Annotated in this window: 104 protein-coding genes and 1 tRNA gene (2 of these 105 running past the window's edge); 38 read left to right on the top strand and 67 right to left on the bottom strand. The window is 38.1% G+C overall.

Annotation, left to right across the window (positions count from 1 at the left end):
- The 4 genes from BLQ05_RS06025 to bshA form a co-directional block, all read left to right on the top strand.
- On the top strand, positions 1-402 hold the 3' portion of the coding sequence (locus BLQ05_RS06025) for a hypothetical protein (protein WP_023576813.1). 81 nt of this gene lie to the left of the window's left edge; only the last 402 of its 483 coding nucleotides appear in the window; its start codon lies beyond the left edge, outside the window; it ends in the stop codon at positions 400-402.
- A gap of 50 nt (positions 403-452) precedes the next feature.
- Positions 453-3,362 carry a serine hydrolase domain-containing protein gene (locus BLQ05_RS06020; protein WP_035654607.1) on the top strand — a complete coding sequence of 970 codons (2,910 nt, stop codon included), beginning with the start codon at positions 453-455 and terminating at the stop codon, positions 3,360-3,362.
- A 27-nt stretch (positions 3,363-3,389) separates the two neighbouring features.
- Entirely contained in the window at positions 3,390-3,860 is a 471-nt protein-coding gene (locus BLQ05_RS06015) for a DUF1801 domain-containing protein (protein ID WP_023576810.1), read from the top strand.
- 67 nt (positions 3,861-3,927) lie between these two features.
- On the top strand, positions 3,928-5,061 hold the full coding sequence (gene bshA, locus BLQ05_RS06010; protein WP_023576809.1) for an N-acetyl-alpha-D-glucosaminyl L-malate synthase BshA: 1,134 nt from the start codon (positions 3,928-3,930) through the stop codon (positions 5,059-5,061).
- 33 nt (positions 5,062-5,094) lie between these two features.
- Here the strand turns inward: bshA and BLQ05_RS06005 are convergent, their stop codons facing one another.
- The 3 genes from BLQ05_RS06005 to BLQ05_RS05995 form a co-directional block, all read right to left on the bottom strand.
- Positions 5,095-5,604 (bottom strand): hypothetical protein, encoded by a 510-nt coding sequence (locus BLQ05_RS06005; RefSeq protein WP_023576808.1) that lies wholly within the window; start codon positions 5,602-5,604, stop codon positions 5,095-5,097.
- A gap of 107 nt (positions 5,605-5,711) precedes the next feature.
- On the bottom strand, positions 5,712-6,518 hold the full coding sequence (locus tag BLQ05_RS06000) for a hypothetical protein (RefSeq protein WP_023576807.1): 807 nt from the start codon (positions 6,516-6,518) through the stop codon (positions 5,712-5,714).
- 71 nt (positions 6,519-6,589) lie between these two features.
- Positions 6,590-7,399, bottom strand: coding sequence for a UDP-2,3-diacylglucosamine diphosphatase (locus tag BLQ05_RS05995; RefSeq protein ID WP_035654621.1), 810 nt, complete (start codon positions 7,397-7,399; stop codon positions 6,590-6,592).
- A 148-nt stretch (positions 7,400-7,547) separates the two neighbouring features.
- Here BLQ05_RS05995 and aroC point away from each other — a divergent pair, with 148 nt between their 5' ends.
- The gene (gene aroC, locus BLQ05_RS05990) at positions 7,548-8,615 is read left to right on the top strand and encodes a chorismate synthase (RefSeq protein ID WP_023576805.1); all 1,068 of its coding nucleotides are present in this window, start codon (positions 7,548-7,550) and stop codon (positions 8,613-8,615) included.
- A gap of 53 nt (positions 8,616-8,668) precedes the next feature.
- The gene (locus BLQ05_RS05985; protein ID WP_023576804.1) at positions 8,669-9,622 is read left to right on the top strand and encodes a T9SS-dependent choice-of-anchor J family protein; all 954 of its coding nucleotides are present in this window, start codon (positions 8,669-8,671) and stop codon (positions 9,620-9,622) included.
- 43 nt (positions 9,623-9,665) lie between these two features.
- Here BLQ05_RS05985 and BLQ05_RS05980 read toward each other — a convergent pair whose 3' ends face one another.
- Together BLQ05_RS05980 and BLQ05_RS05975 are read right to left on the bottom strand one after the other, a co-directional pair.
- Positions 9,666-10,079, bottom strand: coding sequence for a thiol-disulfide oxidoreductase DCC family protein (locus tag BLQ05_RS05980; RefSeq protein ID WP_023576803.1), 414 nt, complete (start codon positions 10,077-10,079; stop codon positions 9,666-9,668).
- A 1-nt stretch (position 10,080) separates the two neighbouring features.
- Complete coding sequence (locus BLQ05_RS05975; RefSeq protein WP_023576802.1) at positions 10,081-12,252, bottom strand: endonuclease MutS2; 2,172 nt, start codon at positions 12,250-12,252, stop codon at positions 10,081-10,083.
- 73 nt (positions 12,253-12,325) lie between these two features.
- On the opposite strand from BLQ05_RS05975, the gene BLQ05_RS05970 reads away from it, so the two are divergent.
- Entirely contained in the window at positions 12,326-12,997 is a 672-nt protein-coding gene (locus BLQ05_RS05970) for a uracil-DNA glycosylase (RefSeq protein WP_023576801.1), read from the top strand.
- Positions 12,998-13,048: 51 nt separating this feature from the next.
- On the opposite strand, the gene BLQ05_RS05965 is transcribed toward BLQ05_RS05970, so the two are convergent.
- The 9 genes from BLQ05_RS05965 to BLQ05_RS05925 all read right to left on the bottom strand — a co-directional run bounded on the left by BLQ05_RS05965 (position 13,049) and on the right by BLQ05_RS05925 (position 19,352).
- Complete coding sequence (locus BLQ05_RS05965; protein ID WP_023576800.1) at positions 13,049-13,597, bottom strand: hypothetical protein; 549 nt, start codon at positions 13,595-13,597, stop codon at positions 13,049-13,051.
- 13 nt (positions 13,598-13,610) lie between these two features.
- Complete coding sequence (locus tag BLQ05_RS05960; protein ID WP_023576799.1) at positions 13,611-14,198, bottom strand: DUF3575 domain-containing protein; 588 nt, start codon at positions 14,196-14,198, stop codon at positions 13,611-13,613.
- 42 nt (positions 14,199-14,240) lie between these two features.
- Positions 14,241-15,173: a transglutaminase domain-containing protein gene (locus BLQ05_RS05955; RefSeq protein WP_023576798.1), complete on the bottom strand. Its 933-nt coding sequence runs from the start codon at positions 15,171-15,173 to the stop codon at positions 14,241-14,243.
- A 23-nt stretch (positions 15,174-15,196) separates the two neighbouring features.
- Complete coding sequence (locus BLQ05_RS05950) at positions 15,197-16,042, bottom strand: substrate-binding domain-containing protein (RefSeq protein ID WP_035654606.1); 846 nt, start codon at positions 16,040-16,042, stop codon at positions 15,197-15,199.
- Complete coding sequence (locus tag BLQ05_RS05945) at positions 16,039-16,578, bottom strand: GNAT family N-acetyltransferase (RefSeq protein WP_023576796.1); 540 nt, start codon at positions 16,576-16,578, stop codon at positions 16,039-16,041. The genes BLQ05_RS05950 and BLQ05_RS05945 overlap by 4 nt, the downstream gene beginning before the upstream one ends.
- Positions 16,578-16,955, bottom strand: a complete 378-nt coding sequence (locus BLQ05_RS05940; protein ID WP_035654605.1) for a VOC family protein — start codon at positions 16,953-16,955, stop codon at positions 16,578-16,580. The genes BLQ05_RS05945 and BLQ05_RS05940 overlap by 1 nt, the downstream gene beginning before the upstream one ends.
- Position 16,956: 1 nt before the next feature.
- A complete protein-coding gene (locus BLQ05_RS05935; protein WP_023576795.1) occupies positions 16,957-17,829 on the bottom strand; it encodes a nucleoside phosphorylase in 873 nt (290 codons plus the stop codon).
- A gap of 70 nt (positions 17,830-17,899) precedes the next feature.
- Positions 17,900-18,232, bottom strand: coding sequence for a translation initiation factor (locus BLQ05_RS05930; RefSeq protein ID WP_023576794.1), 333 nt, complete (start codon positions 18,230-18,232; stop codon positions 17,900-17,902).
- Between the two features lie 166 nt (positions 18,233-18,398).
- Positions 18,399-19,352, bottom strand: a complete 954-nt coding sequence (locus BLQ05_RS05925) for an isopenicillin N synthase family dioxygenase (RefSeq protein WP_023576792.1) — start codon at positions 19,350-19,352, stop codon at positions 18,399-18,401.
- 219 nt (positions 19,353-19,571) lie between these two features.
- Here BLQ05_RS05925 and BLQ05_RS05920 point away from each other — a divergent pair, with 219 nt between their 5' ends.
- Positions 19,572-21,548: an alpha-ketoacid dehydrogenase subunit alpha/beta gene (locus tag BLQ05_RS05920; RefSeq protein WP_023576791.1), complete on the top strand. Its 1,977-nt coding sequence runs from the start codon at positions 19,572-19,574 to the stop codon at positions 21,546-21,548.
- A 134-nt stretch (positions 21,549-21,682) separates the two neighbouring features.
- On the opposite strand, the gene BLQ05_RS05915 is transcribed toward BLQ05_RS05920, so the two are convergent.
- The 4 genes from BLQ05_RS05915 to BLQ05_RS05895 all read right to left on the bottom strand — a co-directional run bounded on the left by BLQ05_RS05915 (position 21,683) and on the right by BLQ05_RS05895 (position 24,857).
- Positions 21,683-22,327 carry a hypothetical protein gene (locus BLQ05_RS05915; protein WP_023576790.1) on the bottom strand — a complete coding sequence of 215 codons (645 nt, stop codon included), beginning with the start codon at positions 22,325-22,327 and terminating at the stop codon, positions 21,683-21,685.
- 241 nt (positions 22,328-22,568) lie between these two features.
- Complete coding sequence (locus BLQ05_RS05910; protein WP_023576789.1) at positions 22,569-23,132, bottom strand: DUF4256 domain-containing protein; 564 nt, start codon at positions 23,130-23,132, stop codon at positions 22,569-22,571.
- Positions 23,133-23,269: 137 nt separating this feature from the next.
- Positions 23,270-23,695: a DUF1801 domain-containing protein gene (locus tag BLQ05_RS05905; protein WP_023576788.1), complete on the bottom strand. Its 426-nt coding sequence runs from the start codon at positions 23,693-23,695 to the stop codon at positions 23,270-23,272.
- 556 nt (positions 23,696-24,251) lie between these two features.
- Positions 24,252-24,857 carry a hypothetical protein gene (locus BLQ05_RS05895; RefSeq protein WP_023576786.1) on the bottom strand — a complete coding sequence of 202 codons (606 nt, stop codon included), beginning with the start codon at positions 24,855-24,857 and terminating at the stop codon, positions 24,252-24,254.
- A 303-nt stretch (positions 24,858-25,160) separates the two neighbouring features.
- Here BLQ05_RS05895 and BLQ05_RS05890 point away from each other — a divergent pair, with 303 nt between their 5' ends.
- A complete protein-coding gene (locus tag BLQ05_RS05890) occupies positions 25,161-25,427 on the top strand; it encodes a heavy metal-binding domain-containing protein (RefSeq protein WP_023576785.1) in 267 nt (88 codons plus the stop codon).
- 301 nt (positions 25,428-25,728) lie between these two features.
- Here the strand turns inward: BLQ05_RS05890 and BLQ05_RS05885 are convergent, their stop codons facing one another.
- The 10 genes from BLQ05_RS05885 to BLQ05_RS05840 all read right to left on the bottom strand — a co-directional run bounded on the left by BLQ05_RS05885 (position 25,729) and on the right by BLQ05_RS05840 (position 37,817).
- Positions 25,729-26,478 carry a maleate cis-trans isomerase family protein gene (locus BLQ05_RS05885; RefSeq protein ID WP_023576783.1) on the bottom strand — a complete coding sequence of 250 codons (750 nt, stop codon included), beginning with the start codon at positions 26,476-26,478 and terminating at the stop codon, positions 25,729-25,731.
- Positions 26,479-26,514: 36 nt separating this feature from the next.
- The gene (locus BLQ05_RS05880) at positions 26,515-29,067 is read right to left on the bottom strand and encodes a WG repeat-containing protein (RefSeq protein ID WP_023576782.1); all 2,553 of its coding nucleotides are present in this window, start codon (positions 29,065-29,067) and stop codon (positions 26,515-26,517) included.
- 10 nt (positions 29,068-29,077) lie between these two features.
- On the bottom strand, positions 29,078-29,995 hold the full coding sequence (locus BLQ05_RS05875) for a fumarylacetoacetate hydrolase family protein (protein ID WP_035654603.1): 918 nt from the start codon (positions 29,993-29,995) through the stop codon (positions 29,078-29,080).
- A gap of 78 nt (positions 29,996-30,073) precedes the next feature.
- On the bottom strand, positions 30,074-31,183 hold the full coding sequence (locus tag BLQ05_RS05870; RefSeq protein WP_023576780.1) for a cupin domain-containing protein: 1,110 nt from the start codon (positions 31,181-31,183) through the stop codon (positions 30,074-30,076).
- Positions 31,184-31,373: 190 nt separating this feature from the next.
- Complete coding sequence (locus tag BLQ05_RS05865) at positions 31,374-32,357, bottom strand: carbon-nitrogen hydrolase family protein (protein WP_023576779.1); 984 nt, start codon at positions 32,355-32,357, stop codon at positions 31,374-31,376.
- A gap of 39 nt (positions 32,358-32,396) precedes the next feature.
- Positions 32,397-32,819, bottom strand: a complete 423-nt coding sequence (locus BLQ05_RS05860; protein WP_023576778.1) for an acyl-CoA thioesterase — start codon at positions 32,817-32,819, stop codon at positions 32,397-32,399.
- A 2-nt stretch (positions 32,820-32,821) separates the two neighbouring features.
- Entirely contained in the window at positions 32,822-34,411 is a 1,590-nt protein-coding gene (locus tag BLQ05_RS05855) for an AMP-binding protein (RefSeq protein ID WP_023576777.1), read from the bottom strand.
- A 1-nt stretch (position 34,412) separates the two neighbouring features.
- Positions 34,413-36,713 carry an oxidoreductase gene (locus BLQ05_RS05850; RefSeq protein WP_023576776.1) on the bottom strand — a complete coding sequence of 767 codons (2,301 nt, stop codon included), beginning with the start codon at positions 36,711-36,713 and terminating at the stop codon, positions 34,413-34,415.
- Positions 36,714-36,752: 39 nt separating this feature from the next.
- Positions 36,753-37,208, bottom strand: a complete 456-nt coding sequence (locus tag BLQ05_RS05845) for an SRPBCC domain-containing protein (RefSeq protein WP_023576775.1) — start codon at positions 37,206-37,208, stop codon at positions 36,753-36,755.
- Between the two features lie 3 nt (positions 37,209-37,211).
- Entirely contained in the window at positions 37,212-37,817 is a 606-nt protein-coding gene (locus tag BLQ05_RS05840; protein WP_023576774.1) for a flavin reductase family protein, read from the bottom strand.
- Between the two features lie 266 nt (positions 37,818-38,083).
- Here BLQ05_RS05840 and BLQ05_RS05835 point away from each other — a divergent pair, with 266 nt between their 5' ends.
- The 8 genes from BLQ05_RS05835 (at position 38,084) to acs (ending at position 48,795) form a co-directional block, all read left to right on the top strand.
- Positions 38,084-38,503, top strand: a complete 420-nt coding sequence (locus BLQ05_RS05835; protein ID WP_023576773.1) for a transposase-like zinc-binding domain-containing protein — start codon at positions 38,084-38,086, stop codon at positions 38,501-38,503.
- 94 nt (positions 38,504-38,597) lie between these two features.
- Positions 38,598-39,836: a porin family protein gene (locus BLQ05_RS05830; protein ID WP_023576772.1), complete on the top strand. Its 1,239-nt coding sequence runs from the start codon at positions 38,598-38,600 to the stop codon at positions 39,834-39,836.
- Positions 39,837-39,877: 41 nt separating this feature from the next.
- Positions 39,878-41,416 (top strand): MFS transporter, encoded by a 1,539-nt coding sequence (locus BLQ05_RS05825; RefSeq protein ID WP_023576771.1) that lies wholly within the window; start codon positions 39,878-39,880, stop codon positions 41,414-41,416.
- Between the two features lie 12 nt (positions 41,417-41,428).
- Positions 41,429-41,644 (top strand): DUF6814 family protein, encoded by a 216-nt coding sequence (locus tag BLQ05_RS05820; protein WP_023576770.1) that lies wholly within the window; start codon positions 41,429-41,431, stop codon positions 41,642-41,644.
- Between the two features lie 249 nt (positions 41,645-41,893).
- Positions 41,894-44,590, top strand: a complete 2,697-nt coding sequence (locus BLQ05_RS05810) for an ATP-binding protein (protein ID WP_035654602.1) — start codon at positions 41,894-41,896, stop codon at positions 44,588-44,590.
- Positions 44,583-44,951, top strand: a complete 369-nt coding sequence (locus tag BLQ05_RS05805; protein WP_035654601.1) for a response regulator transcription factor — start codon at positions 44,583-44,585, stop codon at positions 44,949-44,951. Before BLQ05_RS05810 ends, BLQ05_RS05805 begins: the two co-directional genes overlap by 8 nt.
- A gap of 17 nt (positions 44,952-44,968) precedes the next feature.
- Positions 44,969-46,864 (top strand): AMP-binding protein, encoded by a 1,896-nt coding sequence (locus tag BLQ05_RS05800; protein ID WP_023576766.1) that lies wholly within the window; start codon positions 44,969-44,971, stop codon positions 46,862-46,864.
- A 2-nt stretch (positions 46,865-46,866) separates the two neighbouring features.
- Positions 46,867-48,795: an acetate--CoA ligase gene (gene acs / locus BLQ05_RS05795; protein WP_262486489.1), complete on the top strand. Its 1,929-nt coding sequence runs from the start codon at positions 46,867-46,869 to the stop codon at positions 48,793-48,795.
- A gap of 34 nt (positions 48,796-48,829) precedes the next feature.
- Here acs and BLQ05_RS05790 read toward each other — a convergent pair whose 3' ends face one another.
- The 3 genes from BLQ05_RS05790 to BLQ05_RS05780 all read right to left on the bottom strand — a co-directional run bounded on the left by BLQ05_RS05790 (position 48,830) and on the right by BLQ05_RS05780 (position 52,354).
- The gene (locus tag BLQ05_RS05790) at positions 48,830-49,435 is read right to left on the bottom strand and encodes a 3'-5' exonuclease (RefSeq protein WP_023576764.1); all 606 of its coding nucleotides are present in this window, start codon (positions 49,433-49,435) and stop codon (positions 48,830-48,832) included.
- Between the two features lie 3 nt (positions 49,436-49,438).
- The gene (locus tag BLQ05_RS05785; RefSeq protein WP_023576763.1) at positions 49,439-51,358 is read right to left on the bottom strand and encodes a DUF294 nucleotidyltransferase-like domain-containing protein; all 1,920 of its coding nucleotides are present in this window, start codon (positions 51,356-51,358) and stop codon (positions 49,439-49,441) included.
- Positions 51,359-51,487: 129 nt separating this feature from the next.
- Complete coding sequence (locus BLQ05_RS05780; RefSeq protein WP_023576762.1) at positions 51,488-52,354, bottom strand: EamA family transporter; 867 nt, start codon at positions 52,352-52,354, stop codon at positions 51,488-51,490.
- A 464-nt stretch (positions 52,355-52,818) separates the two neighbouring features.
- Here BLQ05_RS05780 and BLQ05_RS05775 point away from each other — a divergent pair, with 464 nt between their 5' ends.
- On the top strand, positions 52,819-54,444 hold the full coding sequence (locus tag BLQ05_RS05775) for a T9SS type A sorting domain-containing protein (RefSeq protein ID WP_023576760.1): 1,626 nt from the start codon (positions 52,819-52,821) through the stop codon (positions 54,442-54,444).
- A 50-nt stretch (positions 54,445-54,494) separates the two neighbouring features.
- Here the strand turns inward: BLQ05_RS05775 and BLQ05_RS05770 are convergent, their stop codons facing one another.
- The 5 genes from BLQ05_RS05770 to pelF are packed head-to-tail and all read right to left on the bottom strand — an operon-like array spanning position 54,495 to position 64,330.
- Positions 54,495-58,367 carry a DUF2194 domain-containing protein gene (locus tag BLQ05_RS05770; RefSeq protein ID WP_035654600.1) on the bottom strand — a complete coding sequence of 1,291 codons (3,873 nt, stop codon included), beginning with the start codon at positions 58,365-58,367 and terminating at the stop codon, positions 54,495-54,497.
- A gap of 2 nt (positions 58,368-58,369) precedes the next feature.
- Positions 58,370-60,307 (bottom strand): hypothetical protein, encoded by a 1,938-nt coding sequence (locus tag BLQ05_RS05765; RefSeq protein ID WP_218120817.1) that lies wholly within the window; start codon positions 60,305-60,307, stop codon positions 58,370-58,372.
- A gap of 41 nt (positions 60,308-60,348) precedes the next feature.
- A complete protein-coding gene (locus BLQ05_RS05760; RefSeq protein ID WP_035654599.1) occupies positions 60,349-61,158 on the bottom strand; it encodes an endo alpha-1,4 polygalactosaminidase in 810 nt (269 codons plus the stop codon).
- Positions 61,145-62,761, bottom strand: a complete 1,617-nt coding sequence (locus BLQ05_RS05755) for a hypothetical protein (RefSeq protein WP_023576756.1) — start codon at positions 62,759-62,761, stop codon at positions 61,145-61,147. Before BLQ05_RS05755 ends, BLQ05_RS05760 begins: the two co-directional genes overlap by 14 nt.
- A gap of 15 nt (positions 62,762-62,776) precedes the next feature.
- Positions 62,777-64,330 carry a GT4 family glycosyltransferase PelF gene (pelF, locus tag BLQ05_RS05750; RefSeq protein WP_023576755.1) on the bottom strand — a complete coding sequence of 518 codons (1,554 nt, stop codon included), beginning with the start codon at positions 64,328-64,330 and terminating at the stop codon, positions 62,777-62,779.
- A 367-nt stretch (positions 64,331-64,697) separates the two neighbouring features.
- On the opposite strand from pelF, the gene BLQ05_RS05745 reads away from it, so the two are divergent.
- The 3 genes from BLQ05_RS05745 (at position 64,698) to BLQ05_RS05735 (ending at position 66,773) form a co-directional block, all read left to right on the top strand.
- Positions 64,698-65,066 (top strand): hypothetical protein, encoded by a 369-nt coding sequence (locus BLQ05_RS05745; protein WP_023576754.1) that lies wholly within the window; start codon positions 64,698-64,700, stop codon positions 65,064-65,066.
- A gap of 182 nt (positions 65,067-65,248) precedes the next feature.
- Positions 65,249-65,524, top strand: a complete 276-nt coding sequence (locus BLQ05_RS05740) for a DUF3817 domain-containing protein (RefSeq protein WP_023576753.1) — start codon at positions 65,249-65,251, stop codon at positions 65,522-65,524.
- A 10-nt stretch (positions 65,525-65,534) separates the two neighbouring features.
- Positions 65,535-66,773: a mechanosensitive ion channel family protein gene (locus BLQ05_RS05735; protein ID WP_023576752.1), complete on the top strand. Its 1,239-nt coding sequence runs from the start codon at positions 65,535-65,537 to the stop codon at positions 66,771-66,773.
- On the opposite strand, the gene BLQ05_RS05730 is transcribed toward BLQ05_RS05735, so the two are convergent.
- Entirely contained in the window at positions 66,774-67,142 is a 369-nt protein-coding gene (locus BLQ05_RS05730; protein WP_023576751.1) for an acyl-CoA thioesterase, read from the bottom strand. It abuts the gene before it with no gap.
- On the bottom strand, positions 67,139-67,555 hold the full coding sequence (locus BLQ05_RS05725) for an NUDIX domain-containing protein (RefSeq protein ID WP_023576750.1): 417 nt from the start codon (positions 67,553-67,555) through the stop codon (positions 67,139-67,141). Before BLQ05_RS05725 ends, BLQ05_RS05730 begins: the two co-directional genes overlap by 4 nt.
- Before the next feature lie 89 nt (positions 67,556-67,644).
- Between BLQ05_RS05725 and BLQ05_RS05720 the strand changes: the two genes are divergently transcribed.
- The gene (locus tag BLQ05_RS05720; protein ID WP_023576749.1) at positions 67,645-68,040 is read left to right on the top strand and encodes a hypothetical protein; all 396 of its coding nucleotides are present in this window, start codon (positions 67,645-67,647) and stop codon (positions 68,038-68,040) included.
- 64 nt (positions 68,041-68,104) lie between these two features.
- Here BLQ05_RS05720 and BLQ05_RS05715 read toward each other — a convergent pair whose 3' ends face one another.
- The 16 genes from BLQ05_RS05715 to BLQ05_RS05640 form a co-directional block, all read right to left on the bottom strand.
- Complete coding sequence (locus BLQ05_RS05715) at positions 68,105-68,770, bottom strand: DUF2461 domain-containing protein (protein WP_023576748.1); 666 nt, start codon at positions 68,768-68,770, stop codon at positions 68,105-68,107.
- Positions 68,771-68,813: 43 nt separating this feature from the next.
- Positions 68,814-69,413 carry a bifunctional phosphoribosyl-AMP cyclohydrolase/phosphoribosyl-ATP diphosphatase HisIE gene (gene hisIE, locus BLQ05_RS05710; RefSeq protein WP_023576747.1) on the bottom strand — a complete coding sequence of 200 codons (600 nt, stop codon included), beginning with the start codon at positions 69,411-69,413 and terminating at the stop codon, positions 68,814-68,816.
- A 5-nt stretch (positions 69,414-69,418) separates the two neighbouring features.
- On the bottom strand, positions 69,419-70,174 hold the full coding sequence (gene hisF, locus BLQ05_RS05705; RefSeq protein ID WP_023576746.1) for an imidazole glycerol phosphate synthase subunit HisF: 756 nt from the start codon (positions 70,172-70,174) through the stop codon (positions 69,419-69,421).
- 2 nt (positions 70,175-70,176) lie between these two features.
- On the bottom strand, positions 70,177-70,902 hold the full coding sequence (gene hisA, locus BLQ05_RS05700) for a 1-(5-phosphoribosyl)-5-[(5-phosphoribosylamino)methylideneamino]imidazole-4-carboxamide isomerase (protein WP_023576745.1): 726 nt from the start codon (positions 70,900-70,902) through the stop codon (positions 70,177-70,179).
- A gap of 179 nt (positions 70,903-71,081) precedes the next feature.
- Complete coding sequence (hisH, locus tag BLQ05_RS05695; RefSeq protein WP_023576744.1) at positions 71,082-71,663, bottom strand: imidazole glycerol phosphate synthase subunit HisH; 582 nt, start codon at positions 71,661-71,663, stop codon at positions 71,082-71,084.
- A 1-nt stretch (position 71,664) separates the two neighbouring features.
- Positions 71,665-72,804, bottom strand: coding sequence for a bifunctional histidinol-phosphatase/imidazoleglycerol-phosphate dehydratase HisB (gene hisB, locus BLQ05_RS05690; RefSeq protein WP_035654598.1), 1,140 nt, complete (start codon positions 72,802-72,804; stop codon positions 71,665-71,667).
- Complete coding sequence (gene hisC / locus BLQ05_RS05685) at positions 72,804-73,847, bottom strand: histidinol-phosphate transaminase (RefSeq protein WP_035654597.1); 1,044 nt, start codon at positions 73,845-73,847, stop codon at positions 72,804-72,806. Before hisC ends, hisB begins: the two co-directional genes overlap by 1 nt.
- On the bottom strand, positions 73,844-75,130 hold the full coding sequence (hisD, locus tag BLQ05_RS05680; RefSeq protein ID WP_023576741.1) for a histidinol dehydrogenase: 1,287 nt from the start codon (positions 75,128-75,130) through the stop codon (positions 73,844-73,846). Before hisD ends, hisC begins: the two co-directional genes overlap by 4 nt.
- A gap of 49 nt (positions 75,131-75,179) precedes the next feature.
- Complete coding sequence (hisG, locus tag BLQ05_RS05675) at positions 75,180-76,037, bottom strand: ATP phosphoribosyltransferase (protein WP_023576739.1); 858 nt, start codon at positions 76,035-76,037, stop codon at positions 75,180-75,182.
- Between the two features lie 240 nt (positions 76,038-76,277).
- Entirely contained in the window at positions 76,278-76,781 is a 504-nt protein-coding gene (locus BLQ05_RS05670; RefSeq protein ID WP_023576738.1) for a DUF2231 domain-containing protein, read from the bottom strand.
- Between the two features lie 46 nt (positions 76,782-76,827).
- Positions 76,828-77,946 (bottom strand): VIT1/CCC1 transporter family protein, encoded by a 1,119-nt coding sequence (locus tag BLQ05_RS05665; RefSeq protein WP_023576737.1) that lies wholly within the window; start codon positions 77,944-77,946, stop codon positions 76,828-76,830.
- 8 nt (positions 77,947-77,954) lie between these two features.
- A complete protein-coding gene (locus tag BLQ05_RS05660) occupies positions 77,955-79,073 on the bottom strand; it encodes an efflux RND transporter periplasmic adaptor subunit (protein ID WP_023576736.1) in 1,119 nt (372 codons plus the stop codon).
- 10 nt (positions 79,074-79,083) lie between these two features.
- Positions 79,084-83,421: a CusA/CzcA family heavy metal efflux RND transporter gene (locus BLQ05_RS05655; protein ID WP_035654596.1), complete on the bottom strand. Its 4,338-nt coding sequence runs from the start codon at positions 83,419-83,421 to the stop codon at positions 79,084-79,086.
- A gap of 64 nt (positions 83,422-83,485) precedes the next feature.
- Entirely contained in the window at positions 83,486-84,904 is a 1,419-nt protein-coding gene (locus tag BLQ05_RS05650) for a sensor histidine kinase (protein WP_244884964.1), read from the bottom strand.
- Positions 84,870-85,754 carry a cation diffusion facilitator family transporter gene (locus tag BLQ05_RS05645; RefSeq protein WP_023576733.1) on the bottom strand — a complete coding sequence of 295 codons (885 nt, stop codon included), beginning with the start codon at positions 85,752-85,754 and terminating at the stop codon, positions 84,870-84,872. Before BLQ05_RS05645 ends, BLQ05_RS05650 begins: the two co-directional genes overlap by 35 nt.
- Before the next feature lie 2 nt (positions 85,755-85,756).
- Complete coding sequence (locus tag BLQ05_RS05640; protein WP_023576732.1) at positions 85,757-86,422, bottom strand: response regulator transcription factor; 666 nt, start codon at positions 86,420-86,422, stop codon at positions 85,757-85,759.
- 132 nt (positions 86,423-86,554) lie between these two features.
- Here BLQ05_RS05640 and BLQ05_RS05635 point away from each other — a divergent pair, with 132 nt between their 5' ends.
- Positions 86,555-88,648, top strand: a complete 2,094-nt coding sequence (locus BLQ05_RS05635) for an LTA synthase family protein (RefSeq protein WP_035654595.1) — start codon at positions 86,555-86,557, stop codon at positions 88,646-88,648.
- Positions 88,649-88,656: 8 nt separating this feature from the next.
- Here BLQ05_RS05635 and BLQ05_RS05630 read toward each other — a convergent pair whose 3' ends face one another.
- Positions 88,657-90,684, bottom strand: coding sequence for a hypothetical protein (locus BLQ05_RS05630; protein ID WP_023576729.1), 2,028 nt, complete (start codon positions 90,682-90,684; stop codon positions 88,657-88,659).
- Between the two features lie 94 nt (positions 90,685-90,778).
- Complete coding sequence (fabG, locus tag BLQ05_RS05625; RefSeq protein ID WP_023576728.1) at positions 90,779-91,525, bottom strand: 3-oxoacyl-[acyl-carrier-protein] reductase; 747 nt, start codon at positions 91,523-91,525, stop codon at positions 90,779-90,781.
- A 586-nt stretch (positions 91,526-92,111) separates the two neighbouring features.
- Here fabG and BLQ05_RS05620 point away from each other — a divergent pair.
- From BLQ05_RS05620 to BLQ05_RS05600, 5 genes are all read left to right on the top strand, one after another.
- Positions 92,112-92,492, top strand: a complete 381-nt coding sequence (locus BLQ05_RS05620) for a hypothetical protein (protein ID WP_023576726.1) — start codon at positions 92,112-92,114, stop codon at positions 92,490-92,492.
- Positions 92,493-92,496: 4 nt separating this feature from the next.
- Entirely contained in the window at positions 92,497-93,249 is a 753-nt protein-coding gene (locus BLQ05_RS05615; RefSeq protein WP_023576725.1) for a polyphosphate polymerase domain-containing protein, read from the top strand.
- Positions 93,249-93,887: a DUF4956 domain-containing protein gene (locus BLQ05_RS05610; RefSeq protein WP_051365759.1), complete on the top strand. Its 639-nt coding sequence runs from the start codon at positions 93,249-93,251 to the stop codon at positions 93,885-93,887. Before BLQ05_RS05615 ends, BLQ05_RS05610 begins: the two co-directional genes overlap by 1 nt.
- Positions 93,838-94,599, top strand: a complete 762-nt coding sequence (locus BLQ05_RS05605) for a DUF2490 domain-containing protein (protein WP_081711854.1) — start codon at positions 93,838-93,840, stop codon at positions 94,597-94,599. Before BLQ05_RS05610 ends, BLQ05_RS05605 begins: the two co-directional genes overlap by 50 nt.
- A gap of 109 nt (positions 94,600-94,708) precedes the next feature.
- Positions 94,709-95,893, top strand: coding sequence for a cytochrome-c peroxidase (locus BLQ05_RS05600; RefSeq protein ID WP_023576723.1), 1,185 nt, complete (start codon positions 94,709-94,711; stop codon positions 95,891-95,893).
- Positions 95,894-95,950: 57 nt separating this feature from the next.
- On the opposite strand, the gene sucD is transcribed toward BLQ05_RS05600, so the two are convergent.
- The 10 genes from sucD to BLQ05_RS05550 form a co-directional block, all read right to left on the bottom strand.
- Positions 95,951-96,823: a succinate--CoA ligase subunit alpha gene (gene sucD / locus BLQ05_RS05595; protein WP_023576722.1), complete on the bottom strand. Its 873-nt coding sequence runs from the start codon at positions 96,821-96,823 to the stop codon at positions 95,951-95,953.
- A 107-nt stretch (positions 96,824-96,930) separates the two neighbouring features.
- Positions 96,931-97,293, bottom strand: a complete 363-nt coding sequence (locus BLQ05_RS05590; protein WP_035654593.1) for a nuclear transport factor 2 family protein — start codon at positions 97,291-97,293, stop codon at positions 96,931-96,933.
- Positions 97,283-98,224 carry a UDP-3-O-(3-hydroxymyristoyl)glucosamine N-acyltransferase gene (locus BLQ05_RS05585; protein WP_023576721.1) on the bottom strand — a complete coding sequence of 314 codons (942 nt, stop codon included), beginning with the start codon at positions 98,222-98,224 and terminating at the stop codon, positions 97,283-97,285. Before BLQ05_RS05585 ends, BLQ05_RS05590 begins: the two co-directional genes overlap by 11 nt.
- An 81-nt stretch (positions 98,225-98,305) precedes the next feature.
- Positions 98,306-98,872 (bottom strand): elongation factor P, encoded by a 567-nt coding sequence (gene efp / locus BLQ05_RS05580; protein ID WP_023576720.1) that lies wholly within the window; start codon positions 98,870-98,872, stop codon positions 98,306-98,308.
- 29 nt (positions 98,873-98,901) lie between these two features.
- Positions 98,902-99,687 carry an acyl-ACP--UDP-N-acetylglucosamine O-acyltransferase gene (gene lpxA, locus BLQ05_RS05575; protein ID WP_023576719.1) on the bottom strand — a complete coding sequence of 262 codons (786 nt, stop codon included), beginning with the start codon at positions 99,685-99,687 and terminating at the stop codon, positions 98,902-98,904.
- A 10-nt stretch (positions 99,688-99,697) separates the two neighbouring features.
- Positions 99,698-101,086, bottom strand: coding sequence for a bifunctional UDP-3-O-[3-hydroxymyristoyl] N-acetylglucosamine deacetylase/3-hydroxyacyl-ACP dehydratase (locus BLQ05_RS05570; protein WP_023576718.1), 1,389 nt, complete (start codon positions 101,084-101,086; stop codon positions 99,698-99,700).
- Positions 101,087-101,107: 21 nt separating this feature from the next.
- A complete protein-coding gene (gene lpxD / locus BLQ05_RS05565; RefSeq protein WP_023576717.1) occupies positions 101,108-102,127 on the bottom strand; it encodes a UDP-3-O-(3-hydroxymyristoyl)glucosamine N-acyltransferase in 1,020 nt (339 codons plus the stop codon).
- A gap of 30 nt (positions 102,128-102,157) precedes the next feature.
- Positions 102,158-103,393, bottom strand: coding sequence for an HD domain-containing protein (locus tag BLQ05_RS05560; RefSeq protein WP_035654616.1), 1,236 nt, complete (start codon positions 103,391-103,393; stop codon positions 102,158-102,160).
- A gap of 118 nt (positions 103,394-103,511) precedes the next feature.
- Positions 103,512-105,560, bottom strand: coding sequence for a M13 family metallopeptidase (locus BLQ05_RS05555; RefSeq protein WP_023576715.1), 2,049 nt, complete (start codon positions 105,558-105,560; stop codon positions 103,512-103,514).
- 82 nt (positions 105,561-105,642) lie between these two features.
- Positions 105,643-106,170 (bottom strand): GNAT family N-acetyltransferase, encoded by a 528-nt coding sequence (locus tag BLQ05_RS05550; RefSeq protein WP_035654592.1) that lies wholly within the window; start codon positions 106,168-106,170, stop codon positions 105,643-105,645.
- Positions 106,171-106,349: 179 nt separating this feature from the next.
- On the opposite strand from BLQ05_RS05550, the gene porX reads away from it, so the two are divergent.
- The 7 genes from porX (at position 106,350) to BLQ05_RS05515 (ending at position 111,075) form a co-directional block, all read left to right on the top strand.
- Positions 106,350-107,903 (top strand): T9SS response regulator signal transducer PorX, encoded by a 1,554-nt coding sequence (porX, locus tag BLQ05_RS05545; RefSeq protein ID WP_023576713.1) that lies wholly within the window; start codon positions 106,350-106,352, stop codon positions 107,901-107,903.
- Between the two features lie 50 nt (positions 107,904-107,953).
- Positions 107,954-108,361 (top strand): tRNA (adenosine(37)-N6)-threonylcarbamoyltransferase complex ATPase subunit type 1 TsaE, encoded by a 408-nt coding sequence (gene tsaE, locus BLQ05_RS05540; RefSeq protein WP_023576712.1) that lies wholly within the window; start codon positions 107,954-107,956, stop codon positions 108,359-108,361.
- Between the two features lie 53 nt (positions 108,362-108,414).
- Positions 108,415-109,608, top strand: a complete 1,194-nt coding sequence (locus BLQ05_RS05535) for an alanine dehydrogenase (protein WP_023576711.1) — start codon at positions 108,415-108,417, stop codon at positions 109,606-109,608.
- 47 nt (positions 109,609-109,655) lie between these two features.
- A complete protein-coding gene (locus BLQ05_RS05530; RefSeq protein ID WP_023576710.1) occupies positions 109,656-110,030 on the top strand; it encodes a DUF4258 domain-containing protein in 375 nt (124 codons plus the stop codon).
- An 82-nt stretch (positions 110,031-110,112) separates the two neighbouring features.
- Positions 110,113-110,187, top strand: a tRNA-Val gene (locus BLQ05_RS05525).
- Between the two features lie 47 nt (positions 110,188-110,234).
- Positions 110,235-110,486 (top strand): GIY-YIG nuclease family protein, encoded by a 252-nt coding sequence (locus BLQ05_RS05520; RefSeq protein ID WP_035654591.1) that lies wholly within the window; start codon positions 110,235-110,237, stop codon positions 110,484-110,486.
- 319 nt (positions 110,487-110,805) lie between these two features.
- Positions 110,806-111,075 carry a hypothetical protein gene (locus tag BLQ05_RS05515; protein WP_035654590.1) on the top strand — a complete coding sequence of 90 codons (270 nt, stop codon included), beginning with the start codon at positions 110,806-110,808 and terminating at the stop codon, positions 111,073-111,075.
- Between the two features lie 35 nt (positions 111,076-111,110).
- Here the strand turns inward: BLQ05_RS05515 and BLQ05_RS05510 are convergent, their stop codons facing one another.
- Entirely contained in the window at positions 111,111-112,277 is a 1,167-nt protein-coding gene (locus tag BLQ05_RS05510) for a proline dehydrogenase family protein (RefSeq protein WP_023576707.1), read from the bottom strand.
- Between the two features lie 96 nt (positions 112,278-112,373).
- Here BLQ05_RS05510 and aroB point away from each other — a divergent pair, with 96 nt between their 5' ends.
- The 3 genes from aroB to BLQ05_RS05495 all read left to right on the top strand — a co-directional run.
- Positions 112,374-113,441: a 3-dehydroquinate synthase gene (aroB, locus tag BLQ05_RS05505; protein WP_035654589.1), complete on the top strand. Its 1,068-nt coding sequence runs from the start codon at positions 112,374-112,376 to the stop codon at positions 113,439-113,441.
- Between the two features lie 295 nt (positions 113,442-113,736).
- Positions 113,737-115,149 carry an arginine decarboxylase gene (locus tag BLQ05_RS05500; RefSeq protein WP_023576705.1) on the top strand — a complete coding sequence of 471 codons (1,413 nt, stop codon included), beginning with the start codon at positions 113,737-113,739 and terminating at the stop codon, positions 115,147-115,149.
- An 18-nt stretch (positions 115,150-115,167) separates the two neighbouring features.
- A protein-coding gene (locus BLQ05_RS05495; protein ID WP_023576704.1) for a deoxyhypusine synthase family protein crosses the window boundary here: on the top strand, positions 115,168-115,343 show its beginning. The gene runs 799 nt beyond the window's last position; the window shows 176 of its 975 coding nt (coding positions 1-176); the start codon lies at positions 115,168-115,170; its stop codon lies off the right edge, out of view.

Here is a 115,343-nt window from a genome sequence, read left to right as displayed (position 1 = left end):
ATAACCGAAATAGAGGCGTCGTTGAAAGACTTCATTGAAGAATGGTCTGCTCACGGGGCCGGACTTCATGCTTCCTTTGTGACAAAATACAACAGGTTCATAATCATAGCCATAGATCAGTCGCTTCAGCCGGCATCGGGATGTTCCATAGATTCCTCTGTAGTGTTTATTCAGGGTCTGGAGAAAAAATACGGAGTCGATTTGTTGGATAAAATGAACGTTACCTTTAAATTAGGAGAACATATAGCCTACAAAACACTGATTGATTTCAAAAAAATGGCCAAAGAAAAAGCCGTTTCCGAAAATACCATTGTTTTTAATAATTTGGTGAATACAATAGGAGAATGGCAGGATTTTTGGGAGGTTCCGGCTATAGAGAGTTGGCATAACCGATTTTTCTGAAAAATTTAAATTCAATTGAACCGAATTTGATAATTCCCAAGTAGTTTTAAATGAGATATTTCCTTTTTACAGTTTTCCTTATAGGCCAGTTTACTTTTGCCCAAAATGAAAAGTTTTTCAACAATCATTCTTTGGCCAGAGAAAAAATTTGGGTCGACAGTATTTACAATCAGCTTACTTTTGAAGAAAAGGTAGGTCAGCTTTTTATGGTAGCCGCTTATTCCAATAAGGATTCGGTGCATGTAAAGTCGATTGAAAAACTGGTGGAAGAGTATAAAATCGGAGGGGTAATCTTTTTTCAGGGCGGACCCGTGCGTCAGGCGAAGTTGACCAATAAATACCAGTCGAAATCAAAAATTCCTTTATTTGTTGGGATAGATGCCGAGTGGGGGTTAAGCATGCGACTGGATTCGACCTATCGCTACCCTTGGAACATGACTTTAGGTGCTGTTCAAGATATGAAACTCATTGAAAAAATGGGAAAGCAAATGGCTAAACAGACAAAAAGAATGGGGCTTCATTTTAATTTCGCTCCGGTTTTAGACATCAATACAAACCCATCAAATCCTATTATCGGTAATCGTTCTTTTGGTGAAAACAAAGAAAATGTGACGGAAAGGGCACTGGCTTTGATGAAAGGAATTCAAAGTGAAGGGGTTTTTGCCACCGGAAAACATTTTCCCGGACATGGTGATACCGCAACCGATTCCCATCATACCTTACCGTTCGTGAATTTTTCGAAAGAACGTTTCAATGAAGTGGAATTTCACCCGTACAAAAAACTTTTCAGCGAAGGGTTGGCCAGCGTTATGGTGGCACATTTAAACGTACCAAGTGTTGAACCCAGAGAAGGATATCCAACGTCGATTTCCTATAATGTCGTTACCAATATTTTGCAGAAAGAGTTAGGTTTCGAAGGGTTGATATTTACCGACGCACTAAACATGAAAGGGGCCAGTAATTTCAAACAACCCGGCGATATTGACCTGGAAGCTTTTTTAGCAGGAAACGACATCTTGCTTTTTGCCGAAAATGTGCCTGTAGCCGTGGAGAAATTCTGTCAGGCTTATAACGATACTTTATTTACGGATGCACGTTTGGAACATTCGGTTAAAAAAATCCTGAAATACAAATACAAGGTTGGTTTAGGAAATTACAAACCGATTGATCTGAATAATTTATACGAAGATCTCAATGCACCGGACTACGAAGATTTGAATTATCAACTGTATGAAAATGCCGTAACAGTATTGAAGAAGGAAGAGCATCGTTTTCCGATAAAGGACATTCAGAATGAAAAAATTGCCTACGTAAAATTGGGCGACGATAAAAATCAGGCCTTTTTGAATACGCTGAGAAGTTATGCGCCGGTTACCGAAGTTGATTTGGACAGTATTCATCTCATGCTCGAAAAACTGAAAGGCTATTCAAAAGTAATAGTAGGTTTTCATAAAGCTGATGGTGCCTGGAAAAAACATAATTTCGAAACCAGGGAACTAGTACTTTTGGATTCCATTTCAAGACATAATAATGTTGTTTTGAGTGTTTTTGCAAAACCATATACCTTATTACCAATTCAGTATTTCGGAAATATTGAAAATGTGGTTTTGGCGTATCAGAATAATGATATCGCGCAAACGGTTGCTGCCGAAATTATTTTCGGAGGTGTTGCTGCCAAAGGGAAAATTCCGGTTTCCATTAACAATTTCTTTAAAGTCGATGACGGATTGAGAACCGTTAAAACCAATAATATCCTGTCTTTTTCCACACCACAAAGTGTTGGCATGAATCCGAAAATTTTAGCTAAGATTGATGCTCTGGCACAGAAAGCCATTGATGGTAAAATGACACCGGGAATGCAAATTCTTGTGGCTAGAAAGGGAAAAGTGTTCTATCAGAAATCCTTCGGATATTACGAATACAATAAAGACACAAAAGTGACCAATCAGGATGTGTATGATGTCGCATCGTTAACGAAAATATTATCCACTTTGCCAAGTTTGATGCAGCTTTACGATAAGCATAAGATTAAAATGGATACTAAGTTGGGCGATATGTTGCCGATTTTTGCCAAAACGGATAAAAAAGATATTCATTTAAAAGAATTATTGGCCCATCAGGCCGGTTTACAGGCTTGGATTCCGTTTTATCAGTCGACTTTAGACAGCACGAAACATCCTTCTAAAAAATATTACAGAAAAACGTATTCGGCGGAATTCCCGTTGCAGGTTTCAGAAAACCTGTTTCTGAGAAAAGACTACAATGACACCATAATGAAGCGTATTGCCGAAAGTAAACTGCTTCCTAAAAAACAATACAAATACAGTGATTTCACATTCATAATTCTGAAAGAATATCTGGAGAAAGCTACGCATCGTTCCTTGGATTTTATCAGTTATAATAATTTCTACAAACCGATGGGAATGAGTACCATGACTTACAATCCGCTTCGAAAAATGGATATGAGCGTCATTCCTCCGACGGAAAAAGACAACTATTTCCGACACACAAAAGTGCAGGGCTACGTTCATGATATGGCTGCAGCGATGCAGGATGGAGTAGGCGGGCATGCCGGATTGTTTTCCAACGCGATGGATGTGGCCAAAATGATGCAGATGTACCTTCAAAAAGGACATTACGGGGATAAGGAATATTTTTCGGATAAGACCTTTGCCATTTTCAATGACTGCGCCTATTGCAATGTAGGGAACCGTCGCGGTATGGGATTCGATAAACCACAATTAAACGGAGAAGGCGGACCAACATGTGGTTGTGCTTCCATGACGAGTTTCGGACATACCGGATTTACCGGAACCATCGCCTGGGCGGATCCTCAGGAAGATTTAGTCTATGTTTTCCTGTCCAACAGAACGTTCCCGGATGCATCGGTTAATAAATTATCGAAAGAAAATATCAGGGAAGATATTCAGAAGGTAATTTATGAAGCCATAATGAAATAATTTTTTATTTTAGAGGAAATTTATTTTATGCAATCTACAGCAAAAACACCACAGGAATATATTGATTCATTACCGGAAGAGCGAAAAGCGGCTATGCAAAAGTTACGCTCCGTGATTTCAGAAAATTTACCGACGGGATTTCAGGAAACCATAGGATACGGAATGTTATGTTATGTCGTACCACATTCTACTTATCCAAACGGATATCATTGTGATCCGAAATTACCGTTACCCTTTTTAAGTGTCGCTTCGCAAAAGAATTTTATTGCGGTGTATCACATGGGAATTTATATGGATGAAAAATTGCTGAACTGGTTTACTGCCGAATATCCCAAACATGTGAAAACAAAATTGGATATGGGTAAAAGTTGTATCCGATTTAAAAAAATGGACCAGATTCCGTTTGATTTATTGGGAGAATTATTTCAGAAAATAACGGTGGAAGACTGGATTTCAAAATACGAAGCGGTTTTAAATACGAATTCAAAACAACGTTAATATTATCTAAAAGTAAGGGTTTGCCTTACTTTTTTAGTTTACTTTAGTAGTTACCTAAAACAAAAAAATGAAGATTGCAATTGTATGTTATCCAACCTTTGGAGGGAGTGGTGTTGTAGCGACTGAATTAGGTTTAGAACTCGCCCGTCGCGGTCATGAAGTGCATTTTATCACCTATAGCCAACCGGTTCGATTGGCACTTTTGAACCCGAACATTCATTATCACGAAGTACACGTACCCGAATATCCTTTGTTTCATTATCAGCCTTATGAATTGGCCTTGTCCAGTAAACTGGTAGATATGGTGAAGCTTCACAAAATTGAGGTTTTACACGTGCATTATGCTATTCCGCATGCCTATGCGGGTTATATGGCCAAACAAATGCTTAAAAGTGAAGGAATTAAACTCCCGATGATTACCACTTTGCACGGAACCGATATTACACTGGTGGGTAACCATCCGTTTTATAAACCGGCGGTTACTTTCAGTATTAATAAATCCGATTACGTTACTTCAGTATCGCAAAGTTTAAAAGAGGAAACGTATCGTTTGTTTGATGTTAAAAAAGAAATTGAAGTGATTCCGAATTTCATTGAAATCGATAAAAATAAAATTGATGAAAATTCGAGTTGTCACCGTTCATTAATGGCCACACAGGATCAGAAAATAATTACGCACATCAGTAATTTCAGAAAAGTGAAGCGAATTCCGGATGTGATAAAAATATTTAACGAAATCCAGAAACAGATTCCTTCCAAACTAATGATGGTGGGAGAAGGTCCGGAACGTGAAATTGCAGAACGAATGTGTGACGATTTAAAGATTAACGATAAGGTGATCTTTTTCGGAAACAGTAATGAAATTGATAAAATCCTGAGTTATTCCGATTTGTTTTTGTTGCCTTCGGAAACGGAGAGTTTCGGTCTGGCAGCTTTGGAAGCTATGGCTTGTGGTGTTCCGGTGATTTCGAGTAATTCCGGAGGACTTCCCGAAGTAAACAAACAAGGATATTCCGGTTATTTGAGCGATGTGGGTGATGTGGAGGATATGGCCCAACACGCTATTTCCATCTTATCTGATGATGCGGAATTACTGAAATTCAAGAAAAATGCTTTAGCATTGGCCAAAGAATTTGACATTCTGAAAATTATGCCGTTGTATGAGAATCTCTACCTGCGCGCTATTGAAAAATATAAATAAAAAAAGTCCCGATATAAATCGGGACTTTTTTTATTAGAATTTGTATCTGACACTCAAACCAAAATCGGGTCCGAAACTGTCGTCTCTGATGGTGTTATAATCCGAGCTGATGTAAATTTCTGGTCGGAAATCCAATGAAATTTGAAGTGGAATATCAAAGTTATATTCGATACCAATATCACCGGTAGCCACTAAAAACACTCCTGATTCATCATAATAGTAATCATTTCCATTGTTGTAAAGCTGGGAACGCCAGCTACCAACACCTGCACCAGGGCCTGCATACCACTTAAATCCATTATCGATATCCCATACCCATTGATAGATACCAATTAATTTGGCTGCATCATAATGTTTAGTATCTCTCCATCCCAAATCAAATTCAAGACGGTTCTTTTGTGAAATCCATCTTTGGTAAGAAACTTCACCACCAAAGCCATCGTTATCTCCTAAACGTAATCCAATTGCGTTCTTTTTGTCTTGAGCCTGTGCGCTGAATGCTAATCCGATTAACACAACAGCTGATAAAATTAATTTCCTCATGTAATGATTTTTATTTAACAAATATAAACCTAACCTTTTTAAGGTTTAGTACAAAATGGAAAACTTTAACACTTCGAATTTATTGTATTGAGGCGTAATTTTTTTTTTTAATTGTGCGTATCCAGAAATTCTTCCTGCGTTTGTGTGTCTGATGCCGGAATTCCAAATTGGTCTGCAATAGTCTGATTTATAGTATATGTCGTAACCGTATTGGTATAAACTACACCGATATTGTTAGCGATATACTGTGTGGAAGCCAAAATTTGCTGATCGGATAAAATCGTAATCGTTACCGGAAATCCGTTAAAATCCTGAACCGTTGTAATGGATGCGTTTAATAGAATTTTTGATGTTCTCACATTTGTATAAATATCCCCGTTAGGAGAAGTATAGTTAGGAATACTTTCCCCGCCTTTCGATTTTAAGGAATAATTGATTGTTAGCGGAAATCCCTGAACGGTTTGTTGTATCGTACCTGTTTTGGTGGATAGAAGCTCGTCTAAAGTGGCGCCTTTTTTGAAAATGATAAAATCGATAAGCGACACGTCCAAATCGATAGGCAGTTGTTGACCTGAAGCCAGTGACAAATCGCCGGTAAGCAATAATTTATTATCCGATTCCCTAACACCATTGTTTCTTAACGAAGACGAATAGAAGCCGGTAGCGATATCATTTTTCACTTCAAATCTTTTGTAGGTGTTACTTCCGATAATGGAATCCCCAGAAATGTATAACGAATCTCTCGAATTACCCGCTTGCGCAACAACATCATAGGTCCAGTATTTTCCGTTGGATAATGGGATTGAAAAATTGGTGTCGGGTGTCGAACCACTACCTCCGTTGGAATCATCGGAAGAACAGGAAATAAACAAAACACTGAAAGCAACAGTTAGTAGGTAGAATTTGTTTTTCATTTTTTTATTGGTTGATTAGTTGCGCTAATATACTAAAAATTAAATTATCTTTATTTTTTTTTTAAAATATTTTATAATATAAGTTGTTCGCATAGTTTTTCTTCAAATTCAAAATACTCTTTTTCTTCATCTATGGTACTTATTTTTTCATGACGATAGAGTTTCCATCTTTTTTTGTTGTATTCCAAAGCGGTCAAATTTTCAATCCAATCTCCCGAATTAAGGTACGTTGTGGCGCCTTTTTTATTGCTGCGTTCTTCTATTTTTGGTTCATGAATATGGCCGCATACCACATAATCATAGTTGTTGTCAATGGCCAAGTCAGTTGCGGTAGTTTCAAAATCGGAAATAAATTTTACGGCTTTTTTTACGCTCGCTTTTACTTTTTTGGAAAGTGAATACGGTTCTTTTCCCATTTTAATCAGACACCAGTTTATAACCCGGTTCAGTAAAATCAGATAATCATACCCGATTCCGCCCAGCTTGGCAATCCATTTGGCATGATGTACCGAGTTGTCAAAGATATCACCATGAAAAAACCAGGCCTTTTTTCCATCCAGTTCCAAAACCAATTTATCCGATATGGAAAAATTACCCATTTTGGTATCGCTGAATTTTCGCAACATCTCATCGTGATTTCCGGTGATATAATACACCTTAGTTCCTTTGGAAGTGAAATCAAGAATCTTTTTGATGACTTTCAGATGTGATTTTGGAAAGTAAGATTTTCTGAATTGCCAAATATCTATGATATCGCCGTTGAGAATCAGAATTTTAGGCTTTATGGATTTAAAATATTCCAGTATTTCATTGGCGTGGCAGCCATAAGTGCCGAGATGCACATCTGAAATCACTACTATTTCAACCAATCGTTTTTTCAATTGCATAATTTTATTTCAAAACAACAAATTGAACATGAATTAAATGTTATTTAAAAATTAAGGAATAATCGATCTGTAAATAAAAGAGCGCTTTGATTTTAAAATGCGTCTCGAAAAAAACTTACATTTGTTAAAAAGAAGACATATCATGGCTGGAAATACCTTTGGAAACATATTTAAGGTGATGACTTTCGGAGAATCACACGGTGAGGCTTTAGGCGGAATTATTGATGGCTGTCCCCCTGGAATTGAACTTGATTTTGAGGCGATTCAGAATGAAATGGAACGCAGGAAACCCGGTCAGTCCGCTATCGTGACCCAGCGAAAAGAGGCCGATGAAGTTCAGTTTCTTTCCGGAATTTTTGAAGGAAAAACAACCGGAACACCAATCGGATTCGTTATTCCGAATACGAATCAGAAATCAGACGATTACTCCCATATACAAAACACATATCGTCCCAGTCATGCCGATTATGTTTACGAAAAAAAGTACGGCATAAGGGATTATCGCGGTGGTGGAAGAAGTTCGGCAAGAGAAACGGCCAGTCGGGTAGTGGCGGGCGCTATTGCCAAGCATATTATTCCGGATATAAAAATTAATGCATTTGTATCTTCTGTAGGGGAACTATTTATCGATAAACCTTATCAGGATCTGGATTTTTCTTTAACGGAAAGCAATCCGGTGCGTTGTCCCGATTTGGCTACGGCTGCCAAAATGGAAGAGTACATCAAAACAATCCGAAAAGAGGGCGATACGGTTGGTGGAACGGTTACTTGTGTGATTCAGAATGTCCCAATCGGATTAGGAGAACCGGTTTTCGACAAGCTTCATGCCGAATTGGGTAAAGCAATGCTTTCCATTAATGCTGTAAAAGGATTTGAATACGGAAGCGGATTTTGTGGTGCCAAAATGAAAGGGAGTGAACATAATGATTTATACAATCCTGACGGAACAACAAAATCGAATCTTTCCGGCGGAATTCAGGGCGGAATTTCCAACGGAATGGATATTTATTTCAGGGTAGCATTCAAACCTGTCGCGACATTAATCCAAAAGCAGGATGTTCTTGATAATCAGGGAAGAATAATTGAACAACAGGGAAAAGGAAGACATGACCCATGTGTTGTGCCAAGAGCTGTTCCTATTGTAGAGGCAATGGCTGCGATGGTTATTGCGGATTTTTATTTATTGCTAAATAAAGTTAAAAATATATGAGATAATTAAAAATATTTTATAAATTTATAGGATAAATATTAAAATTTAAGTTTATGAAAAGATTTTTACTTTTATCTTCTTTGTTTGTATCTTCATTAGGATTTTCTCAAATTACGGTTTTTGAAGATAGTTTTGATACTTATAATGATTTTTTGATTACCGGATTTGGTCAATGGCAAACTCTTGATTTGGATTTGCTGAATACCTATACCGGTGGAGCCGATACCCCAACGTGGGCCAATGCCGGCGCACCGCAGGCTTTCCAGATTTTTAATCCTACCACAGCCTTGGTGACTAATTCAAGTGCCGGTTGTTCAGCATCCACCGAAAACAGCAATTTTAACCCAAGAACCGGAGCAAAATATGCGGCGTCATGGGCTGGAGTTCCATCTTCAAACGGTCAAACTGCTACGGCAAACAATGACTGGTTAATCAGTCCGCCAATCAGTTTGGTTGGAGCAACGGGTACGCAGTTAAGTTTTTATTACAAAGGGCTGTCTGACTGCTATGGAGACGAACGTTTTCTGGTAGGAGTATATGTAGGTAGTGGCACTCCAACACAAGGGTCGGATTTTACAATAATTTCAACAATTCCACATGTCTCGGTTACTAATTATTTAACTTGGTTAGAGAGAACGCAGGCATTAAATGCATATAACGGGCAGACCATCAGAATCGGTATACGTAATGTTGGTTCAGACCGATACATGTTAATGATTGACGATTTCAAAGTGACTGCTACAACGTTATCCACGGATGATTTTGTTTCTTCCAAATTTTCAGTTTACCCGAATCCAGCTAACAATTTAGTAACGGTTTCTAATAACGGAAGTATTCAAATCAACAAAGTGTCCATATCGGATATCAACGGAAGAACAGTTAAATCATTGAATTATAACGGAGTTACGGAAACTCAAATTAATGTGTCGGAATTAAACGCCGGGGTATATTTTATGAATATTGACACGAATGAAGGTGTTGCAACCAAAAAAATAATTAAGAACTAAGATTTCTTAATCATAAAAAAGCCCTGAATTTCAGGGCTTTTTTTTATTCTAAAAATTTAGCTTTTAACTCCGGAGTAGGAATCATGCAACGCTCTTTTTTACCATACCATTTGTAGCGGTTTTTAGCAACAAAATCATAAACTGAATTTTTTATCCAATTGGGAAATACGGAAAAAATCCCTAACAAAGCATACAAACCTCCGATGCTTTTGGCTATTTCAAGGGCAGCTTCAGCTTTAATGTGATAGGCTTTTCCTGGTTCGTATAAAACAATACTGTCGGTCTTTGAAGTGTCTATTCCGATATATTTTACAATCTCTTTTCCTAAATCCGATTGCAGTGCCACGAAACGAAATATGTCCTTTTTATCTTTCTTGATAAGTTGTTGCACTGTGGCATCGCATAAGTTGCAAACCCCATCGAACAATACTATTTTTTTATTTTCAGGTAGGTTCATATTATTTCATTCTTTCTACTAATTCCAAACTGTCCAAAGCTACTTTAGAAGTGAAAATGCCATAATTCACTGTTGCTTTGTTTTTTTCAATCACATCGATGCTTCCTACAGCCTTTCCGTCAATCATGCGAACGCGATCACCAACTTTTAATGGAATTTTGGGTTTATTGGCTTCTTCTTTCTGTGCTTTTACTTTTTTCTCTTTCTTTTCCTTACGGATTTCTTCCACCTTTACTTTTACTTCTTCAACGATTTGTTTTTCAACAACTTCTTTGACTTTTTTCTCTTTGGCACTGACTTTTTTTCGCTTCGAGTTTTCAATTTCGACCATTTTCAAAAACTCACCGATTAAGTCTTTCTTATTCTTGTTATTGAAATATTTTTCTGAAATATCGTCTACTTTCTGTCCTATATATATCAAACGCTGGTTGGCATCATACAATTCCTGATAACTTTCCAGTTTCTGCTGAATTTTAGTGTTGATACTTTCCATTTTTTTGCTTTCTTCCCGGGCTCGGGTTTCTTCTTCTTTCAGATTTTGAGAGGTTTTTTCCATTTTGGAGCGTTCTTTCTGAAGATTCGCAATGGTTTTGTCAAAGCGTACTTTATCGCCCTCGATTTTCTTTTTCGCCCGATTAATCAATCCGAAGGGGATGCCGTTTTTCTGCGCCACTTCAAACGTAAAAGAACTTCCGGCCTGACCCAAGTGCAGTTTGTACATTGGTTCCAGCGATTTTTCGTCGAAAAGCATGTTGGCATTAATGGCGAAAGGCAATTCGTTTGCCAGTATTTTTAAATTGGTATAATGTGTCGTAATGATTCCGAAAGCTTCGCGTTCATAGAATTCCTCCAGAAAGACTTCCGCCAAGGCGCCACCCAATTCAGGATCGGAACCCGTACCGAATTCATCAATCAAGAACAGGGTTTTTGAATTGCATTTTTTCAAAAAGTAGTTCATGTTTTTTAATCGGTAGCTATAGGTACTTAAGTGATTTTCAATAGATTGGTTGTCTCCGATATCGGTCAGGATTCTGTCAAATAAAAACGTTTCACTGCGCTCATGAACCGGAATCAGCATGCCGCTTTGCAACATCAATTGTAATAAACCAATCGTTTTTAACGTGATACTTTTTCCACCGGCATTCGGACCGGAAATCACGATAATCCGACTATCATTTTGTAATTCTATCGTTTGGGGATACGTCTTGGTGTTTTTGGCATTATTGTTTAAAAGCAAAATAGGATGGAAAGCGTCTCTAAAAAACAAGTGCTTCTCATCGGTAATATGCGGTAAAATACCATTGATTTTATTGGCATAACGCGCTTTTCCGGCAATGACGTCAATATCGCTAAGGAAATCCTGATATTGTTTTAAAAGTTCTAAATACGGACGGATTGCATTGGTTAACTGTTTCAGAATTCGGGTGATTTCTTCTTTTTCTTCGTATTCCAGATTACCTAATTCACGGGAATAGCGCATCGTGGCTTCCGGTTCAATATAGGTAATACTTCCTGTTTTCGAGTTTCCCAGAATTGTCCCTTTTACTTTTCTACGGTACATGGCCAAAACAGCCAAAACCCTGCGATTATCCACAATAGTTTCCCGAATATCGTCCAGATAGCCCAAGCTGTTATAGCTCGATAAGGCCATTCCGAAGCTTTGGTTGATCTTACCGCGAACCAGATTCATACTTTTTCGGATTTCCACTAATGCAGGAGAGGCGTTGTCTTTAATTTCGCCATACTTATCCACAACTTCATCCACTTTCTGAATGATGAATTTCGTTAGCTCGACTTCGGATGCTTTTTCACTTAATTTGGGATAGTAATCTTCAAATTTTTTAAGGAAAACCAATAAGTTATTCGTGGTTTCGGATAGGGTGGCAATTTTTCGGAAACTGCTCACTTCCAGAAAACTGTCTTCTATGGCAAGAAACTTCAGTTCGTTGGTGATTTCATCGAAATAATGATTCGGAATCGCATTGTTATTGGTATAGGAAGAAACATACTCCGACGTTTGCTGCAAAGCATCCATCAACGTTTCCTTATTGCTGAAAGGTGTTATCATCATCGCTTTCTGCTTCCCGATTTCGGTATTGCAAAGTGTGGCGATGGTTTCTAAAACCGTATTGAATTCTAAATCCTGTAATGTCTTGGTAGTAATGGAAATCATTTTATAGTATCAAAGCATCAAAGTTACAAAGTAGTGAAGAATCAAAGTGTTTATATTTGTAAAAAATTAGCAAATGTTCACCGAAAACATACATTCTTCCTGGAAGCCGTTTTTTGATTCCGAATCCGGCAAAGACTATTTTGCAAAACTGGTGAATTCTGTTGAAGAAGAATATCAGAACGGCACTTGTTTTCCTCCAAAGGAATTGATTTTTAATGCGTTTAGGCATTGTGCTTTTGATGACGTCAAGGTTGTGATTATCGGTCAGGATCCTTACCACGGCGATGGAGAGGCCAACGGCTTGTGTTTTTCGGTAAATGATGGCGTGGCAATTCCTCCTTCATTGAAGAATATTTTTACGGAAATCAACAACGAATTTGATCGTGTGTTTTTTCCCACTTCGGGAAATCTGGAACGTTGGGCAGATCAGGGAATATTGCTTTTAAATGCCAGTTTGTCGGTTCGTAAGGATTTGGCTAACAGTCATAAGCACCTGAAATGGAATTTATTTACCGATGCGGTGATTCAGCAAATCTCGGATACAAAAGAGAATGTTGTTTTTCTGCTTTGGGGTGGGTTCGCTATTAAAAAAGGTTCTAAAATTGATCGAACTAAGCATTTGGTTCTGGAGTCGGGGCATCCGTCGCCATTGAGTGCCAATCGCGGTTTTTGGTTTGGAAACAATCACTTTGTCAAAACCAATGCCTTTCTGAAAGAAAAAGGGAAAGAAGAAATTCTCTGGTAATAAAAATCCACCCAAATAGGTGGATTTTTCATGATATTTTGTTTTACAGTATTAGTTTACCGTGAAATAATAATAACCTTGTGCATCCAAACTGTTTGCATTGGTGGTGATTCTTACCGATGTTTTATTTGATGGATTTCTGGAAATCAAATCCGTAGACTGGTTCCCGGTATAACTTTCGCCAAAACTTAAACGGTATTCTCCTGCAGAAGTTAACGCAATGGCTTTATCGCATTTGTAAGTCATTGTTCCGGATTGATAAACGGCTTCGGCAACACTGTATTCGTCTTCATTTAGTAAAATGGAAGTCCAAACATCGGGTGCGGTTTCTTTTTCAAGTCGGTATGCGAATCCGAACGATTCAGCCTGACTTGTTATATAGATATCCAACTGGGTACTTAATCCATTTTCGTCCTGATATCTTGAGAAATCGGTATGAAAAGCCACATTGTCTCCCACGGCGTAACTTCCCGGAGTATCAATGGTTATTAAATTGGGAACCGAGATGTAAACGGCATTGTAAAATTCATCATCATTTTTGCACGATACTAAGGATAGTATCCCCAAAACAGCTATTAAATATAGTTTTATTGTTTTCATTGTTGTGTTTTATTTAAAATCGGTATCCAAAATTAGCCCCAACGCGTTGAACATATTTCGGACTAACATCTGTGTTTAAAATATTTTGTCCCACTCCCACGAATAATTCGATTCCGAATTTTTCCTTGATGTATAATTTGTATCCTAAGGCACCTCCAACAGCTAAATCAGTGTAATTATTTTCCACCGCTTCCCAATATCCGAAACCATTTTCTTCCAAGCGCTTCAATTCTTTATATTTACCACCATTTACAGAAACAAAACCTTCGATAAAATAATAGCTTACTGCGCTTTTGGACAACGAATAACGAACAAAAGGATTTATTTCATATTGCGACAACGTTTTATTGAAGCCGTTTTCAAAATCTTCTTCTTTTTTACTGCTTTTTGTCAGACTTCCGCTTAATCCTATTGCAAAATCTTTGTTTAGGAAACGTTCGTAACTAACATGGATTCGCGATCGCGCAATTAAAGAAAGCACATCAAATTTAATTTCGTTTTTTTTGAGCGTAATAGGACTTATCGTTTCCACCGCAGTGGAATCCTGAGCATTAGTGAACTGAAAAAAAAGTAATGTTGCTAAAAAAGCTAGTTTTTTCATATCTGTGTTTTATTAATGATGGTAAATATAGCAAAAGGTTGCTTAATTGAATGTAAGCGCTCCCAGAATTTCTTCACTCATGAAAGGACCTCCGGGATATTTTGCGGTATAATCCAGATTCAGCCATATTTGCCCGCGTTCGTCTATGTGGTAATGTACCTCTTTGCCACGGCTTTCATCTACAAACAAGACTTCTTTTATGAGGTAATTGATGTTTTCCAGATCGGCTTTATTTCCGATTAACATTTCGGGATACAAATGCCCTCCGGTATGAATGATTCTTGGTGTACCGCCAACTGCTCTCACAAGTGCCGACATTAAAATGGCATGGTCATCACAATCTCCGGAAAAATGCTGTAACGATTCGCTGGCATGAGCAATATATTCCTGTCCTTTCGGATCATTGACATAGTTCCAGCGGTTTCGGACTTCTTTGAAAACGGCAAAACACTGGATGATTCTTCGGTATTCCCGAAACCCTTTAACTTGAGTAAAATGTTTGGTCGTAGCCATTAAGGCGAAGTTTCGAACTTTAGGATTGTCGAAATTCACGGCATCCATGATTTTACCTTTGTTTGGAAAAGGCAATAGTTTTGAAATGATAATATCCTGAGGATTAGGGTCATCTGCCATAGTATACACCATGGAACGGTAATCTTCATAAACGGCATTGAATCCGTAACCGCCAAAAAGCGTTCCCCAAACCAAAGCAATCAGATAAAGGAAAACACAAATGATAATCACGGTTTTTAACAAGCGTAATGCCAATTGTATGGCAATCAGGATTATCAGGAATAAGAAGATTCGATCTACGTGCAACCACCATTCCGGGTTTATTAAATTCTGATGGGCAATGATAAATATGGGAATGGCGATTAAAATGTTCAGCAGGAAAATAACAACAGTATCCCAAGGCTTTGGTAATGAAAGCCTGTCTCTTACAACTTTAATTTTTTGGGGAATTTGTGGAATCATTAGTTAGTTTCCTTCTGCTGTTTTTATTTTGTAACCGATTCGTAGTCCAGTTTTTTATCAATCAAATTTAACTCAAATAATTGGTTTTGTACTTTTTCGAATGAAGGTTTATCTAATTTCTTTTGCGACCAACGGGTACATTTCAGCCACTCCTGAATATCTTCTTGTTTCTGATTGTATTTTGAAGCTAACGTTCTGTCGATACTTGGAATATTCTTAAATTCTATTGTAGTATTGTTGATGATTTCCAGAATCTGTTCCACAACATGTTTGTTATTCTTCAGGAATTCATTCCTAACCGCAATTACGAAGCAAGGCCAAGGAGTGGGGCAGTCGGCAATTCTTCTGAAAATCCCCTTGTCTACTAAGGGTTTGGTCATGAATCGCTCCCACATAAAATAATCGGCAACCCCTGTTGATAAGGCTTCAACGGCTCCATCGATAGTGTTTACGATTTCAAATTGCAGATTTTGAGTATTCCAATTTTGGTTTTCAGCATTCACAATCGCCATTAAATGCGAACCGGAACCCATGCGGCTAATTGCAACTTTTTTATTTTCCAGATCCGATAATTGCTGATAATCCGATTTGGCATCCACATGAATTCCCCAAATCAAAGGAGATTGCACATAAACCTGTACAATTGAGGAGTCATTACCTCCGGCGATATCTCTTACGATTCCTTCGGTTAGAATAACTGCCATATCGGTTTCTCCGTCGCGAAGCAGCTGGCACATTTTTCCGGTACCTTCCGGAACGTCGGTCCATTGTAAATCAATATCCACTTCATCAAACTCACCGTTTTCGATACATAAATGCCAAGGGAGATTGAAATGTTCGGGAACGCCTGCTATTCGTACTGTTTTCATAATTGTTGCAAATAATCGTTCTTATTCAATTCAAACCAGACACATTCATCATTTTCATGAAAGAAAGTACCGGTGTTTTTCATTCCTATTTTTTCCAAAATTCGTTTTGAACCCTCGTTTCCAATCATGGCGTGAGCATAAACGGTTTCGAGATGCATTACGTTGAAAGCATAATCCAGACAGGCTTTTGCAGCTTCATAGCCATAACCTTTCTGCCAAAAATTTTTGATAAATCGGTAGCCCAAATCGTAAAAATTCTGATGCCCGTTGATGTTTTCCTTAACCAGTTTTAATCCGGCCCAACCAATGAATTCGTGATTTTCTTTCAGTAAAACCGCCCATCGTCCGATACCGTTTTCCTGATATTGCAATCGCACAAAATCAATGATATTCTGAGCCTCTTCCATGGTTTTAATTGGATTTTTACCTAAATATCCATGAACATCCATGTCGGAATCTAAATGAAAAATTCCTTCTTTATCGGAAGGAAGCATTTCACGTAATAGTAAGCGTTCGGTTTCTATAATTAAATCCATTATGTTGCTTTTAAATCTGAAATAATAATTCGGAATCCATCCGGGTCACAAAACATTTTCCCATTGGTATCCCAATACGGATTTATTGAAGTGATGCTTGAAATATTGTTTTTTATTGTATTGTTAATCAGTTTTTTGTATTCTGAAATTGTTTCCGGATACAAAACCAAAACATCATCCTCATCTGAAAAATGATTGGCTTTTTTATCTGATTTTGTAAACTCGAAATGCCAATTTAAATTGGGTTTTCCAATGAAAATCCCGTGGTAATTATCATGATTTTCAAAACTCCCCAAGATTTCAAAACCTAAAACATCAGTATAAAATGTTTTGATTTTTTCCAAATCATCGGTATGCCTGGCAACCCTTAATTTCATTTTAGCTAATCAATTTATTCAATACATACACAATCAGTTCATCCACCGCTTTGTACGGATCTGCACTGAAAGTTCCGTTGGCGCGGTTGGCGATAATGGCATTCATTGATAATGTTTCGTGTCCAAGCAATTTCCCCAAACCGTAAATCGCTCCGGTTTCCATTTCCAGATTGGTCATTCGGGTGCCTTTGTAATTGAAGCTGTCCATTTTCGCATTCAAATCAGTGTCCTGAATGGCTAATCGTAATACACGACCCTGTGGTCCGTAAAAACCTCCGGCTGTTCCTGTAAATCCTTTGTTTATCGAATCACTTCCGATAAGCGCCATTAATTTTTCACTACCTTTTACCACATAAGGTTTCCCTTTTCGCATATCCCAATTCGTGTGACTGATGAATGCATCTTCAATAGCCGAATCCGTGATGGAATCGATGATGTAGGAGCGAAGCATGTTGTCAAGTCCTAATCCGTATTCCGACATTACGATACTGTCAACAGGAATATCAGCCTGTAATGAACCTGAAGTTCCGATACGGATGATGTTTAACGATGTCAATTCTGTTTTAGGCTGACGTGTAACCAAATCAATATTTACCAACGCATCCAATTCGTTCATAACGATGTCGATATTGTCGGGTCCAATTCCGGTTGACATTACCGTTAAGCGTTTTCCTTTATAAGTTCCGGTTTGTGTTTTGAATTCGCGTTTTTGTGTCGAAAATTCGATGTGGTCAAAGAATTGGGTGATTTTCTCTACACGGTTCTGATCGCCAACAAAGATGATGTCGTGTGCAATGTGCTCCGGTTTCAGGTTTAAGTGATACACACTTCCGTCCGGATTTAATATTAATTCTGATGATTTTATATCTGTCATAATTTTGTTATTTAGTTGCTGAGTTACTAAGTTGTTGGGTTTTATATTTTCGATTTAGGTCGTAAACTAATCAACCGCCAACGCGTTTAACTTTAAATCCTTTTTCTTTTAGCATGGTCATTATTCGGTCACGATAATCACCTTGAATGATGATGGAATTGTCTTTGAAACTTCCGCCAACACTTAGTTTCGTTTTAATTTCTTTGGCTAAAATCTTAAAGTCTTCAATATCGCCTTCGTACCCTTCAATGATGGTTGTTGCGTTTCCTTTTCGCTTTTCATATTTACAGAGTAAAGGTTCTTTTTGTATGAAAAGGGCATGTTCTTCATTCTGAACTTCTTCGGGTTCGTTGGAAGGAACGTGATCTGGGAACAGGTTTTTTAATTGGTCTTGTAAATCCATGATTATTTAATTGAACGCAGATAACACGGATTGAACTGATTTTCGCAGATTTTTAAAACTTTGCGAATCTCTGGGTTTTCTCTGTGCAACTTTGTGAAATAATTTAAAATCAAAAAGACATCAAGCATAAACTCAATGTCTTTTTATAAAAGTATAAATTTAGGGATTATTTTTTAATTAATCCTAAGTCTACCAAACGTTCGTATAAGAAATCACCTGCAGTGATATCATCGTATAATTTTGGATGATCCGCATCAATACAGTTTTCTAAACAATTTAGCGGCATGTCGCCAACCGGGTGCATAAAGAACGGAATTGAAAAACGGGAAGTACCCCATAATTCTCTTGGCGGATTTACCACCTGATGAATGGTTGATTTCAGTTTGTTATTCGTATGACGGGATAACATATCGCCCACATTGATTACTAATTCGTCCGGTTCAGCAATGGCGTCAATCCATTGTCCGTCATGGTTTTGAACCTGTAATCCTTTACCCTGAGCACCCATTAAAAGCGTGATTAAGTTGATATCACCGTGAGCGGCTGCACGAACGGCACCGTCTTTCGGCTCATCAGTAATAGGAGGGTAGTGGATTGGTCTTAAAATACTGTTTCCGTCTTTGATGAATTTATCAAAGTAGAACTCGTCCAATCCGATATAAATTGCCAAAGCTCTCAATACGTAAACACCTGTTTTTTCAAGCATTTGGTAGGCTTCTTTACCTACGGTATTGAATTTTGGTAATTCGGTAACGGTAACGTTTTCAGGATATTCGTCGGCATATTTTGAATCTTTGCTAACGTACTGGCCAAAGTGCCAGAATTCTTTTAAGTCACCAGCTGAGCGACCTTTTGCATGCTCTTTACCAAACGAAACATAACCTCGTTGTCCGCCAATGCCCGGGATTTCGTATTTGCTTTTCACCTCTAAAGGAAGGTTGAAGAAATTACGAACTTCACCATAAAGTTCATCAACTAATTTGTCATCTAAAAAATGACCTTTTAATGCTACGAATCCGATTTCTTCGTAGGCTTTTCCGATTTCATTTACAAATTTTTGTTTACGTGCCGGGTCACCCGACAGGAAATCACGTAAGTCAACACTAGGAATGTTTTGCATTGTACTTAGTTTTTGTTAATAACTTTTTCGGTATAAAACCATTATAAAAACAAATGTAGAGAATAATTTTCGGATTGAAATAATAAAGTTGTCAACAATTTAAAAGTTTATAAGTCTGACACTTACCTAACGCAATTTTAACGGAAATAAAAAACCGAACAATTTAGGTCAAAAGTGTTATTTTTTATACTTTTGGGAGCGTTTTAAAAGCACTATATAATGAATTTCGACAGAAAGAATTTAAGCAACGAGCAGCTATTAGATTTATATAAAAAATTAATCAAACCCAGATTAATTGAAGAAAAAATGTTAATCCTTATCCGTCAGGGAAAAGTTTCCAAATGGTTCTCCGGAATCGGGCAGGAAGCGATTTCCGTGGGAATCACCTCGGTTTTGGATAAAGACGAATATATTTTACCGATGCACCGTAATTTGGGTGTGTTCACTACAAGAGACATTCCTTTGCACCGATTGTTTTCGCAATGGCAGGGAAAACGTAATGGCTTTACAAAAGGTCGTGACCGTTCGTTCCATTTTGGTACTCAGGAATATAAGATTATCGGAATGATATCGCACTTGGGGCCACAGTTAGGTGTTGCTGATGGTATTGCCTTAGCAAACAGACTAAAGAAAAACGGAAAAGTAACCGCAGTATTTACAGGCGAAGGCGCCACTTCCGAAGGCGATTTCCATGAGGCTTTGAATATCGCTTCGGTTTGGGATTTACCGGTGTTATTTGTAATCGAAAATAACGGTTACGGATTATCAACACCAACCAACGAGCAATACCGTTGTGAAAACCTGGCCGATAAAGGAGTTGGTTACGGAATGGAAAGCCATATTGTAGACGGAAATAATATCCTTGAAGTGGTAAATCTGATTTCAGAATTAAAAGCTTCCATGGTTGACAATCCGCGTCCGGTGTTGTTAGAGTTTAAAACGTTCCGTATGCGTGGACACGAAGAAGCGAGTGGTACAAAATACGTCCCTCAGGAATTGATGGACATGTGGGCTATTAAAGACCCTGTGGAGAATTACAGAAACTATTTAAAAGCCACGGCGGTTTTATCCGATGAACAGGATGAAGCTTTCCGTGCAGAAATAAAGAAAGAAATCGATACCGATTGGGCGAAAGTTCAGGAAGAACCGGAAATTGTTGCCGATTTGGATGAAGAATTGAATGACGTATACCGCCCGTGGGAACATGAGGTGTTCAATCATTCCGATGAAGTGGAAAATATCCGTGTGATTGATGCGATTTCGAATGGTTTACGCCAGTCGATGGAGCGCCACGAAAATTTGGTGATCATGGGTCAGGATATTGCCGAATACGGAGGTGCTTTTAAAATTACCGATGGTTTCGTGGAGCAGTTCGGAAAAGAACGTGTTCGTAATACACCTATCTGCGAAAGTGCCATTGTTTCGGCTGCGAACGGATTGTCTATTAACGGACACAAAGCAGTAGTAGAAATGCAGTTTGCGGATTTCGTATCGACTGGATTCAACCCGATTGTAAACTTATTGGCAAAACAACACTACCGTTGGCAGGAAAACGCCGATGTGGTAGTGCGTATGCCTTGCGGTGGCGGTACTCAGGCAGGACCGTTCCATTCACAAACGAACGAAGCCTGGTTTACCAAAACTCCGGGATTAAAAGTGGTTTATCCGGCATTCCCTTACGATGCAAAAGGATTATTGGCTACAGCGATTAACGATCCGAATCCGGTAATGTTCTTCGAACACAAACAATTATACCGTAGTGTTTACCAAGATGTTCCTAAAGAGTATTACACGATTCCGTTAGGAAAAGCCGCAATGATTAAAGAAGGAGATGATGTAACGGTAATTTCTTTCGGAGCAGGGGTACACTGGGCTTTGGAAACCTTAGGTAAACATTCTGAAATTAAAGCCGATCTGATTGACTTACGTTCGTTACAGCCTTTGGATTGGGAAGCAATTTATACTTCGGTTAAGAAAACTAGTAAAGTGATTATTCTTCAGGAAGATACCTTATTTGGAGGTGTTGCCAGCGATATTTCGGCGATGATTATGGAAAACTGTTTCGAATATCTTGACGCTCCGGTCCGCCGAGTAGGAAGTTTGGAAAGTGCTATTCCGTTTATGAAATCGTTGGAAGACCAATATTTGCCGAAACAACGTTTCGAAACGGAATTACTGGAATTGTTGAAATACTAAGATTTTAGATTGAATAAAAAAAAGCCGTAATGTGAGTTACGGCTTTTTTGTTATGAAAAACGGAATAACCTGAATAAGTTTCGCAACCAGGACCTAGAGAATGGGTTATGTTGTTGCAATATGTTCTGTTGGGGTTATTTTATAAGATTGACATTATTTGGTAACGTGACTTCTAAATTGGCTTCCTCAAAAGTTTTAAGAGTAAATTTTGCATCGCCGCTTTTCGAGATACCACTCGTTACAAGCCCAGCTTTAGGGTAATTTAACTGAGTTAAAAAAGAATATCCATCCAGACACATAAAGCGGAATAGAGGAAAGAAATTCACTTCTGATTTCATAATCTTTAATTCATAATTATTTCTGACCTTTGTCTTTGAACTGTTTTTATAAAAAATCATTTTTACGATTTCCGTATCACCGGTTGTGGAAACACTTTCAAAATCAAAATAACGACGATCTTGCGGTGGAAGAATAAAAGATTTTGAATCGGTATATCGAAATTCATGAATTATCTTGTCATTTTCAGATTGTAATTCTGTAATCTTGTATGAATATTTTTTCAAGGATTTTAAATCATAAACATCGGCTACCTGTTGTCCATCTGGTAGATTTAGAACTCTCATCATATAATTGTCGTTAGAAGAAATAGCGTAAGCACTCATTTCTAAAACAGTGTTTTTATAAGAAATCGAATATTTCGCCAGCACATCAAAATGTAATTTCTGACTAAAAACCGTTGAAAAGGAAAAAAGAAGTGCTGCGATGTAAAGTTTTGTCATTATGCTTTGCTAGTTTTTCTTAGACCGTAAATATATTAAAAGTTTCAGCTAATCAATGAATCCTAAAGTTTAGGATGAGATATTCAATAATAAATGGTAAAGCAATATAATCCCGACAATAAGTAAGAGGATGATATAATCTTCTTATTGTATTTTACTAAACACACTTCACAAATTATCAAGACTTTACGAGGCAGGAGTTGCGTTTCAAAGTAATTTATTATCAGCAATTAATAAATGCTTAGACTTTAAGCATACCGCGAAATCCTCTCGCTGCATAGTACGAATCCGCACCATTGTGATACACGAAAACGGTATCATAGCGACGGTCACAAAATAACGCCCCACCTAATTTTCGGATAGCAGTGGGTGTTTGAATCCAGCTTGAGGTTTTGGTGTCAAAATTTCCAATTCGTTGTAAACTTCTGTATTGTTCTTCCGTTAGCAGTGCGATGCCCATGACGGATGCCATGTTCATAGCGCTATCGACCGGTTTGTGAGTTTTTCTTGCCTCCAATGCTTCGTTATCGTAGCAAATGCTTCTTCGATCTTTGGGAGTTTCTGGAGAGCAGTCATAGAAGATATATTCCCCTGTTTTTTTGTCATAATCAATAACATCCGGTTCACCGCCCGTTCTTTCCATCTCATTCAGTGACCAAAGTTTCTCAGGAGCGGCTTCCAGTTTTGCCTGTACTTTATTCCATTCAATACCTTTATGACGGTTCAGATTTTTTTCAAAACGTTTCTGTAATGCTTCGAGCAGTTCTTTTCTTTGTGCCGGAGTCAACTCTTTTCTGTTTCCCATTGTCATACTGTGTGATTTCAATTCGTTTCTCTTCCTATTTTAAACCGAATTCAGCGTTAGTTTAATCTATGAAATAATAGGATTATGGCAATAAAGACAATTACGTTGTGTATAGCTTTATTGCGTTTTCTGTCATCTTACTTTCCGTTCAAGGAGTTCTTTATAATCTCCTTAAGTACGTCCAAGTCAATATCCTCGAATTTGTTAATGTGAAGGCAACCTCCAACAATTTTGTGCTTACCGAGTTTTTCAAAAGCTGTTGCATGCTCCTTCAAACTGGTGATAAGATATAACGTCAGATTCGCTTTTCGGGGAGAGAAACCTATCCGAAACCAATCGACTTCTCTGCCTGTATTTGGACTTTTGTATCTTTTATTGCCAAACCCGATAATCGAGCTGCCCCATAACAGCGGTTCTTCTCCTGTTGCTTCTTTCATTATCTGTAAAAGTGTGAAGCTGTCTTTGCGTTTCTGTTCTTCTGAAACATTGTTGATAAAATCTTCAACACTTACCGTTGTAGATTTTGTTTTTATTTCTGCCAGTTTTGTCTTTTTCTCAGCCATTTGGAATTGTTAGGTGTTTAACACTGGGTTCGCATTCATTTTGCAATTTGTTGATGGTGCCTAAATTTAGCAAAAAGATTCCAAGTAAGGGTATGCCTTTTGATTTCGGTTTATTCAGCTGACATTATTGCAAACGACAGTCAGTGACTTTGCTGTTTAAGTTGCAGATTTTGTAAAGGATTATCCATTTAGCGATTACTGTCATCTTAAGGGTTGTTTACTGAAATCAATCAAGGATGCTCATTTTTTTTTGTTGCTGTTACGAATGGTGAAAACCATTGCTAAAATTAACAGCAAATTTGAAGCAATTCCTAAATATTTGTCATTGTTTGAAGCTTTAAAATTCAATGCCGAAATATTTAAAATTAGTAAAACGACACTAATGAAAATTAAAATGTAAGCAATTTTTTTCCTGTTCATAATTATATGCGGTTTAAATGATGTTCAATGTTTTTTATTAGTAGTTAGGCATGTTGAGCTTGTCAAAGCATCGTATTCTCTTTTCTTAGTTTGTAGGGATGAACCAAAACCATGTAAGGTGTTGCTTGATTTTGCTTTACAATTTATTCAGGTCTGAAACTTTTAACCAAGCTTTGATTGTTTTCTTTCCGAAGTAACTACAGAAAACCCATTCATTTTCGATTTTTTCAATAAAGACTATGTCTCCTTTAATTAAGTATGATTTGAGTTTCTTATCGTTTGATTGTTCTTTATGAAAATAGGACTTAGTAGTATTCACATATCTAATTTGAATCCAATTGAAGTTTTTTTCGAGTTTAAATGCTTCGGGCTTATCCGCAAAATGTTGAACATTCCAACAGCCACCATGATCTTCAGGTAATTTGATATTGATGGTTTCCTCGTTTACGACTTCCATATAACCTTCAATTGTATCTTCATTTTTATCCTCTGGAAAATAAGTTCTGATTGTGGTTTTTTGCCCGGAAAAGTCTCCTTCTATATAGAAAATACATGAAAATCTTGGAGTTTTTGTATCCTCGTTCCATCCCGTAAAGTTTTCATAGTAACCTGTAATCTTGTTTGATTGACAGTCATAAGCTAATCGTAAACCATTATCATATTCACCTGATTTAAGTATATGTTGACCAAGCGTAATGTTTGAAAAGAGCAAAAAGTAAAAAGCAATGATTATTTTTTTCATTTCTGGAGATTAGTTCGTCGTTTTTCTGAAATAGTATTCAATTCGTACACTCTAAGATATCCAACCTTAACCTAACAAGAAAAAAAAGGGAAGGGCATATCACCCACCGAATATATAAAAAAAGTAAGAAGACCTTTCCGTTTTAGTGTATAATTTTGCAACCTACATTGGCATAACAAGGTGTGTAAACTCAAATTTTAAGATTACAATGATTTTTCGGATATACTTAAATATTTTATGATATGGTAATCTGGTACTTTAGTAAATTACTTTTATTTGTATATTTATAAAAAAACACAAACAATGAAAAAAGCAATTGTAATGATGGTTTTCGCCATCGCAACAGTAACTGCCGTATCCTGCAATAAAAAGGAAACTACTGAAACTGTCACGGAACCAGCCACAACAGAGCAAACGACTCATGAACACAAAGAGGGTGATACCCACCAATTGGCATACGCTTGCCCAATGGATTGTGAAAAAGGAAAAACCTATGATAAGCCGGGGAAATGTCCGGTTTGTGAGATGGATTTGACAGAAGTGGAGAGCCACGAAGGACATCAGCATTAAAAGATAAAACCCTAATTCAATGCAAAAACGGCATAGCCCTTAAGGATTTCAAAACGAACTCTTTAAGGGCTATGTCATTTCAACTTCAGGTTGCAATCAGAGTTTACCTAAAAGGAAATAAACGATTAAAAAAACGATAATCATGCCAATACATCCACCGCCAAGTTTTTTAGCACTGTAACCGGCAATTAGTGTTTTGAAGAAGCTGTTCATAAGATTTTAATTTCATTAAATTTACGACATTAATTCAAAAGATAAGGATTTATAATATTGGCAGTCAGTATTTTATAATTAAATTCTTTTAATATTTCCCACTAAGCAATTCCCCTCCGATAGCAGATTTGGCTTCAATGCCTAATTTTTTCATCATTTCGTAAGTAGTACAAACCGCAGCTGAAGTAACCGGAATTCCAATTTCTTTCTGAATCAGATCTATCGCTTCCAAAGAAGGCATCTGAACACAAGCTGAAGCTACCAATACATCCACTCCGGTTAAATCCAGGCGTTTGTAGATTTCCAATAAATTCATCGGATCCTGTGCCGCCACTTCCAAATTGTCCGGAATTTCCAAAGCGATGGAATCCACCACTTCAAATCCTTGGTGTTCAATATAATCCACTACCAAATCAGTAAGAGGACGCATGTATGGTGTAATAACTGCCACTTTTTTGGCACCCAATACTTTCAAACCGTTAATCAAAGCTCCGGCTGAAGTTACAATCGGAGTAGGGAAGTCGTTGGCAACGGTTTCCTGATGTAAATTCACTTCCGAAACACAGTGATAACCGCGTCCCATACTCATAATTGCCACCAAGCAGGCATACCCCATGACGTCCACATGGGCATCGGATAATTCCTGTGCGCATTTCAAACTCATGGCATCCATGGCTTCCAATTCTTCTTTGGTTACTTTTTTCATTCGCATTCGGCTGGAATGGAAGGTGAAACGCTCGGGTAAAATGGTTTCTCTGGAACGGAAAAGTGCCGGTATTTCGGTTTCCATCGTTACGTTGGAAGAGGGAACTATTTGTCCTATTCTGTATTTTTTCATGTTGATTATTTATTCCTGATTATGTTTATACCTAATTTAATCCCGGTCAAAACCTCGTTTCATAAAATAAGTGCTAATCCAATAGCCGTTAATTTTTATGGCATTACGCAATAGTTTTTCCATAAAACGGGTGTCGCCAAAAGCCCAGTCTTCGGTCCTTTTATTGGTAACAATGCCATCATCGTATATCGTGTAATCGTTAACGTGCGTTAAGGATTTATGATTGTATCCGTTGTAACCGTATCGTTTGTCTGCATTCCATTCCTGATGTTTGAATTTTTGCAAATCAGTAAAATATTTCTCTTTGATGTAATCAATATTAGTGTACAAATTACTCTTGTCAAAAATATTTTGTTTCAAATAGTATGAAATATGCTCTGATGGGGCAATTTTTCGGGCAAATTCCTTTAACAAAATATCCTCTTTACTATCCAACGCTTTTACAAGAGCGAATTTCAACTCATCAAAAGTTGTATAGCCACTGTGAGGTTGCATGGGTACTTCGGGAGTGATAAAATTTCCATTACTGTCTATAACCCGCATTTTACCGTTTGAAAAAGTAAGTGCCTGACTGATTCTGCTGCCGTTATGTGAATTGATGTATTCGAAATTGGCTACTTCATCAAAGAAATTCGGGTTAATGGGTTTTCCGTTTTTATCGATAATTTGATATTTATTTCTCTTTTTGGCTTTATACAATTCCTGCCAACCTGAAATACGTTGTAAATGCGTGTACTCAAAAGGTAGTATAGTTTCATTTTTCAAATTTACCGTACCCATTTTAGTTCCTTTTGCGACTACAATCCGGTACTTTTCGTCATTTCTGTCTTCCGCATCATAATCTGCAAAATCAACACTTAAAGCATCATATTTAATAGGTATGATTTCTTTACCTTCTTCATTAATTAAACCAAATTTTTTCCCTTTTCTGACACTGTAGTAAAGATGAATCCTGCTTTCGAAAAATTGTAAGATCTCATCATAAACCATCGGTGCCACAAGTGTCTGACTGGTTTCGTTAAGCAAACCGTATTTTCCGTTTTGGCTTTTGATGAAAATACGCATATCGCCTCTGCCGGAAGCGAACGGGTTCTTTAATTTATGCTCATCTAAAACATAACCAAAATCACTTATATTTTCAGTGAAAATAAACTCGTTTTTTTGGTTTAAAAAATTATAATTGTTTTCTGCAATTTTTAATATGGTGATTTTACTGAATTGGGTATTGCTGTTGGTAATCCATTGATATTCAACTGGAACAACTGTTTTTCCGGTTTTGTCATACAAGCCAAATTTGCGGTTGGGTTCGGCTTTCATTACTTTAAACATATTGTTTTCTTCATCTATCCAGTCAAAGGCTACCGGAATGATAATTTCGCCTTTTAAGTTTATTACGCCGTGTTTTTCGTCTTTTTTTACGTTAAGAAAATCGCGATTTCCCAAGGAAAAGGTGTCTACATCATCATAAATCGGAGGAACAATTACTTTACCCTGTTTATCAAGGATTCCTCTTTTTTTGTCTTTAGAAACCCGATACCCTATACTGCTGTATTGGGCAATAAAGTCGTTATCGTACTCAAAAGGAGCGATTTGTTCGCCTTGCAGATTAAAAATACCGGCTTTTTTATTTTTTGACGCCATAATAGCACCATAACCATCTGTAAAAACACGATCAAATTCGATATCGGTTTTTTTCTTATCGGTGCTTTTTGAAAAATAAATACCATAAAGTTCACCTTTCTTTACGCTGTAATAGCCATAGGAATCTGCATTGTTTACGGCATCATTATCAGCTGGATAAATGATAGTTCCATTGCCATTTACCAAACCAAACTTATTGTTTTTTTGGATTGTTAAGTACAAAACATTTTGAGAAGGTTGCAGTAAGGGGTTAGGTATTTTTATTTTTTGTTTAGACTTGTTATTGTTGTAGGTATTGTAATTCGAATTGTTTTTAGGGATAAAAATACTATCATACTCAAACGGGATAATAGTTTCATTTTTTAACACCCCGAATTTTCCACCTGCTTTAACAATTGCCAAATTTTGATACAAAGCGACATACTCAATTTTTTTTGGGAATAATTTATTTTGTGTGTTGAAAATAAGTTGCGTTTCGTCCTTCTTGTTTTTAACTAAGGTTATATGAAGGTTTCCTGCGATGATTTTACCATAGTTGACAGGTATTAAAATCTCGCCTGTTTCAGACATTTTTCCATATTTTCCTTTCCGTTTAATTACAAAACCAGCACCTTTATTATAGCTGTCCGAACCAATACTATCGTACTCAATTTTGCTTATTAATTCCCCTTTTTTATTGGCAATACCATACAAATTGTTCTTTTTAACGATAAAACCTCCAGAAGCCCATCGAATGTCTTCATATATTGCTTCCTGACGAACATTGCCTGGGGAAACAAAACCACTTTTTCCTTTTTCTCGGTATGTTCCTATGGTGGTTCTTGCCCGTTCATCATCGGGTTCGGCCACCACTTCAACAGGATAGTCTGATCGTCCTTCAACTTCAACTACTTGTGCTGAAGCCGGTATTCCAAAAAGAATAAACAGAAGAACATGAAATTTATTCATAAACGTTGAATTAAATATCCCGTACTTCCTTAACCGTATTCACAATCGTACCAATCCCTTCCACGGTAGCTTCCACCACATCACCGTCCCACATCCATTCTTGAGGATTTCTTCCGGCACCAACACCAGCCGGAGTTCCGGTAGCAATGATGTCACCCGGTTCCAATGTGAAAACCGTACTCAAATCGTTAATCAAATCATTAATGTTGAATAACATGAATTTGGTATTGGAATTTTGCTTTTCAACCCCATTCAGTTTTAAGGATAAATTCAGATTATGAGGATTTTTGATTTCGTCTGCCGTAACCAAAACCGGTCCCATAGGCGCAAACGTGTCCTGACCTTTGGAAACAATCCATTGTCCGGAACGACGGCAATCACGTGCAGAAATATCATTAATTACAGTATACCCGAAAACATGGTCTAAAGCATCTTCTTTTGCAATGTATTTTCCGCCTTTTCCAATGATTACGGCTAATTCTACTTCCCAATCCAATTGCTGGGTAAGTTTCGGGTTGTGCAGAATGTTAGTATTGGTGGCTGTAACCGTTGTTGGCGGCTTGGAGAAAATTACGGGTTGTTGCGGTAATTCATTGGAAGTATCCAAAGTACGCGCACTTTCCGCGACGTGTTCTGTATAATTCAAACCAATTCCGATGATGTTTTTACGCGGTTTCGGAATAGGAGCCAGAAACGTTATGTTAGATAATGGATAAGAACAATTGCTCAATTCCTCCGGAGTCAGACTGTCAATAATCGACTGAATACGAAATACTTCGATCAATCCCATATCAATCAAATCCAACATGGTTTTCGGTAACGTTTCTTTCTTAATTTGTGCCACATCTTCCAAATCGATCATGTGGTTATTTTGTACTACGCCTAATCTTGGTGCGACGTGGTTTATCTGGTATGTTGCTAGTTTCATTTTTCTTTAAAGTTACTGAGTTTCTAAGTTACTAAGTTGCTGCGTTTTTGAGTTGGCAACTTCTTTTCTCTATTTTCTTTATTCTATTTTCTGATATCCATTATTCTCGGCATATTCTCTTTCTTGATACAATCCCAATGATTCAATCACCGGTAAATCGTTGAAAGAAAACAAACAAGCATCTTCCGTTTCGGATAAATTCACATGTTCGTGCCAAGCCCAAGAAGGTACGCAGAAAATGTCGCGCTCTTTCCAATCCAAACGTTTCCCGTTAATTACTGAATACCCGTGACCTTTGGCGCATTGGTATACGAAAGATCCGGTATGTTTATGGGCTTTCGTATGTTCTCCGGCACGCAATAACTGCATCGAAGCACCCATAGTTTGCATTACGTGACCTCCCGTGTTAGGGTTGCTGTATTGCATGATGATACCGTCAAAAGGAGAACCTTCGTTGACTTTAGCGGCTTCCAATAAAGCGGGATACACATTTTTCCAAGAGTATTTAAACAGCGGAGAGTAAGGTTTGTCCCAAGTTTTATCAGCCGGCAGTAAACCAGCACCGCCAAATGTCATCGGAGAATGATTAATCGGGGAAATTAGGGGTTGCTTTCCATCATAAACCGCATAATCATTGGCTTCCAAAGCATTTACCAATGGAATGTCCAAGCCGTCCTGCCAAATACAGGTTTTTCCGCCTTCTTCCACACCGTGTTCGTGCCAGGTGGAATTGGGAGTGATTACGAAATCATTGACTTCCAGCATGATTTTATTTCCATCCACCACAGTATAACCGCCTTCGCCTTCCATAATGAAACGTAGGGCAGAAGCTTTATGCCGGTGTGCCGAAGTACTTTCACCCGGGCGCGTTACCTGAATTCCGGTGTACAACCAGCCCACGGCGGCGCTTACGTCTTTACGTTTGTCGTTGACCAAATACACCACCCGTCGGCCTGCTTGTTCGGGTGTAACCAATTCGGATGATTTTAAAACCAACGAACGCAAATCATCATATTTCCAAAGCATCGGAACGGAGGAGGTACGCGGTTCCCAAGGCTCAATATCATTGGCAACTGTCCATAAAGCACCGGCGCCAAGTCCTTCAAGCTCTTTATAGTAAGCTTCCAGTTCCGGAGTGTCTTTTACTCTTGCGCGACCAATCTGGTCATCTGAAAATTTATCTTCCATATTTTTTATTTTTTGGAGCGTCCCGATAGCTATCGGGAGGTTCGGGCTTTTTTGTCATCCTTGTTCCTGCTTTCCGTTTCAATCTGTCCTTGCGAGCTTGCGCGGCAATCTCACAATAACAGGATTTTCTCTGCAATCAGGGCTAGGGAAGAAACTATTCGCTTTCTTGTTGTATTATACGTGTTTCAAATTATCGTTTGTTAAACTCCTCATGATTATCAATAAACGTGATTTTTCGGGTCGGAGCCACATTCACACGCAAATCGAAAATATCAAAACGGTTGTAATGTCCTAGAATATCGTGCATTTGCTTCGGTTGGATGCATTTCTGTAAATCAATTTCCGCATAGGCAATTCCTTCCTCATCGATTAATGGTTCGCCAATAACAGCGCCATTCGGTCCAACAAATCCGGAGAACGCCGAGTTTTTACGCGTCAGTAATTCATCCACATTCGGAACATCGTCACGCAACGCATCCATGATTTCCTTTGAAATGGTGGAACACGAAACGATGGTAAACAATTTGCCTTCAAACGAATGTGCTGCGGCACGAATTTTTATTGCTTCCGCCATGTTGTAATCGGGTGGGGCAACCGGTAAGGAAATGTAATTCGCTATGTGAATCAGTTCGCTTTGTGATAAAAGCGTGAAACGCGCCAACGTATTGGTGTTCTCGCCACAAGCCAACGTTCCGATCGGACCAATTTCCGTGTCATAAACCTTTAAGGAAGAGCCGTCACCGGAAGTCCACGTCAATTTTTCGGCCCAGGTTGGGACTAACTTTCGGTGTTTCCCGATAACTGTTCCGGTATTGTCAATAATCAGATTGGTGTTGTAAATTTCGCCGTAGCTTTTCCCACGTTCGTTAATTCCGATAACGATATGGATGTTATGGTCTTTGGCGGCCTGATACAACGGCTGCATCGAAGCATCGTCAACCGCAACGGAATTTTTATACAATTCCTCATACCATTTGCTTCCCTGAACCGGTGTCATAATCCAGTTCCAGTAGGGGTAACCGGCGATGAAAACTTCTGGGAAAGCTATTAACTGCGCTCCGTTTGAACTGGCTTCTTTGATAAGAGTTATTGCTTTATCAATCGTTTTTTCAACATTTAGAAAAACGGGAGAAGTCTGAACGGTTGCGGCTTTGAATTTTGAAAAGTCCATCATGGTTGTGTGTTATGCCCTTCGACAAGCTCAGGGTGGCGATTAAACAACGAATTTACTTATTTTATTCCTCATTTCCTCGGAAAAAGCTTCTGCTTTGATACTGTCGCGGTTTTCTCCGAAAGCAATATTGACTAAGGTTACTTCGCCTTCCACACAAGTTTTTCCGTTTTCGTCTTCAAAACGGAATCCGCAAAGCAGAGAAGAATCCCCAAGTTTATTAACCCAAAGTTTTTTTGTTAAGGTTTCACCCAAACGAGCCGCTTTTTTGAATTGCACTTTCAAATCGACTGTCGGAATACCGTTAGTCTCGTGCATTTTGGAAAACGGTCGGTCTAAAGCCTCTTCAAACCAGTCTTCTACAATACCATTAAGCATTTCAAGGAATCTTGGGTAGAATACAATTCCGGCATAGTCAATATGTTGGAAGCGGATTTTTTCTTGTTTTATAAAGGGTTGATTCATTGTTATTTCAATTTAAATCGTTGGATTTTTCCGGTTTCGGTTTTGGGTAAAACTTCAATAAAATTAATTACTCTTGGATATTTATAAGGAGCAGCTACTTTTTTGAACCACTGTTGAATATCTTTTGCTAATTCATCTGTAGCTTTATGTTTCTCTTTTAAAACAATATGGGCGCAAACCAGCATGCCGCGTTCTTCATCGGGTAAACCGACAACGGCACATTCCAAAATTTCAACATGAGTTAAAAGTACGCTTTCTACTTCAATGGCGGCAATATTATATCCGGAAGAAATAATCATATCGTCTCCGCGCGCCACAAACCAAAAATGACCTTCTTCATCCTGACGGAAAATATCTCCGGTTAAATTCCAGCTGTTTTCAACATATTCACGTTGTTTTTCTTCCCGGTTTAAGTATTTGCAACCGGTGATTCCGCGAACGGCTAATCGTCCCGGTGTATTTCTTGGTACTTCATTTCCTTCTAAATCAATTATTTTGGCTTCATAACCCGTTACAGCCACTCCTGTGGAACCCGGTTTCATATTACTTTCATTGGAAGAAATGAAAATATGCAGCATTTCCGTAGCACCAATTCCGTCAATGATTTTCAAGCCGGTTTCGTTGAACCAGTCTTCCCAAACTTTTAAAGGAAGTGTTTCTCCGGCCGAAACGCATTTGCGCAAGCTGGAAATATTGTATTCTTTCACTTTGGTTGTTATGATTCGCCAAGCGGTAGGTGCTGTGAAACAAATAGTAACTTTATAGTCCTGAATCGCCTGTAAAAGCAAATCGGGGGTTGGTTTTTCGACAAGAAACGTGGATGCTCCGAAATACATCGGAAACAAAACCATTCCGCCTAAACCAAAGGTGAATCCGAGTGGCGGACTTCCCGTAAAAACATCCTCTGATGTCGGTTGTAATGAATAGGGTGGAAAAGCTTCACAAATGTTTAAAATGTCTTTATGATAATGGGCTGTCATTTTAGGTAAACCCGTTGTTCCTGAGGTGAATCCGATTAACGCAATACTGTCGGATTTTGTATGGTAATTGGTATATGTTTTCGGTTTGGATAGCATCAGGTTTTCCAATTCGGAATTTCTGTAATAGCAGGTTCTTTTCAGAAAGGAAGATTCGACTAATTCCATTTCGTCCGATAAAGTACTGTCGCATAAAACATGGGATATTTCGGCGCAGTCAATAATGGTAGTTAACTCTTTCGAACGCAATAACGGCATGGTAGCTACAACAATTCCTCCGGCTTTCAGAATGGCATACCAGCAGGCAACCATCATGGGGTTGTTAGCGGAACGAATCAATACCCGGTTTCCGGATTTTAGACCTAAATTGTCAACCAAAACATGAGCAATCTGATTCGCTTTTTCAAATAAATCGCTATAGGTCCATTTTTCATCAAACGTCTGAATGCAAATGGCTTCTCCGTTTCCGTTTCGGATATGATAATCGAGTAGGCGATCCACACAATTCAGCATTTCAGGTTGTTGAAATTGCGGCAAATCCAGGAAAGTGTAATCCGGTTGTAATTCCGGTGCAGGCAAGCTATTGTGAGCGAAATTATCTTCGAAATGTTTCATTTTAACTCTTCTTGTTACTCTTAGGTTTTAATGCTTTTCTCATTCCTTCCATCATTTTTCGTTCCGAAGCTTTTAACGGATACAAATGGGTACTTCCGGCTTTGTATTGTTTTGGAATATCGGAAGTTTCCAGTTGTTCGTAGGCTTGGGCGTTTCGTACAAAACCGGCATCAGCCAATAAAGGTCTTCCCAACGATACCAAATCGGCTCTGCCGTTTAGTATTATGGTGTTTATTTGGTCTATATCCTGAATGTATCCCGCTGTGATTGTAGGAACATGAACGGTATTTCTAACCATGTCCGAAAAAGGAGTCTGCCACATTCTTCCGGTTTGCGGTTTTTGAGAAGCAACCGTATTTCCAGTGGAAACGCTGATGATATCAGCTCCGGCAGCTTTAAAAGCTTTTGAAATGATGATGACGTCATTTTCCGAAATTCCGTTTTTAGCCCAATCCGAAGCGGAAATTCGTACCGACATTGGCTTGGTTTGCGGAAAAGCCCTTCGCATTTCGGTAAAAACACGAAGTGGGAATTTTAATCGGTTTTCAATACTTCCTCCGAATTCGTCTTTACGGATATTGGTAAGAGGAGAGAGGAAAGACGCCAATAAAAAGCCGTGATGTGCCTGCAATTCAATCATATCGAAACCAGCTTCGAAAGCATTTTTGGTAGCCTGAACAAATTCTGAAGCGACTTTATTCATGTCTTCCAAGGTCATTGCTGACGGCGTTGCCATTTTTTCGTTGAACGGAATTGGGGAAGCGGAAATTAAATCCCAAGCATTTTCAATTGGTTCCGTTGTTCCTTCCCAAGGTTTTTTAACAGCGCCTTTTCGACCGGAATGTCCCAGTTGGATTCCGATTTTGGTTTTGGTATTTTTATGAATGAAATCGGTTATTTTTTTCCACGCAATTATTTGTTCCTGAGTATATAATCCGGCGCAACCTAAAGTGATGCGTCCGGATTCGGAAATTGCGGTCATTTCAGCTATAATCAAACCAACACCTCCGGTAGCACGACATCCGTAGTGTACCAGATGCCAATCGTTAACCAAGCCGTTTTCTGCCGAATATTGACCCATCGGCGACATTACGATTCTGTTCTGCAAGGTCATATCACGTAACGTGAAATCGGTAAATGCAGCCGGGATGCTTAGATTCAGGTTATTTTGAAACGTGTTGAATTCGGCTAAAACTTTATCGGTAAAGGATTTGTCACGCAAACGCAAATTTTCGAAAGTCACTTTTTTGGAACGAGTCATGCATCCGAAAGCAAACTGATAAAACGGATGTTGCATGTTCCGGTCCAAATTTTCAAACCAATCCAACGACACTAATGCGGCGTGTTGGATCATTTCCACCGTATTCCTGCGGGATTTGTCATATTGTTCAAAAGCGGCCTGCACATTCTTCGGATTGGCAATTACCGCATCGGATAAGCCAATCGCGCAATCCATAGCCAGTTTTGTTCCTGAACCGATGGAATAGTGTGCTGTGGCTTTGGCATCACCCAATAGAACGATATTATTGTGGTACCATTTTTCATTCGTTACGTGCGGAAACTGACGCCAATGGGATTTGTTCGATATCAGCGGATGTCCGTCCAATTCTTCTTTGAAAATTTCAGCAATTTTTTGAATGGTATCTTCTTCGTTGGTGATTTCAAATCCGTGTTTTTTCCAGGTTTCATCGCTACATTCGAAAATCCAGGTACTCATTCCTTTTTCGTATTGATAGGAGTGGGCCACAATGGTTCCGTGAGGTGTGGAGCGGAAAAAATAGGTAAACGCATCCAAAGGTTTTGTCGAACCAAGCCAAACGAATCGGTTTTTCTTCAATTCAATTTTGGTTCCGAAGGCTTTCTCGTTAGCGGTTCGTATGCCGCTGGCAATTCCGTCGGCAGCTAAAATGATATCTGCGTCTTTGTATTGCGAAATGTCGTCGATATTTTGTTCGAAATGAAGATTTACACCTTCTTCGATGCATCGTTGCTGTAATAACTGAAGTAATGTTTTTCGGGAGCAACCGCAAAAACCGTTTCCGGCAATACTTACGTTTTCGCCGTCTCGGGCTACCACAATATCATCCCAATACGCGAATTTACTGCGGATCAACTCATAAGACTGCATGTCGCGTTTCAGGAATTCGCCCAATGTTTCATCCGAAAACACTACACCGAAACCAAAACTGTCATCGGGTTTGTTGCGTTCGTAAACATCAATCTGGCAATTTGGCATTGCTTTTTTGGTAAGTATCGAGAAGTAAAGTCCACCCGGACCACCACCTATAACTGCTATTTTCATATTTAAATTTCTATTGCTTTTTTATCGGCAATTTCATAATTATTTCTTCATAAAATCAAAGGAACCTTTTCTCAGATTGATACCGTATTCGAGATAGGCTTTGAGGCAGGCTAAAAAGTTAGACCATCCGAAGGAATTTCCGGAAAGCCATTTCAAACCGGCTTCATTGTTGTCCATTTTTTTTTCGGATATGGAAACTAAAGTTGTGTTATTTGAACTTTCAGACAGCCTAATTTCAACCAAAAGTTCTTTACCGGAATTCTCCCAATAATAGGAAATGTACTTGTCTTTTTCGATTTTACCTACGCGTACAGGACATTCGAAATCAAACTCGGGGAATTTCCAGATTAAATTTTTGCCTTCTTCCATTATTCCCGTGCTTTGGGAAATGAAATAGTTGGTCATTTTTTCCGGGTTGACAATCGCTTCAAATACCTCGTTCATAGGTTTCTGAATTTGCATTGCCACATTGATTTCTAACTTTTCGTGATGCATGGTTTAACTTCTTTTGATAGAGAATATTTCGCCTAATTTCGAATAATTGGAACCTGCCAGACGCGCTACCGGTTTATAGGTTTCCATGTTGATTTTGAAATCGTCCAACAATACGCTTTCGTCTATGTGAAACATGACTATACGACCGATAATTATGGTTGCGCCGCCGTGTTTGTTGTCTTCCAGAGTGTAATGATGTACGAGTTCACATTCCATATTTATCGGACTTTCTTTTACGCGCGGTGCTTTTACTTTTACGGATGGAATCGCAGTTAAACCCGCCAATTCAAATTCGTTAATATCTGATGCTACCGATTGCGAAGTGGTATTCATTTGTTCAACTATGTCTTCCACTACCATATTGACTACAAATTGTTTGGTAGTTAAGACGTTATTCAGCGTGTCTTTGTTCGAGTTATTTGGTCTTACAGTGGAAAACATCACGTGTGGTGGATCTTCTCCAACGGCATTAAAAAAAGAAAAAGGAGCCAGATTGGGGATTCCGTCTTCACTAATGGAGGAAATCCATCCTATTGGTCGTGGAATTACGGCACCTGTAAGTAATTTATAAGTTGCTTTCTGGTCTATTAAATCAGGGTCAAAGTGCATAGTTCTGTTATATATTACAAATAAAAGAAAAAATAGTTATCAAAACTTAGGGAATTTGTGGTAAAAAATGAGTTTTCGGAAGTTAAAACGCTTTTTTTTTGCAGCTATGGTACTGTTTTTCAATGGAAAACAAGAAGAATAGGAATTTAGTTATCAGTAAAAAAATTAAATATATTTTATTGATAATGTAAATTTTATCTATAATTATTATGATATCTGTTTTCGTATTCTTGCTAAATTAGTATATTTATACAAAATTTATATACATGGAGTTAGCGGCCTGTCCGAAATGCGGTAACGAAAAAATCGTTAAAAGTGGTATAATTGCCAACAGACAAAGGTATTTGTGTAAAAAATGCAACTATTATTTCACGGTAAACAAGTTGGGCAAAAAGATAGATAATTACTACGTTACAAAAGCGTTGCAACTCTATCTTGAAGGGTTAAGTTTTCGTGAAATAGAGCGTATTATCGGTGTTTCCCATGTAACGGTAAGCAACTGGATTAAAGAGTTTAACATCAAAAAGCCTTCTCACGCCGATTACCATCCTACCTATAAGATTTTTAGCCATTTGGAGCTTGTTGAATACCTGAAAAACAAGTCGCAATTGTCGGGTGCCGGAATGATTATCACCGAGTTAGGCGATAAATTTATGCTTATAAAATGGGAGCGTTTTAAAGACTAGCTATAGTAGTTTACAATTATATATATGTAATTCATGTTTTTCCGTTTCGTTTTCAGAATATTGGCTCAACGAAAAACCCCAAATTTCCGAAAACATGAAACGAATTATTCTAACCGCTGCCGCACTTTTTATTTCCGTTTGCGGAATGGCACAAGGCTCTCAGGAATACGGTGGAGGCTTGAAAGTGAACATCAACGAAGACGGTTCAAAGTATTTCCGATTAATTACCTGGGCACAGTTTTGGGCACAGCATAATTCGGATAAACCTTTAGATGCCAATGCTAATGAGCAGGAAGATTTAACATTCTCTGTCAGAAGAGCCAGGATGTTGGTTTACGCACAATTGAATTCCAATTTTTTGATTGTTACCCATTTTGGGTTAAACAGTCTTACGGCAGACAATATGAGCCCTACAGGTACAAAAGATAATGCCCAGCTGTTTTTACACGATGCTTATGTGCAATACAATCTGAATAAAAATCATGCTTTGGGTGGCGGATTGCATTACTTCAACGGAATTTCCCGTCTGAACAACAGCAGTACTTTAAACATGCTGTCGCTGGACAATCAACGTCAGAGTTGGGCCACTTTAGGCTTGTCGGATCAGTTTGGCAGAAGTATGGGTGTTTTTGCCAAAGGAGCTTTCAGCAAACTACACTACCGCGTTTCCATTAATGACGCTTTAACAAACAATTTACAGGCAACATCTGTTCCGGTTAACGGTGGCGATGCGGTGTATGCCGGTAAGCGATTATTAGGTTCCAAAGAAGCCGGAAAAACCTATGCCGGATATTTTGAATATAATTTTCTTGAAAGTGAAAGTAATTTTTTACCTTACAAAGTGGGAAGTTATTTGGGAAGCAAAAAAGTATTTACTGTGGGAGCAGGTTTTTATGTTCATCCGAAAGGTTCGGTTGTGGCCGATTTGGCAGGGAATTTAAAAGGCGAAGACGTGAAAATATTCGGATTGGACGCTTTTTATGATGCACCGATAGGGAAAAACGGTGGTGCCATTACCGCTTACGGATTGTATCAAAACAATGATTACGGGAAGCATTACACGCTAGGAACAACGTATGAAACCGGTTCCATGATCTATGGTCATGTAGGCTATCTGATTCCGATGAAATCCAAAACGAGATTGCAACCTTATGTATCGTATAATGACCGACAAATTGAATCACTAAACGATAACGCGAGTCAGATTGGAATCGGAGCGAACTTGTTTTTCAGCGCACACCATTCGAAATTGTCTTTGGAGTACAGTAATTTAAAATACGCAAAGAGTGATGCAGTGGGAACAGTAACGCTTCAAGCCATGATTTATCTATAAAAAGCAAACAAATAAACCAACTAATTAACCCCTAATGAATTATGAGTAACAAATCAACAAAAGGAATCTGGAAAGTTATTTCAGCCTCCTCCATGGGAACAATGATTGAGTGGTATGACTTCTATATTTTCGGAAGTTTAGCCGTAGTGTTATCCACTAAATTTTTTCCTTCTGATAATCCCACAGCGGCCTTTTTGTCAACATTAGCAACCTTTGCGGCAGGATTTGTGGTTCGTCCGTTTGGCGCATTATTCTTCGGTCGTTTGGGTGATATCATCGGAAGAAAATATACCTTTATGGTAACTTTAATGTTAATGGGAGGAGCGACCTTTGTTATCGGTTGTATCCCAAGTTACGAAACGATTGGCTTTATGGCGCCGGTTTTGGTATTGGTACTTCGTTTATTACAAGGTTTAGCGCTCGGAGGAGAATATGGTGGTGCAGCGACTTATGTGGCGGAACATGCACCAAAAGGAGAAAAAGGGTATTGGACTTCCTGGATTCAAACCACGGCAACTGTGGGGTTGTTTATCTCACTGATGGTAATCCTTATCACTAAAAACCTGTTATCGAAAGAAGCATTCGACGAGTGGGGCTGGAGAGTACCGTTTTGGGTGTCCATTTTAATGGTATTTGTTTCGTACCTGATTCGTAAAAACATGGATGAATCTCCGGTATTTGCCAAAGCGAAATCCGAAGGAAAAACCAGTACGAATCCGTTAAAAGAAAGTTTCGGAAACAAGTACAATTTAAAATTTGTCCTGTTGGCGTTGTTTGGTGCTACGATGGGGCAGGGAGTGGTTTGGTATACCGGTCAGTTTTATGCCATGAACTTTTTAAAGACGGTGCAGAGCATTGATTCTTCGCAGGTGGACACACTTTTAGGTATCGCATTAATTATCGGAACACCGTTCTTTGTGGTCTTTGGCTGGCTGAGTGATAAAATAGGAAGAAAATCGATTATGATGGCAGGTATGTTGTTTGCGATTCTGTTATACCGTCCGATTTACAGAGCTATGTATAATTCAACGGATCTGACTCAAAAAACAGAAATTGTAGCTCAGACAAAAACGGTTCCTTCTTTAAAAGAGGTGAACACAACAAAACTGGACTCGATTTACACAACTACAAAAGCCTACACCGACGGTACTTTAGTGGAAGAAATCAAAACCATTCACTTCGAAAACGGAAAAGTACTGTTAGATGATGCCGGAAAAGAAAGGGTGGAAACGAAAGTGACTAAAACCATAAACAACAGTGACAAATGGTTCTTAATTTTAATGGTATTTTTACAAGTAATTTTTGTAACTATGGTTTACGGTCCGATTGCGGCATTCCTTGTGGAAATGTTCCCGGTGAAGATCAGATATACCTCAATGTCGTTACCGTATCACGTAGGAAATGGTATCTTTGGAGGACTGCTCCCGGCAATTTCAACCTATTTTGTAACCAATGCAAAAGAAGCCGGTGATGTAGAGTTCTATCTGGAAGGTTTATGGTATCCGATTGGCATTGCAGCCGTTTGTTTTATCATTGGAATGATTTATATCGACAGAAAAATTAATACTCTTCACGACTAATACATAACGATTATGAACGCATTAAAGAAATATTTAGGGATTGTATGGATTGCTTTGGCAATTGTGGTAGCGTATTATGCCATTGGGATTTTCGGAGGAAAATTAACTTCCGGCAAACAGGATGATCTGGTTTTCGGTATCATTGTGTTTTTCATTCTCTTACCAATGATTGTAACCGGTTTAACCATTTTCGGATGGTACGCCATCACCAATGAATATGAAGATTAAACTTTAAAGGATTCCGCCTTAAAACTCTTAACTTAGTAAGGGTTTTAAGGTTTTTAAGAAATATGAAAAGACGTCACGAACAAAAATTGATAATTTTAGCCTTGTTATTGCTCATTTGCTTTAACCTGCCGATAGTCTTGTTATTTGACTCTGCTGGGTCATTGGCAGGTATTCCGGTCATCTATTTTTATTTGTTTTCGGTTTGTGTTTTTTCGATTTTGATTTCCTTATACATCGTAAACCGATACCATGAGTAGCCTCGGACTGTTGATAATATTAGGACTCTATTTGGGCATGCTTTTTTTAATAGCACATTGGGCCGAAAAGAAGAGTAATACCAAATGGACAAACAATCCGTATGTCTATACTTTTTCGCTAGCGGTGTATTGTACCGCCTGGACGTATTACGGTAGTATTGGGGTAGCGGCAAAATCGGGACTGAGTTATTTAACGGTATATCTGGGACCCATTATTATCATTCCGGCATGGATTATTATTCTGAAGAAGATTATCCGGATTTCAAGAGTGAATAAGATTTCCAGTATTGCCGATTTCATATCACTCCGCTACGGAAACAGCCGTTTTTTGGGTGCTGTGGTTACGTTAGTTTGTGTTTTCGGAATTTTACCTTACATCGCATTGCAGATGAAAGCGATTTCGGAAACGTTTCACATCGTAACCAGAACCGCGTTCAGTTCCAATATTTTTAATGACACAACGACGTATGTGGCCATAGCTTTAGCGCTTTTCGCTTCGTATTACGGAACCCGTTATGTGGATGCTTCCGAAAAACGAAGAGGAATCGTTACTGCTGTTGCGATGGAATCGGTCTTGAAATTGTTCTTTTTCCTTTTAGTGGGAATTTATGTTACGTTCTTTGTTTTTGATGGTTTTGACGATATTTATTCGAAAGCGAGTGTTTTGGAAGGTTTCCAGCAAAAAAATACGATTGGAGGCATTCCGGAAGCGATAAATTGGTTTTTTCTGTGTATTCTTTCCTTGTTTGCCATATTTCTGTTGCCGCGTCAGTTTCAGATGGCGGTAATCGAAAACAACAGGGAAAATCATATTAAAACGTCCATTTGGTTGTTTCCATTGTACTTGTTGTTGTTTAATCTTTTCGTTTATCCGATTGCCTGGGGCGGAAATATTCTGTTTGACGGACAAAACGTAAACGCCGATAATTATTCGCTATTAATTCCGCAGCATGTTGGAAATGAGTTTATTACGGTTTTGGTTTTTCTGGGCGGATTTTCAGCGGCAATTTCCATGATTATAGTGTCCTCCATCGGATTATCGACAATGCTGAGTAACAATTTACTGATTCCGTATGGTTTTCTGGGCAGTTTGCAAAGTGAGGAACAGGATAAGAACAACAAAAAAATCGTAAACATTCGTAAGATTGGAATCTTTTCCTTGATTATTCTGTCTTATATCATTTACCGGTTTTATGTTGTCGATTACAATCTGTTTTCCATCGGACTGGTCTCTTTTGTGGTGATTGCGCAATTGGCACCGGCGTTTTTTGGTGCTTTGTTGTGGCGAAGAGGCTCGCTCAATGGCGCTGTAACGGGAATCATTATCGGATTTCTGATTTGTTTGTACACATTGTTAATTCCTTATACGATAGGGATTTCCAATTACGAAAGTACTTTTATATCAGACGGATTGTTCGGAATTTCACTTCTGAAACCTTTCGAATTGTTCGGATTGGATTATTTGTCGCCTATCGCGCATGCTTTGTTTTGGAGCCTGTTTTTCAATGTGATGGCGTATTTCGGAATTTCAGTAAGTTTCAAAGGAAATTACCGCGAACGCAATTACGCCGAAATGTTTGTGGACATAGACAAATACATTACGATGCACGAAAACGCATTTGTCTGGAAAGGAACGGCTTATACCTCAGATATTCAAAAGGTATTAGTGCGCTTTTTGGGTGAAGAACGAACGAAAAGAGCGCTGAATTTGTTCCATTTAAAATACAATTTAGATAAGAAGGAATTGGCAGATGCACGTTTAATCAAGTTTGCCGAAAACCTGTTAACCGGACATATCGGTACGGCTTCGGCGAGAATTCTGATTTCCAATGTGGTGAAAGAAGACAAAATTTCGCTAAAAGAAGTGCTGAATATCCTGGAGGAATCCAAAGAGAATATCATCATCAATAAAAAGCTGACGGAGACTTCCAAAGAACTTAAAGCAATGACAGGCAAACTGCAACAGGCCAATGAGCAATTGATGGAAAAAGACAAGCAGAAAGACGAGTTTTTGGATACGGTTACCCACGAACTTCGAACGCCAATTACAGCTATTAAAGCGGCGAGTGAGATTTTACACGATGATGATGACGTTCCTGAAGAATTGAAAAAACAGTTTTTGCAGAATATCATCTCCGAATCGGATCGATTGAACCGCTTGATTGACAAGATTCTGGATCTGGAAAAATTCGAAACCGGAAGACAGAAAATCACCTTGTCGAAAAACAATCTGATTCAAACCATAAACAAAGCCATCGAGCCGCTGCAACAGTTGATAAAAAATAAAAATATTGAAGTTACATTCGATAAAAATCGTGAAATAATTACGTATTTTGATTACGACAGAATCACGCAGGTAGTCACCAATTTAGTGTCCAACGCGATTAAATTTTGTCCGGAGAAATACGGAAAAATTGAAATTTCGATAGAAGAGAATGAAAATGAGATTGTTACTAAAATCAGCGATAACGGAAAAGGTATTGGTGATAAAGATCTGGAAATGATTTTCGATAAGTTCTATCAGTCTAAGAATCAAAATATCAAGAAGCCAATTGGCAGCGGATTGGGGTTGGCCATCTGCAAACAAATTATAGAACATCACAAAGGAAAAATATGGGCCGAGAATTCAAAAGAAGGAGCGGTTTTAGTATTCACTTTACCAAAATACAACACCACAACACATGAGTAAGAAAATTTTAATAGTCGACGATGAACCCAATATTGTAATGTCTCTGGAATACACTTTCAAGAAAAATAATTTTGAAGTGTTCATCGCTCGTGACGGTCAGGAGGCTTTGGATATTCTGAAAGTACAATTACCGGATATCATCATTCTGGATATTATGATGCCATTGGTGGACGGTTATGCAACATTGGATCAAATCAAGAAAGACGAACGCTTGCAACATTGTAAAGTCGTCTTTTTATCCGCAAAAAATAAGGAAAGCGACATTGAAAAAGGCCTTTCTTTAGGTGCAGATGCCTATATGTTGAAACCGTTTTCCGTTAAGAAACTGGTGGAACAGGTTAATGAATTACTGTCAAATTAAAAACAGCAAACACAACAATGAATTATAACGATTTTTATAAAGAAAGTATTGAAAATCCGGAAGGTTTCTGGAAAAAAAAATCCGATACTTTGGATTGGTTCTTAAAACCGAATACCATATTGTCCAAAGACGCAAACGATTACCCGTTGTGGTTTAAAGACGGCGAACTGAACGCTTGTTATTTAGCTCTGGATAAGCATATTAATGAAGGTCACGGCGATAAAATTGCCTTTATTTATGATTCTCCCGTAACCCAAACGGTTAAGAAATTTACGTTTACCGAAGTGAAAACCGAAGTGGCAAAATTGGCTGGAGGCTTACTTTCATTAGGTTTAACCAAAGGAGATACGGCGGTAATTTACATGCCGATGATTCCTCAGGCAGCGTTTGCCATGTTGGCGTGCGCACGAATCGGGGTAACGCATTCGGTGGTTTTCGGAGGATTTGCACCTCACGAATTGGCTATCCGAATTGACGATTCCAAACCAAAAGCGATTCTAACCGCCTCTTCAGGAATTGAAATTGACCGCTTAATTGCCTACAAACCTTTGGTGGATGAAGCCATAGCTTTAGCCGAACACAAACCGGATAACGTTGTGATTTTCAACAGAAAGTTAGGGGCGAGGGTTCCGTTTAAAAAATATGATATTGATTACGATGCTTTGGTCTATGGCTCGGAAGAAGCTGATTGTGTTTCGGTGAATTCCACACATCCGTTGTATATTTTGTACACTTCGGGAACCACCGGAAAACCAAAAGGAATCGTCAGAGATACAGGAGGTCATGCCACCGCACTTAAATTTTCAATGCAATACATTTATGGTGTAAAAGAAGATGAAGTTTTTTGGGCTGCTTCCGATATCGGTTGGGCTGTCGGACACAGTTATACGATTTACGGACCGCTATTCAACCGGAATACCTCCATCATATTTGAAGGAAAACCTGTGAGAACACCGGATGCTTCAACCTTTTGGAGAATCATTTCGGAACATAAAGTAAGCGTAATGTTTACGGCTCCCACAGCTATCAGAGCGATTAAAAAAGAAGATCCGAATGGTGAATTCATCAAGCAATACGATTTAAGTGCTTTACGAACACAGTTTCTGGCAGGAGAACGTTGTGATGTGGCTACTTTGGAATGGTACCGCGAACATATTCCGATTCCCGTAATTGACCATTGGTGGCAAACAGAATCCGGATGGCCAATGATTGCCAACATGATGGGAGTGGAGTATTTACCAATAAAACCAGGCTCTTCAGGAAAACCGGTTTCGGGTTACGACATCAGGATTTTTTGGGAAAACGGAGAAGAATTAGGTCCGAACGAAGAAGGATATGTAGTTATTAAATTACCTTTGCCGCCAGGAACCATGCTGGATATCTGGAATGATAGTGAACGCTTCAAATCAGGATATCTGACTAAATTTCCGGGATATTATTTCTCAGGTGACGGTGGTTTTATCGATAACGACGGATATGTTTTCATTACCGGACGAGTGGATGATGTAATCAACGTAGCCGGACACCGCTTGTCCACTGCAGAAATGGAAGAAATCGTGGCATCGCATTCTTCGGTAGCCGAATGTGCGGTGATTGGAATTAACGATGCGTTAAAAGGGCAGATTCCATTGGCTTTGGTGGTGATTAAATCAGGTGATGATATGGAAAGTTTCCAATTGGAACACGAAATTGTACATTTGGTCAGAGAGAAAATTGGAGCAGTGGCTTCATTGCGAAGTGTTATTGTGATGCAGCGTTTGCCGAAAACCCGTTCGGGAAAAATCCTCAGAAAACTGATGCGAAGCATTGTTGACGGTGATTCGTATCAGATTCCGTCTACCATCGATGACGAAGCTATTGTGGACGAATTCACCACCGTTTTGAACGATTATAAAATTGGAGCCTTCAAATAAAAATAAACAAAACAAACAAGAATATGAGTTACTATAAAATTAAAAACCTGGAAGAGTATTTCAAGCATTATAAGAAATCCATTCGGGAACCGAGAAAATTCTGGGGTAAAATCGCCGAGGAAAATTTCATCTGGTACCAGGGTTGGGATAAGGTGGTTGATTTCAACATGGGAGAGGCTGATGTAAAATGGTTTGTAAATGCCAAAGTGAACATCACTAAAAACTGTATCGACAGACATTTAGCGAAACGTGGCGATAAAACGGCTATTATTTTCGAACCTAATAACCCTAATGAAGGAGCGCTTCATATTTCGTATAACGAATTGTATGACCGTGTAGCGAAAATGGCGAATGTCCTTAGAGAACAAGGGGTTAAGAAAGGAGATCGCGTTTGTATTTATTTACCAATGATTCCGGAATTGGCAGTTGCTGTTTTAGCATGTGCCCGAATTGGAGCCATACATTCCGTGGTTTTTGCAGGATTTTCGGCTTCGGCGGTGACTTCCCGTATTAACGACTGCGAATGTAAAATGGTTATCACTTCGGATGGTGGTTTCAGAGGAAACAAATCAATTGATTTAAAAGGAATTATCGATGAAGCTTTGGAAAAATGCCCTTCCGTGGAAAAAGTTCTGGTAGCCAACAGAACAAATACCACCGTGAATATGAAAGAAGGTCGCGATCAGTGGTTACAGCCCCTTTTAGATGCGGCGATTCCAAATAATGTTGCGGAAATCATGGATGCGGAAGATCCGTTGTTCATTCTGTATACTTCGGGTTCAACCGGAAAACCGAAAGGAATGTTACATACAACAGCCGGTTATATGGTTCAGACAGCTTACTCGTTTAGAAACATATTCAACTATGAAGAAAATGATGTTTTCTGGTGTACGGCTGATATCGGCTGGATTACAGGACATTCTTATATTTTATACGGACCCTTGTTAAACGGTGCTACCACCGTAATTTTCGAAGGTGTTCCGTCATATCCTGATTTCGGACGTTTCTGGGAAGTGATTGACAAACATAAAGTATCTCAGTTTTACACAGCGCCAACGGCAATTCGTTCTTTGGCAAAAGAAAGTGACGAATGGGTAGATAAATACGATTTGTCTTCGTTAAAAGTTATCGGATCGGTAGGGGAGCCTATTAACGAAGAGGCTTGGCACTGGTATAATGATCACGTTGGGAAGAAAAAATGCCCGATTGTAGATACCTGGTGGCAAACCGAAACAGGAAGTATCATGATTTCACCGGTTCCTTTCGTAACGCCAACAAAACCAACGTATGCCACATTACCATTACCGGGAATCCAACCGGTTTTAATGGATGAAAAACGTAACGAAATCGAAGGCAATCAGGTAGTTGGAAGTTTGTGCATTAAATTCCCGTGGCCGTCAATGGCGCGAACCATTTGGGGTGATCACGAACGTTATAAAGAAACGTATTTCTCGGCTTTCCCGGGCAAATACTTCACTGGTGACGGCGCTTTGCGTGATGAAGTTGGCTATTACCGAATTACGGGAAGAGTAGACGATGTGGTGATTGTATCCGGACATAATTTAGGAACCGCGCCAATTGAAGATGCAATTAACGAACATCCGGCAGTAGCGGAATCAGCGATTGTTGGTTTCCCTCACGATATCAAAGGAAATGCGCTTTACGGCTTCATTATTCTGAAAGAAACGGGTGAATACCGAGATCGTGATAATTTAACGAGAGAGATAAACGAACACGTTTCGAGTCATATCGGACCGATTGCGAAGCTGGATAAGATTCAGTTTGTGAGCGGTTTACCGAAAACACGTTCCGGAAAAATCATGCGCCGTATTCTGCGTAAGATTGCCGAAGGAGATTTCTCGAATTTCGGAGATACCTCAACATTACTGAATCCTGAAATTGTGGATGAGATTAAAGACAATAAAATCTAAAAAACAAAAAAGCCCTGAAAATCAGGGCTTTTTTTTATTGCATTTTAAGTTTCCTTTTCAGTTTTAAAAAAACCAATGCCGTTATGTAAGCATCGTTCGAAGCAGTGTGACGATGGCTTTTTTTGACTTTAAAAAGATCGCACAATTCATCCAACGTATGGTGTTGGTCTTCAGGAAGATTTTTAAAACGCTGATACATTACATTGATATCCAGCACGTTGTTTTTAATTTTGCCGAGGTTCATTCGCTTCAATGCCTGATTCATCATTTCAATGTCTAGATTGGTATTATGTCCGATGAGTGTGGCGTTTTTGATATGTTCCAGAAAACGCATCATTGCTTCCGATTCGGAAACAGCTTCAGAGGAATCAGCTTTGAAAAGTTTTTCTACGGCTTCATTTTGTTGCGTTCTGTTTTCCTGTTTGATAAATACTTCAAAAAAATCATTGATTTCTATCTGATCATTAACAACCCCAATACATCCGATAGACAGAATCACATCTTCTTTCCAGTTTAAGCCCGTTCTTTCCACATCAAAAATCACATAGCGAGTAGGCGCATTGGCATCTTCTTTATCAAAATGTTCCAAATAGGTTTTCCAGAATGTGGGATCGCCTTTACCTGTTAACCAGTCTAACATAAATTACGTGAAATAAGTTAATTGAAATCGGTTCTTAATCAAATCCTGAATCTCATTTATCGGTTGAAAACAGTTTTTAAGTTTTACCTTATCCACTTTGGTAAGTTCTTCAATATTGAGATAACTTCCGTTGGAATCCGTTTTTAAGCCTTCTTCGGTTCTGAACCAATGCAATGTATGAAACGCTTCGGCGCATTCTAAGTACAAATCGGCATTTTGAGGTTCCAAATCGGCCAACTTTTTAAAACGTTGATACGTATTGGTAATGTTCTTGATTCCTTTACTGATGGCAAAAACACGTGCCGCATCCACTAAAGGCGCAATCGCTCTGTTTTTAATATCGAACGTGTCTTTGTGTTCTTCGTCCTGCTCCACTAAAAACTGTCTAAAGAAGCCTAGAGGTGCCGGTTTTTTTATGGCATCGGTACCTAAAAAAGCATAGAACAACTGATTGTTGGCCGTTTTGGCATAAATCTCTTCCGTAAGTGTTTTCTCTAGAACCGGATCGCCGTAAATGAAGTCGTAATCAAAGAAAATGGAGCTGGCTCGAACCCCTTTTTCACCTGGAGTATTAATCCAGGTGTTGTATTGTTTTATCCAATCTGTCAATGACTTACACCATAAATCATTATTGGCATTTAGTCCTTGTGCGCTTTTTTCGTAGCCGATTTTTTCAAAGGTCTCCAGAACGCGTTCCGCCAAGCTTAGGAAGTATGTTTTTACTTCAGCGTATTGTTCTGCGGGAACATCTTCAAAGACCAATGAATTATTCACATCGGTTAGCAATAATTGTTCTTTTCGTCCCTGACTTCCCAAATTAAACCAGGCAAATTTTACCGGTGGCGTACCCACTTTTTCAATAGCCAATTCGATGGCACGCTTGGTAATGGCAATGGTAACTTCCGAAGCAACGTTCGTTATATGGGAAATCGGAATGTTTTTATCAATCGAATTCTGAATCAAATCGGTCAGCTTGTCGCGAACCACTTTTAATTCTTTGGAACGATCGGCTCGTTTTATCTGTTTTAATAGTACTCCCGGATTATTCGCCTGAGCAGCAACCACATCGTGTTCAGAAATTATTCCCGAAATGGCGCCTTTTTCAGTTCCGTCACGGGTAACGCATAAGTAGCCTACGTTGTGTTTCAGCATCATCATTTGTGCTTCGGCAATGGAAATGTCTTCGGGTACCGTAACTACAGGAACTGTCATGATTTTATCAACGGTTACGTCAATAGGATAAAGACCGGTTGCAATTTTGGAACGCAAATCGTTATCGGTTACAATTCCGATTGGCATTTGGTTTTCCTGAATGATTACACTTCCGATTTGTCGGCTCGACATGGTTTGTGCGATGTATTTTACAATATCGTTCGAGCTTGCCGTAATGGGTTTTTTGGTATACTTTATGGGTTGAAAATACTGAATATCCGTAGCACTTTGTTCGTTATACAGGACGTTTTCAGAGATTAATTTTCCGCGATTGTCTTTGTCGTACGGGTTTCGGGTATTGGAAGCAAAGCTCTCCAAAAGGAAACTCAGTACATTGCTGTTTCCGGTAACATAGGGCTTGAAAACCTGAATGGGAATCGCGTAAATGATAGAATCTTCACGAGATTTGGCCGTCATTAAGTAATTGTTTTTGGCAAAAAACGGTCGTAAACCAAGAATATCGCCTTCATCACATTTGTCTATAAGGGTTTCTTCGGCATCCGAAATAACCGAAAGACCAATAGCACCGGAAGCCACTACATAAAAAGAGTCGTGGGTAGGATCTCCGATTTTAAATAAAACCTGATTTTTCTCAAGGTAAATCACTTTAATCTGCTCGGAAATCGTTACCAATTCTACATATGTCAAACTGGTAAACGGCGGATAATGCTTTAAAAAATCGGCTATTCGTTCTGCAATGGGGTTTCTCATATCAAATTATAATGTTTAATAACTCATAGTCAAGCATATAACTTAAAGCTGCAAGTTATAGTATAACGGATAATAATGGTTTAAAAGTACTAAAATTCTGCAAACTTCAAAAGGAGGGAAGTGTAAACTTTAAGAAGCATACACTTGTGACAAGGTAATGATAACAACAGCACTCAGCGCTAAGGCAATTCCGAAGTAATTTAACCGGGATATTTTTTCTTTGAAAACAGCAATTCCGATTAAACTTCCAACAACAATCACTCCGAAATTCATGGCTGCAAAAACTGTGGATGGATTGTCTGCCAAAGCTTTATGCGCTTTTAAATAAAACAGGATGTTTCCGAAGTTGAAAATACCGAGCACGATTCCGAAGTAAAAACTTTTCAATTCTAATGGTGTTTTCTTCATAAGAATGGAATACAGACTGATAATGGAAGAAATAATGAAAGCGCCGCAAAATATGATAAACAGTGAGGTTGTAAATGGAATGTCTTTGTTTATGGCGATTTGTTTGAATAAAACGTCAATGACTCCGAAACCAAGCAAAACAATTAACGGAAAAATCCAGCGGTTTTTTTCACTTGTGGATTCAGATTTTTTATTCAGCGTAAGGAAGATGGCTAAGAATCCTACTGAAAGTCCGATTAATTTTAACGAACTCATGGTTTCATTAAAAATAAAATAAGAAGCTAAAATGGGGATAAACAGCGATAAACGTTGGGCAATATCTGTTTTTACAATTCCGATGTAACGTATGGAAATGGCCAGAAGAACGAAAACGGTTGGCAATAAAACACTTAACGGAATGTATAATTTCCATGGTGAAGAAACAGTAAGCAGGCTGACGTTTGGCGAAAAAGAAAAAAAGCACAGTAGCAAAGCTGATAAATAATTCCAATTAATGCTTTGCTGAATGTTGATTCCGAATCGGCGCGCTGTTTTCAGCAATACGGCAACCGTAACACTGCAACAGATGCTCAGCAATATATAGATCATAGGGAGGGATATTTTATTTACGCAAAGTTAGGAGAATTTCACCATTATATACAAGAAAAGTAATTTTCTATTTTACATAATGTATATTATAGTTCAAAATAACATGTGCCAAAACTATAAAAAACAGATGCATTTCATCGATGAAAATATGCTGTTTGTCTAAAATTGAATTTTTCAGAAATATTCCTAAAGACAATTCTTACTTATTTCAAATGTAATTAGTTGATAATTAATTAATTAAAAAATATAAATGTTAAAAAAAACTAAACGTGTTATGTCTTTTCTTACTTGAAATTCACAAAATTAGATGTGTAATCTTATAAAAATTGTTAAAAAGTGTATTTAAGCGATAAAAAGTGCATTTTGACGATAAAATAATTTTTTTTTTCGGAGCTAACGTATAGATTTGCAATGAGTTACAATTGAAATGAAACTCGAAACAATAACAACTAAACAGAAGATTTATGAAGAAGAGCATTTTAACCTTAGTTTTACTTTTTTCGATTATTGGTTTTGCCCAAACTAACACAAACGTAACCTACACGGCTTCATCGGAAAATTTTTCAAATCCTGAAAGAGGTTTATACCACCACACGGAAACACATTCTACAGGATACTCAAGTTTAAGTCAATCTACATTGACAAACTACAGAAACAACGAAAAGATTACCTTAATATTGCGAGTTTTCTATTTGGAAAACTTCAGATCATCGGCAATTTCACAGGATTATCTAAACAAAATGCAAGCCGATTTTAATGCCATCAGAAATGCGGGTATTAAATGTATCGTACGTTTTGCTTATTCAGATACAGATGTGGCCGGTCAAAGAGACGCATCAAAAACTCAAATTTTAGCACATATAGAACAATTGAGACCCCTACTTCAAAATAATGTTGATGTAATTGCTGTTATGCAGGCTGGTTTCATTGGGTCATGGGGAGAATGGTACTACACTGATTATTTTGGGATGTCGCCTTCTTCTACTGATTATGCTAACAGAAAAGCGGTTGTGGACGGAATTTTGAGTGCTTTACCTGCATCTAGAATGGTACAGATCAGAACACCAAAACTAAAACAAGCTACCTATTCCACAACTTCGGCGCTTACTCAAAGTCAGGCATATAATGGTTCTGCTTTGTCAAGATTAGCGCACCATAACGATTGTTTTTTATCAAGCTCGACAGATTTCGGTACTTATACCAATACCTCGACTGAATATCCTTATTTGGAGCAGGAAACAAAGTTTTTAGCGATGGGCGGAGAAACATGTGCAGTTAATGAGCCCCGTTCTGGATGTCTTACAGCTGTACAGGAAATGAAAAAATTTCACTGGTCGTACTTGAACGTTGATTATAATGCTGCAGTTATCAGTGGTTTTTCATCAAATGGCTGTTTGAATGACATTAAAAACCAGTTGGGTTATCGTTTTGAAATGGTAAACGGAAGTTTCCCGCAATCAGCTAATATCGGTGGTTCCATGGCCGTTAATTTAAAAATCAGAAATACGGGTTATGCTACACCTTACAACCAGAGAACAGCATATATCGTTTTCAAAAACACGGTAACCAATGATGTGTATACTAAAGCATTAGCTTCCGATCCAAGATTATGGACAAGTCAGGCGGAAACAACAATTGCGGAAAACATTACGTTGCCTTCAAACATCACTCAGGGAAGCTACCGTTTGTATTTGGTAATTCCTGATGCCGCTTCAGGATTAAGTGCCCGTCCGGAATATTCAATAAGAATGGCTAATGCAAACACTTGGGATGCGACTACAGGATACAACAACTTAAACGCTGTTATTAATGTTGGAAGTCAAAGTAACCTTGGAACATCCGATAATACATTGGTTAACGCATTAATTTATCCGGTTCCTGCAAACAATGAAATATTTGTTGAAATGGAAAACCTTGATCAGTATGCCATTTTGATTTACAACTCATTAGGTCAAAAAGTTAGCGTTAAATCGCAATTGAGCGCTAACAAAATGACGATTGATACCGAAAGTTTAAGTGATGGTGTTTATTACATCAAATTCACTAAGGATCAGATAAACGACACCAGAAGATTGGTTGTTAAACACTAATAGTTATTATTGTTCAGATTGATTGAAGTAGGAACCGTTTCTAACGGTTCCTACTTTTTTTGTTTCCGTTTCAGATTGTGCTTTACACCAACCTGAAACGCATTGGAATAAAATTTTGACTGCACATAAAATTCAAAGTTAGCCGTTAGGGCGGTATAGTCGAAAATCTGGTAATTGAAGTTTCCCAGCAAGCGTGAAAATTCGGAAGCATAATCATCATTAAACCAGGCTCCCTCCACTCTCATATTAAAATCGTCTTCAAGTTTTCCTATTGCAAATCCCAAACCTCCTCCAATAAAAAAACGTTCGTCAATCATCCAATAAGGATATCCGGTTGATAGCGGGACTGTAGATTCCCCTAATGATCCCTGCGATTTCGATGCTTCGGCAAAAGGAAGGAACCGGTATTTTTTATCGGCCCATCGGTTAAATATTATTTTTCCTGTGGCACTGCCCTCATACGATTCAAGAGCATAATATTCTTTGTTAAGTACCTCACTCCTATTGTAATAATTCCCTTCTAAAGACAAACTGGTGTTGAAATATTTGAAAAAAGTATAATCCTGATAAAGATTCAGTTGAAAACGGTAGATGCTTTTACTGTGACTGGGTCCGTTCTCAACCGGAGCAATCCTGAATTCTGCCGATGAATAACTTTTATTTTTCGAATAATTTGCCCCCACTCCAAACTGAATGAAAGATTTGTTGAAATCGCTGTACTCGTACCGAAAATTGGACCAATACTGGAGTTTTTCAAACGATTTCGGATTGTTAAACTGATATTGAATCCCGAATACATTATGTGTCACGTTATCCGTATAATCGGGTAAATCGTTTTCCAAACGGTACATCGAACTATAGGTAATCCCAAACCCATGCAGGTTTTTCTTTTTGTCATATCTATTATAGGACAAAATATTTTTATAAGAAGACAGGTCTTTACGGTTACTCAGTAATTCTGTTCTGTAGTTTACAAAATTACCATACTCCAAACGGTCGGTTTTAATCACTTTTTCCAGCACATCTGGATAAAACATTGCGGGATGATGTTCTACCAGATAGTTTTGAACGCTGGTTTCTTCATAAATCACATCGGTATTCAGCATTTTTCGGATGGTTTCCCTGTCGGTCGATTCTTCAGGTAATTCACTGGCAAGTATCCAGGATTCTTTGAATTTTCCCATATCGTGATAGGCCATACTCATTTGAGCTTTTACCCTGTAATCGTCGGGATTTTTTTCCATGTGGGCATTGTATTCGCTGATTAGTTTTTGATTATCCTTTAATTCAATCAGCCATTGCATTTTGGAATAGAAATCAATTTCTGAGCTGAATGCCGACCAATTATAGGCTTTTTGAAATTCATTCTGATCGGCATACAACCAACTGATTGCCGTTGCCAAATCTTTGTATTCGTCTGAGGGTTTCAATTTGTCTAACTCCGGAATCGCGTTTTGCGGTTCGTAGTTTATCAGATAATCAATATATTTCAGAAAACTGTCCTGAGAAGTATCCACTTTCAGTAAATTGAGAAGTGCAGTTTTGATTTTTTCCTGATTCTCGGCGGTGTAAAAATATGCTACATAACTGTTTAACAAGTCTTTATCATTTGGAGTTACCAGCATTTGTGCACTCATCCATTTTTCCTGAACTAAATCATTCGGGTAATAGACCAATTTGCTTAATCGTGCAGAATACATAACATTTTCGGCCAAAGGATATTTAATGCAATGTTCTTCAAGCATTTTCCAAACGTCTTCGGCTCTGTCTTCCCAGGAAAGGTATTCGGTGTATTTATCCCATACTTTCGGATCAATTTTAGGCTCCGATAACATTTGTTTTCTTAATTTTTCGATTTCCAGGGCTATATTTTCATCATAATCTTCTTCCCATATATTCATTTTTGACAATCGTTTTACTTCTGCTTTGTATTTTTCGAAATCCTGTTTAACATTAGTATACACTACATTTAAATCGGCTGAAGCTAAATCGGATTTGAAATCAGGCAGGATAACTTTTGATTTATTGGTTCTTACCGAATACAAATAACCATCAAGAAATGGGGATTTTTTAAAGTTGGCACCTTGTCTTTTCAATTGTTCCTCAATTCGTGATGATTTTTCGTTACTTCCGTATACAAACCAATCCTGCTCCGGATAATTTGACTCTTCGGGTTTTAATTTTTCAACCGTATACATTCCGTGGGCGGATTTATGATTGAAATAGGAGGCTCTCCAATCGTTTGTCATTAAACCGCTTTCTTTTGCATCCAGATAACGAATATGGGGAAAATCAGTTCGTAGTGTTTTTAATAGTTTATCAAATTCGGGAAGCATTGCTCTGTTGCTGTTTGGAGTTTTATGCCACCCCAGATTATCATAGTTCCGTAAATCGTACACTCCTTTGCTTAGGTTAGTACTGCTCGGGATTTGATAAATATCATCCGGATGAAGGAAATGCGACCAGATTCCGGTATACATATATAGCGAATACATTGTGAATTTTAAGTCTTCATCGACATAAAATCCGCTGGAGATTCTTGGGAAATCAAATAGTTCCGGTTCATAAGGATCGAAATCGAATTCTCTTCCGCCACCATTTTTTTTCTCACCAACCATAAGACTGCACATGAATGTGAGGGAAGGCATCCCTTTTTTCAGTTGTTTAAGCCCTACCCTGTCGATATAATTGGATGGCGGCACATAGGTTACCGGTAAATCGCCAAACTCGCTCACCTCCCATTTCTTTTCGGCAGCTTTGAGCGAAGTGACCATAAAATCGGGGTTTTTCCAATCGGATACAAGTAGTGAAACGTGATTATATCCGTGAAAAGCCAATTCGTGACCATTTTTTGCAACATCATTTACAAGCCAGTTGCTAAGTCCGGTTTCCTTATCGCCTATTTTGACTTTTTTCGAATCCCATTCCCGAAACAAAAACGGAGGTTTGATATTAACATTGTAGTCGAAAGTGGTCATCGCAGAATACTTTATATTGTGCTTTTTTGCCAGTTTCAGCAAATCCGGCCACCAAACGTTATGAACATAATCGGTTATGGTTAAATTCATTTCTGAGGCTACCGGTTCTTTTTTGATGTCATACAATGGTGCCGGGAAATCATCCAAGAAAATAACTCCGGTATTAATTACAGGGTACGGAATCCCTTCCAGCCCTTTAAGAATTCCAGACAATAATAAGCCACGGTCTTCTTTAATGAAGAAATAAGTAGAATTGTAGTAGATGACTTTTCCTTTTCCAATTGTATTTTCAACGATTAAAGGATAGTTTTTATCATTTTCAGCAGTGGCCAATACCTTGATTTTGTTTGAAAATACTTTACTTTTTAAACCGTAAAATTTAAGTCCTTTTTTATATGTGTGATTTTTAAAGCCAGGTAGTATTGGCTCTTTGAATAAAAAACCAGCTGCAACAGCATCGGTTTCAAAATCGTTTTCGGGATTCATTCCCGTTAAATAGGAAAATCGTTTGTCCTCGCTACCGTATGGCATATACAATGTTCCTCCTTTGGCAACGAATTCAGTAATTATGTCGATGCTTTTATTGTTTAGTTTTTTTGTATTTAACATTGTTAAAACACGAACGCTCTCTCCAATTTTCGGTTCTTTGTTCCATTCTTCAAGAGTGGTGCTTTTATAGGGAATTTTAGTGTAATCGCAAATTTTTCTCAAGTTACTGTTCAGTGTCAGACTTTCAATATCTCCTTTGTCGGATATATATTGTACCAATGGCGGAATATTCAACGGGATTCCCGAATACCGGCGAAGGGTTAATTCGCCGTTTCGTTTGTTGAAACTGTCAGCCCCTATAAGCTCATCGATTTTCGAGCAACCGGACGTAATCGCAAAAACAAGCGCTGCGAACAGGAGAAATTTCATCGTACTGTATTTTGTAGTATTCTTCATAATTAGAATATTAAATCGTCGGTTTTACTTTGTCCGGGATTGTTTTCGATTTCAAAAACTTTAATCAGGTCACTTTCATAAAAAACACTAATCTTGCGCCCTCTCTTTTTAAGTGTTTCCAATTTTGAGAGTATCAACGGGGTAATTTCACAATTGACAATGATGCGATTGTTCTTATCATCTCCTTTTTTGTAAATAAAAACCAGCACACTTTTTGGAAGCACGTATTCCGGATTTTTCTTCAGGAATTTTTTGTTCTTCTTGTTTTTGGAATATATGGAATCACGCTTCAGGTAATTTTCGGTAAAATCGGTATAATGAATAAAAAAATGTTTGTTGATGCTGATGGACTGCGTAGTGTAATCGTTTACAACCGCATATGAAAATGGGTAATAACTTGCTGTTATCTTTTCATAAACATTAATGATGTCTCTGGGAATATTATCGGTTTTATGCAACTTTTTATATTCCTTTCCCTGATAATGGATTGCTGAATATAACACACCGGCAATTAGAAATACAGCGAAAACAGGTTTAACCACTTCAATTTTAGCATAGATGAAATAAGCAACCCGAATTACGACAGCAACGGAAATACCCAATAATACCGGAATAAAAACACCAAGCGATAATTTCACCAAATCAGTATCTATCCAGTTGTGATTGATTTCCGACAACACAACCAGAAAATTAAAATAAAGCAGAAAACACAAGGCCGCATTCCATTTTTCGTTTTTGAAGATCATGAACAGCAAGCAGCAAATCATAGCGATGTAGCTTAAATACTGGTAATAGATCATTAGTTGTTCGTAGGAAACAATCAGATGCGAAAAATAGGTATATGCGCTTACCGACATTAAGCTGGAATGCAGAAACAATTCGAAATCGTCTCCAAAATGATTGCTCGCAGTGCCGTAAATTATGAAAAGAACAATAAGCGCAATTGCATAAGCTCCTATAACCGTTAAGTTCATCATCTTACTTTTTACCGACGATGTTATCAGTCCGATAAGTAAAAATGGCAGCATGAGTACAATCAAAGTGAAGATGTCAATCAAACCGATAGCAGTGAATACCAAAATGTAATTGATAAAACAGTTGGTGTTGTTGCTGTGCATTATGCCGGGTTTCAGGTAAATAACCATAGCCGGCAGTGCGAAACTTATGGCTAAAAAAAGCGCCTGATGCTGTAAAATATAGGTAATGTTTACAGGCATAATGGTGTAGCTGACACTATAAAAAAGACCCGCTGCCAAGGGAGCTATTATTTTCGAATACGAGATTTTATTGATTACCCAAAAAAGTAAAATACTAAGTAAAACCGCTTCTAAGATTCCCATCGATTGCAAGGCCACTTCCGGACTGACACTAACAAATTTCCCATAAAAATTAATGATGGCAAGTTCGCCTACGGGCGCAATGCCGTTTGTAAACCAGTGTTGTGAATCGAAGTCAATAATTCTTTCCAAATCGGAAATCCAGGAACCGGATAAGGAAAACATATCGAATTGATAAAAGATGTACCGACTGTAAAATGCAACAACGCCAAGGGTTGAAAGTAAAAAAAGGTACCAGAGTCTTTTGTTTCTTTCTTCGGGATTGGAACGTGTGGAAACAAAAAAACTAATCGGTTTTTTCAATTCAATATTCCGGATAAGTTCAAAAATATTCCGTTTTACTTTTTGCGAAATAATATTAATGGATTGCGGAATTTTTTTAATCCCGAAATAATCGATAAAAATTACGCCAACAAGAATAGCAACAACGTTTAACAGATTGTATATTCCAAGTTGAATAAGTCCGAAAATGAGTAACACAATAAGACTTCCGTATTTGAACCACTGTTTGGCGATAAAATCAAAGTAATTTACTGATTTAGAATAGGATATGAATTTCCTGTTCATGTAAAATAAAAACAAAATCATGAGACATAGTCTCACAAAACCAGTAATTATGGAGCTTGAAATTATCATGATCTGTTTTATTTTGCAAATTCAGGATACCCTTGAAGATCAATGGTTCCAATGAAATATAGAAAATTGGTTTTCCCTATTCGTGTAAGGATCTCGTTGTATAATTCAGCCGAATCGGCGTATTCCACCAGTATTATAGGAAATTTGTATTTTCGGCGTAACTGGTTCAGTTTTTTAATATAATCGTCGTATGCTTTCTCGTCTCTGAGTTTGTATTTATTGTCTGAAAAAGTATAGTCACTGGCTACTGATTCGACAACCATGCCGTCAACAAATTTATGGGTGTCGGCAACCAGTTCAATTCCGGCATTCTGAAGGATGAAGTGTTCCGGGTATTTTACTTTCAGTCTCTCAATGAAACCCACAATCTCCGACTTCTGATCTTTCTGAAAACCGAAAGTGGTAAAATTGTCAATGTTGTCAAGGAAAAGACCATCATATCCATCCGCTAGTATTCTGTCAATTTCCGAAAAAAGCACTTGAACTGTAGAATCCGATTTTAGATCCAAATAGTAGCTGTCCCAATTTTCATTTCTACCTAAAGTTATGTCTTTTAGTTTGTTATAATATTTTGATTGACTATTTACTTCACCTAAACTGATGTAGGCCAAAACTTTTCCGTTTAACTTTTTCACTTTCTTTATGTCGGACGCGTTAAAATGTTTCGATTCCAGAATGACATAATCAAACCCCCGTATCTCAAGAGGATTCAGTTTTCCGTAACAAAAAAAGACATTCGGTTTATGGTCGATATTCGCCAAAACTTCAAATCCCAACAACGAAGGAAGTACGCAAAAGAATAGTTTAATATGCTGCATAATAGTAATAGTCTAGATTTTTGAAAAATTCCATATTTGCTTTCAATGTCAGAAGCATGAAAACCAAAGCTCCCAGAAAAAGCCCTACAACACTGTATTCATAAGAAACAAACCGGCTCATGAAAAAACCAGCGGCAATATTAACAAGACAGGCAACGATAATAGCTCTTAGCGGTTTTACCGGTTGTCCTAAAGTGAACAGGTAAAGCGTGTTGAGCATTCCCCATGCCAGAAAAAAATAACCCATGCCGCCAATCATACAAACCCTTAGACTGACTTCTTCAAACACTTCTTTAAATTGCGCCTGATATCCCCAGGAAGAAGTGATGATGAAATAGATGAATACGAAAATCAGCAGTGCCGACAGGAAAAGAATCCCGATATGTTGCCAGTACATTTTATAAAGTCCGCCGTTGTATTTTTCGGGAAAACTGTAAGACGTGTTCTTCTGACCAATATCAATGAACTTTGAAAAGGCTGCCAGACTGTATTCGAGAACTCCGGAAAGCAGTAAAAACACCAAAATGGCCATGTCCATGCCCAGTTCGTAATTTTTTTCGAAATAGACCATATAGGGAATTGTTCCGCTGGTGTCGGCTGACCAGGCTAAAATCCTATCGGTAAAAATGAATATGTAGATTAAAAAACCGTAAAAAAAATAATGGTAGTTCTGATACAGCATTACCGTGGTTTTCACTTCCATATTACAGTCAATTTGTCGTTTATCTATTTTATTTTTGAAAAAATAGTACAAGTACGCCTTTGATGAAATTATGGCAATCGTTATTCCAATCCAATGCGTTAAGTAAATGGAGATATCGGTATATTTTTTAAGTAAGATGGCAATTGCAGTGGCTAAAAAAATGGCTATTGAAATAAACCAACGTTGTTTTATGGTATGAAGCGGTGCTATCATTAAGAGAAGCATTCCTACCAGAAAAGCATATGTGAACATCACAAAAAGGAATTTCATCGGATAAACATGAAAGAAAAAATTAGCCGAAAAAATAAAAATTAAGACGAGAAAAATGAGTTTAGCTCCCATCACAACCAAATAATCAATGGTTTTTCGGGTCATGGTGTAATCCTCGTAATTCCAATAGAATGAAGCCTGACGCCCTATCACCTGAACAAAACCGCCTGTGGAAATCAACCCTACAATAACACCCAAAACGACTGCGGTAGATTGCATGTGATTAAAGCCAACGTAGGTCCATAACGAATACCCGAAAAAAATAATGGCCAGAATCTGAACAAAAACAGGCAATAAATGTAAAATTCCCAAAGGATAGTATTTGGCAAATATTTTCGCTTTAATAATTAAATAATCAGACGCTTGGAATGTCTTGGTTTCTTTCGAATTTTCAAGCTCGACTTCTTTTTTATTCTTAATGGAAATATAATCGGGAGCGGTAATTATGGTATTGAAAACCATATCCGCTAAGGCTCTTATGGAAGGTGCTCCAAAATCAGGCATCGTGTCTTTGTCACGAATTCCGAGTGATTCGATAGTGGCCGCTACCACGCGATTGCTCACGGGTTTGCCAATCTTATCCCGGATTGTGTTTATAAGATTTTCTATATTTTGACTATGACTGTTCATAAGTTTAGAGATTAATTATGACGCTTCCATAGCTTTTCTTTCGGTTAAATGAATGTAAAGGGATTCAGATTCCGGCAATTCCTGTCGTGTCGGATTTCCAATCACTTTTTCATAGGCTTCCTCATATTCCCGGATGAACTTTCCGATGGTGAAATTTTCAGTTACTTTTCTACGGGCGTTTATGCCCATTCTTGCACGTAATTCGCTATTCTGTAAAAGTGTAATAACGCTGTTGCCTATTTCCTGATAATCTTTCGGTTTGCAAATGAACCCGCAATTTTCATCCAATGCTTCGGTAACCCCTCCCACATCGGTAGCGACAACCGGAATTCCGCAACTCATGGATTCAAGAACGGTATACGGAAACCCTTCTGAAATTGACGTCAGTATGGAAATATCCCCTTCACAAAACAGTTGATGCGGTTTGCTGTGGTAACCGGCCAATTTAAAATTGTCCTGTAATTCCAACTCCTTAATCAGATCTTCACATTCTTTGGTGTATTCGGGTACGGCATTGTTGTCGCCATACACCAAATACTGCACATTCGGGATTTGTTGTTTTACCACATGGCAGGATTTTATCATCGTAATGATGTCCTTTAAATCAAAAATTCGCGCTGCGGCAACAACGGTCGGAATTCCAACGAGTGCTTCGGGTTTGGGTGCGGGCACGAAAAGATTATGATCGATTCCGTTGTAAATCACTTCAATGATTTCCGGGTTGGCGCCATACATCTTTTCCCAAATCATATTGAATTTATTAACCGAAAGAATCAAATCGGCTTTGTAATACACCAATTCGGTAATGCTTTCCGAAAATTTAATCAGCATTTTTTTTAGGAAATAAGAGTATTCCGATGAATTGATGGCCAGCAATCGTTCTCGGATAAAAACCCCGTGTTCTGTGGCAATCATTGGCGTATTGTACTTGTATTTCAGTACCAGCGCAGGGATTACCGGAAATCCGGAAATGGTCAGATGCGAAATATCCGCTTTTGGAACATCAATGGATAACGGAATCAGGAACCGGTAAATCCAACGCATGCCAAAAGTCAGATCATTTAGCGTTGCTTCTTCTTTAGTATTTCGGCTTAATTCCACCACCAAACTGCAGAAAGTGCGCCAAACGGCCATACTTTGCATGGTTTTCTTATAATCGTGCAATTGGAAAAAACGCCACATTCTGAAGATGATGTCATCAAAATCCTCTGCCTTTCGGGTATCCGAATAGATGTTGGTAATCATTCGTCGGAAAATCGGAACAAACTCTTCGGTAATCGTTGCCTCGTTCAGTTGCTCTTTTTCTTCAACAATCGTATAAAAATGTTTGCCATAGTTTATCATTTCCTGCGGCTCAAGTGGCGACCATAAAGGGACTTGCAGTACGTCTTTGACATTACTGCTCAGTTCATATTTTGGTTTGCTTTCATATTGGGCATTAATGGAATATAGAATGAAGTTGGCATTCTTTATTTCGTTACAAAGCATGTGAGACCACGTTGAAACACCGCCACCGTTATAAGGATATGTTCCTTCAAGGATTAAAAGTACATCGTATTTCTTCTTCATCTCAAAAACCATTTTATAAATTGAAGCAATGGATAACGCTTCAACAAGAATTAATTATTTGGTTCCTGGGCAGTTTTTGAAATAAATACAGTTTGTGGTTGACTGTTTCTCAAGGCTTTAGAAGAGTCCTGATAAAACAAATTTACAGTAAATAATTTTCTTACTTAAGGTATTGAAAGTAAATTAGTTAAATCAGAAAAAAACACCGATGAAATGCAGATGTAATCTGATTTTAGACCAAATTATCGGACAGGATATACGAAAAGCAAAAATGTTGGAAATAAATGCGTGTTTTTTATTTCAAAAAAGAGAATAAAGTTTAATTTTGCAAACCAATTTCAAGTTCTTAACTAATCAACTTATTACCGTGGAAAATCCAACTGCACAAAAATTAATCAACAAAATCCAAATAGATTTATTCAAAAATGGGTTTAATGCTGACACTTTAATTACAGATTTGAAAAAATTAAGAGAGTATGCTCTTGAAGAACAAAATCCTGTATTGGTGAAGGCAATTCGTTTAACGTATGAGCACATTGAAGCAAACAATGCTTTTCTAATTGCAATTCCGGATGATGAGCCGATTGAAGGATTTGACGGAGCTTCAACGAATGTTACTGAAAACGCAACCAATATGGAAAGTCTTGAATATTTAATTTCACTTTTCGCGGATTTGAAAAACAAAAATAATTTTGCTGATTTGAAAGAATACAACAAAGCTTTTTTAGCTTTCTAAACAAGCAGTCAATTTTATTTTACACAATACTAAACTACGCTTCATGCGTAGTTTTTTTATAAGTTTTAGTTAAAAGTCGGGTGTATCATCAGTTTGTGTGCTACATTTGAACTGTTTTTTGATAAAAACACAATATTAAATCAGATTCAACGGCTATTACTTTAATTCTCAATCGATTATTTATGACACGTATTTTTAAAATTGTTGCGTTACTTGAAGGAATTTCACTTTTGGTATTGTTCGGTAACATGCTTTTCTTAAAACCCACCAATTTGGAATTATACAAAACCCTACTCTTCCCTGTCGGAATGGCGCACGGTTTATTGTTTATCGGGTATATCATTTTAGCGACGATGTTCAAAATGGAAGAAAACTGGTCATTTAAAAAATATTTCCAAGTTTGTATTGCTTCGGTAATTCCTTTCGGGACCTTTTATGTTGAGAAAAAAATATTGTAATTTGTAGCGTATGAAGATCTTCAATTGGGCATATAAAATTCTTAAATCTTGGGATTTTAACGATAATCTGGCTGAATACATTAACCTAGCCATTAATATCGTTGTCCTTATTGTTGTTGCTTATATTTTAGATTATATCTTCAAAAAGATTTTAATCATTCTGATGGCTATTGTGGCCGAAAGAACGAAATCGACCTTCGATGATTTTTTGGTGGCCAACAAAACCGCCAAATATGTAGCGCATCTTTTCACGCTTTTCTTTGTTTACGAAACGGTTCCGATTATTCTGAAAGAATTTGTGTATTGGGAAGGATTCTTTACCAAAGGGGTCAAGTTTTACATTATCGTGTTATCGCTTTGGATTATCCGAAGTGTTTTCCATTCCCTGAAAGATTATCTAAAAGGCCAGCCGAAATATAAGGACAAGCCCATCGACAGTTACATTCAGGTAATCATGATTACGCTTTGGGTTTATGGTATTGTCTATTTTATCCTGATTCTTTTTAATCTGAGGTTGGAACAGCTTTTGGCCACATTCGGAGCGATTTCCGCATTGATTATCTTAATCTTCCGCGATACGATTCTGGGATTTGTTGCCAGTATTCAGGTAACGGTAAACGATATGGTTCGTATTGGCGACTGGATTACCATGGAAAAATATGGTGCTGATGGTGATGTTGTTGAAATCAATCTGGCGACAGTAAAAGTTCAGAATTTTGACAATACGATTACCACGATTCCAACGTATTTCCTGATTTCCGACTCGTTTAAAAACTGGCGCGGTATGTTGGATTCCGACGGAAGACGATTAAAACGTTCGATTCTTTTGAAGTCCAGCAGTATTCGTTTCTTAAACGAAGAAGAAATTGAAAACCTGAAGAAAATTCAATTGTTGGCTCCGTATATTGATCACCGTCAGTCGGATATCGTTAAATTCAATACGGCCAATAATATTGACAAATCGATTTTAATTAACGGACGTAATCTTACCAATTTCGGTTTGTTCCGAAAATATATCGATCAGTATATTGCTAATCATCCGGGTATCAACAAAGATATGTTGTTTATGTGCCGACAATTACAGCCGACACAAAACGGAATGCCGTTAGAAATTTATGCTTTCGTGAAGGATAAAAGTCTGTTGCAATACGAACACATTATGGCCGATATTTTTGACCATATTTTAGCATCCGTTCGTTATTTTGATATGGAGATTAATGAAACCGGAGCTATTAAAATTGAGTATTAATTATTCTTCTACTGCTGTCATTCCGTGAATGGCCGGTTGTCCGAAGCTGTCTAAATTAACCATGGTAATGGCGTCAACAGTGATGATTATGGCTTTTGTCATTACGTTTCGTACTTCGCATCGCATGGTAATGGAGGTTTTTCCGAATTTGACGATGTCCAACCCGATTTCGATTATGTCCCCTTGTCGTGCCGAACTCATAAAGTTGATTTCCGACATGAACTTGGTTACGATTCTGTTATTTTTTAAAAGGATAATGGAATACAGTGCCGCCTCGTCATCAATCCACGATAACAGTTTTCCTCCGAATAAGGTTCCGTTGGCATTTAAATCTTCCGGTCTGACCCATTTTTTTGTCTGGTAATTCATAATTGAAACTTTTGTAAGGACAAAGTTACAATATCCAAATGATCAAATGCTAATTTTGGCAAATCTTTCACAGAAAACCAACCCGTTTCTTTAGCATCATCCGCGGCGATTGCTATAGTGTTTTCAGGTACTACTCCGAAATAAGCTACCGAAACCATATGTCCTCTGGGATCACGAAACGGTTTTCCGAAAGCGCCTATTTGTTCTAAATCAACCACTTTAATTTGGGTTTCTTCTTCCAGTTCACGGATAGCAGCCGTTTTTAAGTCTTCGTTTTCATCTACAAAACCGCCCGGCAAAGCCCAACAGTCTTTAAAAGGTTCGTTTTTCCGTTTGATTAAAAGCAATTCGTAATCATTTGATTTTCTAAGAATAACGGCATCAACCGTCACAAATATTTTGGAAGTTCGCATAGTATAGGTTTTCAACACTAAACTACTAATAACTTTTTTATTTTGATTGAATTATCGAATTTCTTATTTCGTAACTTTAAATAAAAACAATGGAAAATCGCGACACCTTCCTTATTGATTTGAGAGGCGAGCCTCTTGGAACGATTACCGCGCAGTCTTCTCCTGAAGAAATTTTTCAGAACAGAACCTTGCGTCCGATTTTGGTTTTACAGAACGAATTGTTTATTCATGTTTTTCTGAACTATGCCGTAAAGCAAAAGAATGCTTTTTTCGGAATGACGCCCGATAAAAAAATGGCGTACATCGAAAATGTCATTCAGCGGGATATTAAATTCAGAAATTCACTGAAAGGGATTATCATTGGACTTTTTACGGTTGAGGAATATCAGGAATACATTAAGAATTCCTCCAACATCAACAAACGGATGATGAACATGCTGATAGAACGTTTGAAAAGTCAGGTTATGATTTTAGAAATGGAATAATTTAACTCAGATTGCAAATACCACAAACGAAAAAAGCTGTCCGTTACGACAGCTTTTTTTATTATTAGTAAAGACTTTCTCCGTTTAAATTGGTTCCGAGCACTTCACTCATGTAGTCGAAAAACGGGCGCATAGCTTTAAAAGTAGCTAACACTTCCGACTTGAAATTCTCGCTTGTGACTTCCTTATCCGTAAAACTTCGGGAAATCAGGTATTGTTTTTTACGGATCAGATCGATGGCCGGATGGGTTTTGTCGAAACCTTTCGGAGCGGTTTTCAGCTCCTCGCCTTTCAGTTCACCGAAATATTTTTTGAAACTCGGATCGGCAATAATCGCGCGGATTTCTTCGTCGTCCATTTCAAATTCCTTGCGGATTCGGTTTAAATCTTCGGCATTGGGTTCCCAGAAACCACCACCTACAAAACTGCCACCTGGCTGAATGTGAAGGTAATACCCACCACGTAAATGAGGTTTTGTTCTGTCGAAACTGACACTGAAATTGATTTTATAAGGCGTTTTGTCTTTAGAAAACCGGATGTCACGATAAATACGATGAATCTGCATTTTTTCGATGCTGTCCTGTTTGCCAAATTCGTCGTTGACTTCCTGAAAAAACACTTTAACCGCTTTTTGATGGGTTTCAAATCGCTTTTTATTTTCGGTAAACCAATCTCGATTGTTGTTTTTCTCTAATTCGGAAAGGAAATGCAGTTCGGCCTTTGAAATCATTTTTTTTATTTTAAAAGTACACTATTTTGACTATTCCGGAAAATTATTTTTCACGCGATTGCAATACTTTTATGATATCATTTAGTTCAAATCCCTTTGCCTGCAATAGTATCAGGTAGTGAAAGAGTAAATCGGCACTTTCGTTTAGAAACAAATCGGCGTTTTGATCTTTGGCTTCTATAACCACTTCTACAGCTTCCTCGCCTACTTTTTGGGCAATTTTATTGATGCCTTTAGCAAATAAGGAAGCTACATAACTGGTTTCCGAATTCGCGTTTTCCTTACGTTCTTTAATGGTGTTTTCCAGTTTTGAAAGAAATCCAAATTGCTGATTGTTAGTTTCCTGCCAGCAAGTATCGGATCCGGTGTGACAAGTTGGTCCGATTGGTTTTACTTTGATTAAAAGCGTATCGTTATCGCAATCTGTTTTTAAAGAAACCAATTCCAAAAAGTTACCACTCTCCTCGCCTTTCGTCCACAAACGCTTTTTGGTTCTGCTGAAGAACGTTACTTTTTTTGTTTCCAATGTTTTGTTTAACGCTTCCTGATTCATGTAACCCAACATGAGTACGTTTTTGGTTTCGTTATCCTGAATAATGGCCGGAAGTAATCCGTCTGTATTTTTTGTGAAATCTATAGTCATGATAGTTATAATCTTATTGCTAAGTTGTTTAGTTTCAAAAACCGTTTTAATTCCGGAATTTCGATTTCCTGAAAGTGAAAAATGCTTGCTGCCAATGCCGCATCAGCTTTACCGTTTATAAAGGCATCAGCAACATGTTGCATTGTTCCCGCTCCTCCGCTGGCAATAATCGGAATGTTTACTGTTTCCGACAGTTTAGCTAAAGCTTCATTGGCAAACCCTTTTTTCGTTCCGTCATTGTTCATGGAAGTGAACAGAATTTCTCCAGCACCGCGTTGTTCGACTTCGTTGGCCCATTCAAAAACATCCCGTTCAGTTGCGGTTTTTCCGCCCATCAGATGCACTTTCCATTGTCCGTCGATTTCTTTGGCATCTATGGCAACTACGACGCACTGACTTCCGAATTCTTTTGCCAATTCTGTAATCAGCTTTGGATTTTTTACCGCGGAGGAGTTTATGGATATTTTATCGGCACCATTTTGAAGCAGCAGTTTCACATCTTCCACAGAGGAAATACCACCACCCACCGTAAACGGAATGTTTATCGCTTTTGCCACTTCGCGAACCAATGGAATCAAGGTTTTTCGACGTTCTTCCGTAGCGGAAATGTCCAGAAAAACCAGTTCGTCGGCACCGGTTTCGGTATATTTTTTAGCCAATTCCACCGGATCTCCGGCATCTTTTAAATCAACGAAATTCACACCTTTAACCGTTCTTCCGTTTTTGATGTCCAGACAGGGAATAATTCTTTTTGTTAGCATTTTTATTGGTTTAAGATGTAGTTTTCTAATTGTTTTAAGGAGATTCGTCCTTCGTAAATCGCTTTTCCGATTATGGTTCCCTCACAACCCAACTCGGCTAATCTTGGTAATTCATCAAAAGTTGAAATTCCTCCCGAAGCAATTAACTTGATACGGGGAATCGTTTCTGAAATTTCCTGATAGAGTTCGAAACTTGGTCCTTCCAACATGCCATCTTTTGCGATATCCGTACAGATAACGTATTCAATTCCTTTGTTTTGATAATTCTGAATAAAGGGAATCAGGTCTTCCGAACTTTCTTCCATCCAGCCGGAAACGGCAATTTTTCGGTTATTGGCATCCGCACCTAAGATTATTTTATCGGAACCGTATTTCACAATCCATTTCTGAAACAGTTCCGGATTTTTAACGGCAATACTTCCGCCGGTTATTTGGTTGGCACCGGATTCGAAAGCGATTCGTAAATCGGCATCGGATTTTAAACCGCCACCGAAGTCGATTTGCAAAGTGGTTTTGATTGCAATTTGTTCCAATACTTTATAATTTACAATCTGATTCGATTTTGCACCCTCTAAGTCGACTAAGTGTAAATATTGTATTCCGTGTGCTTCGAATTGTTTGGCTACTTCGAGTGGATTTTCGTTGTATATTTTTTGGGTGGCGTAATCGCCTTTGGATAAACGCACGCATTTTCCGTCGATGATGTCTATGGCAGGTATGATTCTCATTATATTTCAGATTGTTGATTTTTAATTAATTGTGATTGCAATTTGATGTCGCGTTAGGGATTACTTCACATATTATTATTTTCATCGGAGTTCAGTGAACTTCGTTTGAAGAGAAAATCCTTTTGTTTTTTCCTTTAAAAACAAAAGATTGCAACGTAAAGCCCGCCCAAACGCCCAAATTATAACGCTAAAAAATTTGATAAAATTTGTGCTCCGAATTTTCCGCTTTTCTCCGGGTGAAATTGTACCCCGTAGAAATTGTTTTTTTGCAGTGCGGAAGAATATTCGGTTTCATAATTTGTTGTTGCTATACTTTCCTCGCACTTTGGAACATAAAAACTGTGTACCAGATACATATATTCGTTTTCTTTTATGTTTGCGAACAAGGGCGAATTCAGGTCGTAAATCGTATTCCAACCCATTTGAGGCACTTTGACCGCATTGGAAAATCGGATTGCGTTGGCGTTAAATATGCCCAGACCTTCCGTGTTTCCTTCTTGCGTACTTTTACAAAGCAGTTGCATGCCGAGGCAAATGCCCAAAACCGGTTGTTTTAGAGTCGGAATTAACACATCCAGACCTTTTTCTTTCAGTTTTTTCATCGCGCTACCCGCCTCACCTACACCCGGAAACAGCACTTTGTCGGCGGACTTTATTTTACTCCAATCGTTAGTAACGGTGCCCGTAAAACCAAGGCGCTCCAAAGCAAATAAAACGCTCTGAATATTTCCTGAATCGTAATCTATAATGGCTATTTTCATGTTATAACATTCCTTTTGTGGATGGTAAAATCATTTTTTCGGCATCGCGTTTTACGGCGGCTTTTATGGCTTTCGCAAACGCTTTAAAAATGGCTTCGATTTTATGGTGTTCGTTGTTGCCTTCGGCTTTGATATTCAGATTGGCTTTTGCGCCGTCAGTAAAGGATTTGAAAAAGTGAAAGAACATTTCTGTGGGCATTTGACCAATCATTTCCCTTTTGAAATCGGCCTCCCAAACCAACCAGTTTCGGCCTCCGAAATCAATGGCTGCCTGCGCCAGACAATCGTCCATCGGCAAGCAGAAACCATAACGTTCAATACCCAGTTTGTTTCCCAAGGCTTTAGCGAAAACTTCTCCTAACGCAATTGCAGTATCTTCGATCGTGTGGTGTTCGTCGACATTCAAATCACCTTTGACCTGAATTTCCAAATCCATCTGACCGTGACGGGCGATTTGATCCAGCATGTGATCGAAAAATGCTAAACCGGTATTTATATTGCTTTTTCCCGTTCCGTCCAAATTTACAGTAATTGCGATATCGGTTTCATTTGTTTTTCGGATAACGCTTGCTGTTCGTTGTTGTAATTTCAGAAATTCGTAAATTTTCTTCCAGGATGTTGTTTTTAAGACGATTTGTTTCTCTAGTTCGGCTTTTTCAAATGAGATTTCATTGCTGCCTAATGCTTCGTGAGCTGTTATGAAAATAGCCTTGCTGCCTAGGTTTTTCGCCAACTCTACATCCGTTAAGCGATCTCCGATTACTATGGAATTTGTTAAATCATAATAGGAATTGTTTAGGTAGTTGGTCAGCATTCCCGTTTTGGGTTTGCGTGTTGGCGCGTTGTCTTCGGGGAAACTTCGGTCGATGAAAATCTCCTTGAATGTTATCCCTTCATTTTCAAATGCTTTCAGGATAAAACTTTGAGCGGGCCAAAACGTTTCTTCCGGAAAACTGGTTGTTCCCATTCCGTCCTGATTGGTTACCATTACCATTTCAAAATCCAGTTCTTTGGCAATTTTCGACAGGTATTGAAAAACTTCCGGATAAAACTCCAGTTTTGATAAACTATCCAATTGGTAATCGTCCGGTTCCTTAACCAGAGTTCCGTCACGGTCGATAAATAAAATTTTCTGAGCCATTATAGTGTTTTTAGTGTGTTGATTAGCAGTTCGTTTTCTTCCGGAGTACCGATGGAAATTCGCAGGCAATTGTTACAAAGTGCTTGGTTGCTTCTGTTGCGAACCACGATACCTTTTTCGAGTAATTGGTTGTAGCGTTTATCCGCATTATCCACTTTTATCAGAATAAAATTTGCATCCGAAGGATAAACTTTATCGATGAAATTAACTTCAAGTAATTGTTTAAGTAATCGACTTTTTTCTGCTTTTATTAAAGTTATTCTGTTTCCTGTTATTTCTCGGTCAGTTAGCACTTCCAACGCTTTTTGCTGCGAGAGATGGTTCAGATTGTAGGGCGGTTTGATTTTGTTTAAAACGGCTGTGATTTTTGGTGAAGCATACAGGATTCCCATTCGGATACCGGCCAGTCCATAGGCTTTGGAAAGCGTTTGGGTGATGACCAGATTCGGATAAGCATTCAATTCGGACAACCAGCTTTCGTTTTCGGAAAAATCGATATAAGCCTCATCCAAAACCACCAAACCATTGAAATTATGTATTAAAGTTACGACAGTTTCCTTGGAAAAGGAATTTGCTGTGGGATTGTTTGGTGAGCATAAAAACAACATTCTGGTGTTTGCATCGGCATTTTCTAAAATGAGTTCTGTATTGGGCTGAAAGTCGGCAGTTAAAAGTATTTCCCGATTTTCAACAGCATTCAGATTGGCCAAAACGCCGTACATTCCGTAGGTTGGCGGAAGCGTAATGACATTGTCGCGATTCGGCTCGCAAAAGGCACGGAATAACAGATCCAGTACTTCATCGCTTCCGTTGCCCAACAGAATCTGATTTGGGTTTACGGAATTTTGCTTTGCCAATAGTGCTTTTACCGCTTGTTGTTTCGGATCCGGATAACGGTTTACGCCATTTTCGAACGGACTCTCATTGGCATCCAGAAAGACCATTTTCCGGTCGAAATCCTTAAATTCATCGCGTGCTGAAGAATAGGCTTCCATTTTCACAACATTGTTTCGGATAATTGTATTAATATCGAATGCTTTCATTTTTCTAAAGATTTTAATCGTAATGTCACTGCATTTTTGTGCGCTTGTAAACCTTCGGCTTCGGCCATGATTTCTATGGTTTTTCCGATGTTCTGAATTCCGGTTTCGGTAATTTTTTGGAAGGTCATCGCTTTTAGGAAACTATCCAGATTTACACCGCTGTAATTTTTGGCATAACCGTTGGTTGGCAGCGTGTGATTGGTTCCTGAGGCGTAATCACCGGCACTTTCCGGAGTATACTTTCCGATGAAAACCGAGCCGGCATTCTGAATTCCGTTTAGATAGAAATCTTCATTTTCTGTTACAATTATTAAATGTTCCGGTGCATATTCGTTGATGAATGCTAAGGCAGTCGCTACATTTTCAATGTAAATCAGTTTTGAATTGGCTATGGCTTTTTCGGCTGTGGTTTTGCGTGGAAGAACCTTTAATTGCTTTTCGACCTCTTTTTCTACCTTTTCTATCATTTGTTTTGAGGTGGAAACCAAAATTACCTGACTGTCGGCTCCGTGTTCCGCCTGACTTAATAAATCAGAGGCCACAAAAGCCGCATTGGCCGAATCATCAGCAACCACTACTAACTCGGAAGGCCCTGCCGGCATATCGATGGCCACTCCAAATTGCGTTGCTACCTGTTTTGCCACGGTCACAAACTGATTTCCGGGTCCGAAAATTTTATACACTTTGGGTATGGTTTCGGTTCCGAACGTCATACCTGCAATGGCCTGAATACCGCCTACTTTCAGTATCTGAGTTACTCCACACAATTTGGCAGCATATAAAATTGCCGGGTTGATCTTCCCTTCCCTGTCCGGTGGAGAACACAATACGATTTCTTTGCAACCCGCTATTTGTGCAGGAACGGCTAACATCAAAACCGTTGAAAACAAAGGTGCTGTACCTCCCGGAATGTATAATCCTATTTTTTGGATCGGGCGTTTTTCCTGCCAACATGTAACACCTTCAGTGGTTTCGATTTCGATTCGTGCGGTTTTCTGTGCGCTGTGAAATGCTTCTATATTGGTTTTGGCTTGTTTAATAGCATCTTTCAATTCATTAGGAACTAATACTATAGCTTCTTTGAGTTCAACATCAGAAACCCTTATTTTAGACAATTCGATTCCGTCGAAAAAAGAAGTGTATTTTGTAACCGCAACATCTCCTTTTTGCTGTACTTCTTTGAAAATCTGAGTAACGGTTCCTTCAATATCCTTGTAATTTTTTGTTGGACGTTGCGTTAAAGCAGACCATTCGTTTTTGTTTGGATTTAGTATTTTTTTCATTTTTCTATTTCTATGTTCTCTTTTCGATTCTCTAATTTCTCAAACTCATTTACAATACCATTTTTTCTATCGGACAGACTAAAATTCCTTCTGCTCCGGCGGCTTTAAGTTGGTCGATGACTTCCCAAAACAGTTCTTCATTGATTACCGAATGTAAACTGCTCCAGCCTTTTTCTGCCAGAGGCATTACGGTCGGACTTTTTAAAACCGGAAGTATTGCACTGATTTCCGCAATCTTATCGTTGGGAACGTTCATCAAGATGTATTTCGATTTGCGAGCCTTCAGTACCGATTGAATCCGAAAGCGCAGTTTGTCCAGAACGGCTTGCTTTTCTTCCGATATTTTAGGAGAAACGGCAAGGACAGCTTCGCTTTTCAGAATCACTTCGACTTCTTTCAGATTGTTTTTGAAGAGTGTGCTTCCGGTGGAAACGATATCCACAATGGCATCCGACAACCCGATATTCGGAGCAATTTCTACCGAACCAGAGATTTCGTGTAATTCAATCGCAATGTTTCTGGAGTTGAAGTAGTTTAAAACGGTATTGGGATACGAAGTGGCGATACGTAATCCGCTTAAATCGTTTAACGTCTTGTATTCAAATGCTTTGGGAACAGCTACCGATACCCTGCATTTTGAAAAACCCAGACGCTCCGCAATTTCAATGTTAACCCCTTTTTCCACCAACAGATTATCACCTACTATGGCTATATCAGCCACACCATCAATCAGATACTGAGGAATATCAGTGTTGCGGAGGAACAGGATTTCCAAAGGAAAATTGGATGCGGCGGCTTTCAGTTGATCGTTTCCGTTTTCTACCGAAATTCCGCAGTCTTTGAGAATTTTCAGACTGTCTTCGTTAAGACGTCCTGATTTTTGAATTGCAATTTTTAATGTACTCATTGTTTTGGTTTGGAAAATGTCTGAGTACAACGAAAGGTGTGGAAATAAAAAACCCGTTTGATGTACTCAAACGGGTTTTAAAAATATATGATTTATACACATACCATTATAACTTCGCTTGAGCGGAGAAATAATGATGATGATGTAACTGGTTTAAAAACATACTTGTTGTAATTGATGTTGCAAATGTAAAGTCATTCTTTGGTAAAAAACAACTTTTTCTGAAACTTTATATTTTGTTTAATGTTCCTCGTCTGTTGCTTCAGTTCCGTTTTCTTGTGCTGAAACCCCATTAACGCTGGCATTTCCACGGATTTCGGTATGACGGATTTCGCCACCGGATGTGCCAACATTTTTTGATAAAACAGCTGTTCCGATTGCTAAAAGCAATGTGGCGTAAGCGAAAAACTTGGCTTTAGCATGATTTTTAACAGACATCAGTAACGATAATAAAGCTACTGCGCCGGTTAAATAAAGCAGAATTACGAACTTTTCAGCGATTTCCTCGTGTTCGTGAATGATTTCTTTACCTACATTTGGCAAATCTTCCACTAATTCCTCTGCTCCTTCTCCCGTGTTCATGGACAATAATCCGAAAATAGCAGCTATGGCAAATAAAACATAGGCCGTGTGTTGCATTGATTTGTTTTTCAGAAGTAATCCGACAATTAAAATTCCCAATCCGAAGATGGTTCCGAGAATTGGAAAGTGATTAACCAGCAAGTGTAAATGTGCGTCGTTCATAATAAAATGGTTTAAATGATATTTTGTTTAAATTTAGAATTCATTTTTATCCTGCAATCGAAACGCCAATCAGTGCTCCGATTCCATAGGTTACTGCTGCTGCTGCCAATCCGAATAATACTTGTCGGAATCCCGAAAATACAATACTTTTTCCTGTAAATAGAGTAATCGCTGAGCCAATTCCGAAAAGGCCGACGACAGCACTGGCAATACTCAGCAAAATAGCGTTTTTCCCATCAAGAAACATGAAAGGATATAATGGAATAATGGCACCTAAAGCGAATAATATAAAAGAAGTGATGGCTGCTTCCCAAGCCGATCCTTCCAATTCTTCCTTGTTGATGTTCAGCTCTTCGGTGATTAATGTTTCAATCGCCGATTCGTTGGTTTCAAAAGCTTTATTGGCTAATTTCAAGGCTTCTTCCGGATTCATTCCTTTGGCTTGGTATAACAGTGCCAATTCTTTTTTTTCTTCCTCCGGAGAAGCTTTCAATTCCTCAGTTTCAAGCGCAATTTGGTTTTCGTACAACTCTTTCGAACTCTGAACCGAAAGCCATTCGCCCAATGCCATCGAAATCGCACCGGCCAACAATCCTGCAGAACCGGTTAATAAAATAGTACTGTTGGAAACGGCTGCACCTGCAACGCCCATCACCAAACTCATGTTGGAAACCAGTCCGTCATTCGCGCCTAAAACAGCGGCACGCAAGGCATTTCCGCCTACCGATTTGTGTCTGCTTTCAAATTTCGACAACAATCCGCCGGAAACATTGAAAGCAGCATTCTGATTGACCGCTTCTATGATTTTCAGGTGATTGTGTTCGTAACCGGTCAGCTTCTCGCCTTTCTCAATCTTATTCTTGATTGTATTCACCGCAAATTGCTTTTCGATATTCGAAAGATTGCTGATAATCGAATTATAGCCGAATAGTTTACCCAATTTCAACTGAAATTTAGCTCTGGAAGAAGCAGAAGGCATAACCATGTTCGGATTGCTTTCTTTTAGTTTGGCAAGAATGTGAACCGCATGATTTTTTTCAATCTCCGATAAGCTCTGTAATACCTTTTTCAGATTGACATCCGTTTGCAAGTTGGCAATGCTGTCGTATAAAAACGCAGTGTCCACTTCGGTTTGCAGTTGTTCTTTTAGCTTGCTTGCTTCCATAATCGTTGTTAATTGGCTACATCAAAAACTCCTTTGGTTAGTAATTTTGAATTGGCGTTGATTTGTGCGTCAGGAACAATTTCAACAAACTGTTCTGATCGCTCACCAACAGTAACTCCCGTTTTTTTAAAGGAATAGGTGTTGTTTTTGTCACTTTGTAATAAAAGTACGAAATTTTTATTGTTTTCGGTAATTAAAGCTTGTGTCGGAATTGCTAAACCTTTTTTGGAATCTACAATGATGGATGCTTCAACAAACATTCCGGTTAAGAGTTTTTGTTTTACCGCATCGGATAAATGGCCGTGTACGTTAATGGTACGGTCTTTTCCTTCAATGGATTTTCCAACCAAATGAACTTTCGCATCGAAAACATCTTTTGTTGCTTCCGGAACGGTGAATTTTATAGTTTGTCCTTCTGTTATTTTAAGGATATCTTTCTCAAAAACAGCCAGTTCCAAATGCAGGTGATCGGTTTGAACGATTTCCAAAATTACATCGGACGGAGCAATAAACATTCCCGTATTCACATTCATGACCACAACGTTTCCTGAAATTGGAGCGTAAATAGTGATGGTGGATGTCAGTTTTCCTCGTTCTACATTAGCCGGACTGATGTTCAGTAAAAGTAATTTTTCACGTAAACTGTTGTAGTTTGCTTTGTTTTTTCGGTAATCGCTTTCGGCTTTCAAATAATTTTTCTGTGAAGCTATTTTTTCGTTGTAAAGCGTTTTTTGTCTTTCGTATTCCGATTTCAGGTAATTGATTTGCTCGGCAACTTCAAGATATTCTTTCTGGAGATCAATAAAATCCGTGTTTTCCAAAGCAACCAATGCTTGTCCTTTTGAAACTTTGTCTCCAACCAAAAGCGAAGTTGATTTAATGTAACCACCTAAAAAAGTGGTCACTTTGGCGCGATTTTGAGGCGGAACATCTATTTTCCCCGATGTTTTTACGGTTACGTCAAAATCCTGCTCTACAGGTGAGGCGATTTCCATAGCACCCGACTGAAACTGTTCTTTTGTAACCGAAATCAATCCGTTATTGGTGGTTTCAGGAACTTCTGTTTCGGTTTTTTTACACGAAAATATTACGGTAATGGCGATTATTGCTGCTAAATACTTTTTCATTGGTAATGAATTAAAAATTCAGATATTGGATATCCAATTGGGTTTTGTTGTATTGTAAAACGTTGTTTAGATAGTCGACTTGAATTGTCGTGGCACTGTCAAGGCTTAAGATGTATTGAAAGAAATCGATTTCTCCGTGTTTGTAACTCATATCGGCCACTTTTATGATTTCTTCGGATAATTTTTTGCCGTATTCGTTGTAATACGTTATGGCTTCGTTATGTTTTTCCAGTTCGCTTTTTTTCTGACTGATGTATTTGTCTATTTTCAGCGTCTCATTTTGTTTCTGTTGTTCCCAGCTTTGCAGTTCCAATTGCGCTACTTTCGCTTTGGCAATGTTTCCGGAAAACAGAATGGGTATTGCAACTCCTACCTGAAATCCATACAGCGATTGCGATAAACCACTGTTTTTACCTTGAAAATATTCCAGGTTTAAATCGGGTAACCAATTTTGCTTCTCTATTCTTTTTTTGTTTTCGTATATTTTTGTAATATTCTCAAAATAAGAATCATATAATGCTTTATTTGATTCGGTACTTAAATTTGAAATCGGCGTTATTGTATTGCTTTTTACAGCCAGATTTTCATCCGTTTGCAGTAACGATTGTAATAGTTCGTAATTCGATTGCTTTTGTTTTTCAATCTGCGAAAGCGTGGTTTTTATTTGTCGGAATTTAGCCTGTGCGGTGATTTTCTCCAAATAATTGGTTTCGCCCAATTCAAACCTTCTGTCGCTGGCTTTGGAAAAATTCTGATACAAACTGTCCAGATAACGGTATAATTTTTCCTGATGCTGAAGAAACACGATTTCATGATACACCTGACTTACATTATGCGCCAGCTTGTTTTTCTGGATTTCGAAGCTTGATAACTGCGTTTCATATTCCGATTTATGCAGTTTTTTTTGTGCTCCGTACACCGTTGGAAATGCAAAACTCTGCTGCACTCCGAAAACCTTTAGCGGAATATTGTTTACCGCCAGATTATTTTGATCGTAACTGTAATATACATTTGTTTTATCGAAAGAATAAGCGGTATTAATAGCGGCTTTTGATTTATCAACCTGCAATTGTGCGGCTTTTATTCCTTTGTTGTTGGCTATGGCTTTTGACAATAAACTGTCCAACTCCGTATTGTTGTTTTGTGAAAACGCGACTGACGAACTTAACAAAAGCACAATAACCGGAATGACGCCTTTATGTTTCTTTTTCAGTTTGGGTCTCTTTATTTCTTTGGAATCAAAAACTTTGTACAAAATCGGTAATACTATCATGGTCAGTAAAGTGGCGGTGAACAGACCTCCTATTACCACTGTAGCTAGCGGACGTTGTACCTCTGCTCCTGCCGATGCTGAAATTGCCATCGGTAAAAAACCCAATGCAGCAGCGGATGCGGTTAATAAAACTGGTCGTAATCTGTCGGTTGTACCTTTTAAAATAAGTGCATTCATATCTTCCATTCCCTGATGTTTCAATTCTTTAAAGTGTTCAATAAGTACGATTCCGTTCAACACGGCAATTCCGAAAAGGGCAATGAAACCAACCCCTGCGGAAATACTGAAGGGCAAATCCCGTATCCAAAGGAACAAAATACCTCCAACAGCGGAAAGCGGAATGGCCGAATAGACCAGCAAGGCTTCTTTTACGGAACCAAAGGCAAAATACAGCAAGATAAAAATCAGGATTAATGCTATGGGAACCGCAATCATCAGCCTTGCTTTAGCACTTTGAAGGTTTTCAAATTGTCCGCCATACGTAACATGATAACCCGATGGTATTTTGACTTTAGTTTCCACAATGCGTTGAATATCATCGACTACGCTTTGTAAATCGCGGTTTCTCACGTTAATTCCAACCACAATTCTTCTGCGGGTATTGTCTCTTGAAATTTTCGCAGGACCTTCGGTATACTCAATTTGTGCCAGTTCACTCAACGGAATCTGATCTCCGGCCGGCGTGGAAACATATACATTGCGCAAATCTTCAATATCCCTGCGGTTGGTTTTGTCCAATCGGATGACCATGTCGAAACGTTTTTCACCTTCGAATACATTACCGACCGTTTTTCCCGCAAAGCCTAACGCGATGATTTCATTTAAATCGGCAATGTTTAATCCGTAACGGGCAATTTTACTTCTGTCGTAACGAACGGCCATTTGCGGTAAGCCTTCTGTTTTTTCTATAATGATATCCGAAGCGCCTTCGACGTTTTTAATAGCTTTTTCCACTTCTTTGGCTTTTCGGGCCAACACTTCCAAGTCTTCTCCGAAAATTTTCACCGCAACATCCGAACGCGTACCCGAAATCAATTCGTTAAAACGCATTTCGATGGGTTGCGTAAATTCGATTTCCATATTTGGAATCTGTTTTTCGATGGCTTCTTTTATTTTATCGGCCAATTCATCTTTACTGTCGGCAGAAACCCATTCGGATTTTGGTTTCAGTTTAACGATAACATCGCTTTCCTCCATACTCATTGGGTCTGTCGGTACTTCGGCTGCTCCGATACGGCTAACGACCTGACTCACTTCCGGGAAATTTTTAAGGATAACGTTTTCAATTTTTGTTGTTGTAGCGATAGTTTTACTCAGTGAAGTACCTGTTTTTAAAACAGGTTGGATTACGAAATCGCCTTCGTCTAAGGTTGGAATGAATTCACCTCCCATCGTTGCGAACAAACCGATTGCCATCACTAACAAGCCGAACGCTCCGTAAAGTACTTTTTTGGTATTGTGTAAAGCCCATGTGATTACAGGCAAATACCAGGAATTTATATTATTGATTAAGCGGTTGGACAGGGAATTCGGATTTTCTTCTTTTGGTTTTAAAAATAAAGAGGAAACCACCGGAACATAAGTAAAACAAAGTAACATCGCTCCTACAAGCGCAAAACTGAAAGTCATTGCCATCGGTTTGAACATCTTGCCTTCCACTCCGGTTAAGGATAGAATCGGAATGAAAACAATCAGGATGATTAATTGGCCGAAAATTGCCGAATTCATCATTTTTGAAGCACTTTTAAGCGTAATCCGGTCGATTTCCGATTGTTGGTTCTCTCCGGAAAGCAGCTTCAATTCAGCCGATTTTTGGGTTATCTGAAAGGCTATGAATTCGACGATAATAACCGCTCCGTCAATAATGATTCCGAAGTCGATGGCACCTAAACTCATTAAATTCGCGTCAATTCCGAAAAGGTTCATGAACGAAATGGCAAACAACAAACAAAGCGGAATTACGGAGGCCACTACAAGTCCGGAGCGCCAGTTTCCAAGTAAAAGAACTACAACAAAAATTACGATAAGGCAGCCCAGAATAAGGTTTTCGGCTACGGTAAACGTTGTTTTTCCTACCAGTTCGCTTCGTTCTAAAAAGCCGTTGATGTAAACGCCTTCGGGAAGTGTTTTCTGAATTTCGGCCACACGGTTTTTTACGTCTTCAATAACTTGTTTTGAGTTGGCGCCTTTTAGCATCATAACCTGACCTAAAACCTTCTCGCCTTCTCCGTTAGCCGTTATTGCACCAAAACGATTCGCACTTCCGTAACGTACCTGAGCCACATTTTTTATGTAAACCGGAATGCCATTGTCGTTTTTGACCACAATATTTTCAATATCCTGAACGGAATTTACTTTTCCTTCTCCGCGGATAAAATAACTCTGGTTTTCTTTTTCTATATATGCACCTCCGGCAATACTGTTATTGTTCTCCAAAGCCCGGAAAACCTCTCCGACTTCAATATCCATCGCTTTTAAACTCGACGTGTTGATGGCAATTTCGTATTGTTTTAAGAAGCCGCCCCAAGTGTTGATTTCCACTACGCCGTTAATTCCGGAGAGCTGACGTTTTACTGCCCAGTCCTGAATAGTTCGCAAATCGGTTACCGAATATTGATTTTTATATTCGGGTTTTACATCGAGTATGTATTGATAAACTTCGCCAAGACCTGTGGTTATCGGACCCATTTCGGGAGTACCGAAACCTTGAGGGATTTTTTCGGAAGCGGTTTTAATTTTTTCGGCTATTAATTGTCGGGGAAGATAAGTTCCTATATTTTCATCAAATACGATGGTAACCACAGATAAACCAAATTTTGAAATGGAACGGATTTCTTTAACTCCGGGCAAATTGGCCATTTCCAATTCTACCGGATACGTGATATACTGTTCGATATCTTCAGTGGAAAGATTGCGTGACGTGGTAATTACCTGTACCTGATTGTTGGTTACATCCGGAACCGCACCGATGGAAATCTGGAAAACAGAAAACAATCCGAATCCAATTATTCCTATCGTAAAAAGAATGATTATGAATTTATTTCGAAGGCTGAATCCAATAATTTTATCCATCACTATATTTTTTAACAAATTTAAAAATGAAAGAAAAAAGGTAGCTTAAGATAGCCTTAAGATGTCCTTACGGAAAGATTAAAATCACTTCGGTGCCTTCATTTAGTGTACTGTTAATGTTGATTTGGATACTTAAAAGTAAGCATAATTTCCTTACAATTGATAAACCTAAGCCGGTTCCTTTGATTTCGGAATGTGCGGAAGCTTCCGATCGATAAAATTGATCGAAAATTGCATTTAAATCTTCTTTTTTAATACCTATGCCGTTGTCGGCTATTTTGCATACGGTTTTTCCGTTTTCATTTGCAATACTTATGGTAACGTTACCGTTTTGTGGTGTGTATTTCAGTGCGTTGGAAATAATATTTCCGATAATTATGGAGAGTAAGTAATTGTCGGTTTTTACGTAGTACTCTTTATGAAAATCGGTTTTTACGGTAATGTTCTTGTTTTGAAATTTTGGAGCAAATCGCGTTGTTACATCCAGAATTGTTGAATTTAAGAGGACTTCTTCGTTCTTCACGTATTGTTTTTGATTTTCAAATCGCGCTAATAAAAGAAGTTCATCCACTAAATTATTCAGGCGATCTACCTCGGAAACACAGTAATTAATTTTCTCTAAATATTCTTCTTGTGAACGGGGTTTACGGATTAAAACTTCCAGTGTTCCTTTGATAACCGCCAATGGAGTGCGTAATTCATGAGAGGCATCCGAAGTGAACTGTTTCTCTCGTTCTACGGCACTTTCAATCCGATCCAAAAGTTCATTGATGTTTTTGGATAACTGATAGAGTTCGTCCTTGTTTTTGGGTAAGGCGATTCGGGAACTTAAATTGTCTTTTGTAATTTCTGATGATGTTTTGATAATGGTGCTTACTGGTTTAATGCTTCTTCCGGCAATAATTCTTGCGATGAAGAAAAGCACCAACAGAATCAGTGGAAAAGCAATCAGTAAAATTTCGCGCTGACTATTGATAACCATAACCGCATCTTCCAGTGACATGGCAACGATAAGGTATCCTGCTTTTTTGTTGTTATCATAAACAGGCACCTGAATCTGACGGATGATCTTTCCATCCAGCTGTGTATCAAAAAACTCATTATCATGTTCTTTGACCGTGAGATAAAGGGATTTGTCTTTAAGATTTGGCGATTTGTCAATCAGTTTCCCTTTGCTGTCAACAAATTCAACGAAAACCGGATTAACGTCAAAGGTATTGTGTTCCCTTTCTTTCCATTCGTCTTTGTGGGTTAAATTAATACGACCGTCTTTAACGCTTATTTCTTTAAAGTGTTTCTCTACTTCCGTTTTAATATCGGCATTGATGCTATTGTAAACCGTTATTTCGACAATGTGATGGATAACGATGAAAACCACAAAAATAAGTAATGCGGTACTGATGATATAATTGAAAGCGATTCTGTTTCTGAACGAAAATGAAAACATGATTTTAGCGGTAAATGGATTCAAAATCCGGTTCGACATGAATGAGTACGTGGCCCAATTCGTTTATCTCGGCACGAAGCGTGTCTTTTAGAACATGAGCGATGTCGTGGCCTTCTTTTACGCTTTTGGTTCCGTCAACTATGATATGCAAATCGACATGGTATTTCATTCCGGCTTTTCGGATGAAACACTTTTCGATGCCTTTCATGTTTGGTATTGTACCTCCTATTTTTATAATTTCGGCTTCCAGTTCATGGTATAAATGTTCGTCCATGATTTCGCCCAATGCGGGTCTGAAAATTTTATAACAATTGTACAGGATGAATACCGAAGCTAACAATGCGGCCCAATCGTCGGCGGCTTCATACCCTTTTCCGAAATAAAGCGCAACAGAAATCCCTATAAAAGCGGCTACAGAGGTGATTGCATCGCTTCTGTGGTGCCAGGCATCGGTTTCCAAAGCACTGCTTTTCGTTTCTTTACTTTTTTTCATCACCGTCTGAAAGGAGAACTCTTTCCATAGAATAATCGCTCCCAAGACAATTAGTGTAAAAGGTTTTGGTAATTCGTGAGGCGTATTAATGTTTTGAATGCTTTCATAAGCAATGATTGTAGCAGAAGTGATTAAAAATCCAACTACTATAAAGGTTATTAGTGGTTCCGCCCTTCCGTGACCGTAAGGATGATTTTCATCAGCCGGTTTATTAGAATATTTGATTCCGAAAAGAACTAAAAACGACGAAAAAATATCGGCAGTAGATTCAATGGCATCCGCAATCATGGCATACGAATTACCAAAATAACCGGTGATGCCTTTTATTAAAGCAAGTAACGTATTTCCAATGATGCTGAAATAGGTAGCTTTTATAGCCGTTTCGGTTTTTGACATAATTAATTTTCGTTGGCGATATACCCCACACCTCTAATTGTTTTCAGTAATTCAACATCCTTGCTTAGATTGAGCTTCTTGCGTATGGCATTGATAAACACGTCAATAACGCCGGTATCGTATTCGAAATGAATGTCCCAAACGTCTTCAATAATACTGTTTCGGGTACAAACCGTTCCCTTTCGTTCCACTAAATATTTGAGTAAATCGTATTCTTTTTGGGTTAGCATCACTTCTTTATCTCCAACAAAAACCTGATGGCTTAACGGATTTATGCTGATTGTTCCCAAAGTTAGCACATCTGTTTTGGTATCGTTTCGAAAATGAATTTTTATACGCTCCAGTAACTCCTCAAAGCTGAATGGTTTTTTTATATAATCGTTAGCGCCGGCACGTAATCCGTCAATGGTTTCCTGAACGGTGTCTTTTGCGGTCAGGAATAGAATCGGTGTTTTTTTATCGTAAGTCCGAATGGCTTCGCAAACTTCCAAACCAGTTAATTTAGGAAGCATCCAGTCCAACAGAATTAAGTCGGGAGTTTCCTTTTTTACGGTTTCCAGTCCGGTTAATCCGTCGGCAGCTACAAAAACAATGTAGCCTTCTTCTTCCAAACCTTGTTTCAAAAAGTTGGAGATACCTGCCTCATCTTCGACAATTAAAATTTTCATATCGCTCAAGTACTAATTATGCACCGAAATTAAACAATTAAAAAAACAACATTAGAACCGATAAAGTATCTTAAGCCAAACTTAAGCGATTCAGAATGATTGTTTTATAAGTTTGTCCTTTAAAATAATCGTATGAAGTTAACAAAAAGCATCCATCCTTTTTTAAAATTATGTTCTTTTTACCTGATTGTGAACCTGATTTTAAGAATAATTCTGATTTTTCATCCGATAACCCAATCCGCATTTGGATTTGGATCGGTTTTGAAAATGGTATTGTTTGGAATGGTCTCCGACTTCTTTGTGTTTTCGTTGGCCAGTGTTTTTTTGTGGTTGTATCAAATTTTCCTGTCCGATTCGAAATACTATAAACCCTGGGGTTATATATTGTTCGGATTATTAACTGGCCTGCTGTTTTACATTTCCTTTTTCAATACCATTTTGAATGAATACGGAGGTGTGTTGCCTACAATCGGAATCGTTTTACTGGGATTTAAAACCGTTTTGTTTGGGTTGCTTCTTTTTTTACCGCGATTCCGAAGAAAAATTCGATTGGTCCTTTATTCGGTTACCGTTTTTATTTTTGTTTTGATCATCATTCAAAACGCGGTCAGCGAATTCTTTTTCTGGAATGAGTTTGGTGTAAAATATAACTTTATTGCAGTGGACTATTTGGTTTATACCAATACGGTTATCGGCAATATTATCGAATCGTATCCTGTAGTGCCTTTGTTTTTGGGAATCGGTACCGTGGCTTTGATTTCGACCTACTTCATTGTGAAAAAATCAGCTTCTTTTCTGGATAAGCTTCCTTCGTTCAAAGATAAAATGAAGCTTTCCGGTATGTATTTATCGCTGTTTGCTGTTGCGTTATTTGCGGTTCCGACATTGGCGAAATTTGAAAATTCACAAAATGTTTTTGCTAACGAGCTCCAATCCAACGGCATCTATAAATTCTATCTGGCTTTTATGAACAGTGAATTGGATTACTATAAATTTTACGGTACGCTTCCGGAAAGTGAAGCCTACGCCATGTTAAAGCAGCATATTCCTTCGATTTCCAAAACATCAACACTACACGCAGTTCATGAAAACGGTAAAGAAATACATAAAAATGTGATGCTGATTACAGTGGAAAGTCTGAGTGCCGATTTTATGAAAACCTATGGAAACGAACAGAACATCACCCCTTTTCTGGATTCCTTGGCTAATAAAAGTTTGCTTTTCACCAATCTTTACGCAACAGGAAATCGTACCGTTCGCGGACTGGAAGCGGTAACGTTATGCATGCCGCCAACAGCTGGAGAAAGTGTGGTTAAACGGGAAGACAATAAGAATAAATTTTCAACCGGAAGTATTTTTAAAAAGAAAGGTTATACGGTTGATTTTCTGTATGGTGGCGATGCGTATTTTGATAATATGGAAAGTTTCTTCAGTGGAAACGGATATGCCGTTGTTGATAAAAAAACATTGCAGCCCAATGAAGTTACTTTCGAAAACATTTGGGGAGTTTGTGATGAGGATATGGCAAAAAAAGCCATACGGGTAATGAACGAGGAATCGAAATCCGGAAAACCCTTTTTTAACCATTGGATGACCGTGAGCAATCACCGCCCGTTTACGTATCCGGATGGAAAAATCGATATTCCTGCCGATTCCAAATCCCGTGAAGGTGGCGTGAAATATACCGATTACGCCTTGCATCAATTCTTTAAAATGGCGGAAAAGCAATCTTGGTTTAAGAATACTGTTTTTGTTATTGTAGCCGATCACTGTGCTTCGAGTTCGGGAAAAACGGAATTACCGATGGAAAAATATAGAATTCCGGCGCTGATTTATGCTCCCGGATTCATACAACCGGAAAAAAACGCCACGCTGATGTCGCAAATCGATTTGATGCCAACACTTTTCGGGTTGTTGCATTTTAATTATCAAAGTAAATTTTACGGAGAAGATGTTCGGAATCCGGAGTATAAACCGCGTGCTTTTATCGCAACCTATCAGGATTTAGGATTGGTGGAGAACAATATGTTAACGATTATCTCACCGGTTAGGAAAGTAAAACAGTTTGATTTAATTCGTCAGTCACAGGAAGGTTTATCTGCTGAATTTCAGATTCACTACGAAGAAAAACCCAGAAGAGTATTGGATAAGAAAATGGTAAACGAAACCATTGCCTATTATGAAACGGCTTCGGAAATGCTGAAACATAAAAAATATCAGAAGTAATTACCGATTTACAATAACCCGTTATATTTTCGGGTAAACCACTCGGCAGCAAGGGAAATGGCTACTAAAATTAAAAGCCAGATCCAGTCAATCAAAGGTGTTTTTTTGATTACGGCTTTCTCTGTTGGCAAATAATTGTCGTTTTTAAGCAGGTTTTCAATCAGTGCATCGATTTGAGACGGATAATAGACTTCTCCGTTCGTATTGGAAGCCAATTGATTCAAACGGGCGACATCCGGATTCACAAATTGCTTTTCGATTTCAAAATCCAGGACTTCAAAATTACCCGAATATTTTGTTTTGGAATTGTTTTCGGTAACCGTAAAGCTGTAATTTCCAAACTCCAAGCCATCCAAATTGACTTTGTAATCGCTGTTTCCTTTTAAGAAATCGTAATTCTTGGTTTTACCGGTTTGCTTGTTTTTTAAAGCGATGGTTAGCCGCGCGTTTTCATCAAACTCATAATTCTTATTGAAGTACTGTGCTGAAATTTCAAGGGTTTCACCGGAATTATAAAAACTTTCGTGCGTAACATTCAGTGTTTTTTTTGCCGCATTAGATGCCAAATACTGAATCACCTTATCCGTGAAAACATCAAACTGTTCAAACGATTTGGTTTTCAGATGACTTTCCAGACGCCATTTCCAGATGTTTTCTCCGAAAAGAAAAGCGTTTCGTTTTAATCCGTTTTCAGAGAACGTTAGTAATGGATTTTCGGTTCCGATGTTTCGGATTCTTGCTTTTAAAAGGGTATTTGTATTTTGTTTTACCGTAATTGTTCCGAACGGATGCTGTAATGGAGGGAACTGTTCGAAACCGATGTTGTCCAAAGCAAACGAATTGAATTGCGGGTTGAAATCGGCAGAATAGTCTTCATTTTGTCCGGAAACCTTAAACTGCACCTGATTCTGGTATTGGTTTAACAGATTGAAATCGGTGTTTGTTCCGGTGATGATCCACGCGTTTAAATCCAAGTTTTTATTCTGATCCAAAACGGATTTGAATTCGGCTGTAGGTTGGTATAAAATCAAAACATTGTAATCCTGTAATGATTTGATATCGTTTGGTTTAACTATTGTTACTTTGCGTTGTAAATTAGCTTCTACCGAACGTTTCAAGACACCTAAATCGGGATGATTTATAGCGGAAACTAAAGCAATTTCCGAACGCTGATCGATTACTTCAACCGCAAAATTCTTAGTGTTGTTGTAGTTGTTTTTTTCCTTTTCCGAAGACGAAATCACCGCTTTGAAAGTCTGCACTCCTACTTTATCAGCATTCAGTAAAACAGAAACAACCTGTGCTTTTTTAGAAGGCGAAAACGAAACCGTTTGCTTGTGAATGGTGGCATTTCCCTGTTGAATATTGAAAGTCGCATTAATCGTTTTGGTTCCGTTGTATTGCAGAAACACTTCCACCGGAAATTTGTTTTTCAGAAAAGCATACTTGTTTACGTTCAACTGATTGATTTTCAAATCCAAAAATGTGGTTGTGTCTCCTAAAACCAAAGGATAAACAGCGGTGTTTTGCTGAAAACTGTACACGTAATCGTTTCCGATAGTCTGGTTTCCGTCGGTTACTAAAACCACCGGATGATTTTGACTTCGGTAAAACTGTTTTAAATTTTGGGCAACCTGATCGATATGCGTTTGTTTTCCTTTGAAATCCAATTCGTTACCCGATTGAAAATCGCTGTCAAACCGGTACAACTGCACCTCGAATTTGTCTTTCAGTTTGCTGTTTTTGGTTAATTTTTTGGAAAGCTCTTTTGCGATGTTATTTTGATTCAATTCGTTGATTGATTGTGAATTATCAACAACAATAGGCAGCGGAGTTTTGGTTGTTTCGAATGTTTTTCTGGAAATAATCGGATTGATTAACAATACGAAAATAGAAAACAAGGAAACAAAACGTAAAAAAGCCAAAAACAAGTGCAGTTTTGACTTGTAATTGGCTTTGTATAAGTAATGGTAAAACGACAATCCGGCAGCAATCAGTACAGATAGCAATAAAAGTAAAATTGTGCTTGTTGTCATTTTTGATTATTTGGTTATTTACTTCGTCAGTTCGCTAACGCTCGGGTGGTTATTCGTTCGTAAAAAACTGATAACACAATTTGTAACTTAGTTATTAAGTTAGCATTCCTCCGTCAACGTTAATAACCTGTCCGGTAACATAAGCACTCATATCACATGCTAAAAACACGCAAACGTTTGCCACATCTTCCGGAGAACCGCCTCTTTTTAAAGGAATACTTTCTCTCCAGCCTTTTACTACATCTTCATTTAATTTGGCTGTCATTTCCGTTTCGATGAAGCCCGGAGCGATTACATTACAACGAATGTTACGAGACCCTAATTCCAAGGCCACCGATTTAGAGAAACCAATAACTCCCGCTTTCGAAGCCGCGTAGTTGGTTTGTCCGGCATTTCCTTTCACACCTACTACGGAACTCATATTAATGATAGAACCGGCGCGGTTTTTCAACATAATTTTCTGTACGGCTTTCGTCATATTGAATACCGATTTTAAATTCACGTCGATAACCGTATCGAAATCTTCTTCAGAAATACGCATTAACAGATTATCTTTTGTAATTCCGGCGTTGTTGATTAAAATATCCACGTTTCCGAATTCGGCAATAACATCATCCACTAATTTTTGAGCTTCGTTAAAATCAGCCGCGTTTGATTGGTATCCTTTAGCTTTAACTCCTAAAGCCGTTAATTCATTTTCTAATTCCTGAGCCGCCGCTGCAGAAGAACTGTACGTAAAAGCAACATTGGCACCTTGTTTGGCAAAAACTTCGGCAATTCCTCTACCGATTCCTCTACTCGCTCCCGTAATGATCGCGGTTTTTCCTTCCAGTAATTTCATATTGTTGGTTTAATTTGTTTTAATAATTACAGGATTCAAATATATCGTTATTTTGAATTAAAAAAAAATCAATGCTGTTTTAACTTACATTCGGTTTATTTAGTCAAAGTACTTTTTTTGCATGCAGACGAATGACAATCCGATATGTTTTCATTTGCAATCAAAGCAGGATGCCTAAGTCGCATATAATGAAGTTATAAGAATCCAAATCAGATTATTTAATGATTATTTAAACGTATTTTAATGTTGGATATCTTTAAATCATTACCATAAATGCTTTTTAACGTTTTTTTTATCAATTTGAAAGGTTAAATTGATAAATATCAACTATATAACTATCTTTACTATGAAGAAATTGTAAGATTTACCCTTTAACTTTCGTATTTGTTATAATGTCCGGCAAATGTCCATCTAAAAAACAAATGTAATGTTTTAACACTACGTTTCTGATTTGTTTAATGGTATTGTCGTGCATGAGTTGCAAGGTTATGGTTAGTTCGATTTTTCAGACTTACGCTATTTCATTTGATTGGTTTAAGTTTAGGCAAACAGATTTGTTAATAATAAACGGTTTAAAATGAGAATCATGAAAAAATATCTATTACTATTATTGGCGGTTTCATTTATTGCATGTACAAAAGATGAAGGTTATGGAGGATTGGCTTCCATATCCGGAAAGGTTTACGCATTGAATTACAATCAGAACCAGGTTCTTTTAAGTGAAGGCTATCTCGGAGATGTCCGGGTTTATATCAGTTCGCGCGGCAGCAATGATTTTTATGATGATGTGCGCACTACGTATGACGGATCATTCAAATTCGATTTTTTGCAGGAAGGAAGTTATGATGTTTGGGTTTATGGAGATTGTGACTATTGTCCTTGGGATCAGCTGGTTGAGAAAAAAGAAGTCGAAGTAACATCCAGAAAGGCTCAAGTGGTTCTTGAAGATTTTGTAATTAAAATCTAAAGTCATGTTTAAAAAATTCACGAGCCAACTTTCGTTATTGAGCAGCATCTCTTTAAATGAAATGGAATCGGTTGCGTTATTAAACAGAATGGATAGTAAGTATACCTTAAAGGGACAAGATTTACTAAAAATACTACCTTGTTTAATTGAAAATTACAAGGTTTTGGAAATCAATGGCGTTAGGGTTTTTTCTTATGAGAATAATTATTTTGACACTCCCGATTTGCAATTTTTCCGGGATCATCATAACGGATATGTAAATAGAATAAAAGTACGAAGCCGAAGATATGTCGAATCCGATTTGTGTTTTTTTGAGATCAAAAAGAAAGAAAAAGTAGACCGCACAAATAAACACCGTGAAGAATTGACATGCATGATTTCTGATATTGACAGTAACAGAAAAAGCGTAATTCAGGATTATACAAGAAAGGATATCGGAGAGGTTAATCTTATTCTGAAAAATAATTTCAGCAGGGTCACTTTGGTTAACCATCATTTTACCGAAAGGGTTACAATTGACATGAACCTACACTTTATAGACAATCAGAATGATATTAAGTTTGGAAAAATTGCCATCATAGAAGTGAAGCAATCCAAAAGCACACATACGTCACCGATAACCAATTCGTTGAAACAATATCATATAAGATCACAAGGTATCAGTAAATACATTTACGGTGTCATTTCATTGCATCCAACGGTCAAGAAAAATAATTTTATGCCAATAATACGAACCATACATAAACTTCAGCAATAATGGAAAATGAAGAAATTTTAAACGGCGTTTTTAATACATCGGATTTCGCAATACGATCTGTTATTGACTTTATATCGGTACTGATTCTCGTTGCATTAATTTATTATCCAAAACATAAAAACAAAGATTTCATATTCACATTCATTTTGTTCAATGTGGTAAATTTCATGATTTGCTGCCTGCTTGGTGCTGCCAAAATTAAAATCGGCTTCGCTTTCGGACTGTTTGCCATGTTTTCCATAATCCGTTACCGGACCATTGCCATTTCCATAAAAGACATGGGCTACTTCTTTATTTGTGTTGCTCTCGGAATGTTGAATTCACTGGCTTCAGTAGATCATGGCTTTACAGTGTTGATAATTTGTAATCTGGTTGTCCTGATTCTGACTTTCATTCTGGAACGATTGGACTTTCTTAAAAATGAAAACGCAAAAGAGATCGTTTACGATAAGGTGGAATTAATCAGGCCGGAATACAGAGAACAACTGCTTCAGGATCTAAATGAAAGAACGGGACTGAACATTCACCGAATTGAAATTGTTTCCCTTGATTATTTAAAAGATACCGCGCTTTTAAAAGCCTTTTACTATGCTAAAGAAAGCGAATACGTATTACCAAAATCCGATGATAATGATTAAAAAACAACTCCTCTGTTTGATAATCCTGTTTCTGTTCGCTTTCGAAGGGTTATGTCAGAACTATACCGATTTTCAGGGTAGGTTCATTCCTTCCGTAAGTTACAGAATAAATGATAAATGGAAAATTGCCGGACAATACCGCTATTCTCTTCAGAAAGATTTTCAGGAGTTCCGCTCCAGCGCCGCACAGTTTGATATCGAATACAATATCACTGAAACTATAAGTATCGAAACCGGTTATCGTTTTACCACATCATTTCAGGAAGATAATCATCGGTTGTTCGGCGGAATTAAATATGATAAGAAATTTAATGCTTTTAGACTGTTTTCAGGCATAAAATACCAGTTTACCACAGGCAGTTTCGATAGCCGTTATATGAAATATTTTGAACGCCCTAATCATACGTTGCGTGAGAAAATTGGTTTGGAATATAATATACCCAATTCGAAAATCGACTTGTATACTTCGGCAGAACTCTTTTTAAGGTTAGCGGAGGATGAAGATCCGGTAAAAATCAACCGGGCCCGTTATGAAATTGGTGTGGATTATAAATTTAAATACGGAAACACTTTCGGGTTTTCCTTTTTTTATGACGATAGGACTAACCCAAGAAAAACCGACCGTTTTGTATTGGAAACCAAGTACTCCCTGTCTATTGACGATATGTTAAAAAAAATCAGAAAGAATAAGCAAAAAAAGACTGAAGAATAAGTTACAGATGTACTTCCCTGATTTGAAAAAGAGCTAACGATAATAATAAACAACGCATTAAACCATTTTCGGTTACTGGTGTCTTACTCAAAACCAAACCCGAAAACCTATGAGAAAAGCATTGTTTTTAAGCTTGTGCACTTCTGTGTTGTTTCTGTCCTGCAATGATAAGGACGACAGTTATGCCGAAATTCCCTCCGAAAATTATCCGAATGTTGAAGCCGTTTTTGAAAGTACGATTGATTTGAATAATCTCAGTAATTATGCGAATCAGACAATTCCGCCCTACATTACGAAAGACAATGCAACTCTGAATCCGATTACGGATAAAGGCGCTACTTTAGGAAGAGTATTATTTTATGATAAGAATCTTTCTTCAAACAATAGTATTTCCTGTGCTTCCTGTCACCAACAGGCCAATGCGTTCAGTGACACCAATATTGCAAGCGTGGGTGTGAACGGTTCTACCGGCCGACATTCAATGCGATTAATCAATACGCGTTTTTCAGTAGAATCGAAGTTTTTCTGGAACGAAAGGGCTGCTTCGTTAGAAGTTCAGACAACAATGCCAATAAAAGATCATGGCGAAATGGGCTTTAGTGGTGCCAACGGCGATTTGACGTTTAATGATTTGATACTCAAATTGAGTGCGATTGAATACTACAAAGAGTTGTTTCGATTTGTGTATGGTACAGAAGAAATAACCGAAGTGAAAATCCAAAGTGCTTTGGCGCAGTTTATCCGAAGCATTCAGTCGTTTGATTCTAAATACGATGCCGGCCGCTCTCAGGTAGCAAATGACAATCAGGCTTTTCCTAATTTCACTGCACAGGAAAACCAAGGTAAAAATTTATTTTTAACGCCTCCTGTATTTGACGCAACAGGTTCAAGAACCGGAGGAGGAATTGGCTGTGCGGGATGTCATGCGGCCCCTGAATTCGATATCAATCCAAATTCTGGAAACAACGGAATCATTGGTGTTTTGAACGGGACCGGAATCGACATAACCAATACTCGCGCACCTTCTTTAAGAGATTTGGTTAAAACAGACGGAACTGCAAACGGACCAATGATGCATACGGGTGTGATTACTACCTTGCAAGCTGCCGTGGGTCATTATGGCGCTATCACTATTGCTCCGGGAAATACCAATTTGGACCCTAAACTTACTCCCGGTGGTAACGGGCAACGTCTGAATCTCAATGCTACTGAAGTGAATGCCGTGATTGCGTTTTTAAGGACATTGTCAGGAACAAATGTTTATACTGATAATAAATGGTCTGATCCGTTTTAAAACATATAAAAAGCCCTGCAAATTGCAGGGCTTTTCTATTATAAGGTGTTTAGAAAATTATCCTAAAACTTCTTTTACTTTTTTACCGATTTCGGCAGGAGAATCTACAACGTGGATACCGTTTTCTCTCATGATACGTTTTTTAGCTTCTGCCGTATCATCAGCGCCACCAACGATAGCACCGGCGTGACCCATTGTACGTCCTTTTGGAGCTGTTTCACCAGCGATGAAACCTACAACCGGTTTTCTGTTTCCGTCTGCTTTAACCCAACGGGCAGCGTCCGCTTCCAACTGACCTCCGATTTCACCAATCATAATGATGATTTCAGTTTCAGGGTCGTTCATTAACAATTCAACCGCTTCTTTAGTAGTAGTTCCAATGATTGGGTCACCACCAATTCCGATAGCTGTTGTAACTCCTAATCCTTGTTTTGCAACCTGATCAGCCGCTTCATAAGTTAAAGTTCCTGATTTAGAAACGATACCAACTTTACCTTGTTTGAAAACGAAACCTGGCATGATACCAACTTTAGCTTCACCCGGAGTAATAACACCTGGACAGTTAGGACCTACTAAACGACAATCTTTACCTTTAATGAAATCATAAGCTTTGATCATATCAGCAACAGGAATACCTTCTGTGATACAAATGATTACTTTAATTCCGGCATCTGCAGCTTCCATAATCGCGTCAGCAGCAAAAGCGGGCGGCACAAAAATGATAGACGTATCGGCACCAGCCTTATCTACAGCATCTTTAACCGTATTAAAAACCGGACGGTCTAAATGTTGTGTTCCGCCTTTACCCGGAGTTACACCACCTACAACGTTTGTTCCGTATTCAATCATTTGAGAAGCGTGAAAAGTTCCTTCACTTCCTGTAAAACCTTGAACAATTATTTTAGAATTTTTATTAACTAAAACACTCATGATATCGTTTTTTATGTTGTTTGTAAAATTTGTGTTGCAAAAATAGCTTATTGAAAGAAATATCTAAAGGATTTTGCTATAAACTTTTTAAGATTTTTATACTGAAACTAACTCAGTTGACTCATCTGATAGCCGCGAAACAATTTTCCGTCTTTTACTTCCCAAATTGTCATGAAATGTGCTAAGACCATCTCTTCAGTCGGACTTTCAATTGGAGTCACATAATAAGTGTAACGAACGGAAACATTATCGTTATCCTGCAGAATATGTGAAAAATGGATGCGTGAGGAAACGTAGGATCTATTCATCTCCAGCGATAAGTTCATCAACTCATTCTTGTTCATTTTCAGAAAGCCTTTGGAACTGTGCCAATGAAATTCCATTTCATCATGAAGAAAACGATTCAGGGTTTCAGTATTTCGTAATGCATCCGATTGATAAAAATCTGTAACAAGCTCTTTAGCCATCATTTTTGTTCAGTTTGTTTAATATTTCCGGTATTTTTTTAACGTTTGCCAATTGTTTCAGTTTTTCACGGGATTCTTCTATCGGAGTTCCGAAATAGGTCTTTCCTCCTTCTACCGATTTGGTAACGCCGGTTTGACCTAAAATAACGGCTTTCTCGCCAATGGTGATTCCGCTCGTGGTACCAACTTGACCCCATAAGGTAACTTCATCTTCAATAACGACACAACCTGCAATTCCGGTTTGGGAAGCAATCAGACATTTTTTACCGATTACGGTATCGTGTCCCACATGCACCTGATTGTCAATTTTAGTACCTTCGCCGATAGTAGTATCTCCGGTAACGCCTTTGTCAATAGTGCATAATGCTCCGATTCCCACATTGTTTTCAATGACTACTCGCCCACCCGATAACAATTGATCAAAACCTTCCGGACGTTTTTTGTAATAGAAAGCATCGGCTCCCAGAACACTTCCGGAGTGAATAATTACGTTATCACCAATGAGGGTATTGTCGTAAATCGAAACATTGGAATGAATCAGACATTCTTTTCCGATTACCACATTATTTCCGATAAAACAATTGGGTTGCACTACCGTTCCTTCTCCGATAACAGCCGATTCTGAAATTGCCGTGTTCGATGACTGAAAAGGTCTGAAATGTTTTGTAAGTTTATTGAAATCACGGAAAGGATCATCGGAAATCAGTAAAGCCTTACCTTCCGGGCAATCTACTTTTTTGTTGATTAAAACAATAGTAGCCGCCGACTGTAATGCTTTGTCGTAATATTTCGGATGGTCCACAAAAACGATGTCTCCGCGTGTCACCACATGAATTTCATTCATTCCGTGCACGGGAAAACGTTCATCGCCCACATACTCACACTGAATAATGTTGGCAATTTCTTTAAGAGTATGTGTTTTGTGAAATTTCATATTTTTTTGTGTTCAGTAAGCGGTAGGCAGCAGTCAGTGTTAATTCGATTAAAAACGAACACTGACTACTGGATACTGTAACTATTCCTTAACACGCTCCATGTAAGAACCTGTAGCCGTGTCAATTTTGATTTTATCGCCTTCGTTGATAAATAAAGGTACGTTTACTGAAGCTCCTGTTTCAACAGTTGCCGGTTTTGTAGCATTAGTCGCGGTGTTTCCTTTTACTCCCGGTTCTGCATACGTTACTTCCAATACTACAGAAGCAGGCATGTCTACAGCTAGAGGTGCATCAGTTTCCGTATTGATCTGAACCATTACGTTCGTTCCTTCTTTTAATAAATCCGGAGCGTCAAGAATATCTCTGTTTAAAGAAATCTGCTCGAAAGTTTCATTGTTCATGAAATGGAATTCTGTTCCTTCAGCATATAAAAACTGGAAAGTATGCGTTTCCACACGAACTACATCAATTTTATGACCTGCAGAAAACGTATTGTCCAACACTTTTCCGTTTGTTAAACTTTTTAATTTTGTTCTAACGAAAGCAGGACCTTTTCCTGGTTTTACGTGAAGAAATTCTACAATCTTGTAAATATCGTGGTTAAATTTAATACACAATCCGTTTCTGATATCAGCTGTACTTGCCATTTTAAAGTATTTATTTGTTTTGTTTTTTATTAAACGATTCCGGTATATCCTTTCATCACTCCGCGTGATGAGTTTCTGATAAACAATATAATTTCATCGCGTTCCGGAGTTGCCTCCATTTCAGCTTCAATGATGCTTAAAGCCTGTGTTGTATTATAGTTTTTCTGATACAAAATTCGGTAAATATCCTGAATCTCACGTATTTTTTCTGTTGAAAAACCTCTTCTTCGCAATCCTACGGAATTGATTCCCACATACGATAAAGGTTCTTTAGCCGCTTTGGTAAACGGGGGAACATCTTTTCTTACCAAGGAACCGCCGGAAATCATCGCATGATCTCCGATAGAAATAAACTGGTGCACAGCTGCCAATCCGCCAATAATGGCATAATCACCTACGGTAACGTGTCCGGCCAAAGCCACTCCGTTAACAATAATGGCATTATCACCAATATGACAATCATGGGCGATGTGCGCGGTTGCCATAATTAAACAGTTTTGTCCAATCTTGGTCTGACCCGAAGCAATCGTTCCTCTGTTAATTGTAACACACTCTCTTACAGTAGTATTATCGCCGATTATTGCAAGTGAATCTTCACCTCCAAATTTTAAATCCTGAGGAACGGCTGCAATAACCGCACCCGGGAAAATATTACAGTTCTTACCAATTCGAGCCCCTTCCATGATGGTAACATTCGAACCAATCCAGGTTCCTTCGCCAATTTCAACATTATTATGTATCGTTGTAAAAGGCTCAATTACCACATTTTTGGCAATTTTTGCACCGGGATGAACATATGCTAAAGGTTGATTCATAAATTCTTGTTTAGTTCTTTTTTACAATTTGTGCCATTAATTCGGCTTCGGTAACTAATTTACCGTTTGCGTATGCGCTGGCCTGCATGTGACAGATTCCGCGACGGATTGGCGATAATAACGATAATTTGAATATCAACGTATCACCCGGCAACACTTTATGTTTGAATTTCACATTGTCAATTTTCATGAAATAGGTCAGGTAATTTTCCGGATCCGGAACCGTACTCAAAATAAGGATTCCACCCGTTTGTGCCATTGCCTCAATGATTAGAACGCCCGGCATAACCGGTGCTCCAGGGAAGTGACCTACAAAGAAATCTTCATTCATTGTTACGTTTTTCAACCCAACAACGTGTGTATCGGACATTTCTAAAATGCGGTCTACCAACAAAAACGGGTTTCTGTGAGGTAACATTGACATGATTTTAGTAACGTCCATCAAAGGTTCTTTGTTCAAATCGAAAACCGGAACCTGATTTTTTTGTTCGTTTTTAATGATCTTGGACATTTTTTTAGCAAACATGGTGTTTACAAAATGTCCTGGTTTATTTGCGATAACTTTTCCTTTGATTTTAGTTCCGATTAAAGCCAAATCCCCTACTACATCAAGTAATTTGTGACGTGCCGCTTCATTTGGATAATGCAAAGTCAAATTATCCAGAACGCCGTTAGGTTTCACCGAAATATTGTCTTTTCCAAAAGCAACTTTCAAGCGCTCCATGGTTTCAGAGGATATTTCTTTATCCACATAAACGATGGCGTTATTCAAATCACCGCCTTTTATCAATCCGTGTTCCAGTAAACCTTCCAATTCATGAAGGAAACTGAAGGTACGGCAATCGGCAATTTCCGATTTGAATTCGGTAATGCTCTTCATCGTTGCATTTTGGGTGCCTAAAACTTTAGTACCAAAGTCAACCATCGCTGTAACGCAATATTCTTCCGAAGGAATAATGGTTATTTCACTGCCTGTAACTTCGTCCATATAAGAAATAACTTCCTTAACGACATAAACATTACGTTCGGCGTCCTGTTCTACAATTTCGGCTTTTTCAATCGCTTCCACAAAATATTTGGAAGAACCGTCCATGATTGGTGGCTCGGAAGCGTCCAATTCGATGATAACATTGTCGACATCACAACCTACAAAAGCAGCCAAAACGTGCTCTGAAGTTTGGATTTTAACACCCAATTTCTCTAGATTAGTTCCTCTTTGCGTATTTACAACGTAATTTGCATCTGCTTCAATAATGGGCTGACCTTCTAAATCAACACGCACAAAGGTAAATCCGTTGTTAACCGGTGCCGGTTTAAAGGTCATGGTTACTTCCTGTCCGGTATGTAATCCCACTCCTTTTAAAGAAACTTCGTTTTTAATGGTTGTTTGCTTAACCATGGTTCAATTATTTAGTTTTAGTTAGTTTGTTTTTTTTTTCAATGCGTGAATATCATCCACAATTTTAGGCAAATTCTTGAAATGGACATACGATTTACTGAAATCTCCATAATTGAAAGCCGGACTTCCCTGTATCGCTTCGCCTTCTTTGATGCTTCTTCCAACGCCTGATTGCGCCTGAATACGAACACCATCACCAATGGTAATATGTCCTACAATGCCGACCTGACCGCCAATCATGCAGTTTTTCCCGATTTTGGTGGAACCGGCAACTCCGGTTTGGGATGCAATAACGGTATTTTCTCCGATTTCCACATTATGTGCAATTTGAATCTGATTGTCCAATTTAACACCTTTACGGATTATTGTTGAGCCCAAAGTAGCACGGTCAATGGTTGTACAGGAACCGATGTCCACATTGTCTTCAATAATAACATTACCGATTTGAGGTACTTTTGTATAGGTACCGTCTTCCTGAGGGGCAAATCCGAATCCGTCCGAACCGATTATGGAACCGGAATGAATCGTGCAATTTTTACCGATTTCGGTTTCGGAATAAATGCGGACACCGGCAAACAATACCGAATTGTCGCCAATGATTACGTTATCTCCCACAAAACTGTTCGGATAAATTTTTACATTATTCCCGATTTTTACGTTTTTACCGATATAGCAAAAACTGCCTAAATAAAGGTTTTCACCGTATTCCACATTTTCTGAGATGACAGAAGGCTGTTCAATTCCGGATTTCATCAGTTTCACCTGATTGTAGTATTCCAACAGTTTGGAAAAGGACTTATAAGCGTCTTCTACCTTAATTAAAGTAGTGGTAATAGGCTGTTCGGGTTCAAAAGTCGAATTTACAATCGTAATAGTCGCTTTTGTGGTATATATGTAATTCAGGTATTTCGGATTAGCCAAAAAAGTAAGAGAACCTTCAGTTCCTTCTTCAATTTTAGCCAATTTAAAGACTTCGGCCGAAGGATTCCCAACGACTTCGCCTTCTAAAATACCCGCTATTTGTTCTGCTGTAAATTTCATCTATGCAAAAATATAAAATTAAATCAAATCTTAACTTTCCAACAGTACTTTTGGAAAACACAGGTAATATTTGGTAACAGGTTTTGACAGCGCTTTTAAATTCAGCTGATCTGAGGCTTCCACCACATCTTCAATCGTTTTGTCTTTTTTATAGATATGAATGGGTTCTCCGGTTTTATTATAGGCCTGATTTTTTATTTTTCCTTTGAATATAAAATAATCAGTTTCTTTTTCCGTTAAAGGATGAATTTCCATCAATCGGGTTCTTAATTCTGTGATTTGTAATTTATCCACCTTTTCCGGAACCATCTTTATTTTTGGCAAATCACGATTGATAATCATTTTACTTAAAGACGAAAGCACGAAATCTTCATGAAATTGCCACGATTTGATAGCACTGACAATATCAAAGTCATCTAATAACGCGAATTTTTTCAAAATTGTTGCATCGAAACTTTCAAGCGTGATTTTATGCTGCATGAAAAACTGTAACGGTTCGCTGCAGGGAAGTAATTCTCCTTTTTGCGTAAGCTCTTTGGCGCGTTTTAATATTTTGGTCAGCGTCAATTCGGCCACCAGACTGGTTTTGTGTAAATAAGCCTGCCAATACATCAATCGTCTTGCCACCAAGAATTGTTCAACCGAATAAATTCCTTTTTCTTCAATCACCAAAACATCATCCACCACATGCATCATCTGAATCAATCGTTCGGAATTGATATTTCCTTCGGCTACACCGGTGTAAAAACTGTCACGTTTTAAATAATCCATGCGATCCATATCCAACTGACTTGAAATCAGTTGCAACATGAACTTTCGGTGGTATTCCCCTTTAAAAATCTGAATCGCCAATGATAATTTTCCGTCAAATTCACGATTTAGTTCGTTCATGAACAACAGTGAAATCTCTTCGTGATGAACATCTTCCACAATACTGTGTTCCATCGCGTGCGAAAAAGGACCATGACCAATATCGTGCAATAAAATAGCGATATAAAGCGCGTTTTCTTCTTCTTCTGAAATAACCACTTCCTTAAAACGAAGCGTCTGCACGGCTTTCTGCATTATATGCAAACAACCCAAAGCATGATGAAAACGAGTGTGATGCGCTCCGGGATATACCAAATAGGACATTCCCATCTGAGAAATACGTCGTAATCGCTGAAAATAAGGATGTTGTATTAAATCGTAAATTAAGGTATTGGGAATGGTTATAAAACCATAAATAGGGTCGTTTAGTATTTTAAGCTTGTTAATCTGATTCACGCAAGTAGTACTTTTTAACAAATATAAGAAAATTAACATTGACAACTCCTTTCTAAAGTTATCGAAAACAAAAAACCACTCGAAAGAGTGGCTTTTTTATGAATTTCAAAGATAATCATTACCAAATAACGACACGCATATCGTTTGGACGGTGCATTTTATCACCTTCTTTAATTTTAAAGGTGGTGTAAAACTCCGGAATATTACTCAACGGGCCGTTGATTCTGAATTGCGCCGGTGCGTGAACATCGGTCATAATTTGTTGTGCCAACGCTTCATCTTTAATGTTTACCATCCAGGCATACCCGTAGGCCAAAAAGAAACGCTCATTTGGAGTCAATCCGGCAATCTTCTGATTTTTCTTGAATTGTTCGGTTTTCTTAAAAGCTTCATAACCCATTACCACTCCGCCTAAATCGGCGATGTTTTCACCCTGTGTGGCATCTCCGTTTACGAATTTACCTTTTAATACTTCGTATTTGTTAAACTGTTCCACAATCAGTTTCGTTTTCGCTTTGAATTTTGTTAAATCTTCCGCTGTCCACCAGTTGTTCAGATTTCCTTTGTCGTCATATTGACTTCCCTGATCGTCGAAACCGTGGGTTATTTCATGTCCGAATGTCGAACCACCAATAATACCATATAAAACGGCATCGTCCGGCATTCTGCCTTCAAATCCCGGAACGATAATATTACAAGCCGGAACACAGATTTCATTGTTACTTGGATTATAGTACGCATTGTAGGTTTGCGGATACATGCCCCACTCTGTTCTGTCTACCGGTTTACCGTATTTGGAAATCATATAATCGTATTCCCATTTGTTGGTGTTCATCACATTGGTACAGTACGATTTTCTGTCAATGGACACACTGCTCATGTCTTTCCATTTGTCGGGATAGCCTACTTTCATTACAATTTTGCTAAGCTTCACAAGTGCTTTCTCTTTGGTGGCCGGACTCATCCAATCTAATTTCTTAATGTGATCGGCATATACATCTCGGATATTATTCCCAATTTCCAAAAGTTTCTCTTTGGCCCCTTTAGGCAGATATTCTTCCACATACACTTGTCCGATCAACTCTCCTAAAGAAGCATCGGTGCGGGCCACTACCCTTTTCCATCTTGGTTTTTGTTTGGTAACACCATTCATTACCGTAGAATAGAATTTGAAGTTTTGTAAATCTATATCCTTGTTTAAATAGGATGCGTAACTGTCTACCAAATTCCACTTTAAATACACTTTCCAGTCTTCTATGGAATAGGTTTTTACCAACTGATTCAATCCTTTATAAAACTCAGGCTGACCAACAATAACGGAATCGGCTTTAGCAACTTTCATCGTTGCCAGCATTTTATCGGCAGACAGATTCGGTACCATTGCTTTGAATTGTGTTACCGACATCTTATTGTAATTTTTAACCGGATCACGAAGCGCTTCCAGTTTTCTGGATGCTTTTGCCAAATCCGTTTCCAATTTCATGATTGAAAGCGCGTTTTTAACGGCTGTTACATTATTTTGTCCGATGAGCTGCAACATGGCCTGAACGTGTTTTACGTATTCTTTTCGGATGTTAACCGTTTCGTCATCGGTATTGAAATAATAATCACGATCTCCTAAACCCAATCCGCCCTGAGAGAAAAACAAAGCATATTTAGTACTGTTTTTGTCGTCCTGACCTAAGTAAAAACCAAAGGCCGGGCTGGTGCCTATAGTGTGCATGTGCGCTATGGCTTCTGTTAAAGTCGCTAAATCTTTTACAGCATCAATTCGGGCCATTTCCGCTTTTAACGGATTGATTCCTGCTTTTTCAATCGCAACGGAATCCATCCCGGAAGCATAAAAATCACCGATTTTTTGTTTGTTGCTGCCTTTCTTTGCATTTTTATCTTCCGCTGATTTGATGCAGATGGATTTTATCTGAGAATTAATCGTGTCGCCGATAGTTCTGAAAATGCCGTTGCTGCTTTCCGTTTCCGGAATGGGGTTTTTCTTAAACCAGCCGCCGTTAGCATAATGAAAGAAATCTTCTCCGGGGTTCACTGTAGTATCACGATTCATTGCTAACGGATCGGGTTGTATTAATTCATCCGTTTCTTTGTTTTTACAGCTTGTCAGTACCAAAGTGGTTCCGGCAACAAGCAGTGTAAAATGTTTTAATTTCATATGATTTATTGTTTTATGAACGATTTATGTTTTTCAAAGATATCTTTTTCCTACATTCCTTACAACAAGGCATAAAAATGAGTTACTGTAGTGGTAATCGGAATCCGAAAACAGGTAGTTCCCCTTGCATGAAATCTAAATCTTCCGATCTCTTAAAACCAAGATTCTCATACATTTTCCAGGCAATTTGCATGGCTTTTGTGGAATGAATGATTACCTGATGGAGATTCGCTTCTTTTGCTTTTCTGATGCATTCTTCGGTTAAGAGCTTACCGATTCCTTTTCCTTGTGCTGAATGACTAACAGCTAATAGTCGGAATCCAGCTGCGTTTTGTTCTTTTGTGGCAATCCCGCCCGAACCGTAATACCTCATATCACTAAAGAAAACGACACCGCCTGCTATTTCATTGTCTGAAGAGACAGCTACCAGAAGTTCGGTTCCCGGATTCTTTGTCAACTCTCCGATATTTGCTAGCATTTTATAATAATCGGGTTGTTCGGATGGTTTTGGAAACCCTTGCAGTTGCGAATATACCCCGACCATTAGATTTCCGATTTCCTTAAATTCTTCGGGTTTGGCATTTCTTACTTTGTATTCTTGGTTATTCATATTTAACGGAAGTCTTTGATAATTAAAATAGTACTGAATTCCACCTGAATTTCTGATTTTCAAATATATTGTGTTTTTAAATCAGACATTGATAATAACACGTTTATTTTTACAATAAATTTAACCTCATTCCGTTCATAAAACCATAAATTGCAGTTTTAAATACACAACACACAATTATGAGCGATATAAAGATACTTTGGGTAGACGACGAAATCGATTTGCTGAAACCACACATTTTATTTCTGGAAAAGAAAGGTTACAACGTAACTACCTGTAACAATGGGCAGGACGCCATAGATATGTTTGATGATGAAAATTTTGATATCGTATTTTTAGATGAAAATATGCCTGGTTTAAGCGGATTGGAAACACTAGCCGAAATCAAGGAAAAAAAATCAGCGACTCCGGTAATCATGATTACCAAAAGTGAGGAAGAATACATCATGGAAGAAGCTATTGGTTCCAAAATTGCCGATTATCTTATAAAACCGGTAAATCCGAACCAGATTTTGCTGAGTTTAAAAAAGAACCTGGACCATTCACGTTTGGTTTCTGAAAAAACCACTTTGGATTATCAAAAGGAATTCCGGAAAATCGCTATGGACATGGCAATGGTAAACACCTATGAAGACTGGGTGGAACTCTATAAAAAACTGATTTTCTGGGAAATCGAATTGGAAAATATTGAAGACCAAAGTATGGTGGAAATATTGGAAAGTCAGAAACTGGAAGCCAATTCACAGTTCGGTAAATTCATTGAGAAAAATTACGAAAAATGGTTTGCCAGTGAAGACAACCGTCCATATTTATCGCATGAAATTTTTCGCAAGCTTGTAGTGCCGGAAATCCGTAAAAAAGACAAACCCATTTTATTTGTGGTAATCGACAATCTTCGTTACGATCAATGGAAAGCCTTTGAAAACGTGGTAAATAATCATTTCAAGTTAGAGAAAGAAACCAGTTATTTTGCCATTTTGCCAACCGCTACGCAATATGCACGTAATGCCATTTTTTCAGGGTTAACCCCTTTGGAAATGGAAAAAAACTATCCGCAATACTGGAGAAACGACACCGATGATGGTGGAAAAAACATGTTTGAAGGCGAATTCTTGACCGAGCAATTAAAACGTTTGCGAATCGATATCAAGCAGGAATACTATAAAATTACCAATTTTAAAGACGGTAAGAAGCTTGTTGATAATTTCAAAGGACTGAAAGGTAACGACTTAACAACCATCGTTTACAATTTCGTTGACATGTTATCCCATGCCAAAACCGAAATGGACGTGGTAAAAGAGCTGGCTTCCAACGACAAAGCCTATCGCTCGCTGACACTGAGTTGGTTCAGAAATTCACCGTTATTGGAAATTATTCAGCAGGCACAACAAATGGGCTTTAAACTGATTTTGACTACAGACCACGGTACCATCAACTGTAAAAACCCATCAAAAGTAATCGGAGACAAACAAACCAGTTTGAATCTACGCTACAAAACAGGTCGAAGTCTTACTTACGAAGACAAAGATGTTTTCGCAGTGAAAGACCCAAAAAAAATTGGGCTTCCAGCTATCAACATGAGTAGTTCGTTCATTTTTGCTAAGAACGATTTGTTCCTTGCCTATGTCAACAATTACAATCACTATGTGAGTTATTATCGAAATACCTATCAGCATGGCGGCATCTCTTTAGAAGAAATGATTGTGCCTTTCTTGGTTTTCAATCCAAAATAGGTATATTTGAATTGTAAAATTCTTACAATCAAATAAAAGCCGGTTTAGTTATGGAAATAACGTTCACTCTTGAAGAGATTCAGGATGTAGTAAAACAGATATTTGCCCACAGTATAAAAAAAGTAGTTGTTTTCCACGCCGATATGGGTGTGGGAAAAACTACACTGATAAAAGCTTTAGTCCATTATCTCGGGGTTAAAGACATGGCCTCCAGCCCTACTTTTTCATTGGTTAACGAATATAAGGCTGCCAACGGGGATATCATTTATCATTTTGATTTGTATCGCCTGAATTCGGAGGAAGAAGCTTACGATATGGGTATCGACGAATATTTTTATTCCGTGCACTGGTGCTTCATTGAATGGCCGGAAAAAACACCAAACCTGATTCCGTTAGATCATACGGCAATACACATCAAATTATTACCTAATGGGAAACGTCATTTGACCGTTAAATGATATTGTATTTTGTCAAAATTTCGTAATTTGTACTCAATTCACACAACTAAAGCATGTCGATAACACCTTTTTCAAAACACCAACTGCTTCCGCAGGAAGAAAAGCTGGAAATAGCAAAACACAAGAGCGAGCTTTTCATAGGAATTCCAAAAGAAACCTCCTATCAGGAACGTCGTATCTGTCTTACTCCTGACGCAGTAAATTCATTGACTTCCCACGGTCACAGAGTGCTAATGGAAACGAGTGCAGGTGAAAGTTCAAGTTATTCAGACAAAGAATACAGTGATGCCGGTGCAGAAATTACAACCGATACCAAAAAGGTATTCAGTTGTCCGATGATTCTAAAAGTGGAACCGCCTACACTAGATGAAATCGAAATGATGAATCCGCAAACGATACTGATTTCCGCCATTCAATTAAAAACACAAAAGAAAGCCTATTTCGAAGCCTTGGCCACCAAGCGCATTACCGCTTTGGCTTTCGAATTCATAAAAGACGAAGACGGCTCCTACCCGGCTGTAAAATCACTAAGTGAAATTGCGGGAACCGCATCGATTTTAATTGCATCCGAATTGATGATTAATCAATCGATCGGAAAAGGACTGTTGTTTGGAAATATTACAGGCGTTCGTCCTACGGAAGTTGTTATTTTAGGTGCCGGAACAGTAGCCGAATATGCCGCCAGAACCGCAATCGGGCTGGGAGCGACAGTGAAAGTTTTTGATAATTCCATAACAAAAATGCGTCGTCTGCAGAATATGCTGAACCAACGTATTTTCACTTCAACCATACAGGAAAAATCGTTATTGAAAGCCTTACGCCGTTGTGATGTGGCTATCGGTGCTATGCGCGGAAAAAACCGAACGCCGGTTGTGGTAACCGAAACAATGGTGGAGCATATGAAAAAAGGTGCTGTAATTGTGGATGTAAGTATCGATACCGGAGGCTGTTTTGAAACGTCAGAAGTTACCACACATGAAAAACCCACTTTCATTAAGAGTAATGTGATTCATTATTGTGTCCCTAATATACCATCGCGTTATTCCAAAACAGCTTCGATGTCAATCAGTAACATCATCACTCCTTCCCTGCTTAAAATAGCCGATGATGGCGGATTGGAAAGCGCCATCCGTTGCGACAGGGGGTTAAAAAACGGTGTCTATTTCTATCACGGAATTTTAACCAATAAGTCCATAGCGGATTGGTTTAATATTTCCTACCGAGACATAAACCTGATTGTATTTTAGTTGGCAGTAGTCAATAGTTTGTTTACTTTTGCAGCAAATTATTTACCATGAAATTTGTACATCGTTTAGCATATTATCTTTTCGGACTGCTTTTAGGCGGTATGTTTTTAGTGTTTTTCTTCCAAAAAAAGAAAACCGAATTCTGTTATATGCCAAATTGCAGGGTTTTGAAAGATTTACGAAGCAAACCCATAAGTTATTCCAAAGAAGCGGAAGCCAAATTCAACGAAAAATGGGTAACCATTGAAGATGTCAAAAATTGTTTAGAACACGGTGATGTGGATTTCGATAATAGCAATAAACCTTACGAAAACGGTAAGCTGTACATCATAGAAGGCAAAAACACTAAAAATGAAGACATTACTGTAGAAATGGTCAATTACAGCGAAAGAGTGATGCTTAAAGACATAAAAAAACAGTAAAAAAGTTTGTAAAACTCTTGCGAAATCAAATTCCTGATGTATATTTGCACTCGCAATCAGAAACAACTGAAAGCATGTATTGGGGCGATTAGCTCAGCTGGTTCAGAGCACCTCGTTTACACCGAGGGGGTCGGGGGTTCGAACCCCTCATCGCCCACAAAATACTCCTTAAGCAATTAAGGAGTTTTTTTTGTTATATAGTTCATGGAATTTATAGTTTGCATACTTTTTAGCGAAACTAAAAATCGCTATTATATTGGTTTTATTTCTAATTTGGAGGAAAGAATAGTTCGACACAATCAAAAAAGCAAAGGTTTTACAGGTAATGTAAATGATTGGAAAATTGTTTTTACCGAAAAGCACGAAACGAAAGAACAAGCTCAGCAAAGAGAATTACAAATTAAATCTTGGAAAAGTAGAAGTAAAATTCAGGAATTGATAGTGAAACAATATTAGCTTGACTGTTACAGAGCATCCCGATTTTATCGGGAGCGGTCGAGGGTTCGAACCCCTCATCGCCCATAAAACTCCTTAAGAAATTAAGGAGTTTTTTTTATCCTTTTTTGAAGTTCAAGAACAGGTTCCTTTTACATTTGGTCTTTTCATGTTAGTGTGGAAAGCTTTCCATTTTCCCTGTCCTGGTTTACGTGATTAGCGTTATGAGATTTCTCCTTTGTCGGAATGATAATAAAGACTTCATATGCTTTTAGACCGCTTCATTCTTGCACACTATTTCAAACATATTTTCGTTAGTAGTTAAACTCGAATCCTATTCATGAAAAAAAGAGCCTTCCAACTCGCTGTAATTAACAGCTTTCTTATATCTCAGTTTCTTTTCTTTATTGACGAGGGTAATTACAATTTCCGATGGATGACCAATATGGGTAATTGGCTGATATTTTTGATTTACCTCGCTTTAATTACCGGAATTCTTTTTCTTATAAACGTAGGTCTCGGTAAAATAAAAACCAATGAAAATATCATTTTAGGAGTCAACTTGATTGTTTTTCCAACGCTGTTACTGGTGATATTCTATAATCTGTAAAATAAAAACTCCGAAATAATTCGGAGTTTTTTATTTTATAATTTTCTTCTTTTCTTTTCGGTTTCCAAAAGTATCAGTTCCCTACCGGTTTGTCCTGCCACAGATGTATTCTCTTCAGCACGTCGGATGAGATACGGCATAACATCACGAACCGGTCCGAACGGAAGGTATTTTGCTACATTATAACCGTTTTCCGCTAAATTGTAACTGATATTGTCACTCATTCCGTATAACTGTCCAAACCAAATGCGGTTGTCGTTTTTTGAAATGCCTTTTTGTTGCATCAGTTCCATTAATTTGTAGGAGCTTGCTTCATTATGAGTACCTTCAAAAATAGCCATTTTTTCGATGTTGTCCATCATGTAGGCGATACAGGTATCGTAATTCTTATCAGTAGCTTCTTTAGATTCACAAATTGGGTTTTTGTAGCCTTTTGCAGCAGCTCTTTCTCCCTCTTTTTCCATATAAGCACCGCGAACTACTTTCATCCCGATATAAAAACCTTCTGTTTTAGCAGTTTCATGAAGTTTTTTCAGGAAATCCATACGATCCCAACGGTACATTTGTAACGTATTAAAAATCAAAGCCTTTTGCTTATTGTATTTACGCATCATCTCGGTAACTAAATCATCAGCAGCATCCTGCATCCAGCTTTCTTCAGCATCTATCAATAACATTACGTCTTTTTCAAAAGCAGTTTTACAGATCGTTTCAAAACGGGCTACTACTCTATTCCATTCTTCTTTTTCATTTTCAGTCAGTTCCGCTTTTGCACCCACTTTTTCATATAAAGCAATACGTCCCAATCCGGTAGGTTTGAATACTGCAAAAGGAATGGCTTCTTTAGCTTTGGCAAATTCGATGGTTTTCAGGGTCATTTCCAAAGCAGCATCAAACTGCGCTTCTTCTTCTTTTCCTTCAACGGAATAATCCAAAACCGAAGAAACTTTTTTAGTGTACATTTTGTCGACTACCTTAAGGCAATCGTTTTCGCTTACGCCACCACAAAAATGATCAAAAACGGTCATGCGGATTAAACCTTCAACCGGAAGATGAAAATTTAAAGCGAAATTGGTTAATGAAGTTCCTATTTTTACTAAGGAGGGGTTTCCAATCAGTTTGAAAAGGAAATGGGCTCTGTTTAATTCCCTGTTGTTTTTTAAAGAGAATGCGACCTGGGTGTTGTTAAATATCTTTTCCATTGTTTATTTATAAATCGGCTTACAAATATACGCAGGGTTTGAGAATAATTGATAAAAAATGCCTTATTTTGCTCTTCCATTATCAATACTTTAAAAATGCAGATTATAAACGCCAACGGATATTCAGTTTATTTTAATGACGCTATTTACACCTATCTGAGCCAAACGCTCCATCCGGAAGCTTATTCTAAAGTATTTGTATTGGTTGACAGTAAAACTAGCGAGTGTTGTTTGCCCAATTTTCTTGCGAATGTCGCAACCGAAGTTTCGATGGAAATCATTGAATTTGAAGCTGGTGAGCATTTTAAAAATATTGAAACCTGTTTCGAGATCTGGTCGGCGTTAACGGAACTTGGCGGTGACCGAAAAAGCATTATCATTAATCTTGGCGGTGGCGTCGTAACGGATTTGGGCGGCTTTGTGGCTTCCACTTACAAACGAGGCATCGAATACATTAATGTTCCCACTACGCTTTTAGCAATGGTGGATGCTTCCATTGGTGGTAAAAACGGGGTGGATTTGGGTAATCTGAAGAATCAAATCGGAACCATAACAACTCCGAAAGCCGTTTTAATCGACAGCACCTTTTTAGCCACTTTACCCGCAAACGAAATGCGTTCGGGATTGGCGGAAATGCTGAAGCACGGATTGATTCAGGATGAAGCATATTGGATAAAATTAAAAGATCTAAATAATTTAAGTACAGAGGATTTGGATATTTTAATTCATGAATCCATTCAAATAAAAAACAATGTGGTTTCCCAGGATCCGACTGAAAACGGCATACGAAAAGCATTGAATTTCGGACATACGTTAGGTCACGCCATTGAAAGTTATTTTTTGGAAAATGATATCAAAACACCTTTACTTCACGGAGAAGCAATCGCTGTCGGAATGGTTTTGGAAAGTTATTTATCCTTTGAAAAGGAATTAATTAGCAAGGATGACTATTTCGACATAAAATCGGTGATTCATGATTTGTTCGGGAAAATCGAATTCAGTCAAAAAGACATTGAAGAAATCATCAAATTACTTATTCACGACAAGAAAAATGAGTTCGGAAAAGTGCAATTCGCGTTGCTTGACGGAATCGGTAATGTGAAAATTAACCAATTCGTTCCGAATGAGCTGATTTTTAAGGCTTTTGAAGATTATAAAAACTAATATTTTTTTATAAATTTTCTTTTAAATACGCTTTAATATTTTTTACATTTGTCGGAATGAAAAAAACGCAGAATACACAGTTCCGTTCTAATAGTAACCACAGTGAAAGCAATTTGTTGTCAGGGATTCAACGTATTGTATTTTCTGTGAGAAGTATTCAGAATTTTGACGTTTTGGAATTCCCCAATCCACTGCACGATGAGCTGCAGATAATATACGCAAATATTAGGGTTTGAAAATCAGTTGTTATTAGGAAAAAAATAGTAATTTTATAATCTAACAACTTATTATTCAGATGAATACTAAATATTACGACTTAATTAACCAAACTTTCTACTTTCCTCAAGAAGAATTTACTTTAAATAAAGACAATCTGCAATTTCACGGTATCGACTTAATGAAATTGGTAGAGCAATACGGCACACCTTTAAAATTCACATATTTACCGAAAATTTCCGAAAACATCAACAAAGCCAAAATGTGGTTTAGAAATGCAATGGAAAAACACGGTTATGAAGCGAAGTATTTTTACTGCTATTGTACTAAGAGTTCGCATTTTGAATTCATTTTAAACGAGGCTTTAAAAAACAACATTCATATTGAAACTTCTTCGGCATTCGACATTGATATTGTGGAGCGCTTGATGGAAGAAGGGAAAATCAACAAAAACACCTATGTGGTTTGCAATGGTTTTAAACGTGATCAGTATGTTATCAATATCGCCCGTTTAATTAACAACGGACACAAGAATACCATTCCCGTAATCGACAATTTTGAAGAACTCGATTTGTTACAGGAGCAAATTGAAGGTAAATTCAAAATAGGAATTCGTATTGCTGCCGAGGAAGAGCCAAAATTTGAGTTCTATACCTCACGTTTGGGAATCGGTTATAAAGACATCGTTCCTTTCTATCGCAAACAAATCCAGGATAATAAGAAAGTTGAGTTAAAAATGCTCCACTTCTTCATTAATGCAGGTATTCGTGACACGGCTTACTATTGGAACGAGTTATTGAAATGTATGAAAGTGTACATCGCTTTAAAAAAAGAATGTCCTTCCTTAGACAGCTTGAACATTGGCGGCGGTTTCCCTATCAAAAATTCATTGGCATTTGAATACGATTACCAATATATGGTTGATGAGATTTTGAATCAAATCAAAATTGCCTGTGACGAAGCCGAAGTTCCCGTTCCTCATATTTTTACGGAATTTGGTTCATTCACTGTAGGTGAAGCCGGTGGAGCGATTTATCAGGTTTTGTATCAGAAGAAGCAAAATGACCGTGAAAACTGGAACATGATTGATTCTTCATTCATCACTACCCTACCTGACACTTGGGCTATCAACAAACGTTTCGTTATGATGGCTGTTAACCGATGGAATGACACTTATGAACGTGTACTTTTAGGCGGATTAACCTGTGATGGTGACGATTACTACAATTCAGAGCAACACATGAATGCCGTTTACCTTCCTAAATACAATAAAGAAAAACCTTTGTATATTGGTTTCTTTAATACCGGAGCCTATCAGGAAACAATCGGTGGTTTTGGAGGTTTGAGCCATTGTATTTTACCACAGCCTAAACACATCCTGATCGATAAAGATAAAAACGGAATTTTTGCGACTGAAGTTTTTTCAGAACAACAAAAAGTCGAAGAAGTTTTAGAGATTTTAGGATACAATAAGAAAAAATCAAATTTATAATAGAAATACAAAATAGCGATGAGTAAAGGACCTATCAGTCAGTTTATAGAGAAACATTATCTTCATTTTAACTCGGCAGCATTAGTAGATGCGGCAAAAGGGTATGAAGAGCATTTGCTGGACAACGGAAAAATGATGATTACACTTGCCGGTGCGATGAGTACTGCAGAGCTTGGAAAATCATTAGCTGAAAT

The sequence above is a fragment of the Flavobacterium saliperosum genome (genome assembly GCF_900100625.1).
Classification (GTDB): domain Bacteria; phylum Bacteroidota; class Bacteroidia; order Flavobacteriales; family Flavobacteriaceae; genus Flavobacterium; species Flavobacterium saliperosum.
The sequence above is the reverse complement of the archived record's forward strand: the minus strand, read 5'-3'. Positions and strand labels throughout refer to the sequence as shown.

Bases quoted from the DNA above. Each gene is read 5' to 3' on its own strand.
- BLQ05_RS06020 (WP_035654607.1), top strand. From the start codon at position 453: ATGAGATATTTCCTTTTTACAGTTTTCCTTATAGGCCAGTTTACTTTT.
- BLQ05_RS06015 (WP_023576810.1), top strand. From the start codon at position 3,390: ATGCAATCTACAGCAAAAACACCACAGGAATATATTGATTCATTACCG.
- bshA (WP_023576809.1), top strand. From the start codon at position 3,928: ATGAAGATTGCAATTGTATGTTATCCAACCTTTGGAGGGAGTGGTGTT.
- BLQ05_RS06005 (WP_023576808.1), bottom strand. From the start codon at position 5,604: ATGAGGAAATTAATTTTATCAGCTGTTGTGTTAATCGGATTAGCATTC.
- BLQ05_RS06000 (WP_023576807.1), bottom strand. From the start codon at position 6,518: ATGAAAAACAAATTCTACCTACTAACTGTTGCTTTCAGTGTTTTGTTT.
- aroC (WP_023576805.1), top strand. From the start codon at position 7,548: ATGGCTGGAAATACCTTTGGAAACATATTTAAGGTGATGACTTTCGGA.
- BLQ05_RS05985 (WP_023576804.1), top strand. From the start codon at position 8,669: ATGAAAAGATTTTTACTTTTATCTTCTTTGTTTGTATCTTCATTAGGA.
- BLQ05_RS05980 (WP_023576803.1), bottom strand. From the start codon at position 10,079: ATGAACCTACCTGAAAATAAAAAAATAGTATTGTTCGATGGGGTTTGC.
- BLQ05_RS05975 (WP_023576802.1), bottom strand. From the start codon at position 12,252: ATGATTTCCATTACTACCAAGACATTACAGGATTTAGAATTCAATACG.
- BLQ05_RS05970 (WP_023576801.1), top strand. From the start codon at position 12,326: ATGTTCACCGAAAACATACATTCTTCCTGGAAGCCGTTTTTTGATTCC.
- BLQ05_RS05965 (WP_023576800.1), bottom strand. From the start codon at position 13,597: ATGAAAACAATAAAACTATATTTAATAGCTGTTTTGGGGATACTATCC.
- BLQ05_RS05960 (WP_023576799.1), bottom strand. From the start codon at position 14,198: ATGAAAAAACTAGCTTTTTTAGCAACATTACTTTTTTTTCAGTTCACT.
- BLQ05_RS05955 (WP_023576798.1), bottom strand. From the start codon at position 15,173: ATGATTCCACAAATTCCCCAAAAAATTAAAGTTGTAAGAGACAGGCTT.
- BLQ05_RS05950 (WP_035654606.1), bottom strand. From the start codon at position 16,042: ATGAAAACAGTACGAATAGCAGGCGTTCCCGAACATTTCAATCTCCCT.
- BLQ05_RS05945 (WP_023576796.1), bottom strand. From the start codon at position 16,578: ATGGATTTAATTATAGAAACCGAACGCTTACTATTACGTGAAATGCTT.
- BLQ05_RS05940 (WP_035654605.1), bottom strand. From the start codon at position 16,955: ATGAAATTAAGGGTTGCCAGGCATACCGATGATTTGGAAAAAATCAAA.
- BLQ05_RS05935 (WP_023576795.1), bottom strand. From the start codon at position 17,829: ATGACAGATATAAAATCATCAGAATTAATATTAAATCCGGACGGAAGT.
- BLQ05_RS05930 (WP_023576794.1), bottom strand. From the start codon at position 18,232: ATGGATTTACAAGACCAATTAAAAAACCTGTTCCCAGATCACGTTCCT.
- BLQ05_RS05925 (WP_023576792.1), bottom strand. From the start codon at position 19,352: ATGCAAAACATTCCTAGTGTTGACTTACGTGATTTCCTGTCGGGTGAC.
- BLQ05_RS05920 (WP_023576791.1), top strand. From the start codon at position 19,572: ATGAATTTCGACAGAAAGAATTTAAGCAACGAGCAGCTATTAGATTTA.
- BLQ05_RS05915 (WP_023576790.1), bottom strand. From the start codon at position 22,327: ATGACAAAACTTTACATCGCAGCACTTCTTTTTTCCTTTTCAACGGTT.
- BLQ05_RS05910 (WP_023576789.1), bottom strand. From the start codon at position 23,132: ATGGGAAACAGAAAAGAGTTGACTCCGGCACAAAGAAAAGAACTGCTC.
- BLQ05_RS05905 (WP_023576788.1), bottom strand. From the start codon at position 23,695: ATGGCTGAGAAAAAGACAAAACTGGCAGAAATAAAAACAAAATCTACA.
- BLQ05_RS05895 (WP_023576786.1), bottom strand. From the start codon at position 24,857: ATGAAAAAAATAATCATTGCTTTTTACTTTTTGCTCTTTTCAAACATT.
- BLQ05_RS05890 (WP_023576785.1), top strand. From the start codon at position 25,161: ATGAAAAAAGCAATTGTAATGATGGTTTTCGCCATCGCAACAGTAACT.
- BLQ05_RS05885 (WP_023576783.1), bottom strand. From the start codon at position 26,478: ATGAAAAAATACAGAATAGGACAAATAGTTCCCTCTTCCAACGTAACG.
- BLQ05_RS05880 (WP_023576782.1), bottom strand. From the start codon at position 29,067: ATGAATAAATTTCATGTTCTTCTGTTTATTCTTTTTGGAATACCGGCT.
- BLQ05_RS05875 (WP_035654603.1), bottom strand. From the start codon at position 29,995: ATGAAACTAGCAACATACCAGATAAACCACGTCGCACCAAGATTAGGC.
- BLQ05_RS05870 (WP_023576780.1), bottom strand. From the start codon at position 31,183: ATGGAAGATAAATTTTCAGATGACCAGATTGGTCGCGCAAGAGTAAAA.
- BLQ05_RS05865 (WP_023576779.1), bottom strand. From the start codon at position 32,357: ATGATGGACTTTTCAAAATTCAAAGCCGCAACCGTTCAGACTTCTCCC.
- BLQ05_RS05860 (WP_023576778.1), bottom strand. From the start codon at position 32,819: ATGAATCAACCCTTTATAAAACAAGAAAAAATCCGCTTCCAACATATT.
- BLQ05_RS05855 (WP_023576777.1), bottom strand. From the start codon at position 34,411: ATGAAACATTTCGAAGATAATTTCGCTCACAATAGCTTGCCTGCACCG.
- BLQ05_RS05850 (WP_023576776.1), bottom strand. From the start codon at position 36,713: ATGAAAATAGCAGTTATAGGTGGTGGTCCGGGTGGACTTTACTTCTCG.
- BLQ05_RS05845 (WP_023576775.1), bottom strand. From the start codon at position 37,208: ATGCATCACGAAAAGTTAGAAATCAATGTGGCAATGCAAATTCAGAAA.
- BLQ05_RS05840 (WP_023576774.1), bottom strand. From the start codon at position 37,817: ATGCACTTTGACCCTGATTTAATAGACCAGAAAGCAACTTATAAATTA.
- BLQ05_RS05835 (WP_023576773.1), top strand. From the start codon at position 38,084: ATGGAGTTAGCGGCCTGTCCGAAATGCGGTAACGAAAAAATCGTTAAA.
- BLQ05_RS05830 (WP_023576772.1), top strand. From the start codon at position 38,598: ATGAAACGAATTATTCTAACCGCTGCCGCACTTTTTATTTCCGTTTGC.
- BLQ05_RS05825 (WP_023576771.1), top strand. From the start codon at position 39,878: ATGAGTAACAAATCAACAAAAGGAATCTGGAAAGTTATTTCAGCCTCC.
- BLQ05_RS05820 (WP_023576770.1), top strand. From the start codon at position 41,429: ATGAACGCATTAAAGAAATATTTAGGGATTGTATGGATTGCTTTGGCA.
- BLQ05_RS05810 (WP_035654602.1), top strand. From the start codon at position 41,894: ATGAGTAGCCTCGGACTGTTGATAATATTAGGACTCTATTTGGGCATG.
- BLQ05_RS05805 (WP_035654601.1), top strand. From the start codon at position 44,583: ATGAGTAAGAAAATTTTAATAGTCGACGATGAACCCAATATTGTAATG.
- BLQ05_RS05800 (WP_023576766.1), top strand. From the start codon at position 44,969: ATGAATTATAACGATTTTTATAAAGAAAGTATTGAAAATCCGGAAGGT.
- BLQ05_RS05790 (WP_023576764.1), bottom strand. From the start codon at position 49,435: ATGTTAGACTGGTTAACAGGTAAAGGCGATCCCACATTCTGGAAAACC.
- BLQ05_RS05785 (WP_023576763.1), bottom strand. From the start codon at position 51,358: ATGAGAAACCCCATTGCAGAACGAATAGCCGATTTTTTAAAGCATTAT.
- BLQ05_RS05780 (WP_023576762.1), bottom strand. From the start codon at position 52,354: ATGATCTATATATTGCTGAGCATCTGTTGCAGTGTTACGGTTGCCGTA.
- BLQ05_RS05775 (WP_023576760.1), top strand. From the start codon at position 52,819: ATGAAGAAGAGCATTTTAACCTTAGTTTTACTTTTTTCGATTATTGGT.
- BLQ05_RS05770 (WP_035654600.1), bottom strand. From the start codon at position 58,367: ATGAAGAATACTACAAAATACAGTACGATGAAATTTCTCCTGTTCGCA.
- BLQ05_RS05760 (WP_035654599.1), bottom strand. From the start codon at position 61,158: ATGCAGCATATTAAACTATTCTTTTGCGTACTTCCTTCGTTGTTGGGA.
- BLQ05_RS05755 (WP_023576756.1), bottom strand. From the start codon at position 62,761: ATGAACAGTCATAGTCAAAATATAGAAAATCTTATAAACACAATCCGG.
- pelF (WP_023576755.1), bottom strand. From the start codon at position 64,330: ATGAAGAAGAAATACGATGTACTTTTAATCCTTGAAGGAACATATCCT.
- BLQ05_RS05740 (WP_023576753.1), top strand. From the start codon at position 65,249: ATGACACGTATTTTTAAAATTGTTGCGTTACTTGAAGGAATTTCACTT.
- BLQ05_RS05735 (WP_023576752.1), top strand. From the start codon at position 65,535: ATGAAGATCTTCAATTGGGCATATAAAATTCTTAAATCTTGGGATTTT.
- BLQ05_RS05730 (WP_023576751.1), bottom strand. From the start codon at position 67,142: ATGAATTACCAGACAAAAAAATGGGTCAGACCGGAAGATTTAAATGCC.
- BLQ05_RS05725 (WP_023576750.1), bottom strand. From the start codon at position 67,555: ATGCGAACTTCCAAAATATTTGTGACGGTTGATGCCGTTATTCTTAGA.
- BLQ05_RS05720 (WP_023576749.1), top strand. From the start codon at position 67,645: ATGGAAAATCGCGACACCTTCCTTATTGATTTGAGAGGCGAGCCTCTT.
- BLQ05_RS05715 (WP_023576748.1), bottom strand. From the start codon at position 68,770: ATGATTTCAAAGGCCGAACTGCATTTCCTTTCCGAATTAGAGAAAAAC.
- hisIE (WP_023576747.1), bottom strand. From the start codon at position 69,413: ATGACTATAGATTTCACAAAAAATACAGACGGATTACTTCCGGCCATT.
- hisF (WP_023576746.1), bottom strand. From the start codon at position 70,174: ATGCTAACAAAAAGAATTATTCCCTGTCTGGACATCAAAAACGGAAGA.
- hisA (WP_023576745.1), bottom strand. From the start codon at position 70,902: ATGAGAATCATACCTGCCATAGACATCATCGACGGAAAATGCGTGCGT.
- hisH (WP_023576744.1), bottom strand. From the start codon at position 71,663: ATGAAAATAGCCATTATAGATTACGATTCAGGAAATATTCAGAGCGTT.
- hisB (WP_035654598.1), bottom strand. From the start codon at position 72,804: ATGGCTCAGAAAATTTTATTTATCGACCGTGACGGAACTCTGGTTAAG.
- hisC (WP_035654597.1), bottom strand. From the start codon at position 73,847: ATGAAAGCATTCGATATTAATACAATTATCCGAAACAATGTTGTGAAA.
- hisD (WP_023576741.1), bottom strand. From the start codon at position 75,130: ATGAAAAAAATACTAAATCCAAACAAAAACGAATGGTCTGCTTTAACG.
- hisG (WP_023576739.1), bottom strand. From the start codon at position 76,037: ATGAGTACATTAAAAATTGCAATTCAAAAATCAGGACGTCTTAACGAA.
- BLQ05_RS05670 (WP_023576738.1), bottom strand. From the start codon at position 76,781: ATGAACGACGCACATTTACACTTGCTGGTTAATCACTTTCCAATTCTC.
- BLQ05_RS05665 (WP_023576737.1), bottom strand. From the start codon at position 77,946: ATGGAAGCAAGCAAGCTAAAAGAACAACTGCAAACCGAAGTGGACACT.
- BLQ05_RS05660 (WP_023576736.1), bottom strand. From the start codon at position 79,073: ATGAAAAAGTATTTAGCAGCAATAATCGCCATTACCGTAATATTTTCG.
- BLQ05_RS05650 (WP_244884964.1), bottom strand. From the start codon at position 84,904: ATGTCGAACCGGATTTTGAATCCATTTACCGCTAAAATCATGTTTTCA.
- BLQ05_RS05645 (WP_023576733.1), bottom strand. From the start codon at position 85,754: ATGTCAAAAACCGAAACGGCTATAAAAGCTACCTATTTCAGCATCATT.
- BLQ05_RS05640 (WP_023576732.1), bottom strand. From the start codon at position 86,422: ATGAAAATTTTAATTGTCGAAGATGAGGCAGGTATCTCCAACTTTTTG.
- BLQ05_RS05635 (WP_035654595.1), top strand. From the start codon at position 86,555: ATGAAGTTAACAAAAAGCATCCATCCTTTTTTAAAATTATGTTCTTTT.
- BLQ05_RS05630 (WP_023576729.1), bottom strand. From the start codon at position 90,684: ATGACAACAAGCACAATTTTACTTTTATTGCTATCTGTACTGATTGCT.
- fabG (WP_023576728.1), bottom strand. From the start codon at position 91,525: ATGAAATTACTGGAAGGAAAAACCGCGATCATTACGGGAGCGAGTAGA.
- BLQ05_RS05620 (WP_023576726.1), top strand. From the start codon at position 92,112: ATGAAAAAATATCTATTACTATTATTGGCGGTTTCATTTATTGCATGT.
- BLQ05_RS05615 (WP_023576725.1), top strand. From the start codon at position 92,497: ATGTTTAAAAAATTCACGAGCCAACTTTCGTTATTGAGCAGCATCTCT.
- BLQ05_RS05610 (WP_051365759.1), top strand. From the start codon at position 93,249: ATGGAAAATGAAGAAATTTTAAACGGCGTTTTTAATACATCGGATTTC.
- BLQ05_RS05605 (WP_081711854.1), top strand. From the start codon at position 93,838: ATGCTAAAGAAAGCGAATACGTATTACCAAAATCCGATGATAATGATT.
- BLQ05_RS05600 (WP_023576723.1), top strand. From the start codon at position 94,709: ATGAGAAAAGCATTGTTTTTAAGCTTGTGCACTTCTGTGTTGTTTCTG.
- sucD (WP_023576722.1), bottom strand. From the start codon at position 96,823: ATGAGTGTTTTAGTTAATAAAAATTCTAAAATAATTGTTCAAGGTTTT.
- BLQ05_RS05590 (WP_035654593.1), bottom strand. From the start codon at position 97,293: ATGATGGCTAAAGAGCTTGTTACAGATTTTTATCAATCGGATGCATTA.
- BLQ05_RS05585 (WP_023576721.1), bottom strand. From the start codon at position 98,224: ATGAAATTTCACAAAACACATACTCTTAAAGAAATTGCCAACATTATT.
- efp (WP_023576720.1), bottom strand. From the start codon at position 98,872: ATGGCAAGTACAGCTGATATCAGAAACGGATTGTGTATTAAATTTAAC.
- lpxA (WP_023576719.1), bottom strand. From the start codon at position 99,687: ATGAATCAACCTTTAGCATATGTTCATCCCGGTGCAAAAATTGCCAAA.
- BLQ05_RS05570 (WP_023576718.1), bottom strand. From the start codon at position 101,086: ATGGTTAAGCAAACAACCATTAAAAACGAAGTTTCTTTAAAAGGAGTG.
- lpxD (WP_023576717.1), bottom strand. From the start codon at position 102,127: ATGAAATTTACAGCAGAACAAATAGCGGGTATTTTAGAAGGCGAAGTC.
- BLQ05_RS05555 (WP_023576715.1), bottom strand. From the start codon at position 105,560: ATGAAATTAAAACATTTTACACTGCTTGTTGCCGGAACCACTTTGGTA.
- BLQ05_RS05550 (WP_035654592.1), bottom strand. From the start codon at position 106,170: ATGAATAACCAAGAATACAAAGTAAGAAATGCCAAACCCGAAGAATTT.
- porX (WP_023576713.1), top strand. From the start codon at position 106,350: ATGAGCGATATAAAGATACTTTGGGTAGACGACGAAATCGATTTGCTG.
- tsaE (WP_023576712.1), top strand. From the start codon at position 107,954: ATGGAAATAACGTTCACTCTTGAAGAGATTCAGGATGTAGTAAAACAG.
- BLQ05_RS05535 (WP_023576711.1), top strand. From the start codon at position 108,415: ATGTCGATAACACCTTTTTCAAAACACCAACTGCTTCCGCAGGAAGAA.
- BLQ05_RS05530 (WP_023576710.1), top strand. From the start codon at position 109,656: ATGAAATTTGTACATCGTTTAGCATATTATCTTTTCGGACTGCTTTTA.
- BLQ05_RS05520 (WP_035654591.1), top strand. From the start codon at position 110,235: ATGGAATTTATAGTTTGCATACTTTTTAGCGAAACTAAAAATCGCTAT.
- BLQ05_RS05515 (WP_035654590.1), top strand. From the start codon at position 110,806: ATGAAAAAAAGAGCCTTCCAACTCGCTGTAATTAACAGCTTTCTTATA.
- BLQ05_RS05510 (WP_023576707.1), bottom strand. From the start codon at position 112,277: ATGGAAAAGATATTTAACAACACCCAGGTCGCATTCTCTTTAAAAAAC.
- aroB (WP_035654589.1), top strand. From the start codon at position 112,374: ATGCAGATTATAAACGCCAACGGATATTCAGTTTATTTTAATGACGCT.
- BLQ05_RS05500 (WP_023576705.1), top strand. From the start codon at position 113,737: ATGAATACTAAATATTACGACTTAATTAACCAAACTTTCTACTTTCCT.